This is a genomic window from Shinella yambaruensis, from assembly GCF_050859155.1.
GTDB lineage: Bacteria > Pseudomonadota > Alphaproteobacteria > Rhizobiales > Rhizobiaceae > Shinella > Shinella yambaruensis.
Window position 1 is genome coordinate 168,817 of sequence record NZ_CP150642.1, and the last position, 112,579, is coordinate 281,395.

110 protein-coding genes and 16 pseudogenes (2 of these 126 running past the window's edge) are annotated in these 112,579 nt (G+C 61.5%); 66 read left to right on the top strand and 60 right to left on the bottom strand.

From position 1 onward, the window contains the following. Window positions 1–231 carry the 5' portion of a response regulator gene (locus WMC41_RS30275; RefSeq protein ID WP_432349837.1) on the bottom strand. The gene continues 174 nt to the left of window position 1, outside the view, so 231 of the gene's 405 nt are visible here — the first part of the coding sequence; the start codon lies at window positions 229–231; its stop codon lies beyond the left edge, outside the window. Window positions 232–521: 290 nt separating this feature from the next. Between WMC41_RS30275 and WMC41_RS30280 the strand changes: the two genes are divergently transcribed. From WMC41_RS30280 to WMC41_RS30290, 3 genes are read left to right on the top strand one after another with little or no spacing between them, the layout of a single operon-like run. After that, window positions 522–2,690 carry an ATP-binding protein gene (locus WMC41_RS30280; protein ID WP_432349838.1) on the top strand — a complete coding sequence of 723 codons (2,169 nt, stop codon included), beginning with the start codon at window positions 522–524 and terminating at the stop codon, window positions 2,688–2,690. Window positions 2,691–2,693: 3 nt separating this feature from the next. Next, the gene (locus WMC41_RS30285) at window positions 2,694–3,152 is read left to right on the top strand and encodes a response regulator (RefSeq protein ID WP_117370774.1); all 459 of its coding nucleotides are present in this window, start codon (window positions 2,694–2,696) and stop codon (window positions 3,150–3,152) included. Window position 3,153: 1 nt separating this feature from the next. Next, window positions 3,154–4,176 carry a sensor histidine kinase gene (locus WMC41_RS30290; RefSeq protein WP_432349839.1) on the top strand — a complete coding sequence of 341 codons (1,023 nt, stop codon included), beginning with the start codon at window positions 3,154–3,156 and terminating at the stop codon, window positions 4,174–4,176. A 42-nt stretch (window positions 4,177–4,218) separates the two neighbouring features. Here the strand turns inward: WMC41_RS30290 and WMC41_RS30295 are convergent, their stop codons facing one another. Then, complete coding sequence (locus WMC41_RS30295) at window positions 4,219–4,605, bottom strand: response regulator (protein WP_432349840.1); 387 nt, start codon at window positions 4,603–4,605, stop codon at window positions 4,219–4,221. Window positions 4,606–4,900: 295 nt separating this feature from the next. Between WMC41_RS30295 and WMC41_RS30300 the strand changes: the two genes are divergently transcribed. From WMC41_RS30300 to WMC41_RS30330, 7 genes are all read left to right on the top strand, one after another. Next, on the top strand, window positions 4,901–6,202 hold the full coding sequence (locus WMC41_RS30300) for an ABC transporter substrate-binding protein (RefSeq protein WP_432349841.1): 1,302 nt from the start codon (window positions 4,901–4,903) through the stop codon (window positions 6,200–6,202). A gap of 11 nt (window positions 6,203–6,213) precedes the next feature. Further along, window positions 6,214–8,115 (top strand): ATP-binding protein, encoded by a 1,902-nt coding sequence (locus WMC41_RS30305; RefSeq protein ID WP_432349842.1) that lies wholly within the window; start codon window positions 6,214–6,216, stop codon window positions 8,113–8,115. Then, entirely contained in the window at window positions 8,112–9,437 is a 1,326-nt protein-coding gene (locus WMC41_RS30310) for a sigma-54-dependent transcriptional regulator (RefSeq protein WP_432349843.1), read from the top strand. Before WMC41_RS30305 ends, WMC41_RS30310 begins: the two co-directional genes overlap by 4 nt. Before the next feature lie 159 nt (window positions 9,438–9,596). After that, window positions 9,597–10,916 carry an ABC transporter substrate-binding protein gene (locus WMC41_RS30315; RefSeq protein ID WP_432349844.1) on the top strand — a complete coding sequence of 440 codons (1,320 nt, stop codon included), beginning with the start codon at window positions 9,597–9,599 and terminating at the stop codon, window positions 10,914–10,916. 110 nt (window positions 10,917–11,026) lie between these two features. Continuing rightward, window positions 11,027–12,739 (top strand): ABC transporter permease, encoded by a 1,713-nt coding sequence (locus WMC41_RS30320; RefSeq protein ID WP_432349845.1) that lies wholly within the window; start codon window positions 11,027–11,029, stop codon window positions 12,737–12,739. Window positions 12,740–12,756: 17 nt separating this feature from the next. Then, the gene (locus WMC41_RS30325; protein WP_432349846.1) at window positions 12,757–13,857 is read left to right on the top strand and encodes an ABC transporter ATP-binding protein; all 1,101 of its coding nucleotides are present in this window, start codon (window positions 12,757–12,759) and stop codon (window positions 13,855–13,857) included. A 57-nt stretch (window positions 13,858–13,914) separates the two neighbouring features. Further along, window positions 13,915–14,574 (top strand): histidine phosphatase family protein, encoded by a 660-nt coding sequence (locus tag WMC41_RS30330; RefSeq protein ID WP_432349847.1) that lies wholly within the window; start codon window positions 13,915–13,917, stop codon window positions 14,572–14,574. 76 nt (window positions 14,575–14,650) lie between these two features. Here WMC41_RS30330 and WMC41_RS30335 read toward each other — a convergent pair. Continuing rightward, a pseudogene (locus WMC41_RS30335) lies at window positions 14,651–14,788 on the bottom strand (IS3 family transposase); the annotation flags it as partial. Window positions 14,789–15,002: 214 nt separating this feature from the next. Further along, window positions 15,003–15,353, bottom strand: a complete 351-nt coding sequence (locus WMC41_RS30340; RefSeq protein WP_432349848.1) for a hypothetical protein — start codon at window positions 15,351–15,353, stop codon at window positions 15,003–15,005. A gap of 38 nt (window positions 15,354–15,391) precedes the next feature. On the opposite strand from WMC41_RS30340, the pseudogene WMC41_RS30345 reads away from it, so the two are divergent. Continuing rightward, a pseudogene (locus tag WMC41_RS30345) lies at window positions 15,392–15,595 on the top strand (IS3 family transposase); the annotation flags it as partial. A gap of 42 nt (window positions 15,596–15,637) precedes the next feature. Continuing rightward, window positions 15,638–15,775, top strand: a complete 138-nt coding sequence (locus tag WMC41_RS30350) for a hypothetical protein (protein WP_432349849.1) — start codon at window positions 15,638–15,640, stop codon at window positions 15,773–15,775. 124 nt (window positions 15,776–15,899) lie between these two features. Here WMC41_RS30350 and WMC41_RS30355 read toward each other — a convergent pair whose 3' ends face one another. The 12 genes from WMC41_RS30355 to WMC41_RS30410 all read right to left on the bottom strand — a co-directional run bounded on the left by WMC41_RS30355 (window position 15,900) and on the right by WMC41_RS30410 (window position 29,324). Further along, a complete protein-coding gene (locus WMC41_RS30355) occupies window positions 15,900–16,640 on the bottom strand; it encodes an ABC transporter ATP-binding protein (RefSeq protein WP_432349850.1) in 741 nt (246 codons plus the stop codon). After that, window positions 16,637–17,488: an ABC transporter ATP-binding protein gene (locus WMC41_RS30360; protein ID WP_432349851.1), complete on the bottom strand. Its 852-nt coding sequence runs from the start codon at window positions 17,486–17,488 to the stop codon at window positions 16,637–16,639. The genes WMC41_RS30355 and WMC41_RS30360 overlap by 4 nt, the downstream gene beginning before the upstream one ends. After that, complete coding sequence (locus tag WMC41_RS30365; RefSeq protein WP_432349852.1) at window positions 17,485–18,381, bottom strand: ABC transporter permease; 897 nt, start codon at window positions 18,379–18,381, stop codon at window positions 17,485–17,487. Before WMC41_RS30365 ends, WMC41_RS30360 begins: the two co-directional genes overlap by 4 nt. Window positions 18,382–18,390: 9 nt before the next feature. Beyond that, window positions 18,391–19,440, bottom strand: coding sequence for an ABC transporter permease (locus tag WMC41_RS30370; RefSeq protein ID WP_432349853.1), 1,050 nt, complete (start codon window positions 19,438–19,440; stop codon window positions 18,391–18,393). A gap of 83 nt (window positions 19,441–19,523) precedes the next feature. Then, on the bottom strand, window positions 19,524–21,110 hold the full coding sequence (locus WMC41_RS30375; RefSeq protein ID WP_432349854.1) for an ABC transporter substrate-binding protein: 1,587 nt from the start codon (window positions 21,108–21,110) through the stop codon (window positions 19,524–19,526). 261 nt (window positions 21,111–21,371) lie between these two features. Next, window positions 21,372–21,872: a helix-turn-helix domain-containing protein gene (locus WMC41_RS30380; protein ID WP_432349855.1), complete on the bottom strand. Its 501-nt coding sequence runs from the start codon at window positions 21,870–21,872 to the stop codon at window positions 21,372–21,374. A gap of 182 nt (window positions 21,873–22,054) precedes the next feature. Continuing rightward, on the bottom strand, window positions 22,055–23,842 hold the full coding sequence (locus WMC41_RS30385) for an aminopeptidase P family protein (RefSeq protein WP_432349856.1): 1,788 nt from the start codon (window positions 23,840–23,842) through the stop codon (window positions 22,055–22,057). A gap of 27 nt (window positions 23,843–23,869) precedes the next feature. Next, the gene (locus WMC41_RS30390; protein ID WP_432349857.1) at window positions 23,870–24,865 is read right to left on the bottom strand and encodes an ABC transporter ATP-binding protein; all 996 of its coding nucleotides are present in this window, start codon (window positions 24,863–24,865) and stop codon (window positions 23,870–23,872) included. Next, on the bottom strand, window positions 24,862–25,866 hold the full coding sequence (locus WMC41_RS30395) for an ABC transporter ATP-binding protein (RefSeq protein ID WP_432349858.1): 1,005 nt from the start codon (window positions 25,864–25,866) through the stop codon (window positions 24,862–24,864). The genes WMC41_RS30390 and WMC41_RS30395 overlap by 4 nt, the downstream gene beginning before the upstream one ends. A 1-nt stretch (window position 25,867) precedes the next feature. Continuing rightward, entirely contained in the window at window positions 25,868–26,734 is an 867-nt protein-coding gene (locus tag WMC41_RS30400) for an ABC transporter permease (RefSeq protein ID WP_432349859.1), read from the bottom strand. Then, a complete protein-coding gene (locus tag WMC41_RS30405) occupies window positions 26,731–27,672 on the bottom strand; it encodes an ABC transporter permease (RefSeq protein ID WP_432349860.1) in 942 nt (313 codons plus the stop codon). The genes WMC41_RS30400 and WMC41_RS30405 overlap by 4 nt, the downstream gene beginning before the upstream one ends. 74 nt (window positions 27,673–27,746) lie before the next feature. After that, window positions 27,747–29,324, bottom strand: a complete 1,578-nt coding sequence (locus WMC41_RS30410; protein WP_432349861.1) for an ABC transporter substrate-binding protein — start codon at window positions 29,322–29,324, stop codon at window positions 27,747–27,749. 221 nt (window positions 29,325–29,545) lie between these two features. Between WMC41_RS30410 and WMC41_RS30415 the strand changes: the two genes are divergently transcribed. Then, window positions 29,546–30,163, top strand: a complete 618-nt coding sequence (locus WMC41_RS30415; protein WP_432349862.1) for a helix-turn-helix domain-containing protein — start codon at window positions 29,546–29,548, stop codon at window positions 30,161–30,163. Window positions 30,164–30,443: 280 nt separating this feature from the next. Here WMC41_RS30415 and WMC41_RS30420 read toward each other — a convergent pair whose 3' ends face one another. Further along, window positions 30,444–31,100 (bottom strand): TetR/AcrR family transcriptional regulator, encoded by a 657-nt coding sequence (locus WMC41_RS30420; protein WP_432349863.1) that lies wholly within the window; start codon window positions 31,098–31,100, stop codon window positions 30,444–30,446. Window positions 31,101–31,171: 71 nt separating this feature from the next. Between WMC41_RS30420 and WMC41_RS30425 the strand changes: the two genes are divergently transcribed. After that, complete coding sequence (locus tag WMC41_RS30425) at window positions 31,172–31,903, top strand: SDR family oxidoreductase (protein WP_432349864.1); 732 nt, start codon at window positions 31,172–31,174, stop codon at window positions 31,901–31,903. Window positions 31,904–31,913: 10 nt separating this feature from the next. On the opposite strand, the gene WMC41_RS30430 is transcribed toward WMC41_RS30425, so the two are convergent. Then, the gene (locus WMC41_RS30430; protein WP_432349865.1) at window positions 31,914–32,681 is read right to left on the bottom strand and encodes a DUF6766 family protein; all 768 of its coding nucleotides are present in this window, start codon (window positions 32,679–32,681) and stop codon (window positions 31,914–31,916) included. Window positions 32,682–32,826: 145 nt separating this feature from the next. Here WMC41_RS30430 and WMC41_RS30435 point away from each other — a divergent pair. The 6 genes and pseudogenes from WMC41_RS30435 (at window position 32,827) to WMC41_RS30460 (ending at window position 38,552) form a co-directional block, all read left to right on the top strand. Next, a pseudogene (locus WMC41_RS30435) lies at window positions 32,827–33,793 on the top strand (SDR family oxidoreductase). 103 nt (window positions 33,794–33,896) lie between these two features. Beyond that, complete coding sequence (locus tag WMC41_RS30440; protein WP_432349866.1) at window positions 33,897–34,763, top strand: SDR family oxidoreductase; 867 nt, start codon at window positions 33,897–33,899, stop codon at window positions 34,761–34,763. Between the two features lie 97 nt (window positions 34,764–34,860). Next, entirely contained in the window at window positions 34,861–36,675 is a 1,815-nt protein-coding gene (locus WMC41_RS30445; RefSeq protein WP_432349867.1) for a YbhB/YbcL family Raf kinase inhibitor-like protein, read from the top strand. Continuing rightward, complete coding sequence (locus WMC41_RS30450; protein WP_432349868.1) at window positions 36,675–37,844, top strand: zinc-dependent alcohol dehydrogenase; 1,170 nt, start codon at window positions 36,675–36,677, stop codon at window positions 37,842–37,844. Before WMC41_RS30445 ends, WMC41_RS30450 begins: the two co-directional genes overlap by 1 nt. Before the next feature lie 63 nt (window positions 37,845–37,907). Continuing rightward, window positions 37,908–38,141: a DUF2934 domain-containing protein gene (locus WMC41_RS30455; protein WP_432349869.1), complete on the top strand. Its 234-nt coding sequence runs from the start codon at window positions 37,908–37,910 to the stop codon at window positions 38,139–38,141. Window positions 38,142–38,145: 4 nt separating this feature from the next. Continuing rightward, window positions 38,146–38,552: pseudogene (locus WMC41_RS30460) on the top strand (HD domain-containing protein). A gap of 20 nt (window positions 38,553–38,572) precedes the next feature. On the opposite strand, the gene WMC41_RS30465 reads toward WMC41_RS30460, so the two are convergent. The 3 genes from WMC41_RS30465 to catE form a co-directional block, all read right to left on the bottom strand. Continuing rightward, on the bottom strand, window positions 38,573–39,154 hold the full coding sequence (locus WMC41_RS30465) for a cysteine hydrolase family protein (protein ID WP_432349870.1): 582 nt from the start codon (window positions 39,152–39,154) through the stop codon (window positions 38,573–38,575). A gap of 84 nt (window positions 39,155–39,238) precedes the next feature. Continuing rightward, on the bottom strand, window positions 39,239–39,739 hold the full coding sequence (locus WMC41_RS30470; RefSeq protein ID WP_432349871.1) for a ferritin-like domain-containing protein: 501 nt from the start codon (window positions 39,737–39,739) through the stop codon (window positions 39,239–39,241). A gap of 113 nt (window positions 39,740–39,852) precedes the next feature. After that, on the bottom strand, window positions 39,853–41,931 hold the full coding sequence (gene catE, locus WMC41_RS30475; protein ID WP_432350206.1) for a catalase C: 2,079 nt from the start codon (window positions 41,929–41,931) through the stop codon (window positions 39,853–39,855). A gap of 235 nt (window positions 41,932–42,166) precedes the next feature. Between catE and WMC41_RS30480 the strand changes: the two genes are divergently transcribed. From WMC41_RS30480 to WMC41_RS30515, 8 genes and pseudogenes are all read left to right on the top strand, one after another. Next, on the top strand, window positions 42,167–42,427 hold the full coding sequence (locus WMC41_RS30480; RefSeq protein WP_432349872.1) for a hypothetical protein: 261 nt from the start codon (window positions 42,167–42,169) through the stop codon (window positions 42,425–42,427). Between the two features lie 3 nt (window positions 42,428–42,430). Further along, window positions 42,431–43,204 (top strand): SDR family oxidoreductase, encoded by a 774-nt coding sequence (locus WMC41_RS30485; RefSeq protein WP_432349873.1) that lies wholly within the window; start codon window positions 42,431–42,433, stop codon window positions 43,202–43,204. Then, on the top strand, window positions 43,201–45,003 hold the full coding sequence (treZ, locus tag WMC41_RS30490) for a malto-oligosyltrehalose trehalohydrolase (protein WP_432349874.1): 1,803 nt from the start codon (window positions 43,201–43,203) through the stop codon (window positions 45,001–45,003). Before WMC41_RS30485 ends, treZ begins: the two co-directional genes overlap by 4 nt. Before the next feature lie 176 nt (window positions 45,004–45,179). Continuing rightward, a complete protein-coding gene (locus tag WMC41_RS30495; protein ID WP_432349875.1) occupies window positions 45,180–45,689 on the top strand; it encodes a ferritin-like domain-containing protein in 510 nt (169 codons plus the stop codon). A 285-nt stretch (window positions 45,690–45,974) separates the two neighbouring features. Then, on the top strand, window positions 45,975–46,184 hold the full coding sequence (locus tag WMC41_RS30500) for a cold-shock protein (protein WP_432349876.1): 210 nt from the start codon (window positions 45,975–45,977) through the stop codon (window positions 46,182–46,184). A gap of 134 nt (window positions 46,185–46,318) precedes the next feature. Continuing rightward, on the top strand, window positions 46,319–46,540 hold the full coding sequence (locus WMC41_RS30505; protein ID WP_432349877.1) for a hypothetical protein: 222 nt from the start codon (window positions 46,319–46,321) through the stop codon (window positions 46,538–46,540). Between the two features lie 31 nt (window positions 46,541–46,571). Next, window positions 46,572–46,951, top strand: a pseudogene (locus tag WMC41_RS30510) (DUF6481 family protein). 135 nt (window positions 46,952–47,086) lie between these two features. After that, a complete protein-coding gene (locus WMC41_RS30515; protein ID WP_432349878.1) occupies window positions 47,087–47,362 on the top strand; it encodes a hypothetical protein in 276 nt (91 codons plus the stop codon). Between the two features lie 257 nt (window positions 47,363–47,619). Here the strand turns inward: WMC41_RS30515 and ftsH are convergent, their stop codons facing one another. The 6 genes from ftsH to WMC41_RS30545 all read right to left on the bottom strand — a co-directional run bounded on the left by ftsH (window position 47,620) and on the right by WMC41_RS30545 (window position 52,177). Beyond that, window positions 47,620–49,428, bottom strand: coding sequence for an ATP-dependent zinc metalloprotease FtsH (ftsH, locus tag WMC41_RS30520; protein ID WP_432349879.1), 1,809 nt, complete (start codon window positions 49,426–49,428; stop codon window positions 47,620–47,622). Window positions 49,429–49,565: 137 nt separating this feature from the next. Beyond that, window positions 49,566–49,925: an SPW repeat protein gene (locus WMC41_RS30525; RefSeq protein WP_432349880.1), complete on the bottom strand. Its 360-nt coding sequence runs from the start codon at window positions 49,923–49,925 to the stop codon at window positions 49,566–49,568. Window positions 49,926–49,958: 33 nt separating this feature from the next. Further along, window positions 49,959–50,279, bottom strand: a complete 321-nt coding sequence (locus WMC41_RS30530; protein WP_432349881.1) for a DNA-directed RNA polymerase subunit omega — start codon at window positions 50,277–50,279, stop codon at window positions 49,959–49,961. Window positions 50,280–50,288: 9 nt separating this feature from the next. Beyond that, window positions 50,289–51,023, bottom strand: a complete 735-nt coding sequence (locus tag WMC41_RS30535; protein WP_432350208.1) for an NADH dehydrogenase ubiquinone Fe-S protein 4 — start codon at window positions 51,021–51,023, stop codon at window positions 50,289–50,291. Between the two features lie 71 nt (window positions 51,024–51,094). Then, window positions 51,095–51,604 carry an Hsp20/alpha crystallin family protein gene (locus WMC41_RS30540; RefSeq protein WP_432349882.1) on the bottom strand — a complete coding sequence of 170 codons (510 nt, stop codon included), beginning with the start codon at window positions 51,602–51,604 and terminating at the stop codon, window positions 51,095–51,097. A gap of 96 nt (window positions 51,605–51,700) precedes the next feature. Further along, the gene (locus tag WMC41_RS30545; protein ID WP_432349883.1) at window positions 51,701–52,177 is read right to left on the bottom strand and encodes an Hsp20 family protein; all 477 of its coding nucleotides are present in this window, start codon (window positions 52,175–52,177) and stop codon (window positions 51,701–51,703) included. A 215-nt stretch (window positions 52,178–52,392) separates the two neighbouring features. Here WMC41_RS30545 and WMC41_RS30550 point away from each other — a divergent pair, with 215 nt between their 5' ends. Then, window positions 52,393–52,605, top strand: a complete 213-nt coding sequence (locus tag WMC41_RS30550; RefSeq protein WP_432349884.1) for a hypothetical protein — start codon at window positions 52,393–52,395, stop codon at window positions 52,603–52,605. Between the two features lie 113 nt (window positions 52,606–52,718). Continuing rightward, window positions 52,719–53,240 (top strand): DUF982 domain-containing protein, encoded by a 522-nt coding sequence (locus WMC41_RS30555; RefSeq protein ID WP_432349885.1) that lies wholly within the window; start codon window positions 52,719–52,721, stop codon window positions 53,238–53,240. Here WMC41_RS30555 and WMC41_RS30560 read toward each other — a convergent pair. Next, window positions 53,143–53,490, bottom strand: coding sequence for a hypothetical protein (locus WMC41_RS30560; protein ID WP_432349886.1), 348 nt, complete (start codon window positions 53,488–53,490; stop codon window positions 53,143–53,145). The genes WMC41_RS30555 and WMC41_RS30560 overlap by 98 nt on opposite strands. A 450-nt stretch (window positions 53,491–53,940) precedes the next feature. Here WMC41_RS30560 and WMC41_RS30565 point away from each other — a divergent pair, with 450 nt between their 5' ends. The 5 genes from WMC41_RS30565 to WMC41_RS30585 are packed head-to-tail and all read left to right on the top strand — an operon-like array spanning window position 53,941 to window position 58,776. Next, window positions 53,941–55,305 (top strand): DegQ family serine endoprotease, encoded by a 1,365-nt coding sequence (locus tag WMC41_RS30565; RefSeq protein ID WP_432350209.1) that lies wholly within the window; start codon window positions 53,941–53,943, stop codon window positions 55,303–55,305. A 52-nt stretch (window positions 55,306–55,357) separates the two neighbouring features. Then, window positions 55,358–56,551: a COG1470 family protein gene (locus tag WMC41_RS30570; RefSeq protein WP_432349887.1), complete on the top strand. Its 1,194-nt coding sequence runs from the start codon at window positions 55,358–55,360 to the stop codon at window positions 56,549–56,551. Further along, a complete protein-coding gene (locus WMC41_RS30575; RefSeq protein ID WP_432349888.1) occupies window positions 56,548–57,486 on the top strand; it encodes an ABC transporter ATP-binding protein in 939 nt (312 codons plus the stop codon). The genes WMC41_RS30570 and WMC41_RS30575 overlap by 4 nt, the downstream gene beginning before the upstream one ends. Beyond that, window positions 57,476–58,429, top strand: coding sequence for an ABC transporter permease subunit (locus WMC41_RS30580; RefSeq protein ID WP_432349889.1), 954 nt, complete (start codon window positions 57,476–57,478; stop codon window positions 58,427–58,429). Before WMC41_RS30575 ends, WMC41_RS30580 begins: the two co-directional genes overlap by 11 nt. Beyond that, the gene (locus WMC41_RS30585) at window positions 58,426–58,776 is read left to right on the top strand and encodes a DUF982 domain-containing protein (RefSeq protein WP_432349890.1); all 351 of its coding nucleotides are present in this window, start codon (window positions 58,426–58,428) and stop codon (window positions 58,774–58,776) included. Before WMC41_RS30580 ends, WMC41_RS30585 begins: the two co-directional genes overlap by 4 nt. A 172-nt stretch (window positions 58,777–58,948) precedes the next feature. On the opposite strand, the gene groL is transcribed toward WMC41_RS30585, so the two are convergent. Beyond that, entirely contained in the window at window positions 58,949–60,577 is a 1,629-nt protein-coding gene (groL, locus tag WMC41_RS30590; protein ID WP_432349891.1) for a chaperonin GroEL, read from the bottom strand. 46 nt (window positions 60,578–60,623) lie between these two features. Beyond that, on the bottom strand, window positions 60,624–60,938 hold the full coding sequence (gene groES, locus WMC41_RS30595) for a co-chaperone GroES (RefSeq protein ID WP_432349892.1): 315 nt from the start codon (window positions 60,936–60,938) through the stop codon (window positions 60,624–60,626). 284 nt (window positions 60,939–61,222) lie between these two features. Between groES and WMC41_RS30600 the strand changes: the two genes are divergently transcribed. After that, the gene (locus tag WMC41_RS30600) at window positions 61,223–61,495 is read left to right on the top strand and encodes an usg protein (RefSeq protein ID WP_432349893.1); all 273 of its coding nucleotides are present in this window, start codon (window positions 61,223–61,225) and stop codon (window positions 61,493–61,495) included. Window positions 61,496–61,574: 79 nt separating this feature from the next. Here WMC41_RS30600 and WMC41_RS30605 read toward each other — a convergent pair. Continuing rightward, window positions 61,575–61,700: pseudogene (locus WMC41_RS30605) on the bottom strand (transposase); the annotation flags it as partial. A gap of 63 nt (window positions 61,701–61,763) precedes the next feature. Between WMC41_RS30605 and WMC41_RS30610 the strand changes: the two are divergent. The 9 genes and pseudogenes from WMC41_RS30610 to WMC41_RS30650 all read left to right on the top strand — a co-directional run. Next, window positions 61,764–61,989: pseudogene (locus WMC41_RS30610) on the top strand (transposase); the annotation flags it as partial. 700 nt (window positions 61,990–62,689) lie between these two features. Further along, window positions 62,690–62,941 (top strand): hypothetical protein, encoded by a 252-nt coding sequence (locus WMC41_RS30615; RefSeq protein ID WP_432349894.1) that lies wholly within the window; start codon window positions 62,690–62,692, stop codon window positions 62,939–62,941. A gap of 133 nt (window positions 62,942–63,074) precedes the next feature. Then, window positions 63,075–63,728: an SOS response-associated peptidase gene (locus WMC41_RS30620; protein ID WP_432349895.1), complete on the top strand. Its 654-nt coding sequence runs from the start codon at window positions 63,075–63,077 to the stop codon at window positions 63,726–63,728. Between the two features lie 34 nt (window positions 63,729–63,762). Next, a complete protein-coding gene (locus WMC41_RS30625; RefSeq protein WP_432349896.1) occupies window positions 63,763–64,029 on the top strand; it encodes a hypothetical protein in 267 nt (88 codons plus the stop codon). Window positions 64,030–64,507: 478 nt separating this feature from the next. Continuing rightward, a complete protein-coding gene (locus tag WMC41_RS30630; RefSeq protein ID WP_432349897.1) occupies window positions 64,508–64,705 on the top strand; it encodes a hypothetical protein in 198 nt (65 codons plus the stop codon). 286 nt (window positions 64,706–64,991) lie between these two features. Continuing rightward, entirely contained in the window at window positions 64,992–65,366 is a 375-nt protein-coding gene (gene tnpA, locus WMC41_RS30635; RefSeq protein WP_277920734.1) for an IS66-like element accessory protein TnpA, read from the top strand. Further along, complete coding sequence (gene tnpB, locus WMC41_RS30640) at window positions 65,363–65,710, top strand: IS66 family insertion sequence element accessory protein TnpB (RefSeq protein WP_277920735.1); 348 nt, start codon at window positions 65,363–65,365, stop codon at window positions 65,708–65,710. The genes tnpA (WMC41_RS30635) and tnpB (WMC41_RS30640) overlap by 4 nt, the downstream gene beginning before the upstream one ends. Window positions 65,711–65,773: 63 nt before the next feature. Further along, the gene (gene tnpC, locus WMC41_RS30645; protein WP_432343892.1) at window positions 65,774–67,399 is read left to right on the top strand and encodes an IS66 family transposase; all 1,626 of its coding nucleotides are present in this window, start codon (window positions 65,774–65,776) and stop codon (window positions 67,397–67,399) included. Beyond that, window positions 67,399–67,695 carry a hypothetical protein gene (locus WMC41_RS30650; protein ID WP_277920737.1) on the top strand — a complete coding sequence of 99 codons (297 nt, stop codon included), beginning with the start codon at window positions 67,399–67,401 and terminating at the stop codon, window positions 67,693–67,695. Before tnpC (WMC41_RS30645) ends, WMC41_RS30650 begins: the two co-directional genes overlap by 1 nt. A 36-nt stretch (window positions 67,696–67,731) precedes the next feature. Here WMC41_RS30650 and WMC41_RS30655 read toward each other — a convergent pair whose 3' ends face one another. Then, window positions 67,732–68,040: a hypothetical protein gene (locus WMC41_RS30655; RefSeq protein WP_432349898.1), complete on the bottom strand. Its 309-nt coding sequence runs from the start codon at window positions 68,038–68,040 to the stop codon at window positions 67,732–67,734. A 549-nt stretch (window positions 68,041–68,589) separates the two neighbouring features. On the opposite strand from WMC41_RS30655, the gene WMC41_RS30660 reads away from it, so the two are divergent. The 4 genes and pseudogenes from WMC41_RS30660 to WMC41_RS30675 form a co-directional block, all read left to right on the top strand. Continuing rightward, on the top strand, window positions 68,590–68,868 hold the full coding sequence (locus WMC41_RS30660; RefSeq protein WP_432349899.1) for a type II toxin-antitoxin system RelE/ParE family toxin: 279 nt from the start codon (window positions 68,590–68,592) through the stop codon (window positions 68,866–68,868). A 28-nt stretch (window positions 68,869–68,896) separates the two neighbouring features. Continuing rightward, window positions 68,897–69,205, top strand: coding sequence for a HigA family addiction module antitoxin (locus WMC41_RS30665; protein WP_432350211.1), 309 nt, complete (start codon window positions 68,897–68,899; stop codon window positions 69,203–69,205). A gap of 92 nt (window positions 69,206–69,297) precedes the next feature. After that, window positions 69,298–69,750: a hypothetical protein gene (locus WMC41_RS30670; protein WP_432349900.1), complete on the top strand. Its 453-nt coding sequence runs from the start codon at window positions 69,298–69,300 to the stop codon at window positions 69,748–69,750. Window positions 69,751–70,541: 791 nt separating this feature from the next. Beyond that, window positions 70,542–70,703 (top strand): annotated as a pseudogene (locus WMC41_RS30675) (IS256 family transposase); the annotation flags it as partial. A 115-nt stretch (window positions 70,704–70,818) separates the two neighbouring features. Here the strand turns inward: WMC41_RS30675 and WMC41_RS30680 are convergent. Both WMC41_RS30680 and WMC41_RS30685 read right to left on the bottom strand, forming a co-directional pair. After that, complete coding sequence (locus tag WMC41_RS30680; RefSeq protein ID WP_432349901.1) at window positions 70,819–71,367, bottom strand: YecA family protein; 549 nt, start codon at window positions 71,365–71,367, stop codon at window positions 70,819–70,821. Then, window positions 71,364–71,507: pseudogene (locus tag WMC41_RS30685) on the bottom strand (transposase domain-containing protein); the annotation flags it as partial. The gene WMC41_RS30680 and the pseudogene WMC41_RS30685, both read right to left, overlap by 4 nt. A 124-nt stretch (window positions 71,508–71,631) precedes the next feature. On the opposite strand from WMC41_RS30685, the gene WMC41_RS30690 reads away from it, so the two are divergent. The 3 genes from WMC41_RS30690 to WMC41_RS30700 are packed head-to-tail and all read left to right on the top strand — an operon-like array spanning window position 71,632 to window position 74,791. After that, window positions 71,632–72,873 carry a site-specific integrase gene (locus WMC41_RS30690; RefSeq protein WP_432344158.1) on the top strand — a complete coding sequence of 414 codons (1,242 nt, stop codon included), beginning with the start codon at window positions 71,632–71,634 and terminating at the stop codon, window positions 72,871–72,873. Then, the gene (locus WMC41_RS30695; protein ID WP_432344161.1) at window positions 72,870–73,793 is read left to right on the top strand and encodes a tyrosine-type recombinase/integrase; all 924 of its coding nucleotides are present in this window, start codon (window positions 72,870–72,872) and stop codon (window positions 73,791–73,793) included. The genes WMC41_RS30690 and WMC41_RS30695 overlap by 4 nt, the downstream gene beginning before the upstream one ends. Further along, window positions 73,790–74,791, top strand: a complete 1,002-nt coding sequence (locus WMC41_RS30700; protein ID WP_432344164.1) for a tyrosine-type recombinase/integrase — start codon at window positions 73,790–73,792, stop codon at window positions 74,789–74,791. The genes WMC41_RS30695 and WMC41_RS30700 overlap by 4 nt, the downstream gene beginning before the upstream one ends. 140 nt (window positions 74,792–74,931) lie before the next feature. Here the strand turns inward: WMC41_RS30700 and tnpC (WMC41_RS30705) are convergent. The 4 genes and pseudogenes from tnpC (WMC41_RS30705) to WMC41_RS30720 all read right to left on the bottom strand — a co-directional run. Then, window positions 74,932–76,329, bottom strand: a pseudogene (tnpC, locus tag WMC41_RS30705) (IS66 family transposase); the annotation flags it as partial. Between the two features lie 48 nt (window positions 76,330–76,377). Next, a complete protein-coding gene (gene tnpB / locus WMC41_RS30710; protein WP_432349902.1) occupies window positions 76,378–76,701 on the bottom strand; it encodes an IS66 family insertion sequence element accessory protein TnpB in 324 nt (107 codons plus the stop codon). A 26-nt stretch (window positions 76,702–76,727) separates the two neighbouring features. After that, window positions 76,728–77,198 (bottom strand): annotated as a pseudogene (gene tnpA / locus WMC41_RS30715) (IS66-like element accessory protein TnpA). A gap of 453 nt (window positions 77,199–77,651) precedes the next feature. Then, on the bottom strand, window positions 77,652–78,422 hold the full coding sequence (locus WMC41_RS30720; protein WP_432349903.1) for a hypothetical protein: 771 nt from the start codon (window positions 78,420–78,422) through the stop codon (window positions 77,652–77,654). 194 nt (window positions 78,423–78,616) lie between these two features. Here WMC41_RS30720 and WMC41_RS30725 point away from each other — a divergent pair. Beyond that, window positions 78,617–79,626 (top strand): annotated as a pseudogene (locus tag WMC41_RS30725) (IS5 family transposase). Between the two features lie 120 nt (window positions 79,627–79,746). Here the strand turns inward: WMC41_RS30725 and WMC41_RS30730 are convergent. After that, window positions 79,747–80,142 carry a hypothetical protein gene (locus WMC41_RS30730; RefSeq protein ID WP_432349904.1) on the bottom strand — a complete coding sequence of 132 codons (396 nt, stop codon included), beginning with the start codon at window positions 80,140–80,142 and terminating at the stop codon, window positions 79,747–79,749. Between the two features lie 12 nt (window positions 80,143–80,154). On the opposite strand from WMC41_RS30730, the gene WMC41_RS30735 reads away from it, so the two are divergent. The 7 genes and pseudogenes from WMC41_RS30735 to WMC41_RS30765 form a co-directional block, all read left to right on the top strand. After that, window positions 80,155–80,562, top strand: coding sequence for a transposase (locus WMC41_RS30735; protein ID WP_432349905.1), 408 nt, complete (start codon window positions 80,155–80,157; stop codon window positions 80,560–80,562). Continuing rightward, the gene (tnpB, locus tag WMC41_RS30740; RefSeq protein ID WP_288083578.1) at window positions 80,559–80,888 is read left to right on the top strand and encodes an IS66 family insertion sequence element accessory protein TnpB; all 330 of its coding nucleotides are present in this window, start codon (window positions 80,559–80,561) and stop codon (window positions 80,886–80,888) included. The genes WMC41_RS30735 and tnpB (WMC41_RS30740) overlap by 4 nt, the downstream gene beginning before the upstream one ends. Before the next feature lie 79 nt (window positions 80,889–80,967). After that, window positions 80,968–82,472: pseudogene (gene tnpC, locus WMC41_RS30745) on the top strand (IS66 family transposase); the annotation flags it as partial. Between the two features lie 150 nt (window positions 82,473–82,622). Next, window positions 82,623–83,864: a site-specific integrase gene (locus WMC41_RS30750; RefSeq protein WP_432344158.1), complete on the top strand. Its 1,242-nt coding sequence runs from the start codon at window positions 82,623–82,625 to the stop codon at window positions 83,862–83,864. Beyond that, window positions 83,861–84,784 carry a tyrosine-type recombinase/integrase gene (locus tag WMC41_RS30755; RefSeq protein WP_432344161.1) on the top strand — a complete coding sequence of 308 codons (924 nt, stop codon included), beginning with the start codon at window positions 83,861–83,863 and terminating at the stop codon, window positions 84,782–84,784. Before WMC41_RS30750 ends, WMC41_RS30755 begins: the two co-directional genes overlap by 4 nt. After that, window positions 84,781–85,782, top strand: coding sequence for a tyrosine-type recombinase/integrase (locus WMC41_RS30760; protein WP_432344164.1), 1,002 nt, complete (start codon window positions 84,781–84,783; stop codon window positions 85,780–85,782). The genes WMC41_RS30755 and WMC41_RS30760 overlap by 4 nt, the downstream gene beginning before the upstream one ends. Before the next feature lie 114 nt (window positions 85,783–85,896). Next, window positions 85,897–86,028, top strand: a pseudogene (locus WMC41_RS30765) (transposase domain-containing protein); the annotation flags it as partial. Between the two features lie 32 nt (window positions 86,029–86,060). Here WMC41_RS30765 and WMC41_RS30770 read toward each other — a convergent pair. Further along, window positions 86,061–86,486: pseudogene (locus WMC41_RS30770) on the bottom strand (ISNCY family transposase); the annotation flags it as partial. Window positions 86,487–86,663: 177 nt separating this feature from the next. Between WMC41_RS30770 and WMC41_RS30775 the strand changes: the two are divergent. Beyond that, window positions 86,664–87,276, top strand: a pseudogene (locus WMC41_RS30775) (UPF0149 family protein). Here WMC41_RS30775 and WMC41_RS30780 read toward each other — a convergent pair. From WMC41_RS30780 to WMC41_RS30810, 7 genes are all read right to left on the bottom strand, one after another. After that, window positions 87,239–87,445, bottom strand: a complete 207-nt coding sequence (locus WMC41_RS30780; RefSeq protein WP_288083584.1) for a hypothetical protein — start codon at window positions 87,443–87,445, stop codon at window positions 87,239–87,241. The pseudogene WMC41_RS30775 and the gene WMC41_RS30780 overlap by 38 nt on opposite strands. Before the next feature lie 355 nt (window positions 87,446–87,800). Continuing rightward, window positions 87,801–89,057: an aminotransferase class I/II-fold pyridoxal phosphate-dependent enzyme gene (locus WMC41_RS30785; protein WP_432349906.1), complete on the bottom strand. Its 1,257-nt coding sequence runs from the start codon at window positions 89,055–89,057 to the stop codon at window positions 87,801–87,803. Window positions 89,058–89,167: 110 nt separating this feature from the next. Then, window positions 89,168–89,866 (bottom strand): response regulator transcription factor, encoded by a 699-nt coding sequence (locus tag WMC41_RS30790; protein ID WP_288083576.1) that lies wholly within the window; start codon window positions 89,864–89,866, stop codon window positions 89,168–89,170. Window positions 89,867–89,978: 112 nt separating this feature from the next. Continuing rightward, a complete protein-coding gene (locus WMC41_RS30795) occupies window positions 89,979–91,046 on the bottom strand; it encodes an ABC transporter substrate-binding protein (protein ID WP_432349907.1) in 1,068 nt (355 codons plus the stop codon). After that, a complete protein-coding gene (locus tag WMC41_RS30800) occupies window positions 91,043–91,837 on the bottom strand; it encodes an ABC transporter permease (RefSeq protein WP_432350213.1) in 795 nt (264 codons plus the stop codon). The genes WMC41_RS30795 and WMC41_RS30800 overlap by 4 nt, the downstream gene beginning before the upstream one ends. Window positions 91,838–91,916: 79 nt before the next feature. Next, the gene (locus tag WMC41_RS30805; protein ID WP_432349908.1) at window positions 91,917–92,810 is read right to left on the bottom strand and encodes an ABC transporter permease; all 894 of its coding nucleotides are present in this window, start codon (window positions 92,808–92,810) and stop codon (window positions 91,917–91,919) included. After that, window positions 92,807–93,919, bottom strand: a complete 1,113-nt coding sequence (locus WMC41_RS30810) for an ABC transporter ATP-binding protein (protein ID WP_432349909.1) — start codon at window positions 93,917–93,919, stop codon at window positions 92,807–92,809. Before WMC41_RS30810 ends, WMC41_RS30805 begins: the two co-directional genes overlap by 4 nt. A 203-nt stretch (window positions 93,920–94,122) precedes the next feature. Here WMC41_RS30810 and WMC41_RS30815 point away from each other — a divergent pair, with 203 nt between their 5' ends. From WMC41_RS30815 to WMC41_RS30835, 5 genes are all read left to right on the top strand, one after another. Then, window positions 94,123–94,809: a GntR family transcriptional regulator gene (locus tag WMC41_RS30815; protein WP_288083572.1), complete on the top strand. Its 687-nt coding sequence runs from the start codon at window positions 94,123–94,125 to the stop codon at window positions 94,807–94,809. A 98-nt stretch (window positions 94,810–94,907) separates the two neighbouring features. Next, window positions 94,908–96,227, top strand: a complete 1,320-nt coding sequence (locus WMC41_RS30820; RefSeq protein ID WP_432349910.1) for an aspartate aminotransferase family protein — start codon at window positions 94,908–94,910, stop codon at window positions 96,225–96,227. Window positions 96,228–96,253: 26 nt separating this feature from the next. Continuing rightward, on the top strand, window positions 96,254–97,969 hold the full coding sequence (locus WMC41_RS30825; RefSeq protein WP_432349911.1) for an acetolactate synthase catalytic subunit: 1,716 nt from the start codon (window positions 96,254–96,256) through the stop codon (window positions 97,967–97,969). Beyond that, window positions 97,966–98,742: an SDR family NAD(P)-dependent oxidoreductase gene (locus WMC41_RS30830; RefSeq protein ID WP_272809617.1), complete on the top strand. Its 777-nt coding sequence runs from the start codon at window positions 97,966–97,968 to the stop codon at window positions 98,740–98,742. Before WMC41_RS30825 ends, WMC41_RS30830 begins: the two co-directional genes overlap by 4 nt. A 12-nt stretch (window positions 98,743–98,754) precedes the next feature. Next, window positions 98,755–99,456, top strand: a complete 702-nt coding sequence (locus WMC41_RS30835; protein WP_432349912.1) for a winged helix-turn-helix domain-containing protein — start codon at window positions 98,755–98,757, stop codon at window positions 99,454–99,456. On the opposite strand, the gene WMC41_RS30840 is transcribed toward WMC41_RS30835, so the two are convergent. The 13 genes from WMC41_RS30840 to WMC41_RS30900 form a co-directional block, all read right to left on the bottom strand. Continuing rightward, the gene (locus WMC41_RS30840; protein ID WP_272809619.1) at window positions 99,445–99,663 is read right to left on the bottom strand and encodes a hypothetical protein; all 219 of its coding nucleotides are present in this window, start codon (window positions 99,661–99,663) and stop codon (window positions 99,445–99,447) included. The genes WMC41_RS30835 and WMC41_RS30840 overlap by 12 nt on opposite strands. 295 nt (window positions 99,664–99,958) lie before the next feature. Then, window positions 99,959–102,073, bottom strand: a complete 2,115-nt coding sequence (locus tag WMC41_RS30845) for a type IV secretory system conjugative DNA transfer family protein (RefSeq protein ID WP_432350215.1) — start codon at window positions 102,071–102,073, stop codon at window positions 99,959–99,961. A gap of 5 nt (window positions 102,074–102,078) precedes the next feature. Continuing rightward, window positions 102,079–103,077: a P-type DNA transfer ATPase VirB11 gene (gene virB11 / locus WMC41_RS30850; RefSeq protein WP_432349913.1), complete on the bottom strand. Its 999-nt coding sequence runs from the start codon at window positions 103,075–103,077 to the stop codon at window positions 102,079–102,081. Next, complete coding sequence (virB10, locus tag WMC41_RS30855) at window positions 103,074–104,495, bottom strand: type IV secretion system protein VirB10 (RefSeq protein ID WP_432349914.1); 1,422 nt, start codon at window positions 104,493–104,495, stop codon at window positions 103,074–103,076. Before virB10 ends, virB11 begins: the two co-directional genes overlap by 4 nt. Continuing rightward, window positions 104,492–105,277 (bottom strand): TrbG/VirB9 family P-type conjugative transfer protein, encoded by a 786-nt coding sequence (locus WMC41_RS30860; RefSeq protein WP_432349915.1) that lies wholly within the window; start codon window positions 105,275–105,277, stop codon window positions 104,492–104,494. Before WMC41_RS30860 ends, virB10 begins: the two co-directional genes overlap by 4 nt. Beyond that, window positions 105,274–105,981, bottom strand: coding sequence for a virB8 family protein (locus WMC41_RS30865; protein WP_432350217.1), 708 nt, complete (start codon window positions 105,979–105,981; stop codon window positions 105,274–105,276). The genes WMC41_RS30860 and WMC41_RS30865 overlap by 4 nt, the downstream gene beginning before the upstream one ends. A 183-nt stretch (window positions 105,982–106,164) precedes the next feature. Continuing rightward, window positions 106,165–106,536, bottom strand: a complete 372-nt coding sequence (locus WMC41_RS30870) for a hypothetical protein (RefSeq protein ID WP_432349916.1) — start codon at window positions 106,534–106,536, stop codon at window positions 106,165–106,167. A gap of 16 nt (window positions 106,537–106,552) precedes the next feature. After that, window positions 106,553–106,789, bottom strand: coding sequence for a hypothetical protein (locus WMC41_RS30875; RefSeq protein ID WP_432349917.1), 237 nt, complete (start codon window positions 106,787–106,789; stop codon window positions 106,553–106,555). A 55-nt stretch (window positions 106,790–106,844) separates the two neighbouring features. Then, window positions 106,845–107,864: a type IV secretion system protein gene (locus tag WMC41_RS30880; protein ID WP_432349918.1), complete on the bottom strand. Its 1,020-nt coding sequence runs from the start codon at window positions 107,862–107,864 to the stop codon at window positions 106,845–106,847. 184 nt (window positions 107,865–108,048) lie between these two features. Next, window positions 108,049–108,765 (bottom strand): type IV secretion system protein, encoded by a 717-nt coding sequence (locus WMC41_RS30885; protein WP_432349919.1) that lies wholly within the window; start codon window positions 108,763–108,765, stop codon window positions 108,049–108,051. A gap of 10 nt (window positions 108,766–108,775) precedes the next feature. Next, entirely contained in the window at window positions 108,776–109,939 is a 1,164-nt protein-coding gene (locus WMC41_RS30890; RefSeq protein WP_432349920.1) for a transglycosylase SLT domain-containing protein, read from the bottom strand. After that, a complete protein-coding gene (locus WMC41_RS30895; protein ID WP_432349921.1) occupies window positions 109,932–112,343 on the bottom strand; it encodes a VirB4 family type IV secretion/conjugal transfer ATPase in 2,412 nt (803 codons plus the stop codon). The genes WMC41_RS30890 and WMC41_RS30895 overlap by 8 nt, the downstream gene beginning before the upstream one ends. After that, window positions 112,340–112,579, bottom strand: partial view of a type IV secretion system protein VirB3 gene (locus tag WMC41_RS30900; protein WP_432349922.1) — the 3' portion only. Its footprint extends 51 nt past the window's final position; 240 of the gene's 291 nt are visible here — the last part of the coding sequence; its start codon lies beyond the right edge, outside the window — the gene reads right to left on this strand; the stop codon is at window positions 112,340–112,342. Before WMC41_RS30900 ends, WMC41_RS30895 begins: the two co-directional genes overlap by 4 nt.

The following is a 112,579-nucleotide window of genomic DNA, read 5'->3' on the forward strand; positions in this document are numbered from 1 at the left end:
CCGACAGTTGCTGAACAGTTCCAGCAGTTCAAGGCCACTCAGGCCGCCGGGTAAGTCAACATCCGTAACCAGGCCGTCAATCCGGGAGTGCCTTGCGATCTGCCCGATGGCCTCCAGGACGTTGGACGCTGCCAACACTCGATAGCCCTCGTCCTGTAATGCCTCGACAAGGATGAGGCGGATGAGAGGTTCGTCTTCGACGACGAGAATGGTGGATTGCGACGCGGCCATCTATATCTCCAGTTCGTTGGCTCACACTCAACGTGCACCCCCTGGAATTTCGCCCGTCCCTGAAGCCAGTCTTTGCGAACAATCTTAATAAAATGCAAAGAACCTCGCTGTCGGCCGGAGCGCGGTCTGGGCATGTCGCATGCGCCAACGAGGTAAGGGCGCGACAGGGGCCTACCAAAATCGCGGCCCGCTCTTAGATAGTAGGTGGTCTTTATAACCCTTTGATGGTCGGTTTACACCACCCCGATTATCGCTAGGGTTCGCTGCATTGCGTAGGGAGAGAGGATTCGATGTCAGGGAGCCGAAGCGATCTGGATACTTGCGCCCGCGAGCCGATTCATGTTCCCGGCGCAATCCAGCCCCATGGATCTCTGCTCGTCCTCGATCCCGACGGCCTTGCTCTCCTGTGGGCATCGGCCAATTTCGAGGGTATCACCGGCCGGACGCCAATCGAACTGCTCCGGTCAGTCGAGGCCGGTTTGCGTGATTGGCAGGCCACCGGAACGCATACCTACCGTACCCGGCTACAGCATCCGGATTTGGACATGGCGGCACATGTTCATCAGGGCCGCGTGATCGTCGAGTTCGAACGCAGCACGCCCGTTTTTCAAAACGAGCTTCTTTTCCGTCTGACCGGCTTCGCACAGCAGATGACGGCTACCGAGGAGCTGGGGAACGCACTTTCAGCGACCGCCTGCCTGATCGCCGACCTGACGGGTTTCGACCGGGCCCTCGTCTATCGGTTCGATCCCGACTGGAACGGCCATGTCGTGGCCGAAGCCGGCAACGGTACCCTGCCTTCCTATCTCGGCCTGCGTTTCCCCGCTGCCGATATTCCGGCGCAGGCACGCAATCTCTACAGTCTCAACCGCATACGCCTGATACCCGATGCGAATTACATCCCGGTTCCCTTGACTGCGTTCGGAGAGCAGCGAGACGCGGGGGGCATCGACATGACGTTTACGCAGCTTCGCAGCGTGTCGCCGATCCATCTCGAATATATGCGCAACATGGGCACGCTCTCGTCCATGTCTATATCGGTCATGGTGGACGGCAGGCTCTGGGGCCTCCTGTCCTGCCACAGCCGTAATCCCCACCGTGTCACGAGCGATATCCGCGAGGCTTGCGATTTCGCGGTTCAGAGCCTAGCCATGCGGATCAGCGCCGACAGCCGGGCCGAGACTGCGGCCCTCGGCGTCGAGCTTGCGCGCGTGCACACCGGGCTATTGGCCGCGATGGCGCAGGCAGGCCGGTGGGACGAAGGCTTGGCCGGCGCGCCGGCGGCGTTGCTGGAACTCACCCGGTCGCACGGGGCGACGATCCTGTCGCAGGAAAGCTTCCTGCCCGTCGGCGAGGTCCCCGAAGAACATCATGTGAGGCGCCTGGTCAGCCGCCTTTCGCAGCACGGCGCAGCCACCGATTTCTATTTTACGGATTCGATCGCCTCGGAGTTCCCACAGGACGAGGGCTTCACCGACGGCACCTGCGGTGTCCTGGCCTTGCGCATTTCCGAAGTGGAAGACAGCTGGCTTATCTGGTTCCGTCAGGAAGTGGTAAAGGCGGTCACTTGGGGCGGCAATCCGCACAAGGTGGTGCAGGAGAGCGGACGGATCCATCCTCGCAAGTCGTTCGAGGCCTGGCGCGAGATGGTGCGCGGCAGGAGCGCGCCATGGCACCCAGCAGAGATCGCCGCCGCCCGCGACCTGCGCTCCTCGATCGTGGAGATCGTGCTGAAGAAGGCCGAGCAACTGGCCAGGCTCGCCGCCGACCTGCAGAAATCCAACAGGGAATTGGAGGCTTTCTCCTATTCCATCTCGCACGACCTGCGGGCGCCGTTCCGCCATATTGTCGGCTTTTCACAGCTTTTGACGGAACGGGAGAAAAATCTCGGCGAGCGCTCGCGCCATTATCTCCAGATGATTTCGGATTCGGCGCTTGCTGCAGGTGAACTCGTCGACGATCTCCTGACGTTCTCCCATCTCGGTCGAGCGGCAATCTCCGCGGACAAGGTGGATATGAACAAGCTCGTGGCCGAGGTGCGGCGAGGACTTGCGGAGGAGACGGCGGGCCGCTCGATCGTATGGCAGGTCGATCATCTGCCCGTTGCGACGGGGGACGCCACCCTCCTTCGGCAAGTCTGGTACAATCTCATCGACAATGCGGTCAAATATACGCGACAGCGTGAAGAGGCGCATATCAAGATATCCGCCGATGCGACCGACGACGGCGTGCTGTATCGGATCGCCGACAACGGCGTCGGCTTCGACATGGCTTACAAGTCCAAACTGTTCGGTGTATTCCAGCGGCTGCAGCGAAGCGAGGATTTCGAGGGCACGGGTATCGGCCTTGCCCTCATCAAGCGCATCGTCGAGCGGCATGGCGGCAGCGTGGACGCCATGGGCAAGATTGACGAGGGCGCATGCTTCACTTTTTCCTTACCGGCGCCACCTGAGGAGTGATCCGTGCCAGAACTGAGGCCTATTTTGCTCGTTGAAGATAATCCCCGGGATCTCGAACTGACCCTGACGGCGCTTGAAAAGTGTCAGATCGCCAATGACATCGTGGTTGCCCGGGACGGTGCCGAGGCGTTGGATTTCCTCTATCTCAGCGGTTCCCACGCCGGCCGCGATGCCGGCGATCCCGCCGTTGTGCTCCTCGATCTCAAGCTGCCAAAAGTCGATGGACTGGAGGTGCTCGAAAAAGTGAAGCGCGACGAAAACCTGCGTCACGTGCCGATCGTCATGCTCACCTCTTCCCGCGAAGAGCAGGATCTGGTGAAAAGCTACGAGCTCGGGGTCAACGCATTCGTCGTCAAGCCGGTCGAATTCAACCAGTTCTTCAAGGCGATCCAGGATCTCGGCGTCTTCTGGGCGCTTCTCAACGAGCCCCCGCCGAAGCTGCGGCAGGTGGGCGGGAACTGACATGGCCGAAATGCTGCGTATCCTGTTGCTGGAAGACAGCACTATCGATGCTGAACTCATTGAGGCGCAACTCGACAGCCTGGACGAAGCCTTCGCCGTGAAGCGCGTCGCGACGCGCGCGGCTTATCAGGCTGCGCTGGCGGATGACATCTTCGACGTGATCCTTTCGGATTTTTCCCTCCCCGATTTCGATGGAATGGCCGCGCTCGAGCTGGCGGTTGCCTCGGCTCCCTATGCGCCTTTCATCTTCGTCTCCGGTGTTCTTGGAGAGGACGCTGCCATTGAAGCGTTTCGCAAGGGCGCGACGGACTATGTTCTCAAGCCGCGCCTAGCTCGGTTGCCGGCGGCTGTGACGCGCGCACTGAATGAAGCGCGCGGGCGGGCGGAGAGCCGGCGGATCGAGCAGCAGAAGGATTTCCTGGTCCGCGAACTCAGCCATCGCGTGAAAAACAATCTCGCGGTCGTGCTTTCGCTCATTCGTCGAACCGGCCGCAGTTGCAGATCGGTCGCGGAGTTCGAGGAGAAACTCCTTGCCCGCATTTCCGCGCTGGCGGATGCCCACGAGCTGTTGTTCGAGGGCAACTGGGACGAGACCGAACTTCTGAGTGTTTTCCAGCGCGCGGTTCGGCCACATAACAAGGATCTGGCGCGCTTCGACATCGGACGGCACGATCTCGTTCGGCTGGACCCCAAGACCGCGCTTTCAATTGGAATGGTCTTCAACGAGCTCGTGACGAATGCCTCGAAATATGGGGCGCTGGCCAATGAGCAGGGGCGGATCTCCATAGCGTGGGTGGTCGACAAGACGAATCTGGGACGATCCGTGCGCCTCAGTTGGGCGGAGCATGGCGGACCGACCATCGAGGCGCCCGGTGACGAAGGGTTCGGCACCCGGCTCATAAAGGCCAATATCGAATATGAGTTGGGAGGGCAGGCGAGCCTCCATTACCCGCCGGAAGGCTTCAGGGCAGAGATCGACCTGCCTATCCCCGAGAGTGAAGCGGTAAGGTCCGCATCTGCCTAGGGAGCCCTGTTCCGGTACTTCGCCGGCTCGGATCTTTCGCGTCTAGAAGGCCGTCTGGGGCGTTGCGGCAATCTGCTCCGCGAGCCGGGCCTGCAAAACCCTGAGGTCACACGGTTTCGGCAGCAGCACGATGTCGGTCAGTTCTGTCCGGGTGTCAGGCAGTTCAGCATATCCGGAGCAGACGACGAGGGGTGTGCCGGCCTTGGCGAGTATCTCGATAACGGGATAGGAGTAGACGCCTCTTAGATTGAGGTCGAGAACCGCCCCGTCGATGCCGGACGAAACCGCCTGAAGGGCCTGCTCGACGCTTGAGACGGGGCCGATCACCTTGGCGCCGAGTTCCGTGAAGAAATCTTCAAGGTCGAGGGCGAGGAGAGGGTCGTCCTCCAGAATGAGGATGCGTTTGTTTTCTAGGCTGCTTTTTACCATGATACTCTCAACGTCTATGCCAGTAACTACCTAATTAGGATCGCGAAACTGCCCGTCAATGGTTCCAATAGGCTGAGGCCAGTGATACCGTGTGAAGTCGCACATCTTCATTGCAACGATGCAGCGGTCCACGGTTCTGATCGGCTAAAGAGCTTTGAATGAGCCGCGGGCGGTCGGGATTTCAGGTAGACATCCCCCCTGAACGCGGACAAAGTTCTACCGTTCACTTTTGACACAATCAGATTTTTTGACCGGAGGCAGGTCCGCTTTGAGCTGGCACGGGCATTATTGTGGCGTGTATTGGTTTCTGTCCCTCGCCGTATTTCTCTGTTGTTCACTCAGCAGCGCAAGAGCGGAAGATCTGTCGATCATCACCTCCTATCCGCCCTCCTTCTACGAGCCGTTCCAACGGGCCTTCGAGGCGCGCAATCCGGATGTGCGTGTCACGGTCGTCCAGCGCAACACGGGCAGTGCGAGCCGCTTCATCCTTGAAAAGCCCGAGGTCGCGGCGGATATCTTCTGGGCTTCGGCGACGGATGCCTTCGAACTTCTGAAGCGCAAGGGAGCCCTGAGGGCGATCCGCCCGCGCCAGACCGGCGCGCCGGAACGCATTCTCGGTTATGCGGTCAACGATCCCGACGGCTTCTATCTCGGTTTCGCGCTGTCGGGCTACGGGCTCGTCTACAATGCGGCCTATCTCGCGCAATATGGCCTGCCGGTGCCGCAGAACTGGCAGGATCTGTTGAAACCCGCCTATGCCGGTCATATCGGCATCACCTCGCCCTCCCGTTCCGGCACCACGCATCTCATCGTGGAAGCCTTGCTGCAGGCCTATGGCTGGGAGCGGGGATGGGCGCTGCTGTCGGAGATCGGCGGCAATCTCTCGACCGTCACGGCGCGCAGCTTCGGCGTCGCCTCGGGCGTGGCGCAACGCCGCTTCGGCATCGGCGTCACCATCGATTTCCTGGCGAAGGCGCCGGATGTCGCTGGCGGCGAGAATGTCTTCGCGCTTACGCCGGACCCGATCTATGTGCCGGCCAACATCGCCATCCTCTCGCGGGCGCGTAATGGAGAGGCGGCCGAGCGCTTCGTCGATTTCCTTTTTTCCGCGGAAGGGCAGGGCATCCTGCTGCGACCGGCCATCGGGCGCATTCCGGTGCGCGCGGAGCTGAATGTCGGCCTGCTGCCGCCCGAAAGCACGGGCGGCCTGCTTGCCGCCAATGGGTTCGATGCGCGCCTTTCGGCCGAGCGCTACGGTATCGTCAACCTGATCTTCGATGATTACATTGTTCGCCGGCGGGCGATGCTCGCCCGTCTGTGGGCGCGGTTGCGGGAATTCGAAGGGCAGGCGCCGGGCGACGCCGCGCGGCAAAGTACGCTGGCGAGCGTGCGCCGGCTGCTGGGCACGCCGCCGCTGTCGGCCGGCGATGTCGAGAAACTGGCCGAAGACCTGAAGGGCGAATGGCCGCGGGGCATTGCCCGCACGGCGGCGCAGCAGACCGTCGCGCGCGATATAAGGGGCGTCGTGGAGCAGAACCTTGCCCGGGCGGAAAGCCTGCTGGTGACGATCTCGACCCCGGCCGGCCGGCGATGGTAGAAGCCGCCGCGATGGAGACCCATGCATCACGACGGAAGGGGCCGAGGCGCTGGCGCTTCGGCATCGGCGCGCGCCTCGGCGCGGCCTTCGTCGCGATCGTCGGCCTTGCCGTCGGCGCCAGCCTCGTCGGCTGGCTTTCCTACCGGGAACTCTCGGGCGAGCTTTCGCGTATTGCCGAAGTGCAGATGCCGCAGCTGGCTTTCGCCTCGCGGCTTTCCAAGGCGGGGGCGGATATCGGCTCGGTCACGGCGGCGCTGACCGGCGCGGAGACGCGGGCGGAATATGACGAGACCCGCCGCATCTATGCGGAACGACTGGCCGCCTTGCAGGCATTGCTGGAGGACAACGAGGCCGAACCTTCCGTGCAAAAACTTCTGCCGCTGGCCGCCTCGATCAATGGCAACCTCGCCCGGATCGATCTGGCGGCCGGCAAGCGCTTCACACTGGCCGAGGCGATGCGCGCGGATGTCGACGAACTGCGCTGGGTGCAGGCCGACCTGATCGAGGAGGCCGATCCGCTGGTCGATGACATCCGCTTCAACATCGAGGCGGAAACGCGTAACGGTCGCAGCGCGGCCGCGCTCGGCGAGCAGCGGCGCAGCGAGGCGCTGCTGACCGTGGTGTCGCAGGCCAATCTTGCCACCGGGCTGATCGCCCGGCTCGTCAGCAGCGCGACGGCGGAGGAGGTGCAGGAGGCCAATGCCTTTCTCGGCGACAGCGCGGACGAGCTTGCCGCGCGCCTTGCGACACTGGAGGGCTGGCCGGACAGTCTGACGGTGCGCCAGCTTGCCCGGCGCATCCTGCAGCAATCCGACCCCGCGACGGGCACGCCCAACCGCAAGCGCTCCGAAATGCGGGAGGCGGAACGGCTCGGCGAACTGGCGAAGGAGAATGGTCGTCTCGTCGCGGCGCTCGGCCAGCGCATCGAGGCGGAAGTGGTGGCCATCGAGGCGAGCGCCGGTGCGGCGGCGCAAAGGGCGGCGGCGGCCATCGATCTCGGGCGGAAGCTGCTTGCGGCCATTGCCGTGCTGGCCGTCGCGCTCGCCGTCGTCATCGGCGTCTTCTATGTGCATCGCAGCCTGCTTGTCCGCATCGACCAGCTCGCCCATGCCGCGACGGCGATCAGTGCGGGCAATCCCGCCGCGCCCATTCCGGCGGGCGGCAATGACGAGCTGGCGGACCTTGCCCGCGCGCTCACCCTCTTTCGCCAGACGCGCGATGAGCTGGTGCAGTCGGCAAAACTCGCGGCGCTCGGCCAGATGGCGGCGGGCATCGGCCATGAGCTGAACCAGCCGCTGGCGGCGATCCGTGCGCATATCCACAGCGGTTCAACGCTGATCGCGCGCGGCAACAGCGAGCAGGCGCTGAACAACCTGGAGAAGATCCGCGCGCTGACGGCGCGCATGGCCGGGCAGATCAACCATATCCGCCGCTTCGCGCGGCGGCCGGATGCGAAACTGCAGCCCGTCGACCTTGCGGCCGTCGTGCACGAGGCGCTGAGCCTGCTCGATCATCGTTTCGAGGAGGAGGGCGCGACGCTCGCCCTCGTGCTGCCGTCCGATCTGCCGCAGGTCATGGCCGAGCCGGTGCGGCTCGAACAGGTTGTGGTGAACCTTGTCGCCAATGCGCTCGATGCTGTGGCGGAGCGGCCCGAAAGGGTGGTGACGGTGACGGCAGAGGGGAGCGGCGAAGGGGCGAGCCTGATTGTCGGCGATACCGGTGCGGGCATTGCCGCCGGGAACCGCGATGCGGTCTTCGATCCCTTCTTCACCACCAAGCCGGTGGGGGCGGGCCTCGGGCTCGGCCTTTCCATTTCCTATAATATCATCAAGGATTTCGGCGCCGATATCGCTGTGCTGGAGACCGGGCCCGGCGGCACACGCTTCATCGTGTCCCTGAAAGGAGCGGCATGACCGCATCGATAGACGTCATCCTCGTTGACGACGACGCCAATGTGCTCGACGCCTGCCGTGAGCTTCTGGAGATCGAGGGGTTTCGCGTATCCGCGCACGGTTCCGTCGCGGCGGCGCTGGCGGGGCTTGCGGCCGATAGCGAAGCGGTCGTCGTTTCGGATGTGCGCATGCCGCGGCGGGACGGTTTCGACCTCGTCGCCGCCGTGCAGGCCATCGACAGGGAGATCCCGATCGTCCTGATGACCGGCCACGGCGATATCCCGATGGCGCTGCGCGCGATGCGCGATGGCGTCTGGGATTTTCTGGAGAAGCCGGCCGATCCGGTGCATCTCATCGAGACCGTGCGCCGGGCCCGCGACCATCGCCGTCTGCTTATCGAGAACCGGCGTCTGCGCCTGTCCATCGCGGCCGACGGCTGGGAGGCGCGGCTGATCGGCCATTCGGCGCCGATGGTGGCGCTGCGTGAGCGGTTGAAGCGCATCGCGGGCGCGGCGACGGATATTCTCGTGCTCGGTGAGACGGGCACGGGCAAGGAGGTCACGGCGCGGGCGCTGCACGATTTCAGCGGCCGCAAGGGCCGCTTCGTCGCGGTCAATTGCGGCGCGATCCCGGAGACCATGCTGGAATCGGAACTGTTCGGCCACGAGGCTGGCGCCTTTACTGGGGCAAAGGACAAGCGCATCGGCAAGATCGAGCATGCCCATGGCGGCACGCTTTTCCTCGATGAGATCGAATCCATGCCGTTGCCGGCGCAGGTGCGGCTGCTGCGCGTGCTGCAGGAGCGGGTCATCGAGCGGCTCGGCTCGAACGACGAGGTCGCGGTCGACCTTCAGGTCGTCGCCGCGACGAAGGCGGATCTGCACCAGCTTGCCCGGCAGGGCAGGTTCCGCGAAGACCTCGCCTACCGGCTCGACATCGCCCGTGTCGAACTGCCCGCGCTTTCGGTTCGTCGGGGCGACGTCGCGCTGCTCTTCCGCCACTTCCTCGATCTGGCTGCCCGCCGGCAGGGCCGCGCAGCCCCGCATGTCGATGCGACCGTCCTTGCCGATCTCGACCGGCGCAACTGGCCCGGCAATGTGCGCGAACTGCGCAACGTTGCCGAACGTTACGTGCTCGGCCTCGAAGACCTGCCGACGGGCGTCGAGGTCGCCGGGGAGACCTTGGAGGCGCGCATGGACCGCGTGGAGCGGGCGATCCTCATCGACAGCCTTGCCGAGCAGGAAGGCCGCATCGGCGTGACGGCGGACATGCTCGGCATCTCGCGCAAGACGCTGTACTTGAAGATGCGCAAGCATGGCCTCGGGGGTGAAGAGGAAGCGTGACGTTACCCTTTCGACCCCGGAAAACGGCGGCGATGTTACCTTTCTTTCCCATTTTTCGCGCGGAAACGCTGGAAAACCGGCGTTTTCGAAACTGGCACGGGCCTTGCTGATATCCCGATGACCGCCGGAGCGCCGGCGGTGCCATTGGGAGGAAACCATATGCTCAAGACCATTGCCGCGGCGATGCTTATGTCGGCCGCCATGATCGTTACCGTGCAGGCTCAGGACGGCGGAAAAGTCACCGTCATCACGTCCTTCTCCAAGGACGTCACAGATCCCTTCAAGGCCGGCTTCGAGGCCGCCAATCCCGGTTATACGCTCGACGTGCAGAACAAGAGCACGAGTTCGGGCGTCAAGTTCGTCGACGAGACGAAGGGCAATAACCAGGTCGACCTGTTCTGGGCCTCCGCGCCCGACGCCTTCGAGAACCTGAAGAGCCGCGACCTGCTGGCCCGGTTCACGCCAGCCGTCACGGGTCTGCCGGAAAAGGTCGGCTCCTATCCGGTCAACGATCCGCAGGGCTACTATTTCGGCTTTGCCGCGTCCGGTTACGGCATCATGTCGAACGACCGCTATCTGGAAGCCAACAACCTGCCGCAGCCGACCGAATGGAGCGACCTCCTGAAGCCGGAATATCATGACCATATCGCCATCGCCGCACCCTCGCGCTCCGGCACGACGCATCTGACCATCGAGACGATCCTGCAGGGCGAGGGCTGGGAAAAGGGCTGGGCGACGCTGACCGGTATCGGCGGCAACCTTCAGCAGGTGACGGAACGCTCCTTCGGCGTGCCGGATGCGGTCAATTCCGGTCAGACGGGTATCGGCATCGTCATCGACTTCTTCGCCTTCTCCGCCAAGGCGAGCGGCTTCCCGGTCTCGTTCAGTTATCCCTCGATCACGACGGTCGTGCCGGCCAATGTCGGCATCATCGCCAATGCGCCGAACCAGAAGGGCGCCGAAGCCTTCGTGAACTACCTGCTGTCGGAAAAGGGCCAGGCCGTTCTGCTCGAGCCAGCGATCCGTCGCCTGCCGATCAATCCGGCGCTCTACAAGAATGCGCCGGAAGGCTTCCCGAATCCTTTCGAGGATCCGCGCTTCCAGTCGATGATCACCTTCGATTCCGAGGTCTCCAAGCAGCGCACGGATGTCGTCGACGCCCTTTACGACCAGCTGATCACCTTCCAGCTCGACAATCTGCGCGATGCGACGAAGGCGATCCATGCTGCGGAAAAGGCGCTGGCAGCCAATGACCAGGCCGAAGCGCGCGCGCTGATCACTGAGGCCCATGGCCTGATGGCCCGCATGCCGGTCTCTGCGGAAGAGGCGGCGACCGACGAAATGCGCGCGGCCTTCACCGGCGGCGAGGAAAAGACGGCCCGTCAGGCCGAACTGGAACAGATCTGGGCGGCCTTCGCCAGCGAGAAATACGCTGCCGCCAAGTCCAAGGCCGAGCAGGCGCTCGACCTGATCGACTGATCTTGCCACGGCCGCCCGCCCGGCGGGCGGCCTCTCCTCCCAGTCCTGTCTTCGCTCCTCCCGGCGCCCTTGGACGCCGGGCCGGCCGATCTCACTCCGGAGACTGCCTCATGGCCTTCGCACTTTCATCCCTTCCTGCCCGGCGCATCACGGCGCGGCCCGGCCAGGTTCTGGCGGTGACGCTGATCGCGCTTTTCCTCGCGATCTTCCTCGTCATCCCCGCCGGAACGGTGATCTACACCGCCTTCACGGAGAAGGGCACCGGCGCGCTCACCGCCGTGAACTTCGTCGATTTCTTCAACACCGATCTCTTCCGCCGCTCCTTCTTCAATTCGGTCTATGTCTCGGCCATGTCCGTGGTCTGGGCGAGTGCCATCGCGCTGCCGCTTGCAGTGCTGACGACGCGCTTCGAGTTCCGTGGCTCGCTGGTCATCCAGACGCTTGGCTTCGTGCCGCTCATCATGCCGCCCTTCGTTGGCGCGGTGGCCATGCAGCTGCTCTTCGGCCGCAACGGCACGGTCAACCTGCTGCTGAATGACTGGTTCGGCATCCGCATTCCCTTCATGGAGGGGCTGAACGGTGTAATCTTCGTGCAGTCGCTGCACTATTTCCCCTTCATCCTGATCAACCTCTCCACCAGCCTGCGCAACATCGACCGGTCCATGGAAGAGGCGGCGCAGAACCTCGGTTCGTCCGGCATGCGCCTCTTCCGCCGCATCGTCTTCCCGCTTGCCATGCCCGGCTATCTCGCCGGCGCATCGCTGGTCTTCGTCAAGGTCTTCGACGATCTGGCGACGCCGCTTCTGCTCAACGTCAAGGACATGCTGGCGCCGCAGGCCTATTTGCGCGTCACCTCGGTCGGCCTCACGGACCCGATGGGCTATGTCATCTCCGTCATCCTCATCGTCGTCTCGATCTTCGCCATGTGGCTGTCGGCCGTCGCCATGCGCGGCAAGGACTATTCCACGACCCAGCGCGGCGGCGGCGGCCTGTCGCGGCGCAAGCTCGGCCTCGGGGAGAGCATCGTCGCCTATGGCGTCGTCGGCCTCATCCTGCTGCTCGTGCTCTCGCCGCATATCGGCCTGCTGATGCTGTCCTTCGCCACGGTCTGGTCCTTTAGCCCGCTGCCGGATGCCGTGACGCTCGCCCATTACGGCCGGGTGTTCGGCGAAAGCTCGATCTACATCAAGAACACGCTGATCTATGCCACGCTCGCCGGTCTCATCGACGTGGTCGTCGGCGGCGCCATCGCCTATCTCGTGCTGCGCACCAAGATCATCGGCCGGCGCTGGCTCGACTGGGCGGCGACCTCGGCGCTCGCCATTCCCGGCGTCGTGCTCGGCATCGGCTATCTGCGCACCTTCTACGGCGTCTCGCTGCCGGATGGCACGCCGCTCGCCACGCTCTGGATCATGGTCGTGCTGGCGCTCGCCATCCGCCGTCTGCCCTATGCGCTACGCGCCTGCTACGCCGCGCTGCAGCAGGTATCGGAATCGCTGGAGGAAGCGGCGGAGAACCTCGGAGCGACCAAGCAGCGGACCATCCGCCGCATCGTGCTGCCGCTGATGACGGGCGGCCTTCTCGCCGGCTTCGTCACCAGCTTCTCCACCGCCGCCGTCGAGCTTTCGGCAACGCTGATGCTCATCCAGAGCAATTCCGATGCGCCACTCGCCTATGGCCTCTACGTCTTCATGCAATCGCCGGCCGGCCGCGGCCCCGGCGCGGCTCTCGGCGTCATCGCGGTCGTCATGGTAGCACTGTGCACACTGCTGTCCCACTACGTCATCGAGCGCCGCCAGAAGGCGCTCGGCATCGGCAAATGATCCGGGAGGAACGGACTATGACCATCAATATCGACAAGGCTGTCCTCGCGGAAAGCCCTGCCAAGGCCATCAGCATCTGCGACGTGAACCTCTATTATGGTTCGCTGCATGTGCTGAAGGACATCAATCTCGAAATCCAGCCTGGCGAGTTCTTCGCCTTCCTCGGCCCTTCCGGCTGCGGGAAGACGACGCTGCTGCGCCTCATCGCCGGGTTCAATCAGGCCCAGAACGGCGCCGTCGTCGTCGGCGGCGAGGATGTGCTCGACATGCCGCCGTGGAAGCGCGACATCGGCATGGTGTTCCAGTCCTATGCGCTCTGGCCTCATATGACGGTGGCACGCAATGTCGCCTTTGGCCTGGAGGAGCGGCGCTTGCCGCGTGCCGAGGTGGAAAAGCGCGTGGCCGCGGCTCTTGCGCTGGTCGGCCTGTCGCATCTCGCCGACCGGAGGCCCTCGCAGCTTTCCGGCGGCCAGCAGCAGCGCGTGGCGCTTGCCCGCACCATCGCCATCGAGCCCAAGGTGCTGCTGCTCGACGAGCCGCTGTCGAACCTCGACGCGAAGATGCGTGTGGAGGTGCGGCGGGAGCTGCGCGAACTTCAGCAGCGCTTGAAGCTCACCACCATCTTCGTCACTCACGATCAGGAGGAGGCGAACACGGTCTGCGACCGCATCGCCGTCTTCAATGAAGGACGCATCCAGCAGGTCGGCACGCCGATGCAGCTCTACGAGAAGCCGGCCAACCTCTTCGTCGCCAACTTCCTCGGCACGGCGAACATTCTGGAGGGCAGCGTGAAGGGTGAAGGCGCGGCGCGCAGCTTCGAGGTGGCTGGCGGCGGCAGCATTCCTGTGCCGGCCGGTGTCGACGTGCCGGCCGGGGCGAAGCTCGTCTTCCGCCCGCAATATGCGACGATCGGCACGGTGGATGCCGATGCCGTCCCGCTTTCCGGCACCATCGCGCACCGGGAATTCCTCGGCGCGACGGTGCGCTACGGCGTGGAGGTGGGCACGGCGACGGTGCTGGTCGACGCGCCCTTCCATTCCGGCGATGGCTTGCTTGCTCCAGGCAGTAGCACGGTGCTCGGCATCAAGCCGGCCTCGGCGCTTTGGCTTGCCGATTGACAACGATCCTCTTCGCCGCTTTGGCGGCGAAAGTTCCCCCATGCAAAGGTTTGATTCATGACTGAAACCCTGCCCACCCTCCTCGTCATCCGCCACGGGGAGACCCAATGGAACGTCGCCGGACGCCTGCAAGGAAGCCGCGACACGCCGCTGACCGTCAATGGCATGCGTCAGGCGCAGGCCGTCGCCGTGCGGCTTTCGGAAACCGTGGCGGACATGACGGATGCGGCGTTCTGGGTCAGCCCTCTCGGCCGCGCCCGGCAGACGGCTTCCATCCTCGCCGATATCTGGTCGCTGCCCTTCGAGCGCTTCGCAGAGGCGTCCCTGTTGGCCGAGCGCTGCTACGGCGTCTGGGAAGGGCGCCTGCATGGCGAGATCGAGCGGGATCTGCCCGAGCAATACAATGCCCATGCCGCCGATCCGTGGGATTATTCCATGCCCGGCGGGGAGAGCCGCACGGCGCTGGCCGAACGGCTGCGGGAATGGCTGCGCTCCCTCGACCAGACCCGCCCGCATGTCGCTGTCACCCATAGCGGCTGCCTGCGCGCCTTGCGCGGCATCTGCACGAAAGAACATGCTGATGAAATGCTCGCCTACAGGGAGCCGCAGACCGCGGCCTTTCTCTCGGAAGGCTTATCGGGACGTATGCTTAAAGTTCCTGCGGCGACCCTTCGTGCTTTCGGTTGCGAAGGGGAGGGAAAAACTGTTTGGATTTAGCTAAATCGAAACCGGGCCTATATCACTTCCGCGCCGCAGTTCGAGAAGGACATCAAACACGGTTGCGACTCCGTCAGAGGTGACGTGCCTCGCAGCCGATCCTAACCGCGAAAAACGAAACGGTAGACCACCGTGAAGGGTGTTCTGTCTCGTGATCCGGCATCATGCGTATGGCACGTTCGCGGACTTCAGGTGACAACTTGTTCGTTGTCATGCTCCTATCGGATCCACTTTCTCAGAAGTTGAAGCTTGAGGTAAATCCGGCGCGGTTTAATTCATTGTGAAGCTCTACACCCAATAAGCGCCTCGAGGATCCGAAGCAGATCGCTTCGAACATTGGCAAGACCATTTGCAGAGAGTGCCTCAAGCCCGATCAGCGCGCCGTAGAGCGCGCCGGCACCGCTGCGGCTCTCAACTGACGAAAATCCTCAATGACTGAGAAGGCCGGAGATATAGTCAAGGCGGCGTCCGTCGACGGACTTGAGGATCATTGCCGCAGTGGCGTCGAAGCGCGCCCACTCACGGATTGCGCCATCCGTTAGCAAGCCGCCATAGGGAAGGCTGCGTTCGTCGGTCGCGGCATACACTAGCAACCGCAATCGCACTTGCGCCGGTGCTTCCGCGGCTTCGATTTCCGCGATGACAGCGTCTGTCGCTTCACGCGCCCAATGGGCAAGCATCTTTGCCTTCAGGTCCGGCACATCCTTGAAATGCCAATAGAAGGAGCCTTTGCTAACCTTCAGGTCGCGGGCGATCGCCTCAGCGCGGATCGCCTGCACGCCGCCATTCGTCAGTGCGCGGAAGGCGGCCTTGATCCAATGTCTGGGATAATGCTGCGATGGAGAGCTTCTTCTCGTCGCTGAAAACCGAGCGAACAGCCCGCAAGGTCTACAGGACGAGGGATGATGCCAGGGCAGACGTGTTCGATTACATCGAGCGCTTCTACAATCCCCGGCGACGGCACTCGACACTGGGCTATATGAGCCCGGTCGAGTTCGAGGAGAAAGCTATGTTAGCTTAACCAGGTGTCCGAAAAACCGGCAGCAGGCCAGTCACTGTTAGTGTGGGCATCTCCACTATAGATGAAGCTGGCGGCGCTCGAGCATTAATCGAGATAGCAGACGCGCGACTCTATGCCGCTAAGCTTGCTGGTCGAAACCGCGTGATCGGCGGGGCCAATACCGCGTGTCTCGCCCACTAATCTAAACTCTCGTGTTGATTGCTTGAACTTCCAAGTCGCCTGCGAGACGATAGGCAAATACTTCATTGAGAGTTTTTCCGTGCCAGAGCGCTGTTAATCAATGTGTTCAGAGCACATCACTTAGTTAAACGGTCTTCAAATGGCGATGGCTCGCCTTGAATAGGGTGCGCGTATAGTCGCTCTGCATGTCGCCGGCGCGCAACTGTTCGCGCGTCAGCGTTTCCACCGAGCGGGCGTTCTGCATCACCATCAGCCGGTCGCACATGTAGGAGATGACCGCGAGGTCGTGGCTGACGATGACGAAGGTAAGGTTCAGCTCCCGGCGCAGGCGGTTCAGCAGGTTGAGGATTTCGGCCTGCACGGAGACGTCTAGTGCCGAAGTCGGCTCGTCGAGCAGCAGCACCCTAGGAGAGAGCGACAAGGCGCGGGCGATGGCGACGCGCTGGCGCTGGCCGCCGGAAAGCTCGTGCGGGAAGCGGAAGCGGTGCTCCGCCGTCAGGCCGATCATCTCGAGAAGCTCGATGGTGCGGCCGCTTGCATCGGGGATGCGGTTGATCCGCATGGGTTCGGCGATCGCCTCGCCGATCGTGTAGCGGGGGTGGAGCGAGGCATAGGGATCCTGAAACACCATCTGCGCGATGTGCACGAGATCCTGCCGCCGGTCCTTGCGCACATCGATATCCGAGATGCGGATATCGCCGCTCCAGTCGCGGTTGAGGCCCATGACGGTGCGTAACACGGTCGATTTCCCCGAGCCGCTTTCCCCGACGAGGCCGAAACTCTCGCCTACCGCGACCTGAAGGTTGAAGCCGTCGACGGCGATGGCGCTGCCGAAGCGGACGGTGAGATCGTCGATGCGGATCATGGGCGGGCCTCCTCCCAGCTGGCGGCGCGCTCGAGGGTCGGCAGTGGTGTCAGCGGGCCATCGATGGCGGGCAGGCATGCCAGCAGCCCTTGCGTATAGGGATGCTGCGCCTCGTCCATGCGCCGGGCATCCAGCGTCTCGGCGATGCGACCGGCATACATGACCAGTACCCGGTCGCAGAAGCGCGAGACGAGGTTGAGGTCGTGGCTGATGAAGATCAGTCCCATGCCGCGCCGCTTGACCTGCTCGTCCATGATGTCGAGCACCTGTGCCTGCACGGTGACGTCGAGGGCGGAGGTCGGCTCGTCGGCGATCAAAAGTTCCGGTTCGCGCACCACCATCATGGCGATCATCACGCGCTGGCCCATGCCGCCGGAAAGCTCGTGCGGATAAAGGTCGTGGACGCGCTCCGGCGAGCGGATATGCACGGCCTCCAACACTTCCAGCACCTTTCGGCGCACGGCCGCGCGCGGCAGCGAGCGATCACCGAGCCGGATGGCCTCGGCGATCTGTTTTCCGACCGTCATCACCGGGTTGAGCGAGAATTTAGGGTCCTGCAGGATCATGCCCATGCGATTGCCGCGCAGCTGGCGGCGAAGGCGCGGCGGGGCGGCGAGAAGATCGATGCCGGCAAAGGACATGGCATCGGCCTCGACCCGCGCATGGGCGGGCAGGACGCCCATCAAGGCGCGGCTGGAAAGGCTCTTGCCCGAGCCGCTTTCGCCGACGATGCCGAGCTTTTCCCGGCCGAGGCGGAAGGACACGCCCTTCACCGCCTCGACGAGGCTGCCCCCTTCGCCGGCAAAGCCGATGCGCAGGTTTTCGACGTTCACGAGTGCGTCGGTCATCCGCGCCTCCTCAGATGCGGGTCGAGCAGGTCGCGCATGGCGTCGCCGAGCAGGTTGAAGCCGAGGCTGACGATGAAGATTGCAAAGCCGGGCATGGTCGCCACCCACCACTGGTCGAAGATGAACTTGCGGCCGGTAGAGATCATCGCGCCCCATTCCGGCAGCGGCGGCTGTGCGCCGAGGCCGATAAAGCCGAGGCCGGCGGCCGTCAGGATGATGCCGGCCATGTCGAGCGTCATGCGCACGATGACGGAGGAGATACACATGGGGATGATGTGGCGGAAGACGATGCGGAACTCGGACCCGCCGGCAAGCCTGATGGCGTTCACATAGTCGCTGTCGCGCACGATCAGTGCTTCGGCGCGCGCCAGCCGCGCATAGGGCGGCCAGGCGGTGAGCGTGATGGCGAGGGCCGCATTAACGATGCCGGGGCCGAGCGCGGCGACGAAGGCGAGCGCCAGCAGCAGTTTCGGCACGGCGAGGAAGACGTCGGTGATGCGCATGAAGACCGCATCGACCCAGCCGCCCGATGTGCCCGCCACCGCACCGATGATAAGGCCGATGGGGGCGGAGGTGGCGACGACCAGCCCGACGATGAGCAGCGTCAGCCGCGCGCCGTAGAGGATTCTCGTATAGATATCGCGGCCGAGTTCGTCCGTGCCGAGCCAATTTTCGGCGCTCGGCGGCAGGAGACGATGGGTGAGTTCGGGGAGATAGGGATCGTGCGTCGCCAGCAGCGGCGCGAAAATGGCGGCAAGCAGCAGCAGGCCGAGAATGGCAAGGCCGAGCATGCCAAGTGGATTGCGTGCAAAGCGCCGCGCGAAGGGCTGCAATTCCCGAAGGCGGACCTGGAGCAGCGCCCGGCGGCTGTCGTTTTGAACGAGGACGGTCATGGCGGCCTCCTACCGGCGACGAAGGTTGGAGCGCGGATCGAGCATCTGGTAGATGACGTCCGAGACCATGTTGAGCAGGATGAAGACGGCGCCGACGAGAACCGTGCCGCCGAGAACGGCGTTGATATCGGCCCTGAACAGCGACGAGGCGATGTAGTTGCCGATGCCGGGCCAGGCGAAGACGGTCTCTACCAGCACGGAGCCTTCGAGCAGGCCGCCATAGGATAGGGCGATGACCGTCACCAGCGGGATGGCGGCGTTGCGCAGCGCGTGCAGCATGACGACGCGATATTCGGTCGCCCCCTTGAGGCGCGCTGTCAGCACGTATTCGCGCGAGAGTTGGTCGAGCATCATCGAACGGGTCATGCGCGATATATAGGCGAGGCTGTAGTAGCCCAGCAGCAAGGCCGGCAGCACGATATGGCTCCAGGCGTTGGCGAAGACTTCCCACTCCCCCGCGATGGTAGAATCGATGAGGATCGACCCCGTCACCGGCTTGACGATGCCCTGGTAGAAGACATCGATCTGCCCCGGCCCGGACACCCAGTCGAGCCGTGCGTAGAAAATGAAGAGGCCGACAAGGCCGAGCCAGAAGATCGGGACGGAATAGCCGATGAGGCCGATAAAGCGGATGAGGTAGTCCGGCCAGCGGTCATGCCAGTAGGCGGCGGCGACGCCGGCGGGAACGCCGACGAGCGTGCCGATGAGCAAGCCGAGGGTTGCCAGCTCCAGTGTCGCAGGGAAGAAGCCGGCAAGGTCCGACAGGACGGGCCGATTGGTGACGAAGGACGTGCCGAAATCGCCCTGCACCAGCTTGCCGGCATAGAGCAGGAACTGCTGCCAGACCGGTTTGTCCAGCCCCATTTCGAGGAAGACGCGCTGGTAAACCTCCTCGCTGGCCTTTGGCCCCACCACCGAGATGACGGGGTCGATGGGCACGATGCGACCGATGCAGAAGGTGAGCGCTGCAAGGCCGATCAGCGTGATGCCGACGGTGAGCGCAAGGCTGAGAATCCGCCCGCCGATGGCGAGGACGCGGTTGAGGAGAACTTCCGGCACGAACCACTCCGGTTGCTTGCTGTCGATCGGCCGTCGGCCGCAGGAGGATCAACCAGCCCGCGGCCGACGTCTGGTTCGATACCTTACTTGGTGACGTTCCAGTAGCGGTCGTCGGAGAAGGTCTGCCCGAGCACGAGGCCCTTGACGGAGCTACGGATACCGACCTTGCGGACCTGCTGGAACATGTAGAGGAACGGCGAGGTGTCGGTGTGCGTCTTCTGCAGCGCCTCATACATGGCGCGGCGCTTGTCCGTGTCCTTTTCGCGCACCGCGGCCATCGCATCCGGCGAGAGCTTTCCGGCATCCCAGCCGAAGCGGTCGGCAAGACCGGTCGAGCCGTCAGGCGCATCCTTCTTGTTGACGGCGAAGGCCTTGGCGTTGGAATGCGGATCCGGATAGTCGGGACCCCACAGGCCGAACCAGATGTCGAGGCTTGCCGAGCGGTAGCGCTCCAGCCATTGCTGGCCGTCGACCACTTCGAGGTTCAGCTTGACGCCGGCTTGCGCCATCGTCGCCTGGATGGCCTGGGCGAAGTCCGTATAGGGCGGCGTGTTCCAGACGACGGAGTTGAGCGTGAATTCACCCGAGACGCCGGCGTCGCTCAGCAGCGCCTTGGCCTTCTCGATGTCTAGCTTGTAGGGATTGTAGTCGATCGCGCCGAGAAAACCCTTCGGCACAAGCGTCTGGTGCACTTCCATCGTGCCGCGCGAGATCGTGTCGGCGATGCCCTGGTAGTCGACGAGATATTTCAGCGCTTCGACGACCTTGGGCTTGGCGAGGTGCTCGTTGCGGACATTGAGGCCCATGTAATAGATTGTGCCGGAAACGCCGTTGGCGAAGCCCACATCCGCATTGCCTTCCAGCGCGGTGAAATCATCGGGGCCGAGCCTGTTGGCGATGTCGATGTCGCCCTTTTCCAGAAGCAGGCGCTGGGCCGCGCTTTCGGGAATGTGCTGGAGGAAGATTCGCTCCAGCCCGCCCGTCTCGCCGGTATAGTTCGGGTTGCGGGTGAGCATGATCGACTGCTTCGGTTCCCAGCGCGTCAGCACATAGGGGCCGGAGCCGGCGGAGTTTTCTGATTTCAGCCAGGCATTGCCGAAGTCGCCGTTGACCTCGTGCTCCTGCACCAGCTTGGAATCGACGATGCCGCCGACATAGGAGGAGAGGCAGTAATAGAGGAAGGACGGCGCATAGCTGTCGCCGATCTCGATGACCAGCGTCATGTCGTCGGTCGCCTTGATGCGATCCTTGACGTTCTCAGGCGTGAAGCCGAACTGGGTGATGATGAAGGCCGAGCGCGACTTCATCTCCACGACGCGGCGCAGCGAATATTCAGCGTCTTTGGCGGTGACCGGGTTGCCGGAGGCGAATTTCAGGCCGGGACGCATCTTGAAGGTGAAGGTCTTGCCGTCCTCGGATGCCGTCCAGCTTTCGGCGAGCACGCCGATAATCTTGCTGCTGTCGTCGGGCGCGACCGTGACAAGCGGCTGGTAGATCTGGTTCGATGTCAAGACGCCGCCGGTTTCCGACACCTCGCCCGGATCGAGCGTGATGATGTCGTCGATGGTATCGGCGACGACGAGCGTGTTCTTGGGCGTTTCCGCAAGGGCAGTCGAGGCCGCAAGGGCCATCGCCAGCATCGTGCCGCTGATCAATTTGTGTAGGCGCATGTTTCCTCCTTCAGTCGGGCAGGATTCCACCTGCTTGCCGCCTGCTCCCGTTTCGCCATTCTTGAAATGCCACGGCCCGATGTGCATTGCGCCCGCTGCCGAATTCTCCTCACACTTCGCCTTGCGGCGCGACCCGGCGCCCTTCCCCGCTGGTTTGCGCTCTATGTCGCGCCACAAGACTTTAGTGATGCTAAAGTTTCTCGCGAAGTTGTCAATCGCCTAATGGAGAAAATCGCGCAAAAACGAACGGCCCGGATTGCCTTAACGGCCGGGCAGGATCGGCGTCGTGCCGACCCAGAGTTCGCGCGCCGGAGAGGCGCCGATATTGCGGGCGCGGTGCGGCAGCGAAGCGGGGAAATGCAGGGTGTCACCGGTCCTGAGAACGTATTCCTTGCCACCCACTTCGTAGAGCATTTCCCCCTCGATGATGAAAAGGAAGTCTTCGCCCTCATGCCGCGTCAGTTCCGAAACGTAGCCGGGCGGCATATGGGTGATGCAGCTGTTGAGCTGCGCTTCGGGAAAGCCGCGCTGGAGCAGGTGATACACACGCTCTTCCTTGTAGAGACTATAGTCCGGCAGCTCGGCCGCGTCGGAAACTATCGAATGATCGCGCTGGGGCACCTGCGCCAGGAGGGTGTCCACGCTGGTCTCAAGCGTCGAGGCGAGATTGTAGAGCGAGATCAGTGACGGCGTCGAAAGTCCGCGCTCGATTTGGGTGATGAAGCCTTCGCTGAGGCCTACCTGTTCAGCAATCTGCCGCATCGTCTTGCCTATTTCCTGACGCCGCCTCCGCAGCGCGCGGCCCATGGAGGTTGGAGAGGCCGCGTTGGTAGGGGAGTAAGTGTCTCCCTTTTCATCGAAACTCATGTGAGCGATCCAAACTTGACGATGCACGATGGTACGCGAATTAATCCAACTGAGACACGAGGGCGACGCTCCAGAAATCAGAGATCCAAAATAGATGCGGTCCTGGCAGCGAGCCATGCCGCAGCTTCGCCATCGAGCAGACCGCCCATCGCAGCCGCGACCTCGGCATGGTAAGCGTCGAGCCAGCGGCATTCGGCTCCCGTCAACGCGCCGAGATCGGCAAGGCGAAGGTCGATCGGGATGAGGGTCAGGGTGCGGAAGCGCAGGAAACCGTCCGGCTCGCTCACCACTTCCACCTGATTCTCGATGCGGATGCCGTATTCGCCCGCCTTGTAGTAGCCGGGCTCGATGGTCGTCACCATGCCCGGCGTCAGCACGATCTCGTTGATGCGCCGGTCGAAGCGCTGCGGCAGCTCGTGCACCGAGAGGAAATGGCCGACGCCGTGACCGGTGCCGTGGTCGTAGTCGAGGCCGAGATCCCAGAGCGGGCGGCGGGCGAAGGCATCGAGATGGTGGCCGCAGGTGCCGGCGGGGAATTTCAACGCCATCATGGAGATGAAGCCCTTCAGCACCGCGGTATAGCGTTGGCGTATCTCGTCGCTGACGGGGGCAAGGGCGGTGGTGCGCGTGGCGTCCGTCGTGCCGGAAAGATATTGCCCGCCCGAATCGAGCAGGTAGACGCCCTTCTCGGTGATCGGCGCATTGCTCGCGGTGCTGGCCGCATAGTGGCACATGGCGGCGTTGCCGGCCGAGGCGGAGATGGTGCGGAAGCTCGGTTCGACGAAGTCCCCCGCCATCTGCCGGAAGGCGAGAATGCGCTCTTCCGCCTCCAGCTCGGTTATCGGCCTGCCGCTTGCCGCACGGGTCGCGCCGTGTTTCTCCAGCCAGGCGAAGAAGCGGATCCAGGCTGCGCCGTCGAACTTGTGGCAATCGCGAAAGCCGGCAAGCTCCGCCGGGTTCTTGACCATCTTGGCAAGCGTGACGGGGCTGCGGTTCAGCCGTACCCGGCCGCCGGCTATCCGCGCCGCATGGGCGACGGCGGAGGGAGCGAAGGCCGGGTCGAGCAGCAGCGTGCGCTCCGGCGCTGCGTTGCGCACACGCTCCAGCAAACTTTTCGGTTCCGCCATCGCGACGCCCTGGAGCTCGAAATCGGAAAGATCGTTCGGCAGCTTGCGGTGATCGACCAGCCACTCGGCAGTGCCGGAGCGGTCGAGGATGAGGAAACTCTGCGGCATCGGGTTGAAGGCGACGTCGGAGCCGCGCACGTTGAGGAACCAGGCGATGTTGTCCGGCTGCGTCTCGACGAGGAAATCGGCCCCCTCATCGGCGAGCGCGGCGGCGATGCGCCGCTTCTTCTCCGCAACGGTTTCGCCGGAGCGGGCGAGGGGAAAGGCGGTGATCTTGCCGAGCGGGCGTTCGGGCTGGTCCACCCAGATCGCGTCGACGAGATCGTCCGTCACCGACACCCAGTGCGCGCCGGCCGCCTTGACAGAGGCACCGCAATCCGCGTCCCAGGTGGAGGGCAGCAGCATGGCGTTGAAGCCGACGCGCTCGCCGGGGCGAAGGTTCGTGCGCAGCCAGTCCTTCAGCGGCGCGTCGTAGAAATGCTGGATGGCGAAGATGCCCTCATCGATCTCCGCGCGCACCTGCACCTGATAACGTCCATCGACGAAGATCGCCGCGCGGTCGCGCATGACGATGGCGACACCCGCCGAGCCGGTGAAACCGGTGACATGGGCGAGGCGGTTGTCATGGGCGGCGCAATATTCGCCCTGATGCTCGTCGAAGCGCGGAACGACATAGCCGTCCAGCCCTTCTTCAGCGAGTTTTGCGCGCAGGGCGGCGACGGGGGATTTCGAGGTCATGGCATTTTCCTTGGGAAGCATGGTGTTTCAGGCATCCGCCAGCACATCGGCGAAATGGCAGGCGCTCCTGCCCGCGCCGGCGGGGCGGAGCACCGGTTTTTCGCGCCGGCAGATATCCGCCGCGTGCGGGCAGCGCAGGTGGAAGGGGCAGCCCGGCGGCACATCGAGTGGCGACGGAAGCTCACCGGTAATGGCCGGCCCCCGCCGGCGCTTCGCCGGATCGAGCGAGGGCGCGGCGGCAAGCAGCGCGCGGGAATAGGGATGGCGCGGGCTGGAGAACAGCGCCTCCGACGGGCCGATCTCGACGATGGCGCCGAGATAGATGACGGCGACACGGTGCGAGACATGGCGCACGAGCCTCAGATCATGCGCGACGAACAGCACGGTGAGGCCAAGATTGTCCTGCAGCTCCATCAGGAGATTGACGACCTGCGCCTGCACGGAAACGTCGAGCGCCGAGACCAGCTCGTCGGCGACGAGGCAGCTCGGCTCAAGCGCCAGCGCCCGGGCGATGCCGATGCGCTGGCGCTGGCCGCCGGAGAATTCGTGCGGATACTTGTCCGCCGCCCCATCGGGCAGGCGCACCAGATCGAGCAGCTCGTCGACGCGCCGGCCGATCTCCGCCCCCGCGCGCATGCCATGCACGGTGATCGCCTCTTCCAGCGTATCACGCACCGTCATGCGCGGGTTGAGCGAGGTATAGGGATCCTGAAACATCATCTGGACGCGGCGATTATAGGCGCGGCGTTTTGCGCCCTTCAGGCCGACGACGCTCTCGCCCTCGAACAGGATATCGCCCGCCGTCGGCCGGTTGAGGCCGGCGATGCAGCGGGCGAGCGTGGACTTGCCGCAGCCGGATTCGCCGACGATGCCGAGCGTTTCGCCCGCCATGACGTCGAGTTCCACGCCGTTCAGCGCCGAGACGATCTTTTGCGGACGGCGCGCCAGCGTGTCGGAGAGCGAGCGCGCCTTGGCGAAGGTCATCGACAGATCGCGGATGGAGAGGATCGGGGCATTGTTCATTGCGCGGCCTCCCGGAGATTGAAAAAGGCCGCAGCTTCGGGAACCCGGTGGCAGGCGGCAAGCCCGCCGCCGGCAAGCGCGGCAAGAGATGGCCGGACATCCCGGCATTCGGGCCCCGCGACGGGGCAGCGCGCGGTAAAGGCGCAACCCTCTGGCATCGCCGCCAGCGACGGCGGCGCGCCGGGAATGGAATAGAGCGGTGTTCGCGGCGGTACGTCGCGCGGAATGGAGCGCAGGAGGCCGAGCGTATAGGGATGGCGGGCATTGCCGATGACGTCTGCCGTCTCACCCGTCTCGCAGAGCCGGCCGCCATACATGACCGCGACGCGGTCGCAGGTCTCCGCCACCACGGCCATGTCGTGCGTGACGAGGATCATCGCCATGCCGAGATCGGCGGCGAGCTGCTGGATGAGGCGCAGGATCTGGTCCTGGATCGTCACGTCGAGCGCGGTCGTCGGCTCGTCCGCCAGAAGCAGGCGCGGATTGGAGGCGAGCGCGATGGCGATCATCACGCGCTGGCGCATGCCGCCGGAAAATTCGTGCGGGAAATCGCCGAGCCGGCTTTTCGCGGCGGGAATACCGACCATGTCCAAGAGCTCAACCGCGCGCACCTTGCGGGCGCGGGCGTCGAGACCGGTATGGGCGGCGAGATTCTCCTCGATCTGCAGGCCGACCGTCAGCAGCGGGTTGAGCGAGGACATCGGCTCCTGGAAGATCATGGCGATCTGCCGTCCGCGCACGGCGCGCATGGCGGCTTCGTCGAGGCCGGCGAGGTCCCGACCCTTCCAGAGGATATTGCCGAAGACGCGGCCGCGCGGCTGGACGATGCCGAGAATCGAGCGCAGCGTGATGCTCTTGCCCGAGCCGGATTCGCCGACGAGGCCGAGGATTTCGCCTTCGCGCACCTGGAACGACACGTCGTCGACGGCGACGAGGGGGCGGTCGGCCGGGCCGAATTCCGTGCGCAGGCCGCGCACGTCGAGAACGACGGGTTTTTCCATCTTATCGTCCTTTCGGGCGAAGCAGGTCCGCCAGCGCATCGCCGACGAGGCTGAAGCCGAGGCCGGTGAGCACGATGGCGATGCCGGGCGTCAGGCTCATCCACCACGCGGTCATCAGGAAGTTGCGGCCCTCGGCGATGAGCACGCCCCATTCGGCGGCCGGCGGCTGCGCGCCGAGGCCGAGATAACCGAGCGAGGAGCCGAGCAGGATGGCGAGCGCCATGTCGGTCATCCAATAGACGATGACGGGCGAGATGGCGTTGGGCAGCAAGTGGCGGAAGATGATGCGGCGGTCGGAATAGCCGAGCACGCGGCCGGCGGCGGCATAGTCGTTGGCCTTCTGCGCCATGATTTCCGCGCGGGTCAGCCGGGCGTAATAGACCCAGTTCACCGCCGTGATCGCCACATACATGTTGACGAGGCCGGGGCCGAGCACGGCGACGATGGCGATGACCAGGACGAGGAACGGGAAGGTGATGATGGCATCGACGCAGCGGCCGAAGATCATGTCCGCCACCCCGCCGTAATAGCCGACGAAGGCGCCGACCGTGACGCCGATGACCAACGCGAAGATCGTCGCGAAGAAGGCCATCTGCATATCGACCGAATAGGCCCAGATGACGCGCGAGAGCATGTCGCGGCCGAAATTGTCCGTGCCGAAGGGATGCGCGAGGCTCGGTCCCTGCTGGATTGCATTGAGATCGAAGGCCAAGGGATCGTAGGGCGCGAGCACCTGCGGGAAGATAGCCAGCGCCAGCGACAGAAGAAGGATGACGAAGCCGGCGACGAAGGCGGGCTTGCGGAAGGCACGGGCGAGGAAGGCCTTGAGCCGCGACGGCCGAGCGGTGGAGAAGGTGACGGCACTCATGACTGGCGAAGCCTCGGATCGAGCCAGGACTGCACGACATCCGTCAAAAGGAAGACGACGGAGACGAGCACGGCGAAGGTGAGTGTCAGCCCCTGGATGAGCGGGTAATCGCGCGCGAAAATCGCCTCCAGCATGAGGCGGCCGACGCCCGGCACGGCGAAGACGGTTTCCGTCACCAGCGTGCCGCTCATCAGGTTGCCGATGGAAAGGCCGAGCAGCGTGACTGTGGAGACCATGGCGTTGCGCAGCACATGGCGGGTCATGATGATGCGCGGCGACAGGCCCTTGGCGCGGGCGAACTGGACATATTCGGCGTCCAGCACCTCGATCAGCGAGGCGCGCAGGTTCCGCAGGATGATCGCCGACGTATAGAGCGCGACCGACAGAGCCGGCAGGATGAGGTGGTAGAGATTGTCGAGAAACGTCTCACCATAACCGCCGACCGGGAAAAGCCGGAGTTTCGCCGCAAGCACCGTGAGCAGCAAGAGGCCGATATAGAAGACCGGCATCGACAGGCCGACCTGGAAGATGCTGCGGATGGTGATATCGACCGCGCCATTCGCCCGCGCCGCCGCAAGGAAGGCGAGCGGCCCGGCAAGACAGATGGCGAGCACGACGGAATAGAGCGCAAGGAAGATCGTCGTCGGCAGGCGGTCGACGATGACGTCGGCGACGGGCGCCTTCAGCATGATCGAGCGGCCGAGATCGCCGGTCAGCGTGTTCTTGACGAAGACGACGAACTGCACCGGCAGCGGCTGATCGAGGCCGAGATTGCGGCGGATCTGCTCGATCTGCGCATCGGTCGCCTTGGCCTCGGCCATGGCGATGGCCGGATCGCCCGGCAGGAGGCGCACGAGAAGGAAGATGAAGACCATCACCAGAAGGAAGGTGGGAACGATCTGCACCAGCCGCGCCAGAAGATAGGAAAGCGAAGGCATGGGATAACCTCATGCCGCCTGCCGTGCACCCCAGGATGCGCGACAGGCGGCTTTCAAGCATTTCTCAGGTCAGATCACTTGGCGCGCCAGGCTTCAGAAAAATCGTTGGCGCCGAGCGGGGTCTGCACATAGCCTTCGACGGAGCGCGAGACGGCGGTGGCGAACGGCGTCTCGAAGAGGAAGAGCAACGGGGCTTCCGTGGCGTAGATCTCTTGCATGCGCTTGTATTCCTCGCGGCGCTTGTCCGGATCGACTTCGGAATTCGACTTTTCGAAGAGTTCGTTGAATTCCGCATTGTTCCAGCCCGTGCCGACGGCCTGGCGCTGCTTGTAGTAGCCGAGCCAGCCGGTGACCTGCGCCGGGTCGTTCACGTCGTTCGCCCAGCCATAGGTGTGGATGTCGAAGGCGCCGGAGCGGTTTTTCTCGCCGCGCGTCGGGTTGTCAACCTGCTCGACGGAGAGGTTGACGCCGAGCGGCGCCCACATCTGCTGGAGCGCGGTGAAGAGCGTGGCGTCGTCGGCGCTGCCGGCGAGCGTCGTCAGCTTCACCTCGAAGCCGCCGGAAAGCCCGGCTTCGCCAAGCAGTTCCTTGGCCTTGTCAGGATTGTAGGGATAGAGCGGCTCGGGGCCGTAGTGGAGCTGCGTGGCGGCCGACATCAGCGAGGTCATCGGCTTGCCGGTGTCGAAGGTGACGAGCTTGATCAGCACGTCCTTGTTCGTCGCATAGTTCAGCGCCTGGCGCACCTTGACGTCGGAAAGCGGGTTCTTCGCGCCGTCCGCCTTGGTCTCGCGGGTGTTGATCGGCGCGTAGACGATGCGGGTCGAGGGGAAGAGCTCCATCTTCAGGTTGGCGTCGGCGCTGAGCTCCCCGACGCGGGCGAAGGGAATGAACTCGGCTGCGTCGACTTCGCCGGCCTGCAGCTTCAGGATGCGCGTCGCGTCGTCGGGGATGACGACGAAATTGACTTCGTCGAGATAGGGCAGCGGCTTGCCGTCCTCGCCGGCGCGCCAGTAGTTCGGGTTGCGGGCGAAGGTCATGCTGGCGCCCTGCACCCGGCTCTTCAGCGTGAACGGGCCCGAGGTGACGGGATTTCCGGCGAAATAGGCCTGCGCCTTTTCCTGGTCCGTCGCGCCGGCCGCCTTTTCGAAGGCCGCCTTCGAGACAATACCGGTGTTGAAGGTGGCGAGGATCGACAGGATCGTCGGGTCGGGCTGCTTCAGCGAGAGGGTGATCGTGTTGTCTTCGGCCTTCACGCTTTCGACGGAGCCGAGCAGGCCGGCCCAGGGGCCGAGATCGGGATTGCGCGCGCGATCGAGCGAGAAGACGACGTCCTCGCCCGTCAGCGGCGAGCCGTCGGAGAATTTCAGGCCCTCGCGCAGCGTCAGCGTGATGGTCTTGCCATCCGCCGAGACGTCATGGCTTTCGGCAAGGCCGGCGACGACGGACCCGTCGGGGCCGTTGCGCAGCAGGGTTTCGTAGAGCGCATTGATCAGCCAGAGGTCGGGGTTCCGGTCCGCCCAGACGGGGTCGATGATCGCCGAATCGTCATAGCGGGCGAAGGCCATCGATCCGCCGCGCTCGATGGCGAGTGCGGACGTGGCGACCGCTAGGCTCAGGCTCGCGCCCAGCAGGATCGGCAGAAAACGCTTCATTTCATTCCTCCTCGTTGATTCGACGATATCTGCACGTCATAGTCTGGATATTGGATCCAATGTCCTTGGCTAGGACCGATCCTGAACCGGACTAAAGTGACCGCCAATTTGTTTGTCCCCCTTAAAAATCGGCAGCTAGCGCTATAGGCTTTGTGGCTTGCGCAACCGACTTTAGCTGTACTAAAGTCAATCGCGCGGTACAAGTCAAGCGGAAAGCCATGATGACCCTCGACAACGAAAATACGCGCGGCACGGATGTCGAAAACACCGGCGAAGACATGCCGGCACCGGCAGCGCTCGGCCAAATGTTGCGCAAGCGGCGCAAAGACATAGGCAAGACTATGAAGCAGGTGGCGCAGGAAGCCGGGCTGACCGAAGGCTTCATCAGCCAGATCGAGCGCGGGCTTTCGACGCCCTCACTGATCTCGCTCTACAATGTCGCCAATGCGCTCGACACCAGTGTTGACACGTTCCTCTCCCAGCCGTTGCGCCATGGGCACTCCATCGTGTCTCATGCCGGCGAACGGCCGGGCTACAATGTCACGACGACGAACCGGGTCTACGAACTCCTCGAGCGCGGCTTCCCGGGCGCGCTGCTGAATGGCTGCATCACACAGATTCCAGAAGGTTATGTCTCGGAGCTGACAAGCCACGAAGGCGAAGACTTCATCTATTTGATAGAGGGGGAAGTCCTCTACGAGGTGGACGGCAAGGAATATCGGCTAACGGCGGGCGACACGCTGCATTTCCCCTCGAAGCTGCCGCACCGGGCCCGCAACATCGGGAAGGGCCCTGCGCGTGAACTGTGGGTCGGGACCACACGAATTGTTGGTTCGTAAATCAGGTTGTGAATCAGGCCCAGTTGTGTGTCCACAGGTGGTGTAGGTCGGCGCTAACAAAACCGCTCGCGAGCGGGCCCTTAACGGCGCCGTTGCGAGCAGGTTCTCCAGCAGGTTCGAGGTTGCTAACATTAACCTGATCCGAAGGAATCGCCGATGACCGAAGAGGTGGCTCGGATATCTGAACAGGTTCGAGCGTCTCGTTAAGAGAATTTCCGCCTTATGCCGTCACAGGCTTAGATCGGCGGTTCAGTGAAGACGTGCTAACCAACTGCGGCCTTCAAACCACCTGGATCGGCGCATGCATCTCACCGCCTGCCACAGCGAGGTAAGCGAGACACATGCGTCTCATCTCATCACGAATGGCGTCCTGGTCTGAAGGTGGCAGGTTGCGTTCGAAGACATTCCTGACCGTTCCGAAGATGACGGATAGAAGTGTCAAGTTGACGAGGCTGATATCGTTGTAGCGAGCATTTGGGGCGCTTAACAGCATCGCCTTGGTCGCGGCATCCATGCGTTTGGCGAAAGCATCAATCAACGCCTCATTATCCAGCTCGACCGCCGAGCTATAGAGCGCGCGCGTGACATCGCTGCGCTCCGTCTTTGCTTCCCAGTATGCGGTAATGAGGGCCTCGATCATCTCACCTGTCGGCCGGCCATGAAGCTTGCGGCAGGTCATTTCCACGCGTTCTGCCAATCTGTCCAGATAGCGTTCGTTGAGCGCATAGAGCAAGGCCTGCTTGTGCGGAAAGTATTGGTACATGGTGCCGACCGAAACGCCCGCGCGCTCGGCAACCCTGGTGGTCGTCAGGCGATGGGTTCCCTCCTTGATCAAAACCTGAATAGTCGCTTCGAAAATCGCATCGATCGTCGAGTTGGAGCGGGCCTGACGCGGTGTTTTCCGGGCTTTGAGATGGCGTGGTGGGGAGACGTCCATATGCGAATCCAAAACGCGAATCATCCTTCATATATTTAGCCGTGCATGCTCCCAATATGCAAAGGTGATTTATGACGGATCGAATGAAAATCGCGCTCGTGACGGGCGCTAACAAAGGCATAGGCTTTGAGATCGCACGGCAACTGGCGCAAACCGGTGTCATGGTCATGATGGGCGCCCGCGACAAGTCGCGGGGACGGGCCGCGGCGGATGAACTGGCGCGAGACGGTCTGGCGGTGGAGCCGATTGTCATTGATGTGAATGACGAAAAGACCATCGCCGCCGCTGCTGAGGAGATCGCGGCGCGGCATGGTCGGCTCGACATTCTGGTGAACAATGCCGGCATCGTCGACGGCGCGGACGGGCCACCCACGCTTGGAACTGTCGCTGCGGCCCGACGGCTGATGGAAACGAATTTCGTCGGCAGCCTGGCCCTCACGCAGGCCATGGTGCCGCTGCTGCGCAAATCCGCGGCCGGTCGCATCGTTAACCTGTCCACGACGCTCGGCTCACTTCAGGTCAATGGGGATCCGACATCGCCCTATTACGAGGCGCGACTGATCGGCTACAATGCCTCCAAGGCGGCGCTGAACATGCTGACGGTGCAGCTTGCCGCGGAACTCAAGGGTACGTCCATTGTCGTGAATTCCGTTGCGCCGGGCTATGTGCAGACCGATCTTACCGGCGGCAATGGCCACATGACGCCTGCGGAAGGCGCGCGGCTGCCGGTCCAATATGCGCTGCTGGGCGAGGGCGCCGTCTCCGGCCAGTTCGTCGCACCGGAAGGCCCCGTCGCCTGGTGATGGTGCCACCTCAGGGCCGGCTCTTGCCGGCCCTACCAAGCCCGTACGTCCGCCGACCCGGCTGCAACAACCCCAGGACTTGCGCATTAATCGGCAGCACCCTGCTGGAAAAAACACCGATCGCATCGAGAGAAGAGGTTATGACCGAGACATCAGCTCCTGCCCTTTCGGAAGCGTCTGGCGGCGTCAGACCCGCCCACGAAGAAGCGCTTTCGACGGAAAGCGGAGTGCCGGAGCGCACGTCGCCACGCGGTCTGGAGCAGTTCATCGCCGGTCGAACGCTGCTCAGCGGAGACAGCCTGGCGTGGCGTTGTGCGTCCAGGGTCGCGGCGCGAGCGCTCTCCAGCAAGTGCAAGGCAAAGCTCAGCAGGAATAAGGTGAATAGCGCTATTCCAAGCGAATACGCGTAAAGCGTTCGGCCGAGACCACCCGCCCGCACACTTTTCGGAGTGCCGGGTCGCCCGATTTGATCAGCGGGTTTCAGGTCATGCTCTTCAATCTGATCAGGGTCTTTGGATTCTGCGGAACCCCGCTGAAACAGAAATGCCGTCAGAACGACGTACGCCGACATCTGAAGGAACTCACTTTCCCAGTTTTCGAAAAGTGCGGATAGGAAATGGCCGCTGGCGACATAACTGGCGAAAGTAGTGGCAGGCAGGCGATGTTCAGCCAGCTCCTCGTTGTAAACCGATAGCCCGCTCACCGTCATACCGACCAACGTTCCAATCGTGGCGGCGACGAGCACGATGGTCAAACCGTTGTCTCGAACAAACTTCATCGACCTACTCCGTGAATGACTGGTTCTCCAAACCGGTGCGGAACGGCGTTGTTCCTCAACGGAGCGTTTTGTCCGTCGCACCTTCTCGGACGGAACCTTTCGAGGTCCTGCCGGTTCGATTGCCATTCTTGAAAGGTGAAGAGTTATGGCGAAAGAACTTGCGGATGCAGTCGTGGTGATAACCGGTGCGTCGAGCGGCATAGGCCAGGCGACGGCTGAGGCTTTTGCCAAGGCATGGGAGCCGGCTCATACTGGCTGCTCGAAACGGCGAGGCTCTTTCGCGGGTGGCGCATGCTTGCAACCGGCTTGGTGCGGAGGCGCTACCGGTCATTGCCGACGTCGGTGACGCCACATGTGTCAAAGCTCTCGCTGAAAAGGCATTGGCCTTCGGGCGGATCGACTTCTGGATCAGCAATGCAGGCGTTGGCGCGGTCGGGCGTTTCGAGGAAACGCCGATCGAGGCTCATGAACAGATCATTCGAACCAATCTCTTAGGCCATATCAACGACGCCCATGCCGTTTTGCCGATTTTCCTTCGGCAGCAACGCGGTGTCTTCATAAACATGATCTCGCTCGGGGGCTTCGCCGCCGCGCCGTTTGCAACCGCCTACAGCGCCAGCAAGTTTGGGCTACGCGGGTTTTCCGAAGCGCTGCGAGGTGAGCTTGCGGACCGGCCCGGCATTCATATCTGCGAGGTTTACCCGGCTTTCGTCGATACGCCCGGCCTGCGACATGGAGCGAACTACGTCGGCCGCGAGATCACCGCGCCACCCCCGTTAATCGATGCGCGTGACGTGGCGGAGGCTATCGTTCGCGTGGCGCGTTTCCCACGTGCGACGACGACCGTGGGGGCCGTGACGAGTGTCTCCAGGCTCGCGCATCTGCTTGCGCTCGATCTTACCGCACGCATTCTGGCACGCGGGATGGCCAGCTATTTCAAGCGCGCACGGCGCGTCGCCACGGGCGACGGCAATCTCTACCACCCTTCAGCGGATGCAGCCCATATCGATGGAGGGCTGAGATCGCCTCACCGTGCTAGCCGAACGGTGCTGATCGCACTGACAGGCATTGCGCTGCTCGGCTTCCTTGCTGCCAGACGCAGCCGACGATGATTTTCGGCGGCCGTTGCCACTCGTTGCCACGCCAGCCCAAAGCGCGGGAACATCTCCTACTCAGTCGAGTTGGCTAGTTGAGCGTTGAAAACTGGAGAATACCATGAGCGACGACGAACGCCGGCCGTTTCCGCCGCAGCCGGAACAGAAGCAAACGCCCCCCGGTTTGACAAAAGCCATGACGCCCCCACCCGACCATGGTGAAGAGAGTTACATCGGGTCGGGCCGCCTCAAGGGAAAGGTTGCGCTGATCACAGGCGCCGATTCTGGTATCGGCCGCGCCGTGGCCATCGCATTTGCCCGCGAGGGCGCAGATGTCGTCGTTTCCTATCTGAGCGAAGATGAGGATGCAATTGAAACGGCTCGCTGGATCGAACGGGAGGAGCGACGAGCGCTTGTCCTTCCGGGCGACATAAGCACCGAAGAGCACTGCGCCCACCTCGTGCGCCAATGCATCGAGAACTTCGGGCAGCTCGACGTCCTCGTCAACAACGCCGCCTTCCAGCGCACCTATGCCGATATCGGAGATATCAGCGCAGCAGAGTGGGATCGAACGTTCCGAACCAATATCTATGCTCCGTTCTTTCTCGCCCGCGCCGCGATACCGCACATGAAGCCCGGCAGCTCGATTATCAACACGACGTCTATCCAGTCGCGTCAACCATCGCCACATCTGCTCGCCTATGCATCGACAAAGGGTGCGATCTCGAATTTCACGGCCGGTCTGGCCGAAATGGTGGCCGACAAGGGCATTCGGGTGAACGCCGTGGCGCCAGGGCCGATCTGGACGCCCCTCATTCCGTCCACCATGCCGCCGGAGAAGACGAAGGATTTTGGCAAACAAGCCCTGCTTGGCCGCGCCGGCCAACCAGCCGAACTGGCGGGCGCATACGTCCTGCTCGCCTCCGACCTCGGCAGTTACATGACGGGCGCCGTCATTCCCGTGACGGGCGGCGAAATCATGATCTGAACGGCCGCTGCTCAACAACGTGCCTGCGGTGCGGATAGTATGCCCGCACCGCTTATGCGCAGGCAAAGCCTTAGGCCTAGAAACCGGAGATTTGTATATGGACACGTTCAAGAACCTGCGCCTCCCGGCCTGTGCTCTCTTGTTTCTCTTGCCCGCAAGCGCGCACGCCCAGATCAAGGGCGAGATTGGCCGCGCGTCGGACGTGATCATCGAGGGTTCAATTCTGGAGCCGGAAAAACTCCAGATGGGCGACGACGACAAGCTCACAGATCTCATTAGGGCGCCGGACGGCTTCAAGGTCGAGGTTTTTGCGCGCGATCTTGTCAATCCGCGCATGCTTGCGGTGTCCGATACCGGCGTCCTCTATGCCACCCGCCGCTCCGTCGGCGACGTCATCATGCTGAAGGATGCCGATGGCGACGGCAAGGCCGACGGCGCGGTGACGGTCGCCAGTCGCCCGGGCATGCACGGCATCGCCTTCGATGGCGGCAAAGTCTTCCTCGTGACGATCCACGATGTCTATACGGCCGATGTCAAGGAAGACGGTACATTCGGTCCTCTGACACGTATCATCAATGATTTGCCCGACGCCGGCCAGCATGCCAACCGCACTCTCGCCGTTGGGCCAGACGGCATGCTCTATATCTCCTCTGGCAGCACCTGCAATGAATGCCAGGAGGACAATCCCGAAAACGCGGCTCTTCTGCGCGCCAGCAAGGACGGCAAGAGCCGGACGATATTTGCGAGCGGTCTCAGGAATACGATCGGCTTCGACTGGGAGACGACGACGGGCGCCCTCTACGGCGTCGACCACGGCATCGACTGGCTCGGCGACGAGGTGCAGATCGAGGAGCTCAATCGTCTCGAACAGGGCAAGAAATACGGCTGGCCCTATGTCTACGGCATGAGCGGCCTCAACCCGCATATCGATCCGCCGGAGGGCATATCGCTGGAGGATTGGGCACGGCAGTCGACCGAACCGGTGCTCGGCTACACGCCGCACAGCGCACCGATGCAGATGGCCTTCTACGACGGCAGCGCCTTCCCGCAGGACTATCGCGGCGATGCGTTTGTCGCCATGCGCGGCTCGTGGAACCGCCGTCCGCCGAGCGGCTACGAGGTGGTCCGCATTAACTTCGAGAGCGGCAAGCCCGTCGCCTTCGAACGCTTCCTGGAAGGCTTCCTGCAGCAGCAGGAGAACGGCAAATACGGCTATCTCGGCCGCTTGACGGGCGTGGCCGTCGGCAATGACGGCGCGCTTTTTGTCGCCGACGACAGCAACGGCGTCGTCTATCGTGTCACCCACGAGGGCGGGCAGCAGGCGGCGGCGGGCGAGGCGAGGACGATCCCCAACGCCGTCGCCGAACAGCCCGCGTCGAAGATCGCGCTCGACCTTGTCGAGGCGAAGGGCGAGCAGCCGATCGCAGTGAGAGGGGCGTTCCCGGCCGACCAGCCGATTCCGCTCCAGTATGCCGCCGACGGCGACAATGCGTCCCCGGCGCTGGAATGGGACGGTGGGCCCGAGGGCACGAAGTCCTACGTGGTCATCGTGGACGATCCGGATGCCGATAAGCCGAAGCCGTTCACCCACTGGCTGGCCTACGACATCCCCGGCGATCTGACGAAACTGCGCGAAGGCCTCCCCGCCACGCCGATCCTGCAGGAGCCGGAAGGTCTGAAGCAGGGCGCCAACAGCCGGGGATCGATCGGCTATACGGGACCGAAGCCGCCGGTCGGCGATCCCGCGCATCACTATCACTTCCAGGTCTTCGCCCTCGATGTCGAGACGCTCGGGATCGATCCCGGAGCGACGCGGGATGCGGTGCTGGCGGCGATGGAGGGGCGTGTGCTGGCCGAGGGCGAGATCGTCGGCACTTTCGAGCCCCCGGCAGCCGGGCAGGAGGACGAGTGATGAAAGCATTGACTTGGCACGGCAAGAGCGACATCCGCTGCGAGAGCGTTCCGGACCCGAAGATCGAGGACGGCCGTGACGCGATCATCAAGGTGACGGCCTGCGCGATCTGCGGCTCGGACCTGCACATCTTCGACGGTGTCATCCCCTCCATGCAGCACGGCGACATCGTCGGCCACGAGACCATGGGCGAGGTTGTCGAGGTCGGGGCGGACAACAAGGCGCTGAAGGTCGGCGATCGGGTCGTCGTCCCCTTCACCATCGCCTGCGGCGAATGCTTCTTCTGCAAGCGCGGCCATTATTCCGGTTGCGAGCGCTCGAACCCGAACCGCGACAAGGCGGCGAAGCTCTGGGGCAACTCGCCGGCGGGGCTGTTCGGCTATTCGCACCTGCTCGGCGGCTTCAGCGGCGGGCAGGCGGAATACATGCGCGTGCCCTACGCCGATGTCGGCCCGATCAAGGTGCCGGACGGGCTGACGGACGAGCAGGTCCTCTTCCTCTCCGACATCTTCCCGACCGGCTACATGGCGGCGGAGTTCTGCGACATCCAGCCGGGCGACACGATCGCGATCTGGGGCTGCGGCCCGGTCGGGCAGATGGCGATCCGGAGCGCCTTCCTGCTCGGCGCGGAGCGGGTGATCGCCATCGACACCGTGCCGGAGCGCAAGGCGCTGGCAGAGCAAAGCGGCGCGCTCGTCCTCGATTTCCGCACCGAGGACATCTACGACCGCATCATGGAACTGACGGACGGCCGCGGCGCCGACGCCTGCATCGATGCGGTCGGCACGGAGCCCGACACCATGTCCGGCCTCGACGCGCTGGTCGACCGCGTCAAGGTCGCGACTTTCATGGGAACGGACCGGCCGCATGTGCTGCGCCAGGCGATCCATTGCTGCCGCAACTTCGGCACGGTCTCCATCGTCGGCGTCTATGGCGGCTTTCTCGACAAGATCCCGATGGGCTCGGCGATCAACCGGGGCCTGACGTTCCGGATGGCCCAGACGCCCGTCCAGCACTACCTGCCGCTGCTCCTGGAGCGGATCGAGCGCGGCGAGATCGACCCCTCCTTCGTGATCACCCACCGCGCCGGGCTGGAGGACGGGCCGGAACTCTATAAAACGTTCCGCGACAAGAAGGACGGCTGCATCAAGGTCGTCCTCAAGCCTTAAGGACGGGCGCACTTTGGGCCCTTCCAGCATCACCATAAACATAGCAAGGCGAGGAGAAAATCGATGACGGATACGGATCGAAATGAACAAATCCGCCGACGTGCCTATTGGATCTGGGAAGAGGAGGGGTCTCCCGTTGGTGAAGACCTGCGCCACTGGTCGATGGCGGAAGCGGAATTCGAGGCTTCGCAGGAGGGCTCCTACGGGGACAGCGCCTCGACAGAGGCACCAGCCGTGGAAATATCGACCGGAAATGAGCCCGCTCGGAAGAAAATCAGGAGAACCGAAGGACCTTGACGCTGTGAACCACCTCGATCACGCAATGCTGGTCGCCCAGTCCGCGCACGAAGGTCAGTCCGACAAGTCCGGACAATCCTATTTCGAACACTGCCGGCGCGTCGCCTCCTCCGTCACGGATGATACCGAAAAAGTCGTCGCCTATCTGCACGACGTGGTCGAGAAGGGCAATGGATGGACGTTGGACCGCCTGAGAGAGGAGGGGTTCTCTCAGACGTCGTCGGTGCGGTGGATGCCATGACGCGACGGCCGGGCGAAGAGTGGGAAGCCTTTGTCCGCCGGGCCGCTTCAAATCCCGTGGCAAAGCCCGTCAAGCGGGCGGATCTGGAAGACAATCTTTCGCAGATGCAGACGATCGGGGAGGATGGTGAGAAATATCTGCGCGCCCTTCGTCTCGTCGCAGAGCTCTGAAGCCCTTGCCGTGCGGGCGACTAGCCGGAAACCGACGACAGGAACGCCTCGGTCGGCACGGCCTGCAACTGCGCGGTGAAGCGGCTTTCGAGCAGCTTCAGCGAGGCGTCATGCGTCTCGTCCGTGCCGCTGCAGACGGCATCGGTCAGAACGATCACGCGATAGCCGAGATCGACGGCGCCGAGCGCAGTGGCGAGAACGCAGACGTCGGTTTCTCCGCCGGTGATGACCAGCGTATCGACGTCGAGCCCTTTCAGAAAGGCGTCGAGCCGTCCATCGATCCAAGGGGAATAAGTCCGCTTGTCGAAGACGATGGCGGGGGGCGTGAAGGCGGCGAGTTCCGGAAGAAGACCGTACATCTCGGCCGGCAGGTGCTCGGCCGTCATCATCCACCACTTTTCGTAATAGGCACGCCACATGCCATGCGCATTGGCGGGACGCGCCGGCGGCAGGAAGCGGGAGAAGATCGTGCGCTCGGCATGACGGTCCGCGATTTCAAGGATCTGCGGTGAGACACGCTCCATCCAGGACACCTTCCAAGGCATATCCTCGGCGAACATGCGCTGCATGTCCACGCAGATATGTCGCCACTTGCCGTACATCGTCGCTCCTATCGCACCGTACAGGCCGGTCGCGTCTCGCCCCGCAGGGTTGGGCGGAGATATCGTTTCTCCGCCCACGCCTGATCACGCGGCCTTGGTCTTGCCTTCGGGGTTGACCTTCGCTTCCGCCAGCTGGGTCAGGGCCTGGTCGGTCTTCGTTTCCTCGGCAAGTGTCTGGTCGAGCAGCTTGGCGACATCGGTCTTGCCGAGCTGGATGGCCCAGGACTTCAGGGTGCCGTAGCGTGCGATCTCGTAGTGCTCGACCGCCTGGGCGGCGGCGAGAAGGCCGGCGTCGAGCGCGGGCGAGTCCTTGAATTCCTCCAGAATTTCCTGGCCCTCCTCGAGAATGCCGTCGATTGCCGGGCAGGTCTTGCCGCGCGCCGGCTTGCCAAGAAGCTCGAACACCTGCACGAGCCGCTCGACCTGCCCCTCGGTTTCCTGCAGATGCTTGTCGAAGGCGGCCTTCAGTTCCGGCGCCTCTGCGCCGCGTATCATCTTCTTGAGGCCCGCGACGATCTTGCGCTCGGCGTAATAGATGTCCTTGATGCCGTCGAGGAAAAGGTCTTCCATTGTCTTGGTGGCCATTGATCTCTCCTGTTTGTTTGAATTTGTGCCAAATTGGCGGGCGCGATCGCGCGGGGAGTCAACAAGCTTGTCCGGCCTTTGTTCCCCGTGCTTGCGGCGAAGCGTGCCGTCCGCTACCCGGGCGGAACGGACGCCTTGCCGAGCTTGACGGAAGGCTCGCGCGCCCATAGGCGCAGCTTTCCGAGTTCCGCGACAAATGCCGAGAGGCCTCCTTCACCAGGCAGCTCCATCACGCCTTCATCGAGCTTGTCGGCGATCCCGGCCTTCTCCAGAAGCGGGAGGGCATCAACGACATGGCCGATGAACTTGCAGTGCTGAAAGGCATCGGCGACGAAGTCGCGCGCAGTCGCCTCCTGAAGAAGATCATCCATCGCTGCCTTGGCCGGCAATAGCGCGACCGCGTCGAAAAGCACGGACGGGCCGCCATCGATCATGAACTGAGCTGGTACCCATGAACCGTCGGACGCCGTCACGCCACCAACTTTCGGAGCGATCAGGGCGACTTCCGCTTTCTCCGCCAGAATGGCGTCCTGCAGGCCGGTCAAAAGGTCGATATCGACGCCGTCCGTGATGAGGATGCCAAGCTTGCGCCCCTCGAAGCGTTTGGGTCCTCGTTCCACGATGCTGAGCGCAGGCGAGGGCTCGAGGTCCTGTCGCGTCGGCATGGCGGCATCGGCGGGTTTCGGCATGGACTGGAAGCCGAGTTTCTCGCCGACGGTGTTGGCAAGCGTCTCGTCGATGTTCATCAGATGCGAGACGACACGCTCACGGATCACGGGCGTTTCGACCTTGCTGAGCTCGAACGTCAGAGCGGCTGCGATGTGCCGCTGCTCGGCCGGTGTCTGGCTGATGTAGAATTGACGCGCCTGGCTGTAGTGGTCGGCAAAGCTTTCGGGACGCAGCCTCACCTTTTGGCCCTGCTCTTCCGCCGGGAAATGCGGGAAGCCGGCGACTGGCGATTCACGCGGACCTTCGCCCCAGGAATTGGGCTGGTAGTTGGCGCGACCGACGGGATTGCGCATGGCCATATGCCCGTCCTGCTGGAAATGATGGAAGGGACATTTCGGCGCGTTGATCGGAATATGGGTGAAGTTCGGGCTGCCGAGGCGTTTTAGCTGGGTGTCGAGGTAGGAGAAGTTGCGGCCCTGCAGCAGAGGGTCGTTGGAAAAATCGATGCCGGGCGGCACATTCTGGGTCATGAACGCGACCTGCTCCGTCTCGGCGAAGAAGTTCTCCGGCATGCGATCGAGAACGAGGCGGCCGACCGGCTTCACCGGCAGCACCTCTTCGGGGATGATCTTGGTCGGATCGAGGACATCGAAGTCGAAACTGTCGGCGAAATCCTGGTCGAACAATTGGAGACAGAGTTCCCATTCGGGGAAGTTGCCCGACTGGATGGCGTTCCACAGGTCGCGGCGGTGATAGTCCGGGTCGGCGCCGTTGATCTTCACGGCCTCGTTCCAGGCGACGGATTGCAGGCCGAGCTTGGGTTTCCAGTGGAATTTGACGAAGGTGGATTCACCCTTCGCGTTGAGGAGGCGGAAGGTGTGTACGCCGAACCCCTCCATGAAGCGGAAGGAGCGCGGGATTGCTCTGTCCGACATGACCCACATGATCATATGCATGCTTTCGGGCGTCAGGCTTATGAAGTCCCAGAAATTGTCATGGGCGGACTGGGCCTGCGGGAAGGCGCGGTCCGGTTCCTGCTTCACCGCATGCACCATGTCGGGAAACTTGATGGCATCCTGAATGAAGAAGACCGGGATGTTGTTGCCGACGAGGTCCCAGTTGCCTTCCTGGGTGTAGAGTTTCACGGCGAAGCCGCGCACGTCTCGAGCTAGGTCGAACGAGCCCTTGTTGCCCGCGACTGTGGAGAAGCGAACAAAGGCGGGCGTCTTCTCGCCGGCGCGCTGAAAGAGGTCGGCGCGCGTATAGGCAGCAAGGGATTCATAAGTTTCGAAGAAGCCGTGCGCTCCGTACCCGCGCGCATGGACGACCCGTTCGGGGATGCGCTCGTGGTCGAAGTGGAAGATCTTTTCGCGGAAATGGAAGTCATCGACCAGCAGCGGCCCACGCGCCCCGACGCGCAAGGAGTTCTGGTCGTCGGCGACTGGACCGCCCTGTGCGGTGGTCAGGATTGGGGTTTCGTCCTCGGCGACCTGGTGCAGCTCACCGCCATTGCCGCGCACCATCTTCTGATCGTGGACCTGCGCGGCCGTTGCCGTGGATTTTGAGGATTTCGCCGATGCTGCTTTCGGTGATGTGTTTTTGGCCATGGTGCGCTCCCTGTTCTGCCAACGGCAACACAACACCGCGCCGAATGTTCCCTTCGGCGGCATGCAGTGGCTCGCAACGCAGAAAATGTCTCGAACCGTACAGGAACTTCGGGGCGTTGCGGCAGTTCAGCGGTCCTGACAGGAGGTCACCATGCAACTCATCGAAACGAATGTTCACAGCAGAGAAGGCACGACGACGGTTGAATTTGTCGGGGAGGGCGGGGAGAAGGTATCGGTCTGCATGGTTGCGGATGACCTCGCTGATAGTGCCGCAATCACGCGCGCCAAGGAAATCATGGTCCAGCTCACCGCTTTCGATATCGATCCCGTGCAGCAGGGCAATATCGACGACGAGACCATGAACGAGGAAGCTGTCGAGACCAATGGCTTCACGTCCGAAGCGCGGAGCTGACCCATGAAATCTCCCGTTACGGTGATCACCGGGGCCGGATCCGGAATAGGCCGGGCCACGGCGGAACTTCTTGCGTCAACTGGCCATCGTCTCGTGCTCTTCGACCGCGACGAAAATGCCCTCTCCGAAACGCGGGAGGCTCTGGTGGCTGGCACTGAAGCAATCGCTATTGCCGGTGACGTGTCTGATGAAGCCGACGTTGGTGAGATCGTCCAGAAAACGAAGACCCAATTCGGCCGCTTGGACGCTGTGGTGGCGAATGCCGGCATCAACGGCGTCTGGGCACCGATCGAGGATCTAGGCCCTTCCGAGTGGGACGAGACGATCCGCATCAATCTTCGCGGTACCTTCCTTACCCTTCACAAAGCCGTTCCGCTCCTGAAGAGCGCCGGAGGCGGTGCGATCGTTATCGTCTCGTCCATCAATGGGGTGCGCACGTTCACCAACCCAGGTGCGACCGCCTATAGCGCGTCCAAGGCAGCGCAGGTGGCCATGGCACAGCAGCTCGCCCTTGAGCTTGGGAAACACCGCATCCGGATCAATGTCGTCTGCCCGGGAGCCGTGGACACAAACATTGTCGCCGGCTCGGAAATTCGCAACCGTGCGGAAACGGAAGTGCCGGTCATCTGGCCGCAGGGCAGCATTCCCTTGACCGATGGCAAGCCTGGTCAAGCAATCGATGTCGCCAAGGTCATCCGATTTCTGCTCAGCGCCGAGGCATCGCACATGACGGGCTCTCCGATCTATGTAGACGGCGGCCAGGGGTTGCTGCGATGATGCGCGCATGCAGTTGGGGGCCGCAATTTTGCGAGGACGGTTCGACGGTGTTCCGGCTTTGGGCGCCGGCCGAATCCACTTTGAAGCTGAACATCGATGGCCGCCAGGTGGCGATGGACCGACAGGATGACGGTTGGTTCGCGGTCCGTCTGGACAGTCAACCGGTAGGAGCGCTCTACGGCTTCGTGCTTGCCGATGGCAGGCGCGTGCCCGATCCCGCATCCCGTTTCCAGCCGCTGGGTGTCGATGGCCCCTCATTGCTATGCGGGCCAGATTGTTTTGCCTGGCGACAGACTGACTGGTGCGGACGTCCGTGGGAAGAGGCCGTCTTCTATGAGCTCCATGTCGGTACGTTTACGCGGGATGGAACCTACGATGCAGCCATCGAGCACTTGCCCCGACTTGCCGAAATGGGCTTCACCGCGATCGAACTGATGCCGATTGCTCAGTTTCCCGGCCGCTGGGGCTGGGGTTACGACGGTGTTTTCCACTTCGCGCCGCACAACGCCTATGGCACACCGGACGATCTGCGGGGCTTCGTTGACGCTGCTCATAAGTGCGGGCTGATGGTTTTCCTCGATGTGGTCTACAATCATTTTGGGCCGGACGGTAACTTCCTGCCGCACTATGCGCCCGGCTTCTTCCATAGCGAGAATCCCACGCCGTGGGGATCTCGGATTGCATTCGACGAACCCGCGGTACGATCTTACTTCATCGGAAACGTTCTTCACTGGTTGCAGGAATATCGGTTCGATGGTCTTCGGCTCGATGCCGTCGATCAGATTGTCGATGTTGGAACGCCGCACATTCTGCAGGAAATCTCCGATACGGTGCACGCGGCGTTCACCGATCGCCAGGTGCATCTCGTCGTGGAGAATCCCGGCAACGGAGGTGATCTGCTGGTGGCAGATGAAACTGGTCATCGCCTGTTTGCGGCAGACTGGAACGATGAATTCCACCACGCCTTGCACGTTGCTGTCACTGGGGAGGCCGAGGGCCATTACGCCCCCTACAAGGAGCGGCCCTGGCGACAGGTGAAGCAGGCGCTAGCCGAGGGCTATCTGAACAAAGGCAAGACTACGATCGGTTTTGTACTGCCTCACCCTACGTCCCTGCCGCCGACAGCCTTCGTGCACTTTCTTCAAAATCACGATCAGGTCGGCAATCGGGCGCTCGGTGACCGGTTACACGCGTCACTCGAGCCGAAGGTCCATCGCCTCCTGACCGAGATCCTCTTCCTGTCGCCACAGATCCCCCTGGTCTTCATGGGCGATGAACATCTGAGCGACCGCCCGTTTCGCTTCTTTGCCGACTACACTGGAGATCTGGCCGCCGACATCCACCGGAACCGCTTCAAGGAGGCGGAGAATTTTGGCGGCTATCCCGCCGGGGCAGGGCCGAAGGATATTTTGGATCCGAACGACTGGACGACCTTCACAGGCTCGAAGCTCGACTGGACAAACCTGGACGTGCCGGAGCGGGAGAAGTGGCGCTTATTCATGACCCGTCTTATCGAAATCCGCCGTCGGTCCGTCGTCCCGCTGCTCGCAAATGCCCAAGGCTACGCGGCAACCATGATATCGGAAACGGACACGGAACTCTTCATCGACTGGCGGCTGAATGGCGGGCTGCTTCAACTACGAGCAAATGCCTCCGACGAGCCTTGCGCCCTTGGTGCAGGCCTCGGCGATCTCGTGTATGCGAGCGGCCCGGACGGAGAGCGAGATGTCGTCCCCGCCTGGTCTACCCTCCTCTTCGTGCGGCCTTCGGTGAATTTGCGTGATGAGGCCCGATCATGACGATGTGGCATAGAACTTCGTTGCGGAATCCGGTTTGCGTGCCGGCCTCATGCAGGAGCTTGCGACCGATGACGGATATGCGAGGCGGATGGTAACGTTGGGGCGCCGCAGTTTCGCCAAGCGGAACAATCAACGATTGCGTGGGTTGATCTTCGGTCAAACGAAGGAGAAAGCAAATGGCTACAGATGCGCGCGACAATCTAATCGCCTGGCTTCGTGACGCCCATGCGATGGAGGAACAAGCCGAAACGATGCTGAACGCACAGTTCGAACGGCTGGAAAACTACCCTGAACTGAAGGCTCGCATCGGCAAGCACATCGAAGAGACGAAGCAGCAGGCCGCCTCGCTCAAGGGCTGCCTCGACAGGCTCGGTGAAGGCAACTCGGCCTTCAAAGACGCGGCGGGCAAACTCACCGCAATGGCCCAAGGTATGGGCGGGATGTTCGCCAGCGACGAAGTCGTGAAGGGGTCGCTCGCCAGCTACACCTTCGAACACATGGAGATCGCCAGCTATCGTATCCTGATCGCCACCGCTGAATATTTGGGGGACGAGGAGACAGCTACTGTGTGCCGTCATATCCTTGATGAGGAACTCGCGATGGCAAAGTGGCTTGAAGACAATGTCGCTGCAGTTACGCTCCAGTTCCTGACGAGAGACGAAGCCGATATGACAGCCAAGCGCTGAGTAAAGACACGTCCCTAACGAAGCAGGCGTTCTGCAGCGCCTGCGGCGTGGTGGCAAACGACGCTTGCAATGCAACCAGATGCCGAAGTTATTCAAGGCTGACAACTAAAAGTTGACAACGGGATAGGGAAGGCCTATATGTCGATTGTCGATATTTGCTTGCTTGGCTTTGGTTATCGCGCATCTGGCAACGCGCCCTGAACGAACCTTTTCTTTCAAAAATCGCTATCACCATCTGCAGCACGTGAGCGCTGCGGTTCTCTTCTTGCTATGAAAGGGTTCATCATGACCACTGGCACAGTTAAATGGTTCAATTCCACCAAGGGCTTCGGCTTCATCCAGCCTGACAATGGCGGCGCAGACGCGTTCGTTCACAACTCTGCCGTCGAGCGCGCCGGAATGCGCGAGCTCGTGGAAGGCCAGAAGATCGGCTACGACCTTGAGCGCGACAACAAGTCGGGCAAGATGTCGGCCTGCAACCTGCAGGCTGCCTGAACCATCCCGGTATCCGCTCTCCGTTGACCACGGATGTACTGGCACTGTCGAGAGCATGATACCAACAAGGTCAGGCAGTTTGCCTGGCCTTTTTTGTTGCAGCGCCATCCTTCGGCGTCCATTCGGAAAAGACCATGTCACAGACACACAGCAAATCCCGCCAGAAGGCGGAGATCGCCTTCGCCAATGCCCAATCGCAATTCTTCGCCCGCAACAGCGCCGTCGAGGAACTCGATTCCCTCGTCCTGGCCCGCGAGGAAAAGACCCGGCGGCTTCGTGAAGCCCTTGCGAAAGAATTGAACGATCGCGAGACGGCGACCGCCTCTCTCATCGCCAAACGGGCCAGGACCGTCTGACCTTTCGCAACACTCTCTCCAGGACAAAGATTTGAAGAACGCCAGAAACAACGACCTTTCCGATGCCTTACCGCAGCCGCTTACGCAAAGTCCACTCTCCTGAAGGTCTATCGCACAGCAAGAAGCACCGCTGAAGCCACCAGATTGGCGAGGCAGGCGGAGCGGGCAGCGATCGTCGCTGCAAGGGAAGCGCGGCGGCTCGAACGCGAACGGCTGAAGCGCGACGAGGCAGAACGCCAGGCAGCCGAGGCAGCCGAGCGACAGGCAGCCATCGATGCCGCGGCGCGCGCCGAAACCGAAGCTCGTGAGGCAGCCGAGAGAAATCGCATCGCGCGGGTGCTTGAAGACGAGGCCGCCCGCCAGGCGGAGCGCGATCGGCGCTATGCTAACTGCAAGGCAAGGCGGGCCTAGTCCAAGGTTTCGGGTATCCGGCCGGATCTCTCAATACACGTGGCCGTGGCGCTTTATCTCCAAGCGCCCATGGCGGCTTCTTCTGCGTGGGGTTTGCAGCCCGCCCCGGGAACCGTCAAATCAAGAGGAAACATCGTGGCAGAAAACTCCGGCGAGCTCCAGGCAATCAACACAGCCTGGCAAATCGCAATTCAGGAAATCCTGCGGATGGTGATCCGTGACATGTATCATGCGGGCGGAGAGAAAGCCTTCTTGGCAAATATCAAGCGCATCGAAGAAGCCGCGGTCGACAGCATATATTCTGACTTGCGGCTGCGTGGGACGAATGAATGGACGGAAGTGCTTGTAAAGGAAAAGGCAAGCAATTTCGTCACCACGTTGCTGACATCGTTCACATACGATCGCTCTTGACTGAGGTAGAGACTGCAGATCGAGTCTGCCGTATGGAATGGTTCGAACGTCTGGCAGTTCTCGGGTAGCGATGAAAGTGCCTTGAGCGGCGCCAATCGGATCTGACACCGACCGCCCACTTCCGGGTGGCAAGCGGAGAGACAGGTTTCAGGCGCCAATCTCAGAAAAGCTGCCATTAGCCAAGTCGCAAGGACCACCAGACGCCGTCTTTGCTGATATGGACGACAGCGATAGCCCTCGCCGCCGTGCCCGCAAGCTTATCGATCGCTGAACATCTGTTGCAGGTCGGCTTGCGTCAGGGTTTCCCGTTCGAGAAGCATCCGAGACATTGTTTCGAGGGTATCGCGGCGATCCTGCAGCAGCTTGACGGTGCGGGCGAAGGTTTCATCGACGATACGTTTGATCTCCTCATCGACCGCTGCGGCGGTCTCATCGGAATAGTCCCGCTCCTGCGGCCCATAGTAAGGCTGGTCCGTGGCGAGGAAGGACCGGCGGTCCTTTTCCAGTGCCACATGTCCTAAGCGATCCGTCATGCCGTAACGCGTGACCATGGCACGCGCGATGTCGGTGACCTTCATCAGGTCGTCGGCGGCGCCCGTCGACAGATGGCCGAAGACGATCTTCTCCGCCGCACGGCCGCCGAGCAGCACCGCCATCTTGTCCTCGAGCTCCTCACGCGTCATCAGGAAACGATCCTCGGTCGGACGCTGGATCGTATAACCGAGCGCCCCGATACCGCGCGGGATGATCGACACCTTGTGAACCGGATCGACGCCCGGCAGGGCCATGGCGACGAGCGCGTGGCCGATCTCGTGATAGGCGACGATCTCGCGCTCCTTGGGATTGAGCAGCCGGTTACGTTTTTCCAGGCCGGCGACGATGCGCTCGATGGCGTTGTTGAAGTCCTCCATTGTCACCGCATCGGCCTTGCGGCGCGTGGCGAGCAAAGTCGCCTCGTTGACGAGGTTGGCAAGGTCGGCGCCGGTGAAACCCGGCGTGAGCGCCGCGATCTGCTCCGGCGAAACGTCTGATGCCAACTTCGCCTTCTTCAGGTGCACGCCGAGGATCTGGATTCTGCCCTCCCTGTCCGGCCGGTCGACCAGGACCTGCCTGTCGAACCGGCCAGCGCGCAACAGTGCAGGGTCAAGGATTTCGGGCCTGTTGGTAGCGGCCAGCAGGACGAGGCCGCTGGAAGGGTCGAACCCGTCGAGTTCGACCAGAAGCTGGTTGAGCGTCTGCTCTTTCTCGTCATGCCCGCCCGACATGGGTCCAATGCCGCGCGCGCGGCCGAGCGCGTCGAGTTCGTCGATGAAGATGATCGCCGGCGCCTTGGCGCGCGCCTGCTCGAACAGGTCGCGCACGCGCGCGGCGCCAATGCCGACGAACATTTCCACGAATTCCGATCCGGAGATCGAGAAGAATGGAACGCCCGCTTCGCCCGCGACCGCCCTTGCCAGAAGCGTCTTGCCCGTACCCGGCGGCCCCACCAGCAGGACGCCCTTCGGCATGCGCCCGCCGAGGCGGCCGTAGCCTTCCGGGTCCTTGAGGAAATCGACGATCTCCTTCAACTCGTCCTTCGCCTCGTCGACGCCGGCAACGTCCTTGAAGGTGACGCCGGTATCGGTCTGGACATAGACCCTGGCCTTGGACTTGCCGATCTGCATGAGCCCGCCACCGACACCGCCGCCCATGCGCCGGAGCATGAAGATCCAGATACCGGCGAAGAGTGCGACGGGGACGACCCAGGACAGGAGATCGCGCAGGAAGGTGCTCTCGATCTGCCCGGTGACGACGACGCCGTGTTCCTGCAGGTCACGCGCGAGATCGGGCTCGACCCGAGTTGTGATGAACATCGGGCGGTTGTCCACCGGCTGCTTGAAGCGGCCCTGGATGAAGCGATCGGACACCGACACCTCGGCGATACGGCCTTCCCTCAGATGTGTCTCGAATTCGCTGTACGCAATCTGGGCGACCTGTGTCGCGGTCGTAAAGAGATACTGGAAAAGCATCAGTCCGAAGAAGGCCGCGGCCCAGTACCAGATATTGAACTGTGTCTTCCTGTTCATCTCCATGGAATTCCGTCCTTTCGGGGCGTCTCGCGGTATGCGATGCGGGGCATGTCCGATGTTCTTAAATGCTGCGCCGGCGTTCTGAATTGAGACAAGTCAAAAAGCAGGCCCGCACGAGGCGGGCCTGCCAGGGATCACGCGTGTGAAAATGGCTTATTGGTGGTAAACCACAAGCTGGCTGCCGCGAGAGCGGCAACCAAGGCGCCAATCACCACATGCGCGATCGTCGCAGCGCCGAGGTCGGAGAATTTGAGGATCCAGGGCGCGGCAATCGCCCAGAGGCCGAGCGCGAGGTTGGCCCATTCCTCGTATTCCCGGACCGCGATGACGGCGATGCCTGCTATCAGCGCGACCACCGCGCCGACCAGCCACGCGTTCCATGCTGCGGAGGCTTCGCCCGAGAAGCCGAGTACCCAAGGGCTCAAGACGAGAGCGAGGCCGGCAACGATATTAGCGACATCGAAAGCCGTGCGATTCTCGAAAAGTTTCAGCATCGTTCATTCCTCCTTTTTGGGTTGGTTGCATCATCAATGAAGCGCCTGCCCTGGAAGGCAGACGGGTGCGGGAGCATCCTTGGCAAGGACGCTGCCGCGAAGCTCGCGGGGGCCGACGAGTGGCGGGGGCAACAGGCCTCTTTCCGGCTCCGGCAGGAATGGCGAGAGTTCCTGCCGCGTGAATGCGCCTGCTGCGATCTCGCGCAGCGCAAGATCGCCCATACCGTCATTGCCCGCGTCGAGGCGAGGGGCTGCACCCCGGGCCAGCGCGCGTGTCCGCGCGGCTGCCGCCAGTGTCAACGCGTAACGGTTGGGCAGAACCTTCTGGCAATCGAAGACAAGGCATGGGTCCATGGCTGCACCTCACGCCGCCTTGCGCGTGAACGGGTCGTCGCGGCTTGCCTCGGCCTGCCGCTCGAGTGCAAGCAGCGCCTGCTCGACCTCGTCCAGCCGGGACGGCCTGCCGTTTTCCGGCATGCCCTCGTTCGTCGCCTGGTCGATCAGGTATTCGGTCCAGGCCCAGTTCATAAGGATCGCGCGCTTGGCCTGCAGCGACAGTGTCGGATCGCGGACGACGTCGATCGGCGAGGACCAATACTCCGGACCGGCCGGATCGTTCTGGTTCGCCGCTCCGGCAAGGGCGTACACGTAGCTCTCCTGGAGGGCCGTGAGCCCGAGGCGGTCGAGCGTCGCGTCCGAGAAGGCGCGCGCCGTCCGTTTTTCGGGCCCGAGCCTGCCGAACTGTTTCCGCGACGTCTGGACGACATAGGCCAGCCCCTGCCGTTCTGCATAGCGAACGGCGGATGCCAGCGTGGGAAAGCTGAGCTCGATCTGGGGCAGTGTATCACTGCCGCCCGTATAGCCCATCAATGGCTCGATGAACGGCGCGGTGCGCCGATCGAAGACAAGGCGCCAGCCTTTCGTGCGCGCCGGTCCCGACGTCGTCACCGAGCGGGTCGGCTTGTAGATGCGGGCGACCGCATCGTCCGGGAAAAGCGACCGTCCCATGGACAGGGGCTTGTGCCGATTGTCGTTCAACGGCCGCTCCCGCAAACTCTGTCGTTTTATTGCTTTCTCTGTCTGTGTGATAAACTCCATCATTGATCCCTCCGTTGTTGGCGAAGGATGCCGACGGCGGTGGGCAGCTAGCGCGCCACCGCCGCCATGCGTCAGCTCTTGATGGCGATGCGCTTGACCTGCGACTGCGCCTTCTCGCTCTTGGGCAAGGTCACGGTCAGGACGCCGTTCCTGAATCTGGCATCGACCCCGTCCTCCCTGACCTCGTAGCCGAGCGGGATGCGCCGTTCGAAGCGGCCATAGAAGCGCTCGGAGAATTGTTTGTCCTTATCCTCCGTTTCGGAGCGCTTTTCGCCCTTCAGTGTCAGCACGCCATCGTTCAACAGGACCTCGATGTCCTTCTCTTCCAGCCCAGGCACCTCGGCCGTTATCCTGATCTCCTTGTCGTCGTTGGAGATTTCGACGCTTGGCCAGGCGCCGCCGAAGGTAGAGGCGCCGCTCAAGGACGGCCAGCCGGAACCAAAGCCGCGGAAGACATCGTCGAACAGCCGGTTCACTTCGCGATGCATCGACAGGAACGGGTCGCGATTGTCATCGCGGAAGACAGCTGGAACCTGATCGCCATTGTTTCGGCCCCAGGGAATCAGATCACGAACGCTCATTGTTTTTCTCCTTTCTCATTGGCTTGCAATAGCTTCCTGCCGGCGTCGGGCCATATTGCCCGACGCCCTGGTGCGATCTGCGGATTGCGAAAAGTTTCAAGCCGCCTGCTTGCTGGCTTCGATCTGCTTGACCTGATTGGCAGGCATCGCCTCTTCGGCTGTGATCTCGATCCGGCGCGGCTTCATTTCCTCGGGAATCTCGCGCTTGAGATCGATCGTCAGCAGGCCGTTGACGAGGCTGGCACCAGCAACCTTCACGTGGTCGGCCAACTGGAACCGCTGGCGGAAGGCGCGTTCGGCAATGCCGCGATGCAGGTACTGGCCTTCATCTGCGCCGTCCCGTTCGCCCGCCACCGTCAGCAGGTTCTGCTCCTGCGTGATGGTGAGGTCATCGAGGGCGAACCCGGCCACCGCCATCGTGATGCGGTAGTCGTCCTCGCCGGACTTGACGATGTCATAGGGAGGCCAGTTGTTGAACGGCTCCACGCGGTTGGCCGCCTCGAGCGCGTTCAGCATCCGGTCGAAACCGATGCTCGACCGGAATAGAGGAGAAAAATCGAGAGTGGGTCTCATAGCCACATCCTCCTTTTGAAGCAACATGGTACAAGTATGATGCCGGACGGCTGTCCGGTGCGCCGGCTCCAGTTTCGGCAACCGGCACGAATGATCTGGGAGTCCTTTTTTGTTGTTTCAAGAGGTCTTTGCCCCATTTTTTATGCATTGAATTCCCGGACCTCTCGCCGATCCTCCGCGGCGTCCGAACCTGGAAAAGAGAAGGAGATACAGGCATGACCCAAGAGGAGATTCTGTCCATTCTTGGTCCGGTGGATGATGATTTTGTGGCCGAACTGATGGCGACCGGCGCGTCCGCAGAAGAATTGAGGGAAGCATGGAGCTGGCTTCACAGCGACGACGCCTTGATGGGGCAGGGTCGCGCGCTTCCTGGTTCGCGCGTCGCGGAACTCATCGATTTGCTCGAGACCCATGACGAGGACGAGTGAAGCCAAGGTTCACACTTGAACGCATGTGCGACCCATCCCAACTTCGTCATGGGTGCAACTCAATTCACCCGATTGCTTGCTCTGCAAAAGACGCCAGAACCATGGAGGAAGTGATGATCGACGTCGTATTCTCGAAGCCTGTCGTACTGCGCCTGCCCGGCATCGGTGCAAGAAAGGTCGCAACCAGCTACGAGGCGATCGAATGCCTTGAAAACGAGTGGCCCGATTGGGCGCGGGGCCGGAGTTGGCGTAATGCCTGCATCGCTTGCCGCAATGCGCTCGATGGATGGTGCAGCGAGAAGGGTGCGCGCCGGAGCTTTGAGAAGGCTGCCGTCCTTGCCGGCCTCCTGGAAACCCGACGGACGTCCGCCGACCGGCCGTACAGGCCAGTGACGGATGCGCGAATGCCGGCACCCGTACCGCTCTCCGCTGACGGAAGAGGAACCCGTCACGGCCATCCCTTCCGGCTGGCCGTACCGGGCGAGGGCGACAGCCAGTCTTGGAGCGCCAGTGCCGCGTTGTCGCCCGACCCCACTTTCAGGCGTCCAGCCTCCGCCGCATTCCGCGCGTGGAAACCGTTGGTGAGGTCGAAGAGGGAAGATGCTCCGCATCCAGGCGGCGAAGCGCGTCCATGATCGCATCAAACGGAACCGGACGGAGCGTGCCAGGCGGTTGCCGCAGTGCGGGCATGGATTCCACTGCACAAGCGTCCGACGCCCAGGAGGAAAGGATTGCCCGCTTTTCATCGTCATCGAGCGTGGAATCCATGAGAACGTCATCCGGATGGTCGAAGTGACGGGACGGTGACAGCAGCCGGTCGAGGGCGCGATCGCTTGCCGCGGGCACCAGGGAAGGAATGATCGTAGAAAATTTTCTGGAGTCCATCGATATCCTCCATTCGTTTCTGACCTTTCAATACTCCTTGCTCGTTCAGAATGGCGCGCGCAGGTTGCGCGACGGGGATTCGATTTTGTTCGTTTCCCATGCAATTTCAAGCCTTGAAAAGAGGAAGTTGCGCGCCCGATTGCGGTGCGCTTCGGGATGCTGGCACTTACAGTCAGTGAATGCCAATTTTTTTATCGTCTCTCTTGAAACACATAAATCGGGAAACTAGCTCGATAGGCGCGCGGTGCCGAAAGGGCTGCGCGAGCCCCGCTCCGGTCGTCCGGACCGGAGCGGAGGAACCTCTCAAAATCTGTTTGTCCATGAGGAGAACGATATGACGTTCCGTCCATTGAAGTACCGAATCCTGGTCCGCCGTATCGAAGGCAAATCCTGGCATTGCGACGGCGCAGCCTGTCGTGTGCAGGAAGGCCTGGCCTGAGGTGCAGGATCATGATCGTTTGCTTTCCGAAGCCGGCGACCCGCATACTCGCCATCCTGATAACCACCGCCTTCCTTTCCTACGCCGGAGACGCGGCGGGGCAGTCGGCCTTCTCTCGGCCGGCGGACGGGGCTGTGTCGCTCGCCGAAGTGCTCGAGGATATCACGCCGGCCGTCGTCAATATCGCCGTTACGTCGCGTGCGCCGACAAATACCAACCCGCTCTTCAACGATCCTTATTTCCGGCGCTTCTTCGAGCTGCCGCAAATGCCGCAACAACGGCCGCGCATGAGCGCGGGTTCCGGTGTCATTGTAGACGCCGCAAAGGGGTACATCCTCACCAATCACCATGTCGTCGATGGCGCAAGCGAGATCGCCGTCACGCTGAAGGACCGTCGCCGCTTCACAGCGGAACTGGTGGGCAGCGACAAGGCGACCGACATTGCGCTCCTCAGGATCGACGCGACGAACCTGACAGCGCTGGAACTCGGCGACCCGGGGACATTGCGCGTCGGAGACAGCGTGGTCGCCATCGGCAACCCCTTCGGGCTTGGCCAGACGGTGACGTCCGGCATTGTGAGTGCACTCGGCCGCAGCGGCCTCAACGTCGAGGGCTACGAAGACTTCATCCAGACCGATGCCTCCATCAATCCCGGCAATTCGGGCGGTGCGCTTGCGACGGCGGATGGCCGGCTGGTGGGCATCAATACCGCCATTATCGCGCCCGCTGGCGGCAATGTCGGCATTGGTTTTGCGGTGCCGATCGACATGGCTTCCGCCGTGATGAAGCAACTTATCGAACATGGCGAAGTCCGCCGGGGCCGCATCGGCGTCGTCATCCAGGACCTGACGCCCGACCTTGCCGAAGCCCTCGGCGTAACGGAAACCCATGGCGCAGTCGTCGCCAGCGTAGAGGAGAATTCCTCGGCCGCGAAAGCCGGCCTTCAGGCTGGCGATATTATAGTCGCTGTTGATGAACGTCCAATCTCCGGTTCCGCCGACCTGCGCAATCGCATCGGCCTGTCGCCTGCGGGCACGGAGGTCGAAGTGGCCTATATGCGCGACGGTAGGCGGCAGGTGTCCGCCATGCGCGCGGAGGCCGAGAGCAGCCGGCAGCGGGCGGCCGCGACCGCCGTTCCCGACAGGCTCGCGGGCGCAAGCTTCGAGGCGGCGTCCGGCAGCGTGCTCGTCTCGAATGTCGCGCCGGGCAGTCCGGCCGCCCAAGCGGGCCTCCGGGCCGGCGACGTGATCCTCGCGGTCAACCGCCAGCCCGTTGGCTCGGTTGCCGATCTCACGCAGGCACTGCGTGTGGCGCGCGGCACGATCGCGCTCGACCTTTCGCGCGACGGCATGCGCTTCCTGCTCGTGCAGCGATAGGAGAATCACCGTTTCCGTTCAACTGTTCACAATCATCTTTGGGAGAATATGAATGAGAACAATCACTCGAACGATCATGGCCGCCGGGCTGGCCGCGACGCTTCTGGCGCCCTTGCCATTGATGGCCCAGGAGTCCACCACTCCGGTAGATGACCTGAAAGGGCTCTGGCTGACCACCGCCTATCCGGAACTTGCGATCCGGCCCGGCGAGACGGAAACCATCCCGCTCACCCTGCGCAACGAGAAGCTGCCGCCGCAGCGCGCGGCGATCGAGGTCACCGGCGTGCCAGAGGGCTGGACATGGGCGCTGAAGGGCGGCGGCAAGGCGGTGACGGCCGCCATCGTCGCGCCGGATTCCACCGAGCGCCTGTCGCTGGAACTGACGCCGCCGGAGGGCGCGTCGGCCGATGGAGACCACGCGATCGAGGTTCACGCCCGCACGGGAGCGGAGACGATCGCGCTGCCGCTGGTCGTGCGGCTCTCTAAGGACGAGGAGGCCGCCGCGGGCCTCTCGCTCGAACCGGAACTGCCGGCGCTGCGCGGCACGGCACGCTCCACCTTCTCCTTCAAGATCAAGGTGAAGAACGAGGGTGCCGAGGACGGGCTGTTCAACCTCGCGGCCAATGTGCCGAACGGTTTCCAGACCCGCTTCAAGAAGGGCTACGGTTCCGAGGAGATCACCGGCGTGCCCATCGCGGCCGGCGCGACCGAGACGGTCACCATGGAGGTGATCCCCTCGCGCGGCGTGCCCGCCAGCCGGTATCCCGTCGGCTTCGAAGTCAGTGGCGAGGGGCAGTCCGCCGCGACGGAGCTGAGCCTCGAGGTAACGGGCGAGCCTGCCGTGCGTATCGTCGGCCCGCAGGAGCGCCTGTCGGGCGAGGCGGTTGCCGGCAAGGAATCGAGCTTCACCTTCACGCTCGCCAATACCGGCAGCGCGCCGGCCACCGACCTCGAACTGTCGGCGACCCCGCCCACCGGCTGGACCGTCGAATTCGAGCCTAAGGAGATCGCCACGCTCGCGCCGAACGCCACCGGCGAGGTCAATGTCAGGATTACGCCATCCGAACAGGCGATTGCCGGCGACTACATGGTGTCGGTCCATGCCGCCGGCGGCCCCGTGTCGGAGGATATGCAGTTCCGCGTCACCGTGCGCACCTCGACGCTCTGGGGCGCGGCCGGCCTCGGTGTCATCGCCGCCGCCGCGCTGGTGCTGGGCGGCGCCGTCATGAGGTATGGCCGGCGATGAGCACGATCGTTCTGGAAGCGAAGGGACTGGTGAAGCGCTACGGCGGCCGGACCGTCATCGACGGCATCGACCTGTCGGTCGCAGAGGGCGAGGTGATCGGCCTGCTGGGGCCGAACGGGGCCGGCAAGACCACCACGATCCTGATGTTGCTCGGCCTCACGGAGGCGAGCGAAGGCAGTGTGCGCATCCTCGGCAAGGATCCGCTGCGAGAGCCGCTGGAGGTCAAGCGCGCGGTCGGCTACCTGCCGGATGCCGTCGGTTTCTACGACAGCATGACGGGCCGGGAGAACCTTGCCTATACGGCGCGGCTCGCCGGCCTGCCGCGCGATCTCGCCCGAGAAAGGATTGCGGCCGCGCTGGAAAAGGTGCGGCTGACGGAAGCGGCCGACCGGCCCGTCGCCACCTATTCGCGCGGTATGCGCCAGCGGCTCGGTATCGCTGAACTCCTGATGCGCGATTGCAAGGTGGTGATCCTCGACGAGCCGACCTCAGGCCTCGATCCGCAATCGACGCAGGACCTGCTCGACCTGATCGCGGCGTTGTCGCGGGACGGCATGACCGTCCTCCTGTCCTCGCACATGCTCGACGTGGTGCAGTCGATCTGCCACCGCGTCGCGCTCTTCAGCCGGGGGCGGATCGGCTTCTTCGGCACCGTCGAGGAACTGGCGGCGCGGATCGGCCGCGGATCACTCGTCATCGATGTCGAGGCCGAAGGCGTCGATCTGGCGCGGGTGGCGGGTGCCGCTGACGGCGTCACCGCCGTCACGCCGGGCGAGAACGGCCACTGGCAGGTCGAGGCGACGCGGGACGTGCGTCCCGATCTCGCCCGTTTCGTCGTCGAGGCCGGCGGGTCGCTGAAAAACCTCGACCTGCGCCGCGCCCGCCTCGACCAGGCTTATAACCGTTATTTCAGGGAGGTCGCCGATGCGGCGTGAAGGATCTCCGTTCAAGGGTGTCGGCGCCATCGCGCTGAAGGAGGCCGCCGACCACATGACCAGCGCGCGCATGCACCTCGTCATGCTTCTGGTGCTGCTTACCGCCGTCGGCGCGGTCTACGGCGCGATCGACCGTATCCGCATGACCACGGCGGAGGATGCCTATCTGTTCCTGAAGCTGTTCACTGTGGCGCGCGAGCCGCTGCCGTCCTTCGCCGTCTTCCTCGGCTTCCTGCTGCCGCTGGTAGCGATCGCGCTCGGCTTCGATGCGGTCAACGGCGAATTCAACCGCCGCACGATGAGTCGGCTTCTGGCGCAGCCGATTTATCGCGATGCCGTGCTGTTCGGGAAATTCCTCGGCGGATTGCTGGTCATCGCCATCGCGCTCTTGACCCTATGGCTATTGATGGTCGGGCTCGGCATGCTGTTCCTCGGCCTGCCGCCTTCCGGCGCCGACATCGTGCGCAGCGTGGTGTGGCTGGCGGCAACGCTCGCCTATGCCGGGGTGTGGCTGGCGCTCGCCATCGCGTTCTCGACGGTGATCCGCTCGCCGGCCACCTCGGCGCTGGCCGCCCTCTCGGCCTGGCTCGTCTTCACCGTCTTCTGGGGCATGATCGCGCCGCTCGTCGCGGGCGTGATCGCTCCGGTCGATCCCCTAGACCCGATGACAATGCTCAGCCAGTTCGAGTGGCGGCAGGCGATCGCGCGGCTCTCGCCGCAGACGCTCTACGGCGAGGTGATGGCGCTGCTGCTCGATCCGGCCGCCCGCTCCGTCGGCCCGCTCTTCATGCACCAGCTCCAGGGCGCGGTGATCGGCGCACCGCTGCCGACCCTGCAAAGCCTGCTGATCGTCTGGCCGCAGCTTTCCGGGCTGGTTGCGGCGATGCTCGTGCTGTTCACACTCGCCTATGTCGTGTTCCAGCGGCAGGAGGTGCGTGCATGATCCGGATCGTTTCTCGAAGAGAGGAGGAAAGGGAGAGAAAAATGAAACGCTTCGACAAACCTGTTACCCTGCTGATCGGCCTCGGCTTCCCGGCTCGCATCGAAAGCGTGCCGGAAGCCTATGCCCTGCTCCAGGATTGGCCTCATGCCGGCCGCAACGCCAGCTTCGCGGTGGCGTTTAATGTCTGCAAGGCCGGAATCGCGGGCGAGGTCGAACCCGATATCGTCGCCGCCGCGCTCGCTGAATTCGGCCGGCGCAACGATGTCCTGATAGACGATCCCGTACCGCAGCCGATTGATCACGGCCCATCCCGCATGCCGATGCGGCCGTCGCCGGTTTTCGGATAAAGGCAGGGAAAGCACCGCTTGACGGACGAGGGGCAGCCGGGCGCTGCCCCTTTTCTCATACAGTTTTGAAAGGATGCCGAATGGGAAGCGGCTCGCCTTGAAAGGCTTCCTCTCCCAACGAAAAGGCCCGCCCCGTGAAGGGCGGGCCGGATGATCGAAGGAGCCGGATCGCTTAGAAGTCCATGCCCGGGCCGGCCGGCATGGCGGGAGCGGCTTCCTTCTTCGGCTTCTCGGCGATCATCGCCTCGGTCGTCACCAGCAGGCCGGCGACGGAGGCGGCGTCCTGGAGCGCGGTTCGTACAACCTTGACCGGGTCGATCACGCCCTGCGCATAGAGATCGCCGTATTCGCCGGTCTGCGCATTCCAGCCATAGGAGAACTCGGCCTTCTCACGCAGCTTGCCGACAATGATGGAGCCTTCCGCTCCCGCATTTTCGGCAATCTGGCGCACCGGCGCCTCGATGGCGCGGCGCACGATGTCGATGCCGACGCGCTGGTCGTCGTTCTCGGTCTTGAGCCCGTCGAGCGCCTTGACGGCACGCAGCAGCGCCACACCGCCGCCCGGCAGGATACCTTCCTCGACAGCCGCGCGGGTCGCATGCAGGGCATCGTCGACGCGGTCCTTCTTCTCCTTCACCTCGACTTCCGTCGAGCCGCCGACGCGGATGACGGCGACGCCGCCGGCGAGCTTGGCCAGACGCTCCTGGAGCTTCTCACGGTCGTAGTCCGAGGTGGTTTCCTCGATCTGCGCGCGGATCTGGGTGACGCGGCCGTCGATCTCCGACTTCGAGCCGGCGCCATCGATGATGGTGGTGTTCTCCTTCTCGATGGCGACCTTCTTGGCCCGCCCGAGCATGTTGAGCGTGACGTTCTCCAGCTTGACGCCGAGATCCTCCGAGACGACCGTGCCGCCCGTCAGGATGGCGATGTCCTCCAGCATCGCCTTGCGGCGATCGCCGAAGCCCGGTGCCTTGACGGCGGCAATCTTCAGGCCACCCCTGAGCTTGTTGACGACGAGCGTCGCCAGCGCCTCGCCCTCAACGTCCTCGGCCACGATCAGCAGCGGCTTGCCGGACTGCACCACGGCTTCGAGAACCGGGAGCATGGACTGGAGGTTGGAGAGCTTCTTCTCGTGGATGAGGATATAGGGGTCTTCGAGCTCGACCCGCATCTTCTCGGCATTGGTCACGAAATAGGGCGAGAGATAGCCGCGGTCGAACTGCATGCCTTCGACGACTTCGAGCTCGGTCTCGGCCGTTTTGGCCTCCTCGACCGTGATGACGCCCTCGTTGCCCACCTTCTCCATCGCCTCGGCGAGATAGCGGCCGATCTCGGCGTCACCATTGGCCGAGATGGTGCCGACCTGGGCGATCTCGGAATTGTTGGAGATCTTGCGGGCATTGCCCTTCAGTTCCTTGACAACGGCGTCGACGGCAAGGTCGATGCCGCGCTTGAGGTCCATCGGGTTCATGCCGGAGGCGACGGCCTTGGCGCCTTCCTTGACGATGGCCTGGGCGAGCACGGTCGCCGTGGTGGTGCCGTCGCCGGCGAGATCGTTGGTCTTCGAGGCGACTTCGCGCAGCATCTGCGCGCCCATGTTCTCGAACTTGTCCTCAAGCTCGATCTCCTTGGCGACGGAAACGCCGTCCTTGGTGATGCGCGGCGCGCCGAAGGACTTGTCGATGACGACGTTGCGGCCCTTGGGACCGAGCGTTACCTTCACCGCATTGGCGAGGACATCGACGCCGCGCAGCATCTTGTCGCGGGCTTCGGTGTTGAATTTGACTTCTTTCGCAGCCATGGTTCACTCCTTCTTAGGCAGCGGTTTATGACTGAAGACGGACGCGTCAGGCGGCCTGCTTCTGCGTGGCCTGGGCCTCGACCACGCCCATGACGTCGGATTCCTTCATGATCAGGTAGTCCTCGCCATCGATCTTGATCTCCGTGCCGGACCACTTGCCGAAGAGGATACGGTCGCCGACCTTGACGTCGAGCGCCACGACCTGGCCCTGCTCGTTGCGCGCGCCGGGGCCGGTAGCGACGACTTCGCCCTCCTGCGGCTTTTCCTTTGCGGTGTCGGGAATGATGATGCCGCCCTTGGTCTTCTCTTCGGACTCAAGACGGCGAACAACGATGCGATCATGCAGCGGTCGGAACTTCATGTTTTCCTCCATGGACAAACAAGATGTTTTGCTACCCCCTTCGTCCGGACCGGATGACCAGTCCGGAACGGGGTGCCGGACCTTCTCCAAAGCGTCCGGCGGCAGATGATCTGGTTTGCCGGATTTTCGATTTCAAGAGGGCGGCACAGAAAAATCAGCACTCGCGTCACGCGGTTGCTAACACGCTGTAAAGGAACAATAAACCGACGCGCTGCGTTCGATTTTCCGTTGATGGTCGCGCAAAATTCGATCATCCTCGCTCTATCCTGAATCGGAGATGAAGCATGCGATTTCCATCGGACCTGGAACGCCAATTGAACGGCTACGGCCTTACCACCGCCCATATTCTTTACCGCATTCCCGACTTCGAATCCGTCCTGCAGACCTATGTCTGGCAGAACTACGACCTCGCGCCCGATTTTCCGGAGATGCACAGGTTCCTAGATTTCTGGCAGAGCAAGCTGGACGGGCCGCTGCATTCCGTCCGCTATACTCACCGGCTCCTGATCGGCCCTAACGAATGGCGGCGCGTCGATGGAGAATTCAAGCTACATTGACCCCAGCTTCAGCCCGAGCCTCACTGTGGTGCAACTGTTGGTATCGTCTAGAGATGCTCAAAGCACTGAAGTTATGTAGTTGGATGTCGTGCCGACGCGCGACGATGCTCACCGTCGCGTTCGGCTCATAGGTTTCCTGGATAATGGCCAGTTTCTCTGCCGTGCTCCAGCGCCGCCGCCGTTCAGGCCCGGAAAGGACCAGCATCTTAGAGGCTGCCTCAAAAGGAGGTGGGTGATTTTAAGAGGTTATGATTCCTTCTGATTTGCGATATCCGATGGAGTTCACAATGGCCTAGAGCGAAATCACCCGTCGCGCCATGCCCGGCGAACTGGACGCTATGCAAGCGATATGACGGATCGGGATGGGTTCTGGTACAGCCCTTCTACCGCGCCGCCTGGGTCGTCCCGCCCCACGGATTTGAGCGAGGTCGTCAATGCCCTTGCTCTACATCGCCACGACCGGCTGCCAGTGGAGGACGCTGCCTAAGGGTTTTTAGTCCCCTGCCTCTACCAGTTTCGCCACGCCCGCGCGTCCCCGCTTTCAACGCGCAAAAAAAAGTGAGGGAGCGTTTTGAGGGCATTCCTTCGCGTTTTGCAGGACGTGTTCGTCTACCGTTCTTCCACCTCAGCACCCGAATCAATTTCTCTGCCCGGGAGTCGTTGAGTCCTTTGTCTTCCCGCATCATCTATCCCAAGGTCGGAACGTGAACACATAGAGAGATGGGAACGCCGCCCTTCGGAAGAGGATGCCGCATGCCTGACAACAGTGAATACACCTCCACCGCGAGATGGGGAGGGATGCTTGACCTCAATCACCACCTGACGGTGTATTGCGATCCGTGCGGCCGCTCCGTCGAGATTGATTTGGCGCGGTTCCCAACAGACGAGAAAGCGGTTGGACGGGTCTTTCGACGTTCTCAGTGTGGAGCAAAGGGGCACTGCATTGTATCAGCTGCGGCTCCGGCGTACCTCGTCTGGTGAATGATTTCTACGTGCCGCCTGGCATAGGGCCCAGCCCAAAGCCTATCCGCAAGCGGCGAAGAAGGCGGTGACAGCATGTCGAGACACACCTACAGCGACGACATGGCTACAGACGATCGCCCGACACCCACCCGCATACACTTGAGGAGCAAGCCGAGCGGCAGGCCTTGCCGGGCTGGGCACCCCGCCCTATCCTCCCTCGCGGAGGGTGCCATGCCGATTTTGGGGCCAAAGCATAGCTCGGAACATCCCGATCGCCTGACTCATTGCGAGGAGGCTTTAGAGGCCGAATTGAACCAGTTCATCGACCGAGCAATCTGCGCGGGATGGAGCGAGGACGAAATCTGCACAGCGCTGACATCTCTCGCCGATCATCGCGTGCTTTCCCTGCTGGCCAACGCCGACCTGAGGCGGCGAATTGCAAGCGTCGAAACTGGTGGCATTGTTCTTCGAAGGACGCCCTGATGCCCTACTACCTCACTCCCTACCTCTTGGTGCTCGTGCTTGTGGCGTGCGCAGTCATTGTCTTTGGTCCAACGTTGGTGCGATATTTCTTCTTCTCGATTTGAGGTGTTTCATGTGCGGAAGATTCACGCAAATGCTGTCATGGCGGGAACTTGTTTCGCTCTACCGCCTGACCGACAAATATGTGATCCGCAACACCGAGGCGCGCTACAACATCGCTCCGACCCAGACCGTACCGTTTGTCCGTCTGGACGTCGAGGGCAACCAAGTGGTTGACGATGGTCGCTGGTGGCTGGTCCCCCACTGGGCGAAGGAGATGCCAAAGGCTGCCATGTTCAACGCCCGGATCGAGACCGTCGATAGCTCTCCGGCATTTCGGGACGCATTCAAGATGCGCCGCTGCCTCATCCCTGCAGATGGCTTCTACGAGTGGACCAAGGCTGATGATGGCGGCAAGGACCCATGGTTTATCCAGATGCCAGGCGAGAAGCCTTTCGCCTTTGCCGGACTGTGGGCGCATAACACCCGGATGGGGGCACCGATCACGAGTTGCACGATCATAACCGCTCCCTCGATCGCGCCCATCAGCCAGATCCACCACCGGATGCCCGTCATCTTAGACCCCGAAGTTTTCGACGGCTGGCTTAACCCGGGCACCCCGGTCGAAAACCTCAAGGGCATCCTTGGACATCATCTCAACGGACAGATGCAGATGAACCGCGTCAGCCGCGACATCAACAGTTCGAGGTTTACCGACAGGCCGGCTCCAGTCGTCAACTCTCTGTAGCTGCCCGCGAAGCGAAGACCTAGAGGAGTCGAAAGTGAGCGACTACCCAGATCTGGCGGAGGCGTTTCGGCGAGCGCCCGTCATCTTTCTTGCCTCTGCCGCTCCCCGCGACGGGACGCCGATCGCCGCCAGAAACGCCGAGGGCGACGTCCAGATGATCAGATGGAGGACGGGTGTCGACATCGATGAGGTGGGCGACGAGCCATATTGGGCCACCTACCGGACGGACGAGCCGTTTGAAATCGTTGAGTGGATTCCATCGCCGATTAGCATCGATGAGATCCTCACGATCTACGAATAATGACGGGTGGCGGGATGCTTGCACTGTCCGCGATTGCGATCATATCGGCGGCACTCGCGTGGCGCTCTCCATCGATTTGGTCTGGGCTCGCCGCAACGGTGCTCAACGGGGTGGTGGCGTGGTATCTCCTTCGCGTATACTTGGCTCGCTAAAGGCACCTTCGCCTTCGTGAAGGAAACCAATCCATGAGCGACGAGCGACGAAAGACAATCATGATCTCCACCCGGACCTGGACGCGGAGTTATTCTGGCGGCTACGCAGGGCTGCCCGGAAGATGGCTGTGGACGGAAAGGACATGACGAAAATGCTGGAAGGCCTGCGCAGGATCCATGATCGAACTGCCGCCCCCGCTAATGATGATAGCACCGACAAAGCAGATAACTAAGTCTGCCATTCTAATTTTCCACCCGTGATATCCGATAATTGACTCTCACAGGCAGGTACCGCAACGTAAAGCTATCGGAAGCGGGGAACTTCCATGCCTAATCGCAGCAAGCGCGAAGCTCAATTGAGATTAGACATGGGAATGGCACGCGTGCTGCTGAACCAGGGAAAAGACAGCCACGAAATGCTTGAAGCCTTCCGGGACCATCACGCGATCGTCGAAGAACTCGAACAGTCACCGGGCGCCCAGGACGACGCTTCAGAGGTTCCGAAAGCTGCCGACATGTCGTGAGAGCGCCCGGCTCGGGCTTCTTCCTTGACATCCGCAAGGCGATCCTTGTGAAGGTTCCCGAAGATGGGCCACTTCGTCGCCTGCTCCCTATCGATGCGCTCAATCCCGGCCGTGTTTCTGGCGATGTCCGGTTCGACCTCTTGGATATAGGCTCATCGATCCGAACCGCTGCCATGTTGCTTCGACGGTAACCGCCCGATTGTCACCGCCTGCCCGATAGCGGCCTGATTGGCTAAGACACGTCATTAGCGACGTCGTTAATGACGTGTCTTGGGCGAGGTAAGGAATGCGTGTGGAAATTCTCGGCAAGGAGCGGCGGCGGCGCTGGAGTGACGAGACGAAGCTGGAAGTTGTGATGTCAGTTGGTCTCGACGGGGCGACGGTGAGTGAGGTTGCCTGTCGGCACGACGTGATGCGGCAGCAAATTTACGCCTGGCGGCATGAGCTGAAGAAGAAAGGCCTGTTGCCGCCGACTGCCGATACAGTGTTTCTTCCCGTCGACATATCCGTCATGCCTGGTGCGGCGCTCGCGCGCGAGGAGGCGGAGCGTGCATCCGCAATGATCGAATTGCGGTTGAACCATGGGCGCAGCCTTCGCTTCGACAGCGGCGTGGATGGGACGGTCCTGACCCACCTCATCCGGGCGGTTGAAGCGGCATGATCGGGCCTGGGACAGGTGTTCGTGTTTATCTCGCCTGCGGTGTCACGGACATGCGAAAGGGCATTGAGGGCCTTGCTGCCTTGACGCAGGATGTGCTGCGCCAGAAGCCGACGGGAGGTGCTGTCTTTGCGTTCCGGGGGCGTCGTGGTGACCGTTTGAAACTTCTTTATTTTGATGGCCAAGGCTTCTGCCTCTATTACAAGGTCTTGCAGAAGGGGCGGTTTCCGTGGCCATCCGCCGCTGATGGGACGGCGCGGCTGACATCGGCGCAAATGGCGATGTTGTGGGAGGGCATTGACTGGCGGCGGCCGGACTGGGGCGCCCCTCCGGCCCGTGTTTGTTGATTTTATCTCACTGAATTTACATGTTTTTATGGATATTGAACCTGACCTGTGGTAGTCAGGTTCATGTCGAATGCGAGCCAAAATCTTCCCGATGATCCGGCCTTCCTGAAGGCGATGATCGCCGCGCTTGAGGCGCAAAACGCGAAGATGTCGGCGACCTTGCAGGCGCATGATCAGTTGATCCAGTCCCTGCGGCTGCGCATCGCCAGGCTGAAGAAGCATGGCTTCGGCAAATCGTCGGAAAAGATCGAACGGGAAATCCAGCAGTTGGAACTGGCGCTGGAGGACCTGATGATTGCCGCCTCGGAAAGCAGCAGCGAGCCTCTCACCGAGATCGAGGAAGCGGCGCCTGCCGCGTCTGAGGCAATCATGCCGGAAAAGACCATGCGCCGCCGTCCGCGCGTGTCGGACAAGGCCGTTCGCGAGCGCAGGGAACTCGATCCCGGCGCGCACTGCCCCGCTTGCGGTGGCGAATTGCGGCTTGTCGGTGAAGACGTCAGCGAAATCCTTGACATGATCGCCGCGCAGATGAAGGTCATCGAGATTGCCCGGCTGAAGAAGTCCTGCCGCTGCTGCGAGAAGATGGTGCAGTTGCCCGCGCCCAGCCGCCCCATCCCGGGCAGCATGGCGGGCGCTGGACTGCTCGCCTACATCCTGGTCTCGAAGTTCGACGACCACCTGCCGCTCTATCGCCTGAACGAAATCTTTGCCCGCATGGGCGTTGATATCCCTGACAGCACGTTGGTCGATTGGTGTGGCCGCGCCATGCGGGTGCTCCTGCCACTGATCGAGTTGATCGAGGCGGCGATCATGAGCAGTGATCTTCTCCACGCCGACGACACGCCGATCCGGGTTCTGGATCGCTCTCTGCGCGACAAGGGGCTGGGGAAAGGGGTGAAGAAGGGCAGGCTCTGGACTTATGTCCGGGACCAACGCCCATGGGCGGGCGCAGCTCCGCCCGGTGCGGTCTATTATTTTGCTCCCGACTGGAAGGAAGAGCACGTTCACCGTCACCTCAGCCAAGCGAGCGGCATCCTTCAGGCCGATGGCTACAAGGGCTACGCGAAGTTATATGGGGCCGGACCGGACGGGACACGCCGCTTCCGGGAGGCTTCATGCTGGGCGCATTGGCGGCGCGACTTCCACGATATCTGGGCCTCGAACAAATCCGAGATTGCCCGCGAGGCGCTCGACCGTATCGGTGCGCTTTACGACATCGAGCGCGAGGTTGCAGGCAAGTCTGCCGATATCCGTCTTGCCGCGCGCCAGAAGCACAGTAAGGCAAAGGTCGAAGCATTGCGCGTCTGGGCTGAAGCGCAACTGACCCGCATCCCCGGCAAGAGCGATCTGGCCGGCGCTTTCCGCTACGGCTTGAGCAGGTGGTCCTCATTCTGCCTGTTCCTGGAAGATGGCCGTGTCGCAATCGATAACAACGCCGCCGAGCGGGCGTTGCGTCCTGTCGGCGTTGGAAGACGAAACTGGCTCTTCGCGGGTGCCGACACTGGAGCAGAGACCCTGGCGCGGGCCATGACGATTATCGAAACTGCCAAGATGAATGGCCTCGATCCGCAGGCCTATCTGGCTGACGTGCTCGACCGCATTCAGGATCACAAGATCAATCGCCTCGCCGAACTGCTCCCCTGGAACTGGAAGCCGACAGCGGCGATCATCTGCGCCGAGGCCGCCTGATGGCAACGGTCAGATTCGTCTTCACCATCGACTATGTCGCCGAAATCCTCGAAGAGGACGTCGACCTCCTCCGGGAGATCATCAGCAATGATGACAACCTGACCTATGGCAATATCATCAGCGTCGTGACCGGTGACGACGAGAGTACGTCAGCTTTGACAGACGATGGCGTTGACGAACTCAGGCAGATGCTCAGCGACGCGCGTAGGTCTGCGGAAACATGGCAAGAGTTCCTCGATTGCTTCGTCCTCGACGAAGAGATCGCCGCACGCGTCAAGACATATTCCCCGCGGTAGCAATCGGGCCGTTACCTTCGACGGGCTTCAATGAGGTCATTTCGACCTCCATTCCGCGAGGATTTGCTCACCGGTCTTCGCGAGGAAGAGAGAGCCGATGTTAGCGCCGGCCCAGTCGTTCAGCGGAGCCGGGAGAGCGGCGATGGTCCAGTCCTGCGCATAAGCGCTCGCGCACAACAGAACGGAATAGAGGCACACCGAGCCGAACCAAAGGCCAAGCGGGGCGATGAAGAAGATCGGGAACCACCATCCCCTCCCCGTCAGAACTGCCGCCTGAGCGTTGACGTAGGTCAGGACGGCCTCCGTCTTGATCCGCTGGCGTTCGGTCTCGTTGTCCACGGACATATCAATCGCATCCAGGATGCGTGACAGCGTACCCCCCGGTCAGCCTGCCAAGAACCTTCGTGAGAATGCTCACGTCGCCCACCGCATCATCTTGGCGACGGCATAGGCCATTTCGACGGCAAGAGAGATGCCGCACCCCACTAGGATCAGGATGTCGGGATCGGTGCCAATCTTGTTGGCGATACCTGCATCGAGAATTCCCGTAGTGACTAGCGCGGGCCGCGCGGTAGCGAAGCAGGCTTCTAGCGACAACCAAGGTCATGGCGATTTCCTTCGGGAGATGAAAGCGGACAGGCCGGAGCGCTCGGCGGTGATCGCCTCAGAGGGCTTATTCCATCGGATGTGTTGGTTTCTGAATGCTTTGTGGTGATCGCCAAACCTGCGGTCAGGGCCGCTGCGTCGCCTAAGCGGCTAGGTGCCGTCGCGCACGGAGGCGACGGGAGCGAGATAGGCCGAGAATACCGCTGCGGGGATGGCGCCGGAAACGTGCGTGTAAATATTTCGCTTACACGATCTTGACAATGTGTATGCTAATGGCTTACATAAGCCATGATCAAGTCGTTCAAGAACAAGGCACTGGCTGACCTCTTCGAAGCCGGAAAAGCCGGCAAGATCGACGCCAAGCTTCATAAGCGCATTCTTGTCCGGCTCGACCGCCTGGAGCAGTCAGAGCGCCTGGACGACATGAACCTTCCCGGCTTTGACTTCCATGCTCTCATAGGCTTCGACCCCACGCGCTACACGGCCCATGGAAATGGACCGTGGTACATTACCTTCGAATTCGACGGGAAGGATGCCGCCCGCGTCGATTTCGAACCGTACTATTGAGGCGGCCCAGATCGAGGGAATGACGACCATGCCCATTAGAGAAACGACGAGGCCTATCGCTAGGTGCCCTTCCCACCCTGGGGCTTTGCTGGACGACATTATCCCGGCGACGGGAAAGACCAAGGTGGAAATCGCAGAGCTGCTCGGCATCTCGCGCCAGCAGCTCTACGACATCCTGCGCGAGAAGAAACCTGTTTCCCCCAATGTTGCCGCTCGCCTCGGCAAGATGTTTGGCGACGGGCCGGCTATCTGGCTACGAATGCAGGCCGCGTATGACGCTTGGCATGCTGAGCGCGACGTTGACGTCTCCTCCATTCCGACGTTGCGAGCGGCATGATGCACGCGGCGCACTCAACATCTCCGAAGATACCCGGGCGGCGAGAGCCCGCGCCGGGCAATTGCAAAGATCGCCATCACAACGAAGTACCGATGCCGTCGAAGCCAATCCTGATTCATCGCCTGACGCCAGCACAGATCGACCTCATCGATCGCTTGTCAGCATGCGACAGCATCACCATGGACGTCCTCGCCTATCCAGAGCTGGTCGCGCACCAAGAACTGGAGAAACTCGGTTATTCTGAGATGCGCCTCGAACCGCGAAAGAAGATCAAGATCGTTATCACGGACCAAGGCCGCCAAGTGCGCGAGGCCGGCTACATCTCAAAAAAGCCTGTTGTCCGGCTTACAGAACGGCAGGTCGCCGCCTTACACTTCCTCGCAATGCGCCCAAGACAGTACAACGATATCCCCGCGCAGATGAAAGACGTCGTGCGCCGCTTGCAACTGCGCGGCTGGGCTGAAGTCGGAGTGGATGCACAGGGGCGGTTCTGGACCGTGTTGACGGCTGATGGATGGATGCTCCTGAGTCTTCTGAGCTATTAAGCGCCTGTGCGGCGCCGGGCCGATACCGCCCCAAAATTGTTCGCGAAGCCATACCAGTTTTGCCGAACCCGGCCTTCACACATTGCCGGTCTTCGTTTTCTATCGTTACGGGCTATGAAGGCCCTCCTGGTGGCATGAGCCAATATGCCACGTCATTTGCCCCGCTCCGGCGGGGCTTTTTTCGCATGGAACATTAATCGCGCGCGTCGGTTTGAAGAGCGCCTCCGTGCTGGTCCGCTCGCGGAGCGCAGGAGGGGCGGGCCCTTTCGTGCTCACCGAGGCTCGCCCCTCTCCTTCAAGCGCCGGCGGGCCCGTAGACGCCGCCGCCGAACATAGCGTCGGCTTCAGTTGCTGCCCACATTGACGCAACCAAAGGTGCAGGAGTACATTTGGATGCCGCGTGCCCCCAACATGTCACGCTGGTCGAGAGACCCGGTTAAGTGCCCATATCACTTGGCCGGGTCTTTTGCTTTTGTGGCAGAGTAAGCGGAACAATTTTCGAGGCCGCGCGTATTGGTGACGCTCTCGGCACCGCCAGGTACCCCCCCCCCCCCGGTCGAGAGCACGCCGGGACCTGGTGAATTGGGGCTCCACTGGGTCCCGGCCCCTCTTTGAGACTTCGCGGGGCAATCGATTTGGTAGCGTCCGCGCAGATGGTGTCATTTGGGAGGCACATTGAGGTGGAAACGGCGGTAGAGAATGGGCTGCCGTATTCGTTGAGCGCAAGGTGGGCACTGGGCCTGTTGGAGAAGGTGGAGTTGCAAGACTTCAACCAGCCGAAAGGGACCCCGATCACCGTCGACAGATTAGCTCTTTGCGATCTTGCCGCGAAGAGCGGCGACAGCGATTTCCTGCGCATGATTGGCGAAAGCGTGCTGCAACTGATCATGGAGGCCGATGTTGACGGCCTAATCGGCGCTGGCCGCTATGAACGTGGCGACGGCCGGCAGACATAGCGCAACGGCTACCGCGACCGCTCGCTCGACACCCGGCTCGGCACGCTGAACCGTAAGCGCGATGAACACGCCACCTTGCACATAGGCTGGGTTCATGCCGCTGACCGCGTTGTTATCGGGCCTTTCTTGTGATGGCGTGCAACTGCAGGACTGCGGATGAGATGTGGTGATGGGCCGTCGCCCTTATTTTGCGCCGCTCCTGAGGAGAAAGCCGGATGAGGAGCTTGGCGAGCTGCGGATTGACGGCCATGATGGGGGCGATCACCGGCTTTGGCGTGGCAAGGAGGATCGGCGCCCACGCTTCGCCGCCCAGACTGAGGCCAAGGGAAAATCCGATCGCCCAGGGACCGACGATGGTCTCGCCCTTGTGGTTCATGAAGATCGGAAAGTAGTGCCCGGGCGCGTCGCGCAGCAGGCTTTCGACTTCGTCGTGGCGGTTCAGCACGGTATTGACGAGCCGCTCCTCGATCGAGCCTGGCCTGGTTTGCGGTATTGAGCCGCCGAATACGTGCGGCAACCAGGTATGTGCAGGGATCTTCACCGGGCCGGCCACGACGGCCGCAATCAGCCCATCGATGGCGCTCACGCCGACATAGTCGTTGTGCCCATCGCCGCGAAGGTACTCATCGAGCTCGTCATAGGAAACGGCAGGCCGGGTCATGCGGCTTGACCGACCTGATCGGCTTTCCACTTCCAAGGCAGCAGCGTATCGAGCTGGTTGATCGTCGTGCGGCCAGATACGATCCGTTCGAGAACATCGGCAAGCCAGGTGTATGGATCCAGCCCATTCAATTTGGCCGATTATGCCGACCGGCGAACTATGCCGATTAAGCAAACTTTTGCCAACGTTTTCTGTAACATAGCGGTAACCCCAGCGGCATAGCTTAGGGTCTCTCCGTCGTAATTGACGCGAAGGAGAGGACATATGATCGCAAGTGACTATTTGAAGCGCAGCGCACTGTATCGGAAGCTGGTCCACGGTCCATATCGGGAGTTTGCGCGCGTTTACGCCACCAAGATGTCAAACGAAGGTTTGGGTCGGCACTGCACGCGGCGCTCGCTGAGCCTGTTTCGAGACCTGATGGACTGGTATGTTGGCAATGGACATCATCCGCAGGATTTAAGCGAAGCTCATGTCGATCGTTTTCTTGAGCATCGTTTCGAACACTGGAGCCCTGACACGGGCGACCGATCAGCGCTCCGACGCTTACTCTCCGCGCTACGGGAAGAGCGCTTAATACCAACTGCCCTCCCGGTTGAGCGTACAGAGCACGAGCAGATTATCGATGTATTCGCGGTATATTTGTCGAATGAGAGAGGACTCGCTGCCTCGACGGTGGAAAGCCACAAGCTGCTGTCATATCGATTTCTGCGGGAGGTCTGTCCTGCCGGCGCAGACGGGTTTGAAGCGCTCACCCCGGAGATTGTCATCGGGTATGTCGAACGACATGCGCTCGATGGCTCCGCCGACAGCGGCAAGGCAATGTGCGGAGTCGTGCGTGCCTTTCTGCGTTACTTGCATCTGAAGGGCTTCATTTCGACGGCGTTGGCCGATTGCGTGCCGTCCATCCGCCGCTGGCGACTTGCCGGCCTTCCAACATTCCTACCGCCAGAGAAGGTCCAGAAGGTTCTTGATGCCTGTGATCGGACGACGGCAATGGGTCATCGGGACTATGCGGTTCTGATGATCCTTGCCAAGCTCGGTTTGCGCGCCAGCGAAGTTGCCACCCTCAATCTCGATGATATCGACTGGCAGTGCGGCACGATCCTCGTACATGGAAAGGGGCGACGGCAAGCGACTATGCCGCTACGTCATGACGTCGGAACAGCTATCGTCGCTTATATCCGGCATGGGCGGCCCGCTTCGGCATGTCGGCGAGTTTTCTTGCGAACTCTTGCGCCGCACGTGGGTTTTGCGTCCGGCTGCGCCATCACGATGATCGCGAAGCAGGCACTCGAACGGGCAGGCATTGACGGCTATGCGCATCACGGTGCCCATCTTTTCCGCCACAGCCTCGCGACCGACCTTTTGCGGTCAGGCGCCAGCTTTGCCGAGATCGGCCAACTGCTCCGCCATCGAAGCATCGACAGTACAAGGATCTATGCCAAGCTCGATATCGAGAAGCTGCGTGAACTGAGCCTGCCCTGGCCGGGAGGTGCCCAATGAGCCGGCTTCGCACCGCGCTTGAGCGCTACGTCGGCATGCGCCAAGGGCTGGGATACAAATATGACGGTCCGGCAAAACGATTGTCGGAGTTCGTCGCTTTCATGGAAGCCCGCGGCGCCGAGACCATCACGACAGACCTTGCAATGGAGTGGGTCACCTCAATGGGCCGGCAGCCGAGTTGGTCCGTCCGCCTGGTTGACGTGCGCTGCTTTGCCCAGCACCTGGCTCATTTCGATCCTCTGACGGAAGTACTACCAAGCGACGCTGTACCGCCGGCACGGCGCACAAAGCCCTACATCTATAGTGAAGTCGAGATTCAGGCGCTTCTGGCAGCAGCACTGTCGCTGCCGCCGGCCGGCGCCCTTCGGCGATGGACATATAACTGCCTGTTCGGATTGATAGCGGTGACCGGGCTGCGCCATTCCGAAGCGCTCGGCCTGCTCCGGACCGACGTTGATCTCGACCAGGGCATCCTCACCATTCGAGAGACTAAGTTTGGTAAGTCACGGCTAGTGCCGCTACATGCCACGACAATCGCCATCCTTTCAGACTATGCCGCCCGACGCGATGCACACCTTGGTACGCCGCGCAGTCCCTATTTCTTCGTCGCCGAACAGGGCGGCAGATTGCTGCATCAATACGTGCACCGCGTGTTCTGGCGATTATCCCGGCAAATCGGATTACGGCAGGAGGGGAATCGCAATGGCCCACGGATTCATGATCTTCGTCACCGTTTCGCCGTCCAGACCCTGATCAACTGGCATCGGGCTGGCGAAGATGTGGAACGCGAACTGCCGGTTCTCTCGACCTTTCTCGGCCATACCAATGTTCGCGACACCTACTGGTACCTGTCCGCCGCGCCGGAACTGATGAACCATGCGGTCCGGCGATTGGATAAGCGTTGGGAGGCTCGGTCATGAGACGCACGAACGACTTGGCCGTGCTGATCGAGCGGTGGTTCACAGATCGGCTTATGAAGCATCGAGGTGTAAGTTCTAACACCATCGCCTCCTATCGCGACACCTTCAGGCTCCTGTTTGCGTTCGCACAGACGCGCCTTGGGAGATCCCCATCCCAGTTGACGCTGCGGGATTTGGACGCTCCCTTCATCGGCGCATTCCTGGAGGACCTTGAGACGAAGAGATCCGCCTCAGTGAGGACCCGGAATCTCCGCCTCACAGCCATCCGATCCTTCTTCCGGTATGCAGCGTTCGAGGAGCCCACACATAGCGCCCATATTCAGCGTGTGCTCGCGATCCCCAGCAAGCGATGTGACAAGCGGCAGCTTCAGTTTCTAACCAGGCCCGAGATTGAAGCGATCCTGGACTGCACGGATCGAAGCACGTGGCTGGGACGCCGCGATTACACTCTGCTATTGTTGGCCGCGCAAACCGGATTGCGGGTCTCGGAGATTGTCGACCTGGACCGAGACTCCGTAATGCTCGGCCAGGGCGCGCATGTGCGATGCGTTGGCAAGGGCCGCAAAGAGCGATGTACGCCGCTCACAAAGGTTGCACGGCAAGCCCTTCGTCACTGGCTCAACGAGCCCAGAAAGCGAAGCGCAACGGCGCTCTTTCCGAACATGCACGGTGGCAAGCTCAGCGCTGACGGCGTGCAGGCACTGCTGAACAAATATGTCGCCAAAGCACGTGAGCACTGCATCTCCCTTCGCTCAAAGCGGGTCTCGCCCCATGTCTTGCGGCACTCCGCCGCCATGGAGTTGCTACAGGCTGGCGTCGACTGCTCGGTTATTGCCCTGTGGCTGGGCCATGAAGCGATGGAAACAACCCTGACCTATCTTCATGCACATCTTGAACTGAAGGAATCTGCACTCGCAAAGCTGAAGCCGTACGAACGCGCTAAGGCCGAGCGATTTCGACCAAACGACCGGCTTCTGGAATTCCTGAACGCCCTCTGAGCATGAGAACTATGCCGAGTGTCAACCACCGGCATCCGGCCGAACCTGCCGGGAACGCGCCATGGACCGTTCCTATCAGAAGAGGCATTCGGCATAGTTCGCCGGTCGGCATAAACCTGCTTATGCCGCGCGCGGCATAAGGCCGTGTTGATCAACGAGGCCAGGACCGCGAAGGTCTCGCCGCCCTGGACATTGCCGACGAACATCGAATTCTTTCTCGTCAGGGCAACGGACTTCATCGAACGCCCGACGATGTTGGAGTCGGCCTCTATCGTTCCGTCGTCGAGGAAAGCGTTCAGGCCTGTCCAATGAGTGAGCGTGTAGTTGATGGCCTTGGAGAGGGCAGACTGCGTTGAGATGTCGTCCTTCAGTGCGAGCAGGCGCACCTTCAACTGGCGCATGACGGGAGCGGAGCGCAGCTGGCGGGCATTCTGACGATCCGCGGCGCTTTGCCCCCTGATCTCCTGTTCGATTTGGTAGATCTCGGCGAGGATCGATACAATCTCCAGCGCCTCCGGCGATCCGGTCAGCTTGACCACATCGACGAATTTACGCCGGGCATGGGCCATGCAGAATGCCAGCCTCAAGGGTCTGGAATTGCTTTTGCCGCGATGTCTGGCAAGCGTCTTGTAGGCGGTATATCCGTCCACCTGAAGCACGCCGTTGAAGGATACCAATTGGCGCTCCGCCTCACGGGCGCTACGGCTCTCTGAGAAGATGTAGCCGACCGCGGGCGGAGCCGGTCCTTTCCAGGGGCGATCGTCCACCGCCTGCGCCCAGAGCTGACAGACTTTCGTTCGCTTTCGCCCCGGATCGAGCCGCGGCAATCGGGTCTCGTCGGAAAAAACTCTTGGCTGCGAACGAATGAAGGTCAGCAGTTGCTCGTAGAGTGGCTTGAGCCACCAGGCGACGCGCGTGACCCAGATGCCGAGCGTTCCACGATCGAGGGTTATCCCATGGCCTGCGAAGATCTGGGTCTGCCGGTAGAGCGGCAGGTGCCACGCGAACTTCGAGACGACTATATGGGCCGCCAATGCCGTCGTCGCCATGCCACCATCCATGAAGCGCGCCGGCGCGGGAGCCTGAACGACGCCAGTCTCGCATGCCCGGCAGGCATAGCGAGGGCGAATGGTGCGTTTGACGCGCAAGATGGCCGGAACAACATCGAGTGCCTCGCTCGTCGTCTCTCCAATGCGGTGAAGCGTGCCGGAGCAACAGGCGCACACACGGCTTTCCGGCTCGATGACGACATCGTGGCGTGGCAGGTGCCTGGGAAGAAAGCCGATGTTGCGGGCTGCGGATTGCCGGCCACGCGCACTCTGCCGGGCACCGTCAGGCTGATCGTCGTTGGCGGCGACCGGAACAGCCGAGAGGTCGCCAAGATCGAGACCGGCTTGTGCGGGGTCGATTGTCGAAAGCACCTCTGATCTTGCGCCATGGATCAGCCGCTTCAGAGAGGCAACTTCCGCCCTCAGATCGAGGACCATCCGACTCAGTTGCTCGACATCTTGCGGGAGCTGAACGTGACGAAGAGATATACCGAAAGCTACCATACCGGCATGAATCTGCAAGCAAATACAATGAGATCAAGCCACTTTCGTCGGGCGCTTCACGGGCTTTTGCCGGACCTGCGTCCAGTCCAGACCCGCAACAAGCAGACCGAACTGTTCGGGGGACAGGTGAAGAGCGCCATCCTTGACAGGCGGGAAAGTGAACTTCCCGCTTTCCAACCACTTCGTCGCCAGGATCATCCCTGACCCGTCCCAATAAATGCAGCGCAATCGGTCGCGCCGCTTGGCCCGGAAAACAAAAATGTCGCCGCAATAGGGATCGGCCGAAAGAGCAGACGCCACCAATGCGATGAGGCCGTTCATCCCGCGCCGGAAGTCGACCGGCTGGGTCGCCACCATGATCCTTAGCCCCCTCGTAGGACCGATCACCGCCGACCCCGTAGCGCCGTCACCACCGCATGCGCCAGGTCGGGAGCGACATTGCCGATCATGACCATCCGCCCGCCGCCAAGCTCGATCTCGATCCGGCCGGCGGCGGCCTCGGTGGTATCTGCTTCATCAGCTTGCCGCTCATTCTGATGATCGGCGATCCTGATCGGAACGAAAGCGGGGTGTTCCACCGCGGCAACGTCAGAAGCCGGACCAATCTACCCTGCCGCCCGCCGCCATGTGTTCAAAAGCCCGCGATTGACGCCAAAGCGCCGCGCAATGGCCGAGATGTTCGCATCCGGCTCCGCGCTCTCGGCAAGCATCCGCGCTTTCTCTTCATCTGTCCAATTCCGTCGGCGAACAGGCCCCGTAATCACCTCGACCCGCCGATACTGCCCTTCGTGCCTGACATCAAACATGGCTTCAAGCCTGGTACCTGCCACAGCACCATCGTTCTGCTCGTCCATTCGAAACCGCCTCCCAAATCAGCGTGCAGAATCTCAAGCCGAAATCACGCCATTAAAAGGTGGGATGTTCTTCGCGCTCACGCTGAACCTGAAGATACCGAAGATGCGGTAGGGAGCCTACATTGCCGGCTTCCTGGAGCCCAGGAACAAACAGCAGGACCGGATCGGCTGTTTCCCTCAATGTCTGTAGCCATTCCTTGTCGGCCTCAACCACACTTGGATGCGCAAGCACCCGGGCTGCGGGTGGGACGGGCGGATGCTACCGTTTGATCACACGGGCGCCGATCCGTGTCTTCTCCTGAAGCTTGAATGAAGGCTGGAAGAGATTGCCGTAAAGGCGCACCGCAGCATAGAGCCGATCAAGGGCAGCCGTCGCTTCTACACCGACAAACCGGCCATAGCCCACCGCACGATGGCGCCGTTCTTCTGTTCCACATGCGCTTGGTCGTTCTTTCAATAGGCGCGTGAGCGGGTCACCTCCAGCGCCTCGCTGCGGCACCGCGAGACGACGAACTCGTTCATGAAGGCGCAGTCGGTGTCGAAGTCCACACCCAGCAGAGGGAAGGGAAAGCGCAAGCGAGCTGCCTTGATCGCCACGATCACATTGCCGCTGTCGCGTGTTCGGACTGGAACGCATTCGGTCCAGCCCGTGGCAATATCGGTCAGCACCATCGTCTGTACGAAGCTTCCCGACGAGGAGGTGCTCGAGTGGGCCACAAAGTCGACCTCGACATAGCCGGGCGGCGGATCGTTCCAATCTCCGAAGGTACGCACCGGCACTGACCGACGGACCACCGAACTCATTCCTGCCCGACGCCGTTGTCCGCCGCGAACCACAACACGGACCTCCGTCAAAAGCCGATCCATCGTTGCAGGGCTCATCGTCAGCAGCTTGCCGCGGAGCCCGTCATCGATCTCCAACCGGCCATGCCGCTCGAGCGCCGGCAACAAAACAGGTATCAGCGGCCGCAACCGGCTGGAGCACAGCCGCTCCGACGCCTCCCACAATACAATGAGTGCCTCCCGGACATCTGCGCCATAGCGAAGGCTGTGTCTCCTGTCGCAGGGCGTCTTCAGTTCGCGGTGGCACAGCACCCGGATTGCGTGCTTGCAATGATAGCCCGTCACCGCAACAAACTCATCCAGGATACGACGTTTGTCACTCCGACCCCCTGATCGATACCGCTCGACAATTGCCTGGACCAATTCCGCCCGTGTCGCCATGCTGATTCGCCTCGCCATTCGCCCTCCGAACCGGGATGGCGACCTTTGGCTACCCCATTCGGAACGGTTACACTATTGGTAACATTTTGCTTGAGGCAATGCGGGGTCAATTGTGCACGTCGCCCGACAGCTATCCTGGATGAAGGGCAAAAGGCCTTCCGCTAGCGTTCGTGGACAAAGGTTGACTGTGGAATGTGGTTTTGATTGAAGGCTTCCATTTGGAGGCAGCCTTGGGCGAACGGATTGGTTTGACGGACGAGGAGTGGGCGCTGATCGGTCCGCTTTTGCCTGCTGAACGAGGGCGCGGCTGCCGCCCTGCTCAGGACAACCGACGTTATTTCGAAGGCATGATGTGGATGGCGCGTACGGGAGCGCAATGGCGGCATCTGCCTGACAAATACGGCAAGTGGAACAGCGTCTTCCGCCGATATCGGCGCTGGGTCGAGATCGGCGTGTTCGAAGCGATGCTCGAAACGCTAGCCGAACTGATCGATCGGGATCGAAGCGCTGACATGATCGACAGCACCGTCATCCGGGCACATCACTGTGCGGTTGGCATAAAAAGGGGACTCAGGAGGCCGAGGCGCTTGGCCGATCGCGGGGCGGCTTCACCACCAAGCTCCATGCCCGATGCGATGCGAAAGGCCGCCCGCTCGGCTTCGTCCTGACACCTGGGCAAGCGCACGACACCCAGGGCTTTGCGCCCTTGTTCCGGACGATTTCCGACCAGATCGAGGCGTTCCTCGCCGACAAGGGTTATGATGCCGACGCCATCCGCGAGGAGAATGCCGAGGCCGACATCGAAGCCGTCATTCCCTCAAAAAGTAACCGGCGTGAACCTATCCCGCACGACAAAGCCAAATACAAATGGCGCAACCAAATCGAGCGGCTCTTCAACAAGCTCAAGAACTGGCGGCGCGTCGCGACCCGATATGACAAGACCAAAGAATCCTATCTCGGCTTTGTCGCAATCGCAGCAGTCAAACTATGGATGCCCTTTGTCCACGAGCGCTGGTGCGCCCGCACCCGAGAGAATGATCCCCGTCGACGCGACGGATTTCTTGAGCGAGGTCGTCGACCTCGATCATTCCAGATTCTCCATTGGTTCATACCCTCCTCGTTTGCCGTTGAAACGCTCGATGTCGCACCACGCTTTTCGGGAGCGCGGGGCGGGCACCCACTGACCATGGTTGTCGCGTTCTGACGTTTGAACCAGCACGCCTCGGCGGCCCGGCTTCACGTCCAGTACCATGATGTAACGATCGTAGCGTGGATCAACCTCGCGCCAGATCTGGTTCTTCTCGGGCTTCACGTTCTCCACCTCTCACCAATGTCGTTCAATTTTGACGCGTATTCCGATGAAGCCGGCCATTGATTCCGAAACGAAGCCGGCCATCTGTTCCGATGTCATTCCAGCCAGCATTCCGATTTGAAGCCGGTCAGTCGATGGTCTCCTGGGTCGTTTGGTTTGATGGCTCGTGATTGCCGCGCGGTCAAGCGTCTGCTGGTGTCTGAGGCTGCTTTCGCAAGCTCTCACCGGAAAGTTCGATACGGTAGCGGAATCCGTCGGGATGGACGCTGCAATTTCTTCCCAGTGGATGAGCAGCGTGACGCCCGGCTCCTTCAGCTCGATGGAGCGCTCAGTCCAATCAGCCGTAAGCGGGTAGGCCACCCCACGTAGCGGATTTTCGGTTTGAGGCTCATTTTCCTCGTGAATCACGAGGAGAGTCAAATGAGCGACAGGGTGAGTCAGGTCCGAACGTTCGAGGTTTTGACGGCGACTGCGGTGTCGCCGCGTCGGCCGCCGCGTCATTGGTCGGAGGATGAGAAGGCGCGGCTGGTTGCGGAGGCGTTTTCGCCGGGAAGCACGGTGGCAGAGGTCGCCCGCGCTTATGAGCTGGATGTGTCGCAACTCTATGCGTGGCGGCGGCAGGCGTTATCGTCGGGGACGGTCGCGCCGTTGGCAGTGCCCTTGGGCGGGCGTGGCGGCTCGCCGGACGATCCGTTGAAGCTCACGCGATTTGATGCGGGTGCCGGCGCGCCGGTGGAGATCGTGCTTGGCGATGCTGTCGTGCGCGTCGGCGGCGATATCGATCCCGACCAGTTGGCGGGGATCATCCGCGCGGTGCACCAGGCATGATCGCGTCGGGTGTTGTGGTTTACGTATCGGCGCAGCCGGTGGGCTTCCGTAAAGGAGCGGCGTCCCTGATGGCGCTGGCGAGCGGCCTCGACCCGTTCTCGGGTGCTCTGTATGTGTTCCGGTCGAAACGGACGGACCGTATTCGCATCGTGTGGTGGGATGGCAGCGGGGTCTGTCTCTATGCGAAAGTTCTGGAGGGAAACAGCTTCTGCTGGCCGGGCATATCGGCTGCGCGGCTGCGTCTGGACCATTCGCACTCATGGCGCTTCTGGCAGGTCTCGATTGAAAGAGGATCCGACCCGCGCGGATCAAACGCCCGCAGTTGACGGGGTGAACATGCCGGCTTGCGCGCTAAAATCGGCTGGACCCATTGGAAAATAGGGCGTTTTGTGCTCTATTCCCTCCATGGTTTTGCCCGTTGCCGAACTGCCGGACGATGTTGATGCGCTGACGGCGATGATTCAGGCAATGGTGCGCGAACATGCCGAAATCGCCCGCGGGAATGCGGCCCGATTGGACGCTGCGATGGCGGAAGTCGCCCGTCTGAAGGCGGTGGAGGCGGCAGCCAAAGAGCGGATCGCCAACCTGACGACGATCATGAACGTCCTGCAACGCACGCAGTATGGCACCCGATCGGAGCGGCTGCGGCTTGCCGTGGATGACGAGCAGGTGTCCTTTGCCTTCGAGGAGGTCGAGACGGGTCTTGCGGCGATCGAGAGTGAGCTTGACCGCGCGAGCGGCGACAAGCCGAAGCGCGCGCCGCGTCCGTGCAAGGGCTTTGCCGCCCATCTCGTACGCATCGAGGAGATCGTTGAGCCGGAAATCCCCGCCGAATATGTCGGGCTGGAAAAGGTTCTGATCGGCGGGGATCGGTCCGAGCGCCTGGATGTCGTGCCGTCGAAGTTCCGAGTCATCGTGACGCGCCGCCCCAAATATGCCTTCCGGGGCCATGACGGCGTGATCCAGGCGCTGGCGCCAGCGCACATCATCGAAAGCGGCCTGCCGACGGAGCGGCTGCTGGCCTATATTGTCTTCTCGAAATATGGCGACGGTCTTCCGCTCTACCGGCAGGAGGCGATCTACCTGCGCGACGGCGTCGAGATCAGCCGGAACCTGATGGCGCAATGGATGGGGCATCTGGGGTTCGAGCTTCAGATATGCGCCGATTATATCCTGGAGCGGGTCAAGGAGGGCGAAAGGATCTTTGCCGACGAAACGACCTTGCCCACCCTTGTACCCGGCTCCGGGAAGGCCATGAAGGCCCGGCTCTGGGCTTACGCACGCGATGATCGGCCCTATGGCGGACCAGCCCGCCGATGGTGGCCTATCGCTTCGAGGACAGCCGAGGCGGCGAGTGCGTGGCACGTCATCTCGCCGGGTTCAACGGTATCCTTCAGGTCGACGGATATCCCGCCTATACGAGCCTTGCCAAGGCGCGCGCCAAGGCTGGCAGCAATGACACGATCCAGCTTGCCGGGTTCTGGGCGCATCTGAGGCGAAAGTTCTACGACCTGCACATTGCCGGGGTCTCGCAGGTCGCTACGGATACGATCGTCACCATGAGTGCGCTGTGGAAGATCGAGGATGAGGTGCGTGGTCGAGATGCTGAGACCAGGGCCGCGCGGCGGCAGGAAAGGGCCACGCCCATCGTCGCCAATCTCTTCGACCTGTGGGAGAGCGAACTGCGTAAAGTCTCCGGCAAATCCAAAACCGCCGAGGCGATCCGCTATGGGCTCACCCGGCGTGAGGCGCTGGAGCGGTTCCTGACCGATGGTCGCATCGAGATCGACTCCACCATTGTCGAGCGCGCAATCAGGCCCCAGACGATCACGAGGAAGAACAGTCTGTTCGCCGGAAGCGATGGCGGTGGTTGCACCTGGGCAACGCTCGCCACGCTTCTTCAGACGGCATTATGCCGCGCGCGGCATAAGGCCGTTTATGCCGACCGGCGAACTATGCCGATTAAGCAAACTTTTGCCAACGTTTTCTGTAACATAGCGGTAACCCCAGCGGCATAGCTTAGGGTCTCTCCGTCGTAATTGACGCGAAGGAGAGGACATATGATCGCAAGTGACTATTTGAAGCGCAGCGCACTGTATCGGAAGCTGGTCCACGGTCCATATCGGGAGTTTGCGCGCGTTTACGCCACCAAGATGTCAAACGAAGGTTTGGGTCGGCACTGCACGCGGCGCTCGCTGAGCCTGTTTCGAGACCTGATGGACTGGTATGTTGGCAATGGACATCATCCGCAGGATTTAAGCGAAGCTCATGTCGATCGTTTTCTTGAGCATCGTTTCGAACACTGGAGCCCTGACACGGGCGACCGATCAGCGCTCCGACGCTTACTCTCCGCGCTACGGGAAGAGCGCTTAATACCAACTGCCCTCCCGGTTGAGCGTACAGAGCACGAGCAGATTATCGATGTATTCGCGGTATATTTGTCGAATGAGAGAGGACTCGCTGCCTCGACGGTGGAAAGCCACAAGCTGCTGTCATATCGATTTCTGCGGGAGGTCTGTCCTGCCGGCGCAGACGGGTTTGAAGCGCTCACCCCGGAGATTGTCATCGGGTATGTCGAACGACATGCGCTCGATGGCTCCGCCGACAGCGGCAAGGCAATGTGCGGAGTCGTGCGTGCCTTTCTGCGTTACTTGCATCTGAAGGGCTTCATTTCGACGGCGTTGGCCGATTGCGTGCCGTCCATCCGCCGCTGGCGACTTGCCGGCCTTCCAACATTCCTACCGCCAGAGAAGGTCCAGAAGGTTCTTGATGCCTGTGATCGGACGACGGCAATGGGTCATCGGGACTATGCGGTTCTGATGATCCTTGCCAAGCTCGGTTTGCGCGCCAGCGAAGTTGCCACCCTCAATCTCGATGATATCGACTGGCAGTGCGGCACGATCCTCGTACATGGAAAGGGGCGACGGCAAGCGACTATGCCGCTACGTCATGACGTCGGAACAGCTATCGTCGCTTATATCCGGCATGGGCGGCCCGCTTCGGCATGTCGGCGAGTTTTCTTGCGAACTCTTGCGCCGCACGTGGGTTTTGCGTCCGGCTGCGCCATCACGATGATCGCGAAGCAGGCACTCGAACGGGCAGGCATTGACGGCTATGCGCATCACGGTGCCCATCTTTTCCGCCACAGCCTCGCGACCGACCTTTTGCGGTCAGGCGCCAGCTTTGCCGAGATCGGCCAACTGCTCCGCCATCGAAGCATCGACAGTACAAGGATCTATGCCAAGCTCGATATCGAGAAGCTGCGTGAACTGAGCCTGCCCTGGCCGGGAGGTGCCCAATGAGCCGGCTTCGCACCGCGCTTGAGCGCTACGTCGGCATGCGCCAAGGGCTGGGATACAAATATGACGGTCCGGCAAAACGATTGTCGGAGTTCGTCGCTTTCATGGAAGCCCGCGGCGCCGAGACCATCACGACAGACCTTGCAATGGAGTGGGTCACCTCAATGGGCCGGCAGCCGAGTTGGTCCGTCCGCCTGGTTGACGTGCGCTGCTTTGCCCAGCACCTGGCTCATTTCGATCCTCTGACGGAAGTACTACCAAGCGACGCTGTACCGCCGGCACGGCGCACAAAGCCCTACATCTATAGTGAAGTCGAGATTCAGGCGCTTCTGGCAGCAGCACTGTCGCTGCCGCCGGCCGGCGCCCTTCGGCGATGGACATATAACTGCCTGTTCGGATTGATAGCGGTGACCGGGCTGCGCCATTCCGAAGCGCTCGGCCTGCTCCGGACCGACGTTGATCTCGACCAGGGCATCCTCACCATTCGAGAGACTAAGTTTGGTAAGTCACGGCTAGTGCCGCTACATGCCACGACAATCGCCATCCTTTCAGACTATGCCGCCCGACGCGATGCACACCTTGGTACGCCGCGCAGTCCCTATTTCTTCGTCGCCGAACAGGGCGGCAGATTGCTGCATCAATACGTGCACCGCGTGTTCTGGCGATTATCCCGGCAAATCGGATTACGGCAGGAGGGGAATCGCAATGGCCCACGGATTCATGATCTTCGTCACCGTTTCGCCGTCCAGACCCTGATCAACTGGCATCGGGCTGGCGAAGATGTGGAACGCGAACTGCCGGTTCTCTCGACCTTTCTCGGCCATACCAATGTTCGCGACACCTACTGGTACCTGTCCGCCGCGCCGGAACTGATGAACCATGCGGTCCGGCGATTGGATAAGCGTTGGGAGGCTCGGTCATGAGACGCACGAACGACTTGGCCGTGCTGATCGAGCGGTGGTTCACAGATCGGCTTATGAAGCATCGAGGTGTAAGTTCTAACACCATCGCCTCCTATCGCGACACCTTCAGGCTCCTGTTTGCGTTCGCACAGACGCGCCTTGGGAGATCCCCATCCCAGTTGACGCTGCGGGATTTGGACGCTCCCTTCATCGGCGCATTCCTGGAGGACCTTGAGACGAAGAGATCCGCCTCAGTGAGGACCCGGAATCTCCGCCTCACAGCCATCCGATCCTTCTTCCGGTATGCAGCGTTCGAGGAGCCCACACATAGCGCCCATATTCAGCGTGTGCTCGCGATCCCCAGCAAGCGATGTGACAAGCGGCAGCTTCAGTTTCTAACCAGGCCCGAGATTGAAGCGATCCTGGACTGCACGGATCGAAGCACGTGGCTGGGACGCCGCGATTACACTCTGCTATTGTTGGCCGCGCAAACCGGATTGCGGGTCTCGGAGATTGTCGACCTGGACCGAGACTCCGTAATGCTCGGCCAGGGCGCGCATGTGCGATGCGTTGGCAAGGGCCGCAAAGAGCGATGTACGCCGCTCACAAAGGTTGCACGGCAAGCCCTTCGTCACTGGCTCAACGAGCCCAGAAAGCGAAGCGCAACGGCGCTCTTTCCGAACATGCACGGTGGCAAGCTCAGCGCTGACGGCGTGCAGGCACTGCTGAACAAATATGTCGCCAAAGCACGTGAGCACTGCATCTCCCTTCGCTCAAAGCGGGTCTCGCCCCATGTCTTGCGGCACTCCGCCGCCATGGAGTTGCTACAGGCTGGCGTCGACTGCTCGGTTATTGCCCTGTGGCTGGGCCATGAAGCGATGGAAACAACCCTGACCTATCTTCATGCACATCTTGAACTGAAGGAATCTGCACTCGCAAAGCTGAAGCCGTACGAACGCGCTAAGGCCGAGCGATTTCGACCAAACGACCGGCTTCTGGAATTCCTGAACGCCCTCTGAGCATGAGAACTATGCCGAGTGTCAACCACCGGCATCCGGCCGAACCTGCCGGGAACGCGCCATGGACCGTTCCTATCAGAAGAGGCATTCGGCATAGTTCGCCGGTCGGCATAAACCTGCAAGATGAATGACGTCGATCCGCTTGCCTGGCTGGCTCAGACCCTATGCCGCATCGCTCAAGGCTGGCCGGCCGCCGACATCGAAGCCCTGATGCCATGGAACTTCAAGCCCGACGCCATCGGCTGACCGCTTACAATCAGCCTCTTGGCGTCGCCGTTGCGCAATTCTGTGAGGACACTACTCAATAGCGTCTGCTCGCCAACCAGCAGCGGCGCACATTCCGTACAGCCGGTCGCGATGTCGGTGAGCACAAGGGTTTGGATGAAGCTGCCACGAGCCGAAGGGCCGCAATGGGCGACGAGATCCGCCTCAACGAAGCCTGGCGCCGGATCGTCCCAATCCGCCGACGTCCTAATGGGAATGCTCCGTCGCAGGGCGTGCGCCGCCGGCCGCCGTCGTGAACGTCCCAACCTCTCTCGGATCGGTCCCAACGTCCTGTCGATCGTGCACGCGCTCATCGCCACCAATTTGCCACGGACCTCAAGCCCGAGGTTGTAATGACCGTGCCGTTCCATCGCCTCGACAAGGATGGGCAGCAGCGCCTTCAGCCGCTTCCCACAGACACGATCAGACGCCTCCCACCGCATCAGGTGATCGTCACGATCCGCCCGAAATACCCCTGTCAGAAGGGTTGAACGGGCGTCATCCAGGCCAGAGCGCCGGCACATCTTTTGGAAGGGAGCTGGCCGACGGAAGCGCTTCTTTCCATGGACTTGGAAGGCCGACCGCGAGTGCATCGCAGATCAGGAGCGACGGACGGCATGACACAGAACAGCCAAGGAGCTACGGCACGACCGAAGCTCGATGACGAGGCGTTCGAGGCGTTTATCAGGGCACGCCGTCCAGTCTCACCGATCTGGTCGTTGAGCGGCCTCGACGGCTACCTCACGCCTCTCATCATCGGCCCGAGGTTTATCGACCCACGTCAGGGAAGCCGGAGCTGACTCGCCCAGATGCCCTCAACCTACCGATGGAAACGAGCGAGCATCGAGCCGTTCAGACCATCGTTGCGGAATACAAGGGGATATCGGTGAGCCTAGCCGAAACGCCGAAAGACCATCGGCCCGGGTTCACCAGGATCGATGAGCAGACCTTTGATCCATTCGATTGGGAGCTCTGCATTTTGCTAGAACAACGTACGCGTCCAAGCTTAGGCGGCCCGTCTTTCGAGGTCATGCCGCAACTGGCCATATCATCGCGCCCATCCGCAAGCTCGGCCAGGCAAAACGGAAAGCGACCCGCCAGGATGCTGCTGAGGTCGCCGAAGCACTCGTCAATATCCGAACCTATTTTATGCCGAAGCGGGCAAAGGGGCAAATCGAATACTGGCACAAAATCAGAGAGCTCCTAAATCAAGCCCGAGCGCGTCCATGACAAGCGCAATTTCCTTCACGGTCAGGGATTGCCAGGCGCCGCATTCGATTAACTTCAATCGTTCTTCCGAAATGCCGGTCCGTTTCCTCAAAGCGTGGGCATCCAAGCCTCTGCTCTGAACGCTATTGGCGAGGATTTGCACGAGATCAGCCGCAGTTTCTATTGACATGGCAGTCCTCAAGTTTTTGCCGCCGTTGACGTAGACAACGGTTTGCAAAGTTGTCTGAAGGCGAAGGGAATTTGATCGTCTGGACAAGCGGTGCGGTGATCATAAGATTTTGCGGACCCGCGTGGTGAACGCTTTGAGATATATAATCAGTTTTTCTGCAAATCTGCAGAAAGCGGAACAGGAGAACCGCAGGAATAATCCATCACCCTGGAGGATGATTGCGTTCAGGCGTGGCGTGAACCTTTGTCGGCGGGGGAGCGGCCATGTCAATATACCGTCGATCAGCCCATTGAATGCGACGAGTGGTGTTTTGATATAGTGTCCGAACGAGCGGAATTTCTGAAAACGTCGCCACTCAATGCACAGGATCACTTCCGTTTCTGTCGATTTCGGCCCTGATCTTTTCGATGGCATCGCAAAGCGCATCAATATCTTGGCTGGAATGTGCCGATGTCACGCAGATGCGCAGCCCTGCTTCGCCCCGTGCCACCGTTGGGAAGAAAATCGCGGACGTGTAGAAACCACGTCGAAGCAATTCCCGCGCGGCGGCGACAGCGATCATCTCATCACCAAAACGAACCGTCCGGATAGGAAGGGTGGACGGTTGTCCGGAACCCTTCAAACGCCCATCAAGCAGTTCAAGGTTTCGGCGGAGTTTTTGCTGGCGAAGACTGAGTTCAGGCGACGCATGGATGGCTGCCGATGCGAGCGCAGCACCAATCGCTGCCGTTGTCAGGGATGCGGAAAACGCATGCGCAATCGCAAACCGACGAAACAGGAGTTCCTGCGCAGCGGTCCCAAGCATCAGGATGCCCCCGGATGCGCCAAACCCCTTTCCCAGAGATGCGGCAACAATCGTGCGTTCGCCAAGGTCGGGAATGGCTGAGCGGGCAAAGCCCGATCCGTTGTCACCGTGAATGGAAATGCCATGAGCATCGTCAATGTAGAGAAAAAGTCCATAGCGTTCCTGCAAGCGCAGCAATTCGTCCATCGGAGCGTTGCCGCCCATGGAATAGACGCCGTCACAAACATAGGCGACCGGGCGATGGCTCCTGCAAAGGGCTTCCAAAGCCGCCATGTCGTTGTGCGGTATGGTCGCGACCTCCGTATCCTGCGCGACCACCGGCTTGTGAAACGCCAAAGTGGCATGCGCAAGTCGATCGAAGACAACGAGCGGCTTCTTCCCACCCGTCAGATGGCCGGATGCAAGGATCGGAAGGGCGCTCATATTTGCGGCAAGAACCGTGGTGAACGTCAAGACACGCGCCTTGAACAGATCGGATAGCTGACGTTCCAGGTGCCCAAGGATATCGAAGTTGAGACGGGTCCGCGCGCAAGACCAATGGAAGGCACGGGAATTGGCGATCGCCTTGCGGGCGCCATCAAGAATATCCGGATGGTTGTCCAATCCGAGATAGGAGCAGCGCACAAAGTCCGTGACCGCCTGGTCGCCAGGCTGGATATGGACAAGCCGATCATGCGAAGGGGTCGCATAGACGGCCATCACGCCCTGGTAGTGGGCATGCTCGAAGCTCGACGAGGCGAGATCGATCATCGTCGAGGTGTTGCGGAGCGAAACTTGCGGCGTCTTGCCTGGTACGACTTTGCTCATTTGTTCTATCCCGGTGCCTGATGCATCGGTAAGATCGCTGGAGCGGGTCGAGAAAACGACGAAGATATCCCAAATAAAACAATATGTTTTCGCGAAGCGGGCTGCGTGGATCAGGTCTTTCGAAGGGAAACGATGAAGCCGTTCGACCTGACCGTCTCGATCATCTTCTCTCCGCTCGCCTTGAGAACAGCCTTGCGAATATTCGATATATGGGCATCGACGGTCTTGTCCTCCACATGCTGGCCAGGCGGCCAAGCCGCCAGAATAAGGTCCCGGCGGGTAAGGACGCGTTCCGGAGAAGCCAGCATACGCCGCAGTATCTTATATTCGATTGGGCTGAGTGCCGCTTTCCCAAACCTGCCCCGCAGCATCCGTGTCGAGCGATCCAGCCAGAGTGCGCCGATCTCCTCGCACTGTTCATGCGATGATGCCACCAATGGCCTGGTTCGCCGCTCGATGCTTGCGCGTAAACCATAGAGGATCAAATCGGGAGACAGCGGCCGCAAGACACACTCGTCAACGCCCGATCTCAGGAATCTTAGGTAGTAACCGGCGTGTTGTGGGCGAATGAAAGCCATCATTGCGAAGTTCGCCGTCTTTCTGCGGGAGCGTGCTTTTCGGCAAAGTTGAAGCGCTGGATCGATGTCGGTGCTATCGAGAATCACGGCTTTGGACGCATCGATGTTCATTTCCAGTTCTTTGATATCGGGCGCAATCGGCAACGCCCGAAACCCGCCCGATGCGAGAATATGGGTAAGGAACAGGGAGAAGTCCGCATCTTTGGTTGCAACAAGGACAATAGGGTTCATGGGGTGACTCCACAGGTGCCCCAGACCTGACAGCTGCAGAACCGGGATGCGTTAAGATATCGATGTGCGATTGGTCGGTTCCGACGCGGGTCTATCTTTCCGCGCGGTCAGGTTACCGGACCCAGTTGTTCCATTGCTCAAGCAGCTGCGATGCGTTGGCATTGATCCATTCTGCATCCGGCACGATCACGTAGTCGGAAATGTCACCTGCTGTGGGCATGGATTTACGCGTTTCATCGGACATCAAGGCGATGGCATCCTTGCTCGGTGGCGTGCAGGAAAGGACATCGCAGGCTTTGGCCTGTGCGGCTGGATTATCTAGCCAGAATGCCATCAGTTTGAGCGCGTTCTCGCGGTTTGGGGCGCCGCGCACGAGTGCAATGCGATCGCCGACAAGGAAGGAGGCCTTATAGGACCACTTTATCGGCAGACCCTCGTTTGCCATCGCCTTGGCGCGGGTGAGCCAGATTTGCCCAAGGTCATAATCGCCGTTGCGGAAGCCTTGGACACTTTGGTCGCCGGTCTTCCACCAGAGAGAAACGGAATCCCGTATCTCGTCGAGCTTGCGAAAGCCGCGATTGACGTCGAGCGGAAAGAGCTCCTCTTTCTTCACACCATCGGCCAGCAGTGCGGCCGCAAGCACCCGCCATGGATCATCGAAATTGGGGAACGCCCGGCCACCTGGAAAACGCTCGGTGTCCCACATATCCGCCCATGTCTCAGGTGTCGCATCCGCTTCTGCTCGGGAGCGGTAGGCGAGCAACGTGGCCGTAGACTGCAGCAGTGCACCCCCCGGTTCACATGCATTCGCCACCAGGTCGGCCCGGTCCTTGTAGGGATTGCAAAATTCCGACAAATCCTCGGTCGCGGCCTTGTGCACTTCGGACCCAGCCTGGATCTCTCCATCAAGGTAAAGATCCCAGGTCACATTGCCGGACTTCACCATTGCCGATGCCTTGGCGCGCATCTCTGCATTCGTCGCAGACACCACGACCACCTCGATGCCGGTTTCCTTGGTGAACGGATCGAACCAGGCTTCCTTCAGAGCGCGATCATATGCGCCGCCGGTCGATGCGATGACAACACGTTCGCCCGCCAGGGCGGTGCTGCACGTGGTCGCCAATATCGTAGTGGCCAACGCGACTAAAGCTGTGGTGCGAAATCCGAGTTTGGTGATCATTGTTGTTTCTCCTGATTGTTTTGAGATGTCTTTGAGGGTGAGGCAAGATGAACGATACCGATGAGCAAGAGGGATGCTGCCACGATGACCGTCGAAGCGGCGGCAATGACGGGGGTCAGATTGAAGTCGATGTCCTCGAACATCTTTCGTCCAATCGATTTGCCGCCAATGTCGGAGATGAAGAAGGCGACGGTGGCTTCGTCAAACGAGGCAAGGAAGGCAAAGACAGCACCGGCGGCAATGCCGGGCGCAATATTTGGAAGCGTCACGTGGATGAAGCACCGTATCCGTGATGCCCCACAGCTTGCCGCCGCCAGTTCGAGCGCCGGATCCAGTCTTTGCAACGATGCCAAGACGGTAATCACGACAAAGGGCACGGCAAGCACGGTGTGACCGATCAGGAAGCCTGGAAGCGAACCCGTCAACTCCAGAGGGGCGAAGACAAGATAGAGCGCAACGCCGAGCACCACATGGGGAACGATCATTGGGCTGATTACGACGGCTTGTACAAACCCTTTGAACGGGAGGTCACCCCTCACAAGGGACAACGCAGTCGCCGTGCCGATGAACGTGGAGGTAACGGCAGTACAAACGGCGATCTTGAGGCTGAACAGCGTGGCGGCGAGCCAATCAGGGTCCGATAGGTAAGCCAGATACCATTTGAACGTCAGGCCGGATGGCGGGAACGACAGGTGCGCGGATTCATTCAGCGACATCGGTATGATGATGACTGTCGGCAAGATGAGGAAAAACAGGATGAGTGCCACCGCTGCCAACCCCACGAGGCGGATGAGCCGCGGATAAAGGGCTTCAAGAACGGGCTCCCGGTGGAGACCGAGTTCACCGGCGATTGCGCGTCGTGTACTTTGATTAGTGGACACCGTTGAATCCTTTGTTGTGCGACAGCGCTTTGCGGAAGACGACGACAAGAAGCAGCGTCACGGTCACAAGGACGGTGCTGAGAGCGGCTGCAAATGGCCAATCAACGGCGACGAGTGTCTGCTGCCCGATCAGTGTTGCCATCATCATGGAGTTGGGGCCGCCGACGAGCGCCGGCGTGATGTAGAACCCGAGGGCCAGAACGAAGCACAGGATCATTCCAGCAAAAACGCCGGGTAGGCTGAGCGGCAGGGTAATCAGGAAAAAGGACCGCACAGGACTGGCACCAAGATTGGCGGCTGCCCTGGTTAGATCGGCCGGCAAACTGCGGAGCGTTGCCTGGATAGGCAGGATCGCAAATGGCAGGAGCACATGTGTCATGGCAAGGATGACGGCACCTTGCGTATATATGATCCGGATGGGACCGTCAGTCAGGCCCATACCTTGCAATAGATCGTTGATCGGGCCGTTGCGCTGGAACAGTACGACCCATGCGTAGGACCGGACAAGGACGGAGGTCCACAGGGGAACGAAGACGCATGCCGTGACGATCAATGCAGCCTTGCGCCTTAGCCGCGACATCGCCATTGCGATGGGATAGCCCAGCACGAGGCAAAGGATGGCGACGACCGCTGAGATCAAGACCGTGTCCACGAGCACTTCCATATAGAGCGGATTGTGTGTCATGCGCAGATAGGGTTCGCCAGCATCGGCGAAACTGAGCAGCACAAGGTGGAGGACCGGATACAGGAACCCGATGGCCAGCAGCGACAGAAGCGGCAAGACAAGAAGCAGAGATAGGCCAGGCGGGTATAATTTTGCCGAATTGCCCCGACGAATATACACAATCCAGGATGACAGTCTGTTCTGGGCAGTCGTACTCACCGTGCGCCCTCGCTCGCTGCAGAAAAAAGACGGGCATGCTCCGGTGCAAAATCGAGGCCGACGAGAGCGCCACGCTCGGGAGCCGGATCGATGGCAGGCAATTGCACGCGCACAATTGCGTCGCCGTGGGCCGCAATGCGCACGAGCGCAAATAAAGAAGCACCCGCGAAAACAACAGAATCGACCGTGCCCTCGAGAGGTGACTCCCGATCCCATTTCGAACGGCGCAAACGAAGATGTTCCGGACGCACGCCCAGGCGCAAAGCCTGCGCGATCGCCGGACGATCCCCGGATCGATTGCCGGAAATGGTGATCGGAGATGACGAGCCTTTCACAACGACAATGACCGACGTATCGTCGGAGGAAACAACGCTGACGGGCAGGAAGTTGATGGAACCCACAAAGTCGGCAACGAAGGCGTTTGCCGGATTTCTGTAGAGTTCGTCGGGCGCACCAATCTGCTGAAGGCTGCCGCGATGCATGACCGCGACGCGGTTCGACATGGTCAGCGCTTCCTCCTGGTCGTGCGTCACATAGACAACGGTCGCGCCAACCGTTTCGTGAATGCGCTTGATTTCCAGTTGCATGGACTCGCGCAGCTTTTTGTCGAGTGCGCCGAGCGGTTCATCCATGAGGATCACGGGTGGATTGAAGACGAGCGCTCTTGCGACGGCGACACGCTGCTGCTGACCACCCGAGAGTTGGTGAGGATATCGATGCTCAAGCCCGCCGAGTTGAACGAGGTCGAGCATTTCGGTAACGCGCTGGCGCCCCTCCGCCGAGCGAGATGATTTGCGCATCCGCAAGGGAAACTCGATGTTTTGCCGAACGGTCATATGCGGAAAGAGGGCATACCGTTGGAAAACCATGCCGATGTCACGGCGATGGGGTGCTGCGGCAGTGATGTTCTTCGTTGCGATATGAATGGACCCGGAACTGGGATGCTCGAAGCCAGCGATCATCGTCAGCAAGGATGTTTTACCGGATCCCGATGGACCCACGATAGAGACGAACTCTCCCGCATGAATTTCCAGCGAGGTGTCTATCACAGCCTCGACTGCCCCGTACCGCTTCGAAATGTTCGAGAGCGTTAAGTTCTTTCCGATCAACGTGTTCTCCCAGATTTATGTGCCGGCTTGCGGCATGGCGGCGGTCTCTTGGTTTGGATCCGCATTGTGGAATGGCCGGCGCAAACGGTGTGACATCCGTTGCGCGAGACGCTAATGTTGATGCGACATAACTTCGCAAAGTCTTTACATTTGCCGTTTTGTTGCAACAAAAATTATCGCTGTCAACCATCTTGAGGTGTAAATTGATTGATGAGCATCACAGTAGCGCGAAATCCGGCCTAGGCCCGCGATTGGGAGATTCGGCTTATGAGGCGCTAAAGGACAGGATTAGCCGCGGCGTCTATCGACCGGGAGACAAGCTGACGGTGCGTTCGGTCGCCGAGACCCTTGGCGTCAGCTCGACCCCCGCGCGTGATGCAATCAATCGCCTGGCCGCCGAAAATGCCCTGGTCTATGCAGGCCCGAAGACGGTCATTATTCCGATCCTCTCTGAGCGCGACCTCAAGGAGGTGACGGTTATCCGTATCGCGTTGGAGGGGCTGGCGGCGGAGGAGGCTGCGACCAGATGTACTGCCGATGACCTTTCTACTCTTAAGTCATTGCAAGATATGATAAATGATGGCTTGGAGAAGCGGGATTACGCTTCTGTTCTGTGGCACAACAAGGAATTCCACTTCCTAGTCTATGCCCGCTCTGGGCTGCCGCACCTGGTCGACCTGATCGAGGCGCAATGGCTGCGGGTCGGCCCCTCCTTCTATGGCCTCTATCCAGAATTTGCGGAAGAGAAATACGGCGTGCGCAACCATGAGATGGCGATGGATGCAATCCAGGAGCGCGACTGTCGCGCATTGCGCGCGGCTTTCGAAGGCGACATTCGCACCGGATACCTCCGGCTGCGCAGTGCGTTGAGGGCCCGTGTTTCGCAATAAGGCAGATTTTTGTTGCGCCGCATTGACATGACGATATTTTGTTGCAACAAAAATGCGAAGTTTTCACAAAGTTCGTATTTTGTAGCGAAGGTAGTCAAATGCTCACAGAAATCGCAGCCGGCGACGCCGTTGCGCTTTGCCGCTCGTCGCAACTCTTTGCACGCGGACAAAAAGTCTTCCCGGCCGGTGTGACTCGCGCAACCATCGACAGGGAACCTCATCCAATTTATGTGGCGAGGGGCGAGGGGGCCTATCTCGTCGATGTCGACGAAGCGCGCCTTCTCGACCTCAACAACAACTTCACCACCTTGCTTCATGGCCATGGGTTCAAGCCGGTGGTGGAGGCGGTTTGCGAGCTGCTCGCGGCAGGCACGTGTTTTTCCAATCCCACACGGTACGAAATCGCACTTGCGGAACTGCTGACATCGCGTATTCCAGCGATCGAACGCATCCGCTTCGTGAACACCGGCACCGAAGCCGTGATGTTTGCAATCAAGGCGGCGAGGGCCTTTACCGGGCGTTCCGCCATCGCGCGGTTCGCCGGCGCCTATCATGGCGCCTACGACTGGGCGGAGGCCGGTCAAAACGGCTTCGATATTCGACTGGATGGTAGCCGAAACGCGCGCCTTGGATATCGCGGCGCACCCAGCGAAATCGCGAATGATGTGCTGGTGCTGGATTTCAACGACGCAGATGGTCTGGATGATACCATTGCGGCGCATGCCAGCCGCATCGCAGCGATCCTGATCGATCCCATGCCAAGCCGTGCCGGCCTCCTCGAACCCCAACCTGTTTTCATTGAACGGATCATGGACGTGGCCAATCGGCACGGCATTCTCATCATCGCTGATGAGGTCTTGAACCTTCGGCAAAGCTACGCGGGTGCATCTGCACGCTATCGCCTGAAACCGGACTTTGTGGTTGCAGGCAAGATCATCGGAGGCGGGTTTCCGATTGGCGCAATCGGAGGAAATGCGGAGGTCATGTCCGTCTTCGGGGGGGATCCCACTTCGCCTGTCGTCTCCCAAGGTGGAACGTTTTCGGCAAATCCAGTATCGATGGTTGCCGGTCTCAAGGCGATGGAAGCGGCAACCCCTGCGGTATTCGATCGACTGGAGCGACAGGGAGACTGGCTTCGCGCTGAGCTCTCGGCAGTCGCGCGCAAACATGGGGCGGCGTTCTCGGTAACCGGGGCGGCGTCTCTCCTGCGCATTCATCCGCGGGCGACACCGCCGACCACCTATGCCGAAGCCGCGCCGACACCCCCTGATATTGCCGCTATGCGCTCACTGAGCCGCCATTTCCGCGAAAAGGGAATTTTACTGCCGCATGATGCCGCCGCATGCCTTTCCACACCCATGGGCGATGATGAACTCGAACATGTCGTTGCGACATTCGAGCAGTTTCTCGTCGACTAATGCCTTTCTAATCAGGAGACCCAACCTTGAACGCCAACACTGAGACTGAAACCGTTGCCGAACGTATCGCAGCCGCGCTGAGACGTCATGGCGTCGAGACGATCTTTGCACAAAGCCTTCCGTCCGCAGTCGTTCTTGCCGCCGAGGCAATCGGCATCCGGCAAATTGCCTATCGGCAAGAAAACATGGGCGGCGCCATGGCCGATGGTTATGCTCGCGTGTCAGGTAGGGTCGGTGTGGTCGCCGCGCAAAACGGGCCGGCTGCGACCTTGCTCGTACCGCCGCTCGCCGAGGCACTGAAAGCCAGCATTCCGCTCGTCGCCCTGGTACAGGATGTCGAGCGGGATCAAGCGGATAGGAACGCCTTCCAGGACCTCGACCAGATGGCCTTGTTCCAGTCGTGCGCCAAATGGGTGCGCCGGGTTCAAGTCGAAGATCGTATCGAGGATTATGTCGATGCGGCGTTTACAGCTGCGACATCCGGCAGGCCTGGTCCAGTGGCACTCCTCCTGCCCGCCGACCTGTTGCGTGCACAGACGAAGGTTGCCGAGCGCCATAGGATAGCGCAACTCGGCTCGTGGCCCATTGATCGTTTTCGCCCGTCGGACGCGTTGATCCGACAAGCGGCAGACTGGATTGATGAAGCTGAAAGGCCGGTCGTTATCGCAGGTGGCGGTGTCCACGCCGGCGGCGCGGCGATCGCACTCGCTCATTTGCAGGATATCGCATCGCTTCCGGTCTGCACGACAAATATGGGTAAAGGCGCGGTAGACGAGCATCATCCGCTCTCAGCCGGCGTTCTAGGAGCGCTCACTGGCCCACGGTCACTCGGCAAATTCACGAAACGCCTTGTCGAGACCGCGGATCTTGTGCTTCTGGTGGGGACGAGAACCAATCAGAACGGAACCGACAGTTGGCGACAGATCCCGCCAGATGCACGGGTCATCCACATTGACGTCGATCCCAGTGAGATCGGTCGGAACTACGAAGCCCTGCGACTTGTGGGGGACGCCGGCGCCACGCTCGAAGCCCTGGCAATAGCGCTTGAAACCCTGGAACGGCGAAAAAGGCGTATGCAGCGCGACGCGGTCGAACGCGAGATCGCCCAGTGCTGGTCCAAATTCGAGGAAGAGCGCAAGACATTCTACACATCCGACAAATCCCCCATCCGGCCGGAGCGTATCATGCGAGAACTACAGCCCTGGTTGGATCACCGTCTCACCGTTGTGGCTGACGCCAGCTATTCATCCATGTGGGTTGTTGGCCAACTGCGCGCTACACATGTCGGGGCAAGATTCATCACGCCTCGTGGCCTTGCCGGACTTGGCTGGGGACTGCCTTTGGCCGTCGGCGCGAAACTGGCGCGGCCTGAAACATCCGTTGTTGCAATTGTCGGGGACGGTGGGTTCGCACACAGTTGGGCCGAGATGGAAACGATCGTCCGATCCGAAATCCCGGTGACGATCATCGTCTTGAACAATGGCATTCTCGGGTTCCAGCGGGATGCCGAAACCGTCAAATTCGGTAAGTTCACGACAGCGTGCCACTTTGCACCCGTCGACCATATGGGAATCGCAAAAGCCTGCGGCTGCGATGCTTATCGCGTCAAAGATCCCGAGGAGTTGGAGGGCATGATCGGCACGGCAATCAATTCCGGTCGGCCAACCTTGATCGAGGTCATGACGGATCCCGAGGCTCATCCGCCGTTGTCGCTCTTTGCAGCGATGGACGAGGCGGCGTGAACAGCGGGGCCGCTGCACCAGTTGCCATCGTGACGGGCGGAAGCACGGGGATCGGGCTTTCGACCGTCGCAACGCTCTTGAATGCAGGTTTCAGGGTCGCCTTCTTCAGTCACAACGCTCAGCATCTTCATCAAGCTGAGCAGGAACTGAGAGCCAGTCATCCGCCCTCTAACATCCTTGCCGACTGCGTTGACGTTAGATCGCAAGAGGCCGTGGACAGGTTTTTCTCGACGGTTCAGGATCGATGGCAGGTCATTGATGGTCTCGTGTGCAATGCGGGGATTTCGCCGAAGGGAACTAACGGCGCTGTTCCGTTTGAAGATGTCGACACGGCGCAATGGCAGGATGTTCTAAGCGTCAATCTGACAGGTGCCGTCTGGTGTTGCCAGGCGGCCCTGAAACGGATGAAGCCGCGGGGCCGTGGGCGCGTCGTTCTGATCGGATCGGTTGCCGGTAGAACGATCCCCCGGATCGCGGGTGCGCCATATGTGGCATCGAAGGCGGCAATGGCGGGCGTCGCCCGATCGATGATTGCGGCATGTCACGGAACATCGATCACCGTGAATGTTGTTGCACCCGGCCGTATTGCGACGGACATGGCAGGGGACCCATGCAGCCCTGCGAATATTGAGGCACTGGCCCGGATTCCAGTCGCGCGGCTTGGAACCGCCGCCGACATTGCTGCGCTCATACGCTTCCTCCTCTCGAAAGACGCAGGCTTTATCAACGGCGCGATCATCGACGTAAACGGAGGCGAATTCGCGCCACTTTAATCGTGGGGGAACATGGCACAAAAGGTTCTTGCGCAATTCGCGGATGCCCAACTCTTCCTATTTGTCCGACATCTCTTTGCGGTCGAAGGGTTCGAGGTCGTGCTCGCGTCGGAAAACGAGGGCGGCATAGAGAAGGGAGCGGCCGACTATGTCGCTGTTGTCGTCGATGCCGCCGCTATATCCCGCGAATCCGGCTTCGCACAGCTGCGCCGTTCGTTCCCCGAGGCAGCATTCCTTGTCTTGTCTAGGGACGCTCAGACATTCGGGGATAACCTGAGCGCCAAGGACCTTGTGCTCAACAGTCCCTTCAACCCATCGAAGCTGGTACGCTTTCTGAGGCAGCTCCGCTACGGGCGCGGCCTCCGGGACGAGGTGTCGCGAGTGGATCCGATCCTCTGCTTCGCCGATCTCGAAATGGATATCTCGCGCCTGCAGGTTTCGCGCTCGGGGCAGCACGTTGCACTCACGGCGCTGCAGTTTAAAATCTTGCGCCACATGCTCGAGCGCCCGGCGCAGGTGTGCACGCGAGAGGAATTGATCATGCATTGTTGGCCGGAAGATTCCGAAGTGGAGTTGAGGACGGTCGATATCCATCTCGGCCTTATTCGCCGAACCCTAAAGCGTCTCGGTCCCGACTTGATAAGAACCGTCAGGGGCGCCGGATATGCGCTTCAACTGCCATGCGACGCATCAAAGGGGCCGTCACGTCATTAAACGGTTCAGCACACGGCCCCAAAGTTCGCTCTCTTGTTCGTTGCCTTCAAGCCATGCGTCAAGGCCGCAGTAAGCGACCGCCATAAGCGCATTCTCCCCGAAAATAGCCCTGGCCTCTATTCCGAGGGTGGACGCTTCTGCGTTCGCGTCGAAACGTTCCGTCATTTCGGTATGGGCCGGATCATGCTCGTTCGCATCGCGTGACACATCGCTCTCCAACGCGTCCGACGATGGCTAGTCTTGGGGTGGGTGCCGGACGTTGCTGCATTTGTCGTTCTTGCAAAGTCGAACGTATGCCGTCCCTGGCGATGTCTACGGGAGACCTTAGCGCGCTTGGGTAAGGCCTGCAAGGCGATTTGCATCGATGCCGGGGTGATATCGACGCATAGTCGGCAACGCAACGATATCCAAAGCTGCAGCAAGGCACTTGAACCTGCCGCGTGCTGCTACCGCCAATCTGACATGCCGTCGGAGTGCTTAACGAAGCCGGCCGGCGACACGTTCAATCATCGGCAAGGGCGGATGCGATGTCTTCTCGCATCTTGCCCACAACCTGCTTCTTTTCAGGGGAGGTTTGCAATAGGGTCAGGATCTTTCCGATGGATTGATCAGCTCGTGCTTGCCGGTGTGCGCTTGCGTTTAATGCCGATTGAAAATCTGGAAGGCTGCCCGTCGAGGATGGGTTACTGGTTTCGTTAGGTTGCAGGACGTGGTTATATACATCAGGCAGACATCTATGTTTCGCGGCGCGCGTCAGGTTCACTGGTTGATGAATGAATACCGCACTACTCGCAGCAAACGTCGCTCCAGGTACCGACGTGGCCGGTGTGTCGCGCGTGTCTGAGGGCTCGTGTTCTGGTCGCTCAAACTTGATAGCCTCAGCTTGCTTCACGCTGTTCATAGTCGATGACGCGCGCACCGGAAGCCATGAGCGCTTTATCAACTCGCTGTCGGCATAGTACGCGTTGCGAAGGCCAAAAATTGGATGCTGGTTTCGCAGCTTGATGATGCAGCGGGTTTCGTTCATTGCGCCGAGTTCGTCCGGCCGCATAAGCGGTCGCATCGTGGTCTTATGCGACATTGTGGCTCCCTTGCGGTCGAACAGGGTCACACCGGTCGAAACCGCCTTGTCGACAGCTACTTCCTTCCGCTCGCCGAGCAGTTGCGAGACATAGCGCTGGTCCTCCGGATCTTGGGCGCCAAGGAAGATTTGTGCGCGAGCCGAATTCACCAGCGTCTGTCGGCCCTCGCGGGTATAGACATTGTCGATCGAGCGCAGGGATTGGACGAAGAACCAGCATGGAATGCCGTAGCCACCGAGGACGGTGGCGACGGTGAGGGCATTTTCCAGCTTGCCGAGGTTCTGGAATTCATCAAGCAGCACAAGCACGCGCCGCTCGCCACGCTGCATCATGTTGCGCGACATGTAATCCATGAACTGGACCATGAGCACATTGAAGATCGGCCCGATCGAAGCGATCTGCTGAATGCGGAAATCCAGATAGAGACTCATATTGTCGCGTCGCATTGCCCGGATGTCGAAGGTCGATCGCGCCGTCGCGCGTAGGATTCGATTGTTCTTGAACGGCCGCACCGCTGCGGCCAGCGACCCATAGACGCCATCGAACTGCTTACCGGCCATGACGGCGAAACGGGCGAGTGTCGTATAGGTGAAGGAGCTGATCCAGGTGGCGCGAAGCTCTGGATTGGCGACCTCTTCCAGCCATTCGCGGAGCGGCTGGTCGCCACCTTCGACCACATTGAGCACCGTGCCGAGGTTCTTGTCCTTGTCCAGAATATCAGGGTTTTCCAGTACCCATGATGTGACGCCGGCGAAGAGCGCGCGGGCGTCGGAGATCCAGTAGGCATCCCCCTTCGGCGTCGGTAGCAGCGCCGTCGCAATCGAATTGATGTCGATGTCGCGCTGGTCGGGATCGATGGCCACGAAATCCAGCGGATTATAGCATTCGGTATCGCCGTTTTCGTCGGCCGGCGAGAAGCGCAGCACGCGGGAGAATTTCGAGCGATAGCCGGCCGTCGCCTCGTAGGTCTCGCCGCGCATGTCGAGCACGACGATGCTATCGGGCCAGAGGAGGCAGTTCGGGACGATCAGCGACGCGCCCTTACCGGAGCGGGGCGGGCCGATCACGAAGCCACCGACGTCGTCGCCGTCGATCCAGAGTTTCTTCCCACCGAACAGGATGGGTTTCATGAACCGCCGCCGGCCAGACCCGCGCTGCGTGAAGCCACCCGGAACCTTGATCAGGCTACCGCCGATCCGGCCGACGAATACCCCGCCGGTCCGGGTGAGGCCAAGGCCGCGCGCCTCCAGCGGGTTGAGGAAGCGGGCATCCGTCGATTTCTTCTTGCCTGTCATAGCGGCGACAAGAACCGCGACGCCGGCGACCAGGCCAGCGGTGGCCGCCATCGCCGGCCGATGCCAGTCGCCGGCGGCGAGATCGAGCCGCGCCGCCCGATAGGATGCCAGCATATCATCCTGGAGGGCCTGGAACATCCAGGTCGAGTTGTCGAAGGCATAGTAGAGGCCGGCATAGGCGAGAGAGGTAACGAAAGCAGCCGCGGCCGCGGCGATCACCAGACCGAACAGGAAGATCACGGGGTTCAAAGCCTGTCCCCCTTGGTGAACACGATTTCAGACACGACGCGGCGGCCATCCGGCATGCGTGCGAGCTGCACCACGACGGGAATGACCTCCTTCAGGTAGTCGATGATCTCCTGCTTCTCGAGCGCAACGCCGCTCTGCATGACCATGAGCGCCAGGCGGTCATAGGCCGAGCGTGCCGAATTGGCGTGGACGGTGGTAAGCGAACCGGGATGGCCAGTATTGATGGCCTGAAGGAACGAGAACGCTTCGGCTCCGCGCAGCTCGCCGAGCATCAATCGGTCTGGACGCATGCGCAGCGAGGCTTCCAGCAGCTCCTGCGGCGTCACCTTTGAGCGGCCCTGGTCGCCCTTCGAGGCGAGCAGCGCGACAGTATTCGGGGTGACCGGCTTCAGTTCCCGCGTGTCCTCGATGGTGACGATGCGCTCCTCTTCCGGCACCTCTTTCAGCAAGGCGTTGAGAAACGTGGTCTTCCCGGTCGACGTACCGCCAGAGACGGCAATCGAAACCCGCGAGCGCACGGCCGTCCGAAGAAACAGCATGGCGTCGACGTCACCCTGCATCATTGCCGCAAGCTCTTCTTCAGCCGCCGAAAGCGTCAACTGCCGGCCGATCTTGGTGTCTTCGAATGCGCCGCGGTTCCTGTAAACCTCCAATCCGATGTCATGGATGACCTGCTTGCGGATGGAGATTGCCCCGCCGTGAGGGGCAGCCGGCGGCAGCACGCACTGGAAACGTTCCCCGGTCGGGAGCGATGCTGACAGGATAGGATGCTCTTCATTGACGACCTGGTTGGTGGAGCCGGCGACGCGCTCGCTCAGCGTCCGTATCCATTCGGCGGAAAATTGGGCATCGTTAATACGCTCCATTCCGCCGACGCCGAGTCGCTCGATGAACAGCTCGCCGGGACGATTGACGGAAATTTCGGAGACGCGCTCATCCGAAAGAAACGGCTTCAGACGCTCCAGCGCTTTGTCGAGGAAAGGGAACTGCCTCATTTGTAGACCGGTGCGGCAGGGTAGTAGGGCGTCGGATCGATATCGCGGCGGATTTGCCCGCCACGCTTCAAGCGCATCATCTCCTGCCTGACCGGATCGGCATAGAACGCGGAGAAATCCAAATCGCGGCGCAGATAGACGATGATCGACTCGCCCTGGGCGACATAGATCGTCGGGGGGATCTTCGAGCTTTCCTTGAAAGACTCGTTGGCGATGTCCTGGAGGATGGCCGATGACTTCTCGGCGGCGATCGAGCGCGCTTCGGCCGCCGTGCGGCTCGGCTCGGTCGTGATTGTCGTGACCGCGCCGGTGAGCGGGTCGACCGTCGAGATCGAGCGGGCGCTTTCCGTCGCGGTGTCGCCAAGCGCAGAGACATATTCCGCAGCGCCACCGATGACCGACAACATGATTGCGGAGCCGAACCGCTCCCAGAAATGCGTGTCGATTTCGCCTGTGAGCCCTGCGCGGCCAAGGGGGTCTGCGCCGGGGGAGGCGATCTCGACCGAAACGCCGTCCGAGCGGATGACGCGAGACCAGACGATGAAAATTCTCTTCTGGCCGCGTGCCAAGCCGGATTTGTATTCGCCGACCAGGCGGGAGCCCTTTGGGATCAGAATGCGTCCGCCGTCGAGCGAGCGCACATCCTCGCGCACGACGGCACGCACCATGCCCGGCAGGTCGGTGTTGATGGCCGTCTCAAGGAAACCCCGGATCATCGTGCCTTGGGCGACGAGCGCATCCGTCCGATCGAAGCGGGTGGCCCTGACGATGCCGGCGGTCTGCTTTTCCGATTGTGCGAGAAACGCCTTGTTGGCATCGCTCTCCGCGCCAGGGACAGCGACGAGCTGGCCGTCATCGGCGATCGTCACCGACTGGTCGCCGGCTGCCAGGCTTTCGCGGCCGGAGCCGTCGACGATGATCTGATCCGAGCGCAGCCGCTCCCAGCGCGCCTTCTCCTCGTCTTCCCGCCGTTTGGCCTCAAGCTCGGCAAGGCGGGCTTCCTCCTCGGCACGCCGACGCGCTTCTTCCATGCGAAGCCGCTCTTCCTCGGCACGGCGACGGGCCTCCTCGATCTGCCGCAGCTTTTCGAGATCGTCGCCCTGGCTGACGGTGACGTCGACATCAGCAGATTCCACCGGCTTCTTCTCGGCCGAAGGAAGCTGCACGAGGTTGGGGTCGGCCGCCTGCTTCACCGGCTCCTCGGGAAAATTGCGGATGCTGGAGTTTGATGTTTCGAAGGTCTCACCGGTGCCCTCAGTCAGATTGGAGGTTTGGGGGCCGGTCGGCCAATTGACATAGGCGAGGACGCCGGCGCCGACGAGAAGCAGCAGGGGGAGGGCGAGCTTGCCGAGGCGGCCGTTGCGGTCGCTCGCAACGCTGCTCTGTCCGTCGAGATGGTCAAAGTCGATCTTGCTCATCGCTGGCGGGTCTCCTTGCGATCCAGGCTCTTCGGCCCGTAAGCGTCCTCGATGAGGTCGAAGGACCGGCGATTGGCCTGCCGGTTATAGAGGCAGAGCCATTTGTCGCCGGCGCGAAGGGTGAACTGCCCGGCGATCTTGTCGACCACCACGTATTTGCCCTGGGTTCGCAGATTGACGAGGGATTCCTGTCGCTTGCCTTCAACGACGAAAATGGCGGGGATTTCGTCGGGAAACTCCAGATACATGTGCGTGCCGTCGTCAAAGGCGACGCGCGGCTTCAGGCTCGTGTCGCCCTTGAACACATAATCGTAGTTCAGGCGGCTTGGATCGAGATCCTTGAGGAGCGGATCCTTGGCGCTCTCCTGCGCGGCGGCCAGCAGCCGGGCGTTCACATCTTCGTCCGGATATTTGAACCGCACCTGGAATGCCGCGCGCAGGTCGGCCGCGGCCGAGCCTTTAAGAAGCAGGGCATAGACGCGCTGGTTGGTGACGATGTTGACGTTGGTCTCGGCGTTTTCACGCAGCGGCTTCACGAACAGGATGCCGGAGCCCTTCTTCGGCACAATCGACCAGCTGGCCGTGTCCCCCGCCGAGATCGTCTCGATCACCTCGGAGCTGCCAAGCTGGATCATCGTCGAGACGCCGAGGCCGGCGGGCACGGTCACAACGGCGTTGTTGTTGAAGGTGATGTAGCGGATGCGCGGATCGGCAGCTGCGGAAGCGTTCGCCGCGGTAAGCAGCGCCAGGGTGGCGAGGGTGATGAGAGATGTCCGCATCATCGCGCCGCCTTGTCTGCCGGCAGCACTTCGGGCAGAGACTCCTGGTCGCGCCTGTATTCGACAACCTGGAAGCCAAGGGGATTGTCGAAGCGATATTCATTTTTCATCGGCGCCGTCGTGTAGCGGAAGCGGACAACGGAAACCCAATGCTCACGGCGAAGGCTGTTGTCGCGCCGCGTCTCGGTCGAGAAACGGACGGTCGCAGTCGAGGCGTTGAGGAATGACACCGACTTGATGGTCACGGCGATGCGGGTGTTGCGGCCGAGCGCCTTGTCCTTCGATTGCGGGTTCGAAGGCTCGAACTCGTGACGGAGGTCCGCCGCGGCCGGTCCGGTCGAATAGAGCTGCGCGAGATCGTAATTGTCCTTTAGCGCACGAGGATCATAGGTCTCACGCGCCCGGATATAGCGCACGATGTTCGCCGTCTTGATTGCGTCGTTCTCGGAAAGCTTGCTCTCGTTGAGCGAGCGTGCGACTTCGACAAAGCCGGTGGTCTTGTCGGCGACCACGACCACGGCCTCGAACTGCTTCAGCGGAACGAGGAGGTTCAGGGCGGAGAGGTTCAGCAGTGTCGAGATGCCGGCGACCGTTGCCACGGTCCAGGCGATTTTCCGGGAGCGGCGCTCCTTTCGATAAAGCTCCGCCTCCCAGGAAGCACCGGCTTTCCAGTAGGAGGAGAGATCGACCGGAGGGGTTTCAGGCATATTCGCGGCGGGCTCTGCGTTGCTCATTTGGGCTTCCGATAAACCGCCAATCACGACGGAATAAAATATAGTTTATTCATCAGGCCGAGCGATCACCTCTACCGACCAAATCGGTGCTGGGGCGAGGGCTGGGTTGCGTGGATTGCTGGAGCGATCAGCTCCGTGGTGCGGCCGTCCGAAGACCTAGCTGCACCACTGCATCAGCGTCTTCTTCGACGCCGTGTTGGAGAAATAGAAGGAGCGATCGTCCTTCACCTCGATTCGGACGGTGTCACGGTCCCCGTCCGATTCATCGGAGCCGGCCTCGATCCAGAGGACGTCGAGAACATAGGAGCCGCCATCCCGTTTGACGGACAAGACCTTGCCGGCGGTTTTGTTGGCGCCGATCGCATTGTCTTCCACGTAGATGAATGCCGCCGCCGCGGCATCGCAGCCACCTTCCGCAGGGGCATAAGCGCCGACCTGCACGGGCAGGATGGAGCTAGGTGATTGCGACAAAGCTGCGCCGGTAAGCAGCAAGCCGAGCGCAAACAGCGTCGAGGCGATGTTTCTCATCACAAGCCCTCCTCGATCAAAATCCGAAAGCGGTGGCGAGGTTATGAGCGTATCCGGCCAGCGTGTTGTAAAGATCGATGCAATATTCGACGAAAGGTTTGAAAAAGATGACGGCTCCGATGAAAAGCAGATAGCCGAAACCGCCGCCCTTCTTAGCTTCGGCACGATCACTCTCCGCCATCTCTTCGTTGAGGCGGTTTTGCGCGTCCATGGCGGCAAAGTGCCTACGATCATCTTGCCAAGGGTGGTCCACGGCTTTTCTCCTTCGAATAAACTATAATTATCAAGAACAAGCATGAGAGACTACCCTAAAGTTGCCCGTTCTTTTCAGTTTCGCGCTGGATTGCGCGAGTGCGCGCCGCCTGTACGTCTGCGGACGTGCGGCGACGGCCAAGGCCAGAGCGCAAGATTCGAGCGCGTCCCCCGACCTGCCGTTCAGCATAGGTGACGGATCGACGCCCGCCGATGAAGGCGGAATCGCCTTGACCTAGCACGCTTCCTCCGACGATCGATGCGGCAAAGGATGGGATGAAGCGGAAGACGACGATACCGAGCAGGCAGACGATCACGAACGGCGCGACGTAGGCGAGCTTGCTTTCGGTCGCCGTGTTGTTGGCCGTGTTGATCGCCAACTCGATGAGCTGGTACAAAAACGCGAGGAAGGCCATCATCAAGGTCTGCGTCACCATCAGGTTCACCATCAGCAGCAGCCAGCCGTCGGTGAAGCGGAAGGTCCAGCGATAGAGCGCCAGGATGATGAACACAGGCGCCAGCGCCAGCGTGATGAACAGCATCAGCTTGGCGGCTAGGATCGCAGCCGCCGCGACGGCGATGAAGATCATCGCGACGACGAACACCACGGCGCCGATGAGAGCCCCGACATATTCAAACGTGCCGGTGGCGACCTGCTCATAGACCTTGCCCGCAGTTTCGAACACGGCGTCGAGGATCTTCACGACGCCGGTGGTGTCGTCGGTCCCGCCGTCGAGAATGCCGCCCGAGCCGGCGATCGACTCGATGATCGTGTCGGAGATCAGGTTGGGCACGAACTGGACCAGCTTATAGAGCGTGGCCGAAAACGCCGCCCAATTCGTCGCCATGTAGTAGATGAAGAATGCGCGGCCGAGCCGCCAGGCCGCCTCCGGCACGGAAAAGCCGTCGCGGCCGGCAAGGATCATATAACCCCACCAGATCACGTAGAGCGTCAGCATCGACCCGAACAGGACGTTCACCTGCAGCGCAAGACCCTCGTAGGCGTTCCGGATGAACGTCTCGCCGATGGTGTCCAGCTTGGCAAAAATGTCCGAGATGATCGTGGTCGCCGCCATCAGCTTATTCCTTTAGGACAGGCGTGAAGGCGTCATTGACCGGCATGGCCGGACCGCACAGGTCTTCGGCCTCGACGTATCCCGAGATCGGCGGGCAGGGGGCTTTTTTCTCCCCCTTCGTCTGGCAACCGGCAAGCAGGGCGAGACCAGCCACCATCATCGCAACGAACAATCGCATACGGCCTCACTTGAACGGGTTGACGTCTTTGTATTGCAGCATCTTGGCCGTTTCCGACTGCTGGGTAAGCCGCATCTGCATCTCGGTGTTGAGCGCCGAGACCGCGCCGTTCGAGACGCCGATCAGCTCGTTGATGGTGCGCGCCGTCTCAAGCTGCATGCGGGTGTTGGCGTCGACCGAGCCCTTGACGTCTTCGGCCGAGCCGATCTGGCCGGTGGCCGACTGAAGCGATTGCTCGCGTTGCGTCACGCCCTTCGTCGCCTGCTGCGTCAGTGCCGAGAGCAGGGCGACCGTGCTGACGGCGCCGGAGAAGGCATTGTTCATCGCGCCGGCGTCCTCACCTTCGACGATCGCCTTCACCTGTTTTACCAGCTGCAGGCCGTTGATCAGCGTCGCCGCGATATTCTGGGCATCGGAGCCAAGCCCGCCGAACGACAGCGTGCCGCCATTCATGATCGACGAGAAGGACGGCGCGGCCGAGACCGACATATTGCCGCCGAGCCCCGTCGAGGAAATGCCCATCGAGCCGTCGCGGCTCCCGGAGAGCGCGCCGAGGATCTCCTTGGTCTTTTCCAGGATGTTGGTGTTGGTCTTCATGATCTCGCCGGTGTTTTCGGCATTCTTCTTGGCGATGGCGAGATTGGTGTTGTCGATCACCGGAATGTCGGCGAGCGCGGGCGTCGAGAAGACAAGGGCGGCGGAGACGATAAGCAGCTTGTGCATGGGAACCCCCTTAATCGGCCGCGTTGGCGGCGTTTTGGATGGACAGAAGATTGTTGCCGATCGAGCGGTCAGTGCCGCCGGATGACAGGATTTCGGTATCGGCGTCGGCTGCGGCGACCACGGCGCAGTGCGGCCAGTCCTCGCGCGGCACCTTCATCTCTTCGAGGATCACCGGATCGCAGCTATAGGGATTGACCTTCGAATCCGACTTCAGGGTCTTCGCCGTCTCAGAGGTCTTCGAGAGTCGCATCTGCATGCGCGCCTGCAGCAGCTCGTTGAAGAGATTGCGAGCGGTGATCAGGTTGTTGAGAAGCTCGGCATTGACGGCGCGAGCCTGCGTGTTGTCGTCCCAGGCATCCTGATAGATTTCCGACGCGCCGACCGACGCCGACAGCGCATCGATGCGGCGGCCGGCCTCCTGGACGCGCGCCGTGCTCGCGTCGATGCCCGAAACGGCCCGGTCGACCGTGCCGGCCGCCGCGCGGTTCGAGCCGCGCGTACCGCCCGAGCCGTAATCGACGTAGGATTCGAACGACGGCGAGGAGATGTCGTCGATGTTCGAGCCGCCGGCATAGGCGTTGAACCAGGTGTGGTTCCGGCCGACCTTGCCGGCCCAGTTTTTCTGCTCGGCCGCCGTCGAGCCATTGTACCAGGAGGCAAGGCAGGCATAATCGGTGCTGCCGCATTTGTTGACGCCCATGCCGAGATATTTGACGCCGCCCTCGATATTCTCCTCGTTGATGTCGCGGTCGAAGCCCATGCCTTTGCCGGTGCGCTTCGTCAGCTGCATCACGCCCTTCACCCCGGTCGGCGAGCCTGAGCAGGTGGAAATCCCCGACTCCGCATGTGCAACCGAAAGCGCAAGTCCGACGGGCACATTGTACTTTTCGGCATAGTGCTTGATCAGCTCGACGTTCTTGGCATCTTCTTTCACCGCCTGCGCCGGCGACCGGTAGAGCCGCCGGTTCTTTTCCTTCTGGGAAATGTTGCAGTTGGTGATCTCCTGCCCTTCGAGCTGCTGACCTTGTGTTTCCTTATCCTTTTTGGAATGCCCCTCGTCCTCGGCACGCTTTTCCTGCACATCGTCGTCGATGACCGGAATATCCGCGAGGGCGGAGGGCGCGGGCGCAGTCATCAGCGTTGCGGAGAGCAGGAGAAGGATCGTTCTACGCATCGGTCGCCTCCGGGTTCGTCCAGCCACAAAAATGCGGGAGCCAGGCGGCCGGCTCGTCGCCGTAGGTTTCGCGTAGCGCCTGACACTCGCGCACCGTCTCCGGTCGCCCGGACAAGACCTTCACGAGGTCGGGCATCGCCGACAGATCGAGCCGTGCGATCACCGAGTCCTGGGCGTGCTTGATGAGGAAAGTGCGGCTCGCCTTGTCCGCCTGCTTCACGAAGCGGAATTCCTTTTCCGAAAGGCCGAACGCCTTGCGGTAGCTCTCCTCGTCGGCCGACGCATTCGGGAAGAAGATGTTGGTCATCGTCTGTTCGATGATCGTGTTGCGCAGGTCGGAGCGCACCACATCGGCCGCCGACTGTGTGCCGAAGCCGACGATGCCGTTCATCTTGCGGATGGTTTTGAGCCAGTCCTTGATGAAACCGGAGAAGACGTCGTCATCAAGCAGGCGCCAGCCCTCATCGAGGAAGATCAGCGAAGGGCGGCCGTCGAGGATCTCTTGGATACGATGGAACATATAAAGCAGTGCCGCCGAGCGCGTGCGCTTGTCGGAGAGGATCTCCGTCATGTCGAAGCCGATCACCGAGCCGACAAAATCCAGCTTGTCGGTCGGGTTGTTGAACAGCCAGCCTTTGTCGCCCGTCGTCCATTCCTTCAGCCGGTCGGCGAGATCGCCAATACCGGCTCGCATGCGGCCGCGCATGGCCTCGGCGAGCATGTCGAGACGGCGCTGCGGCCGCTCGAAATCGGTGTAGATGCTGTCGACCGCATCGGAGATAACCGCCATCTCCTCGGCATTGAGCACCCGGTCCGAGGGCGTGACGAGGTATGAAACCAGAGTCTTGCCAAAACTCCGGTTGGCCGGCGTGTCTTCAAGCTGCAGCGGCGCGAAGCCGGTCGGCTCGCCTGGGGACAGCCGCTCATAGCGCCCGCCCATGGCGCGCACGAAGATCTCACCGCCACGATCCTTGTCGATGAAGACGCAGCGCGGCCGCGGCTCGACGCGCATCCCCTGCGCGAGCAGGAAGGACAGCGCCACCGTCTTGCCTGAACCGGTCGGACCGATGACCGTGAAGTTGCCGACATCCGCTTCATGGAAATTGAAGAAGTAGGCGGTCTGGCTGGTGGTCTCCAGGAGCGAGATCGGCAGTCCCCAATGGACCTTATGCGTTTGCCCGGACGGGAAATTGTGCGCGGAGAACAGCCCGGCGAAATTGACGGACGAGATCAGGCCCTGCCGGGCGATGTAGGAGAAGTTGGTCGGCAGCTGTGCCCACCACGCTGCCTCCTGATTGAGGTCTTCCCGAACGGCGACCACGCCCATGCGCGCCAGCTCGGCGGTGACGTCGGCGACGGCGCGGTTCAGCCGGGACAGGTCGCGCTCGAGAACGGCGACGGTCATATGGTGCTTGCCGAAGACGACCTCACCCGAAGCCAGCCGGTCGCGCGCCGCCTCGATATCGTCCTCGACAGCCGTGCCGCCATCGTCGGAATTCGAAATCTGCCGGCTGATCGTCGCAATCGCTTCCGTGACGGTGGTCCGGTCTTCCGGCGCGAAGGAGTGAGTGACGATGATTTCGTAGGGCAGGCGCAGCAGCCCGTCGAGCTGGCCGGGTGTCGTCATCGGCGGATATTCCTTGATCGACACCATGGCCGCGACCTTCGACGTCGCGCCATCGGACGACCAGATCTCCGTCGCCTTACGGCCGAACAAGATGCGACCGGTTCCGACATAGTCGGCCAGCGACATGCGTGGCAGGGGCATGGTGCGCTCGTCGCCGGCGGCGAGGATCTTGGCGAAGAATTCGGCCGGCTCGGAATAGAGACCACCGTCGCGGGTCACGCAGGAGAGGATCTCCGGGCGATAAGACCGAAAATCGCCGACGATCCCCGAGACCATGTCCTTCAGGTCGCGCAGCGCCTCACCCCTGGCTTCGACCTCATTGTCCGCCATCCGGAAGACGTCGAACATGCGGTCGACCTTGCCGGCGCGGCCGGTCATGGGGCGCCGGATGACCGTCAGGTACAGCTCGTTGACGAACATCGTCCGGTCCCTCAGCCCGTCCATGTAGCGGGCGTTCAGCTCGTCGGCGAAGGGATTGTCGAAGTCGCCGTCGATCTCAGGCACGATCTTGCGGCGGATGATGGTGGCGTAGAGGGCGAAGCGCGACGATCCGAGCGAGCGAACCGTCATGTTTCGGTTGGCGAGACGCGCGTTGATCTCGGCCTGGTCCATGGTCTGGTAGGGCAGGCCCGAGAGCCGGATCACCTGCAGCAGGAGGCCGGACTTTGTGACGATCGTCTCCTCGTCGACGTGCCGGAGGTAGGGGACATGGGTGCCGATCCCCAGATCGCGGGCGCGTTCACGCCCGAACTTCAGGTCATGATTGACGATGTTCATGGCGCGTAGCTCCCCGCTTTCCAGAAACGCCCGTTGCGGATCGCCCTGCGCATCGACAGGAACACCTGCACCACCCGGACGATGTGGATGTCCCGCTGGCACAGGTAGAGGGCGATGAAATGCACCGGCAGCACGACCAGCGGCGCCAGGAAGTTCGACGATGCGATGAAGACGACGATCCCGAAAATGCCGTTCACCACGAACACGATGATGTCGACTCCGAAATACATCGGCGG

Coding starts and splice junctions, on each gene's coding strand:
- WMC41_RS30280 (WP_432349838.1), top strand. CDS start 522: ATGTCAGGGAGCCGAAGCGATCTGGATACTTGCGCCCGCGAGCCGATT.
- WMC41_RS30290 (WP_432349839.1), top strand. CDS start 3,154: ATGGCCGAAATGCTGCGTATCCTGTTGCTGGAAGACAGCACTATCGAT.
- WMC41_RS30295 (WP_432349840.1), bottom strand. CDS start 4,605: ATGGTAAAAAGCAGCCTAGAAAACAAACGCATCCTCATTCTGGAGGAC.
- WMC41_RS30305 (WP_432349842.1), top strand. CDS start 6,214: ATGGAGACCCATGCATCACGACGGAAGGGGCCGAGGCGCTGGCGCTTC.
- WMC41_RS30310 (WP_432349843.1), top strand. CDS start 8,112: ATGACCGCATCGATAGACGTCATCCTCGTTGACGACGACGCCAATGTG.
- WMC41_RS30315 (WP_432349844.1), top strand. CDS start 9,597: ATGCTCAAGACCATTGCCGCGGCGATGCTTATGTCGGCCGCCATGATC.
- WMC41_RS30320 (WP_432349845.1), top strand. CDS start 11,027: ATGGCCTTCGCACTTTCATCCCTTCCTGCCCGGCGCATCACGGCGCGG.
- WMC41_RS30325 (WP_432349846.1), top strand. CDS start 12,757: ATGACCATCAATATCGACAAGGCTGTCCTCGCGGAAAGCCCTGCCAAG.
- WMC41_RS30330 (WP_432349847.1), top strand. CDS start 13,915: ATGACTGAAACCCTGCCCACCCTCCTCGTCATCCGCCACGGGGAGACC.
- WMC41_RS30355 (WP_432349850.1), bottom strand. CDS start 16,640: ATGATCCGCATCGACGATCTCACCGTCCGCTTCGGCAGCGCCATCGCC.
- WMC41_RS30360 (WP_432349851.1), bottom strand. CDS start 17,488: ATGACCGACGCACTCGTGAACGTCGAAAACCTGCGCATCGGCTTTGCC.
- WMC41_RS30365 (WP_432349852.1), bottom strand. CDS start 18,381: ATGACCGTCCTCGTTCAAAACGACAGCCGCCGGGCGCTGCTCCAGGTC.
- WMC41_RS30375 (WP_432349854.1), bottom strand. CDS start 21,110: ATGCGCCTACACAAATTGATCAGCGGCACGATGCTGGCGATGGCCCTT.
- WMC41_RS30380 (WP_432349855.1), bottom strand. CDS start 21,872: ATGCGGCAGATTGCTGAACAGGTAGGCCTCAGCGAAGGCTTCATCACC.
- WMC41_RS30385 (WP_432349856.1), bottom strand. CDS start 23,842: ATGACCTCGAAATCCCCCGTCGCCGCCCTGCGCGCAAAACTCGCTGAA.
- WMC41_RS30390 (WP_432349857.1), bottom strand. CDS start 24,865: ATGAACAATGCCCCGATCCTCTCCATCCGCGATCTGTCGATGACCTTC.
- WMC41_RS30395 (WP_432349858.1), bottom strand. CDS start 25,866: ATGGAAAAACCCGTCGTTCTCGACGTGCGCGGCCTGCGCACGGAATTC.
- WMC41_RS30400 (WP_432349859.1), bottom strand. CDS start 26,734: ATGAGTGCCGTCACCTTCTCCACCGCTCGGCCGTCGCGGCTCAAGGCC.
- WMC41_RS30405 (WP_432349860.1), bottom strand. CDS start 27,672: ATGCCTTCGCTTTCCTATCTTCTGGCGCGGCTGGTGCAGATCGTTCCC.
- WMC41_RS30410 (WP_432349861.1), bottom strand. CDS start 29,324: ATGAAGCGTTTTCTGCCGATCCTGCTGGGCGCGAGCCTGAGCCTAGCG.
- WMC41_RS30415 (WP_432349862.1), top strand. CDS start 29,546: ATGACCCTCGACAACGAAAATACGCGCGGCACGGATGTCGAAAACACC.
- WMC41_RS30420 (WP_432349863.1), bottom strand. CDS start 31,100: ATGGACGTCTCCCCACCACGCCATCTCAAAGCCCGGAAAACACCGCGT.
- WMC41_RS30425 (WP_432349864.1), top strand. CDS start 31,172: ATGACGGATCGAATGAAAATCGCGCTCGTGACGGGCGCTAACAAAGGC.
- WMC41_RS30430 (WP_432349865.1), bottom strand. CDS start 32,681: ATGAAGTTTGTTCGAGACAACGGTTTGACCATCGTGCTCGTCGCCGCC.
- WMC41_RS30440 (WP_432349866.1), top strand. CDS start 33,897: ATGAGCGACGACGAACGCCGGCCGTTTCCGCCGCAGCCGGAACAGAAG.
- WMC41_RS30445 (WP_432349867.1), top strand. CDS start 34,861: ATGGACACGTTCAAGAACCTGCGCCTCCCGGCCTGTGCTCTCTTGTTT.
- WMC41_RS30450 (WP_432349868.1), top strand. CDS start 36,675: ATGAAAGCATTGACTTGGCACGGCAAGAGCGACATCCGCTGCGAGAGC.
- WMC41_RS30455 (WP_432349869.1), top strand. CDS start 37,908: ATGACGGATACGGATCGAAATGAACAAATCCGCCGACGTGCCTATTGG.
- WMC41_RS30465 (WP_432349870.1), bottom strand. CDS start 39,154: ATGTACGGCAAGTGGCGACATATCTGCGTGGACATGCAGCGCATGTTC.
- WMC41_RS30470 (WP_432349871.1), bottom strand. CDS start 39,739: ATGGCCACCAAGACAATGGAAGACCTTTTCCTCGACGGCATCAAGGAC.
- catE (WP_432350206.1), bottom strand. CDS start 41,931: ATGGTGCGCGGCAATGGCGGTGAGCTGCACCAGGTCGCCGAGGACGAA.
- WMC41_RS30480 (WP_432349872.1), top strand. CDS start 42,167: ATGCAACTCATCGAAACGAATGTTCACAGCAGAGAAGGCACGACGACG.
- WMC41_RS30485 (WP_432349873.1), top strand. CDS start 42,431: ATGAAATCTCCCGTTACGGTGATCACCGGGGCCGGATCCGGAATAGGC.
- treZ (WP_432349874.1), top strand. CDS start 43,201: ATGATGCGCGCATGCAGTTGGGGGCCGCAATTTTGCGAGGACGGTTCG.
- WMC41_RS30495 (WP_432349875.1), top strand. CDS start 45,180: ATGGCTACAGATGCGCGCGACAATCTAATCGCCTGGCTTCGTGACGCC.
- WMC41_RS30500 (WP_432349876.1), top strand. CDS start 45,975: ATGACCACTGGCACAGTTAAATGGTTCAATTCCACCAAGGGCTTCGGC.
- WMC41_RS30505 (WP_432349877.1), top strand. CDS start 46,319: ATGTCACAGACACACAGCAAATCCCGCCAGAAGGCGGAGATCGCCTTC.
- ftsH (WP_432349879.1), bottom strand. CDS start 49,428: ATGAACAGGAAGACACAGTTCAATATCTGGTACTGGGCCGCGGCCTTC.
- WMC41_RS30525 (WP_432349880.1), bottom strand. CDS start 49,925: ATGCTGAAACTTTTCGAGAATCGCACGGCTTTCGATGTCGCTAATATC.
- WMC41_RS30530 (WP_432349881.1), bottom strand. CDS start 50,279: ATGGACCCATGCCTTGTCTTCGATTGCCAGAAGGTTCTGCCCAACCGT.
- WMC41_RS30535 (WP_432350208.1), bottom strand. CDS start 51,023: ATGGAGTTTATCACACAGACAGAGAAAGCAATAAAACGACAGAGTTTG.
- WMC41_RS30540 (WP_432349882.1), bottom strand. CDS start 51,604: ATGAGCGTTCGTGATCTGATTCCCTGGGGCCGAAACAATGGCGATCAG.
- WMC41_RS30545 (WP_432349883.1), bottom strand. CDS start 52,177: ATGAGACCCACTCTCGATTTTTCTCCTCTATTCCGGTCGAGCATCGGT.
- WMC41_RS30550 (WP_432349884.1), top strand. CDS start 52,393: ATGACCCAAGAGGAGATTCTGTCCATTCTTGGTCCGGTGGATGATGAT.
- WMC41_RS30555 (WP_432349885.1), top strand. CDS start 52,719: ATGATCGACGTCGTATTCTCGAAGCCTGTCGTACTGCGCCTGCCCGGC.
- WMC41_RS30560 (WP_432349886.1), bottom strand. CDS start 53,490: ATGGACTCCAGAAAATTTTCTACGATCATTCCTTCCCTGGTGCCCGCG.
- WMC41_RS30565 (WP_432350209.1), top strand. CDS start 53,941: ATGATCGTTTGCTTTCCGAAGCCGGCGACCCGCATACTCGCCATCCTG.
- WMC41_RS30570 (WP_432349887.1), top strand. CDS start 55,358: ATGAGAACAATCACTCGAACGATCATGGCCGCCGGGCTGGCCGCGACG.
- WMC41_RS30575 (WP_432349888.1), top strand. CDS start 56,548: ATGAGCACGATCGTTCTGGAAGCGAAGGGACTGGTGAAGCGCTACGGC.
- WMC41_RS30580 (WP_432349889.1), top strand. CDS start 57,476: ATGCGGCGTGAAGGATCTCCGTTCAAGGGTGTCGGCGCCATCGCGCTG.
- WMC41_RS30585 (WP_432349890.1), top strand. CDS start 58,426: ATGATCCGGATCGTTTCTCGAAGAGAGGAGGAAAGGGAGAGAAAAATG.
- groL (WP_432349891.1), bottom strand. CDS start 60,577: ATGGCTGCGAAAGAAGTCAAATTCAACACCGAAGCCCGCGACAAGATG.
- groES (WP_432349892.1), bottom strand. CDS start 60,938: ATGAAGTTCCGACCGCTGCATGATCGCATCGTTGTTCGCCGTCTTGAG.
- WMC41_RS30600 (WP_432349893.1), top strand. CDS start 61,223: ATGCGATTTCCATCGGACCTGGAACGCCAATTGAACGGCTACGGCCTT.
- WMC41_RS30615 (WP_432349894.1), top strand. CDS start 62,690: ATGCCGATTTTGGGGCCAAAGCATAGCTCGGAACATCCCGATCGCCTG.
- WMC41_RS30620 (WP_432349895.1), top strand. CDS start 63,075: ATGCTGTCATGGCGGGAACTTGTTTCGCTCTACCGCCTGACCGACAAA.
- WMC41_RS30630 (WP_432349897.1), top strand. CDS start 64,508: ATGCCTAATCGCAGCAAGCGCGAAGCTCAATTGAGATTAGACATGGGA.
- tnpA (WP_277920734.1), top strand. CDS start 64,992: ATGCGTGTGGAAATTCTCGGCAAGGAGCGGCGGCGGCGCTGGAGTGAC.
- tnpB (WP_277920735.1), top strand. CDS start 65,363: ATGATCGGGCCTGGGACAGGTGTTCGTGTTTATCTCGCCTGCGGTGTC.
- tnpC (WP_432343892.1), top strand. CDS start 65,774: ATGTCGAATGCGAGCCAAAATCTTCCCGATGATCCGGCCTTCCTGAAG.
- WMC41_RS30650 (WP_277920737.1), top strand. CDS start 67,399: ATGGCAACGGTCAGATTCGTCTTCACCATCGACTATGTCGCCGAAATC.
- WMC41_RS30655 (WP_432349898.1), bottom strand. CDS start 68,040: ATGTCCGTGGACAACGAGACCGAACGCCAGCGGATCAAGACGGAGGCC.
- WMC41_RS30660 (WP_432349899.1), top strand. CDS start 68,590: ATGATCAAGTCGTTCAAGAACAAGGCACTGGCTGACCTCTTCGAAGCC.
- WMC41_RS30665 (WP_432350211.1), top strand. CDS start 68,897: ATGCCCATTAGAGAAACGACGAGGCCTATCGCTAGGTGCCCTTCCCAC.
- WMC41_RS30670 (WP_432349900.1), top strand. CDS start 69,298: ATGCCGTCGAAGCCAATCCTGATTCATCGCCTGACGCCAGCACAGATC.
- WMC41_RS30680 (WP_432349901.1), bottom strand. CDS start 71,367: ATGACCCGGCCTGCCGTTTCCTATGACGAGCTCGATGAGTACCTTCGC.
- WMC41_RS30690 (WP_432344158.1), top strand. CDS start 71,632: ATGATCGCAAGTGACTATTTGAAGCGCAGCGCACTGTATCGGAAGCTG.
- WMC41_RS30695 (WP_432344161.1), top strand. CDS start 72,870: ATGAGCCGGCTTCGCACCGCGCTTGAGCGCTACGTCGGCATGCGCCAA.
- WMC41_RS30700 (WP_432344164.1), top strand. CDS start 73,790: ATGAGACGCACGAACGACTTGGCCGTGCTGATCGAGCGGTGGTTCACA.
- tnpB (WP_432349902.1), bottom strand. CDS start 76,701: ATGGTGGCGACCCAGCCGGTCGACTTCCGGCGCGGGATGAACGGCCTC.
- WMC41_RS30720 (WP_432349903.1), bottom strand. CDS start 78,422: ATGGCGACACGGGCGGAATTGGTCCAGGCAATTGTCGAGCGGTATCGA.
- WMC41_RS30735 (WP_432349905.1), top strand. CDS start 80,155: ATGAGCGACAGGGTGAGTCAGGTCCGAACGTTCGAGGTTTTGACGGCG.
- tnpB (WP_288083578.1), top strand. CDS start 80,559: ATGATCGCGTCGGGTGTTGTGGTTTACGTATCGGCGCAGCCGGTGGGC.
- WMC41_RS30750 (WP_432344158.1), top strand. CDS start 82,623: ATGATCGCAAGTGACTATTTGAAGCGCAGCGCACTGTATCGGAAGCTG.
- WMC41_RS30755 (WP_432344161.1), top strand. CDS start 83,861: ATGAGCCGGCTTCGCACCGCGCTTGAGCGCTACGTCGGCATGCGCCAA.
- WMC41_RS30760 (WP_432344164.1), top strand. CDS start 84,781: ATGAGACGCACGAACGACTTGGCCGTGCTGATCGAGCGGTGGTTCACA.
- WMC41_RS30780 (WP_288083584.1), bottom strand. CDS start 87,445: ATGTCAATAGAAACTGCGGCTGATCTCGTGCAAATCCTCGCCAATAGC.
- WMC41_RS30785 (WP_432349906.1), bottom strand. CDS start 89,057: ATGAGCAAAGTCGTACCAGGCAAGACGCCGCAAGTTTCGCTCCGCAAC.
- WMC41_RS30790 (WP_288083576.1), bottom strand. CDS start 89,866: ATGAACCCTATTGTCCTTGTTGCAACCAAAGATGCGGACTTCTCCCTG.
- WMC41_RS30795 (WP_432349907.1), bottom strand. CDS start 91,046: ATGATCACCAAACTCGGATTTCGCACCACAGCTTTAGTCGCGTTGGCC.
- WMC41_RS30820 (WP_432349910.1), top strand. CDS start 94,908: ATGCTCACAGAAATCGCAGCCGGCGACGCCGTTGCGCTTTGCCGCTCG.
- WMC41_RS30835 (WP_432349912.1), top strand. CDS start 98,755: ATGGCACAAAAGGTTCTTGCGCAATTCGCGGATGCCCAACTCTTCCTA.
- virB11 (WP_432349913.1), bottom strand. CDS start 103,077: ATGAGGCAGTTCCCTTTCCTCGACAAAGCGCTGGAGCGTCTGAAGCCG.
- virB10 (WP_432349914.1), bottom strand. CDS start 104,495: ATGAGCAAGATCGACTTTGACCATCTCGACGGACAGAGCAGCGTTGCG.
- WMC41_RS30860 (WP_432349915.1), bottom strand. CDS start 105,277: ATGATGCGGACATCTCTCATCACCCTCGCCACCCTGGCGCTGCTTACC.
- WMC41_RS30865 (WP_432350217.1), bottom strand. CDS start 105,981: ATGCCTGAAACCCCTCCGGTCGATCTCTCCTCCTACTGGAAAGCCGGT.
- WMC41_RS30870 (WP_432349916.1), bottom strand. CDS start 106,536: ATGAGAAACATCGCCTCGACGCTGTTTGCGCTCGGCTTGCTGCTTACC.
- WMC41_RS30880 (WP_432349918.1), bottom strand. CDS start 107,864: ATGGCGGCGACCACGATCATCTCGGACATTTTTGCCAAGCTGGACACC.
- WMC41_RS30885 (WP_432349919.1), bottom strand. CDS start 108,765: ATGCACAAGCTGCTTATCGTCTCCGCCGCCCTTGTCTTCTCGACGCCC.
- WMC41_RS30890 (WP_432349920.1), bottom strand. CDS start 109,939: ATGCGTAGAACGATCCTTCTCCTGCTCTCCGCAACGCTGATGACTGCG.
- WMC41_RS30895 (WP_432349921.1), bottom strand. CDS start 112,343: ATGAACATCGTCAATCATGACCTGAAGTTCGGGCGTGAACGCGCCCGC.